The sequence below is a fragment of the Peribacillus sp. ACCC06369 genome, assembly GCF_030348945.1.
Classification (GTDB): domain Bacteria; phylum Bacillota; class Bacilli; order Bacillales; family DSM-1321; genus Peribacillus.
This window is the reverse complement of record NZ_JAUCEN010000002.1, coordinates 1,441,788-1,557,130: the sequence shown is the minus strand read 5'-3', so window position 1 is coordinate 1,557,130 and position 115,343 is coordinate 1,441,788. Positions and strand designations below refer to the sequence as shown.

The 115,343-nt window shown below is 40.3% G+C and carries 125 protein-coding genes, 2 pseudogenes and 2 other annotated features (1 of these 129 only partly in view); of the genes and pseudogenes, 35 read left to right on the top strand and 92 right to left on the bottom strand.

Annotation, left to right across the window (positions count from 1 at the left end; translation table 11 throughout):
- Position 1 precedes the first annotated feature (1 nt).
- From QUF78_RS08495 to QUF78_RS08485, 3 genes are all read right to left on the bottom strand, one after another.
- Positions 2–799 (bottom strand): enoyl-CoA hydratase/isomerase family protein, encoded by a 798-nt coding sequence (locus QUF78_RS08495; RefSeq protein ID WP_289324317.1) that lies wholly within the window; start codon positions 797–799, stop codon positions 2–4.
- A 116-nt stretch (positions 800–915) separates the two neighbouring features.
- Positions 916–1,089 carry a 50S ribosomal protein L32 gene (rpmF, locus tag QUF78_RS08490; protein ID WP_034313929.1) on the bottom strand — a complete coding sequence of 58 codons (174 nt, stop codon included), beginning with the start codon at positions 1,087–1,089 and terminating at the stop codon, positions 916–918.
- Between the two features lie 65 nt (positions 1,090–1,154).
- A complete protein-coding gene (locus QUF78_RS08485; RefSeq protein WP_289324316.1) occupies positions 1,155–1,676 on the bottom strand; it encodes a YceD family protein in 522 nt (173 codons plus the stop codon).
- Between the two features lie 218 nt (positions 1,677–1,894).
- Here QUF78_RS08485 and QUF78_RS08480 point away from each other — a divergent pair, with 218 nt between their 5' ends.
- Positions 1,895–3,100 carry a nucleotidyltransferase gene (locus tag QUF78_RS08480; RefSeq protein ID WP_289324315.1) on the top strand — a complete coding sequence of 402 codons (1,206 nt, stop codon included), beginning with the start codon at positions 1,895–1,897 and terminating at the stop codon, positions 3,098–3,100.
- Positions 3,101–3,191: 91 nt separating this feature from the next.
- On the opposite strand, the gene QUF78_RS08475 is transcribed toward QUF78_RS08480, so the two are convergent.
- Both QUF78_RS08475 and QUF78_RS08470 read right to left on the bottom strand, forming a co-directional pair.
- Entirely contained in the window at positions 3,192–4,217 is a 1,026-nt protein-coding gene (locus QUF78_RS08475; RefSeq protein ID WP_289324314.1) for a SepM family pheromone-processing serine protease, read from the bottom strand.
- Entirely contained in the window at positions 4,207–5,004 is a 798-nt protein-coding gene (locus QUF78_RS08470; RefSeq protein ID WP_137018809.1) for a patatin-like phospholipase family protein, read from the bottom strand. The genes QUF78_RS08475 and QUF78_RS08470 overlap by 11 nt, the downstream gene beginning before the upstream one ends.
- 311 nt (positions 5,005–5,315) lie before the next feature.
- On the opposite strand from QUF78_RS08470, the gene ylbJ reads away from it, so the two are divergent.
- Entirely contained in the window at positions 5,316–6,533 is a 1,218-nt protein-coding gene (ylbJ, locus tag QUF78_RS08465) for a sporulation integral membrane protein YlbJ (protein WP_289324313.1), read from the top strand.
- Positions 6,534–6,575: 42 nt separating this feature from the next.
- On the opposite strand, the gene coaD is transcribed toward ylbJ, so the two are convergent.
- Positions 6,576–7,067, bottom strand: coding sequence for a pantetheine-phosphate adenylyltransferase (gene coaD, locus QUF78_RS08460; protein WP_289324312.1), 492 nt, complete (start codon positions 7,065–7,067; stop codon positions 6,576–6,578).
- A complete protein-coding gene (gene rsmD / locus QUF78_RS08455; protein WP_289327270.1) occupies positions 7,068–7,643 on the bottom strand; it encodes a 16S rRNA (guanine(966)-N(2))-methyltransferase RsmD in 576 nt (191 codons plus the stop codon). It abuts the gene before it with no gap.
- Positions 7,644–8,100: 457 nt separating this feature from the next.
- On the opposite strand from rsmD, the gene QUF78_RS08450 reads away from it, so the two are divergent.
- Entirely contained in the window at positions 8,101–8,490 is a 390-nt protein-coding gene (locus QUF78_RS08450) for a DUF7147 family protein (protein ID WP_289324311.1), read from the top strand.
- Between the two features lie 52 nt (positions 8,491–8,542).
- On the opposite strand, the gene QUF78_RS08445 is transcribed toward QUF78_RS08450, so the two are convergent.
- Complete coding sequence (locus QUF78_RS08445) at positions 8,543–8,818, bottom strand: YlbG family protein (protein ID WP_048684554.1); 276 nt, start codon at positions 8,816–8,818, stop codon at positions 8,543–8,545.
- A 101-nt stretch (positions 8,819–8,919) separates the two neighbouring features.
- On the opposite strand from QUF78_RS08445, the gene QUF78_RS08440 reads away from it, so the two are divergent.
- Entirely contained in the window at positions 8,920–9,279 is a 360-nt protein-coding gene (locus QUF78_RS08440; RefSeq protein WP_289324310.1) for a hypothetical protein, read from the top strand.
- 206 nt (positions 9,280–9,485) lie between these two features.
- On the opposite strand, the gene QUF78_RS08435 is transcribed toward QUF78_RS08440, so the two are convergent.
- From QUF78_RS08435 to QUF78_RS08415, 5 genes are all read right to left on the bottom strand, one after another.
- The gene (locus QUF78_RS08435; RefSeq protein WP_289318441.1) at positions 9,486–9,935 is read right to left on the bottom strand and encodes a YlbF/YmcA family competence regulator; all 450 of its coding nucleotides are present in this window, start codon (positions 9,933–9,935) and stop codon (positions 9,486–9,488) included.
- 60 nt (positions 9,936–9,995) lie between these two features.
- A complete protein-coding gene (locus QUF78_RS08430; protein ID WP_289324309.1) occupies positions 9,996–10,421 on the bottom strand; it encodes a hypothetical protein in 426 nt (141 codons plus the stop codon).
- Between the two features lie 60 nt (positions 10,422–10,481).
- Positions 10,482–10,682, bottom strand: coding sequence for a YlbE-like family protein (locus QUF78_RS08425; RefSeq protein ID WP_289324308.1), 201 nt, complete (start codon positions 10,680–10,682; stop codon positions 10,482–10,484).
- 54 nt (positions 10,683–10,736) lie between these two features.
- Positions 10,737–11,168: a YlbD family protein gene (locus tag QUF78_RS08420; RefSeq protein ID WP_289324307.1), complete on the bottom strand. Its 432-nt coding sequence runs from the start codon at positions 11,166–11,168 to the stop codon at positions 10,737–10,739.
- Between the two features lie 261 nt (positions 11,169–11,429).
- Positions 11,430–12,464, bottom strand: coding sequence for a CAP domain-containing protein (locus tag QUF78_RS08415; RefSeq protein ID WP_289317253.1), 1,035 nt, complete (start codon positions 12,462–12,464; stop codon positions 11,430–11,432).
- 345 nt (positions 12,465–12,809) lie between these two features.
- On the opposite strand from QUF78_RS08415, the gene QUF78_RS08410 reads away from it, so the two are divergent.
- A complete protein-coding gene (locus QUF78_RS08410; RefSeq protein WP_289317254.1) occupies positions 12,810–13,172 on the top strand; it encodes a YugN family protein in 363 nt (120 codons plus the stop codon).
- A gap of 110 nt (positions 13,173–13,282) precedes the next feature.
- On the opposite strand, the gene QUF78_RS08405 is transcribed toward QUF78_RS08410, so the two are convergent.
- The 7 genes from QUF78_RS08405 to cyoE all read right to left on the bottom strand — a co-directional run bounded on the left by QUF78_RS08405 (position 13,283) and on the right by cyoE (position 20,156).
- Positions 13,283–13,744, bottom strand: coding sequence for a DUF420 domain-containing protein (locus QUF78_RS08405; RefSeq protein ID WP_289317255.1), 462 nt, complete (start codon positions 13,742–13,744; stop codon positions 13,283–13,285).
- 225 nt (positions 13,745–13,969) lie between these two features.
- Complete coding sequence (ctaG, locus tag QUF78_RS08400; RefSeq protein ID WP_289324306.1) at positions 13,970–14,872, bottom strand: cytochrome c oxidase assembly factor CtaG; 903 nt, start codon at positions 14,870–14,872, stop codon at positions 13,970–13,972.
- A 138-nt stretch (positions 14,873–15,010) separates the two neighbouring features.
- A complete protein-coding gene (gene ctaF / locus QUF78_RS08395; RefSeq protein ID WP_289317257.1) occupies positions 15,011–15,346 on the bottom strand; it encodes a cytochrome c oxidase subunit IVB in 336 nt (111 codons plus the stop codon).
- Between the two features lie 3 nt (positions 15,347–15,349).
- Complete coding sequence (locus tag QUF78_RS08390; RefSeq protein ID WP_289317258.1) at positions 15,350–15,979, bottom strand: cytochrome (ubi)quinol oxidase subunit III; 630 nt, start codon at positions 15,977–15,979, stop codon at positions 15,350–15,352.
- Positions 15,979–17,850, bottom strand: a complete 1,872-nt coding sequence (gene ctaD, locus QUF78_RS08385) for a cytochrome c oxidase subunit I (protein ID WP_289324305.1) — start codon at positions 17,848–17,850, stop codon at positions 15,979–15,981. Before ctaD ends, QUF78_RS08390 begins: the two co-directional genes overlap by 1 nt.
- Before the next feature lie 24 nt (positions 17,851–17,874).
- A complete protein-coding gene (coxB, locus tag QUF78_RS08380; protein ID WP_289324304.1) occupies positions 17,875–18,957 on the bottom strand; it encodes a cytochrome c oxidase subunit II in 1,083 nt (360 codons plus the stop codon).
- Between the two features lie 260 nt (positions 18,958–19,217).
- Positions 19,218–20,156, bottom strand: a complete 939-nt coding sequence (cyoE, locus tag QUF78_RS08375) for a heme o synthase (RefSeq protein ID WP_289324303.1) — start codon at positions 20,154–20,156, stop codon at positions 19,218–19,220.
- 607 nt (positions 20,157–20,763) lie between these two features.
- Here cyoE and QUF78_RS08370 point away from each other — a divergent pair.
- Positions 20,764–21,750, top strand: a complete 987-nt coding sequence (locus QUF78_RS08370; RefSeq protein WP_289324302.1) for a COX15/CtaA family protein — start codon at positions 20,764–20,766, stop codon at positions 21,748–21,750.
- Positions 21,751–21,941: 191 nt separating this feature from the next.
- Here QUF78_RS08370 and pyc read toward each other — a convergent pair whose 3' ends face one another.
- Together pyc and QUF78_RS08360 are read right to left on the bottom strand one after the other, a co-directional pair.
- The gene (pyc, locus tag QUF78_RS08365; protein WP_289324301.1) at positions 21,942–25,379 is read right to left on the bottom strand and encodes a pyruvate carboxylase; all 3,438 of its coding nucleotides are present in this window, start codon (positions 25,377–25,379) and stop codon (positions 21,942–21,944) included.
- 604 nt (positions 25,380–25,983) lie between these two features.
- Positions 25,984–26,265, bottom strand: a complete 282-nt coding sequence (locus QUF78_RS08360) for an Fpa/YlaN family protein (protein ID WP_034313996.1) — start codon at positions 26,263–26,265, stop codon at positions 25,984–25,986.
- A gap of 220 nt (positions 26,266–26,485) precedes the next feature.
- Between QUF78_RS08360 and QUF78_RS08355 the strand changes: the two genes are divergently transcribed.
- Complete coding sequence (locus tag QUF78_RS08355) at positions 26,486–26,989, top strand: peptidyl-prolyl cis-trans isomerase (protein ID WP_289324300.1); 504 nt, start codon at positions 26,486–26,488, stop codon at positions 26,987–26,989.
- Between the two features lie 56 nt (positions 26,990–27,045).
- Here the strand turns inward: QUF78_RS08355 and QUF78_RS08350 are convergent, their stop codons facing one another.
- Positions 27,046–28,377, bottom strand: coding sequence for a PhoH family protein (locus QUF78_RS08350; protein ID WP_289324299.1), 1,332 nt, complete (start codon positions 28,375–28,377; stop codon positions 27,046–27,048).
- A gap of 266 nt (positions 28,378–28,643) precedes the next feature.
- Between QUF78_RS08350 and QUF78_RS08345 the strand changes: the two genes are divergently transcribed.
- The 3 genes from QUF78_RS08345 to QUF78_RS08335 all read left to right on the top strand — a co-directional run bounded on the left by QUF78_RS08345 (position 28,644) and on the right by QUF78_RS08335 (position 30,019).
- Positions 28,644–29,243: a YhcN/YlaJ family sporulation lipoprotein gene (locus tag QUF78_RS08345; protein ID WP_289324298.1), complete on the top strand. Its 600-nt coding sequence runs from the start codon at positions 28,644–28,646 to the stop codon at positions 29,241–29,243.
- A 160-nt stretch (positions 29,244–29,403) separates the two neighbouring features.
- Positions 29,404–29,604, top strand: a complete 201-nt coding sequence (locus QUF78_RS08340) for a YlaI family protein (RefSeq protein ID WP_072272690.1) — start codon at positions 29,404–29,406, stop codon at positions 29,602–29,604.
- Positions 29,594–30,019, top strand: a complete 426-nt coding sequence (locus tag QUF78_RS08335) for a hypothetical protein (protein ID WP_289324297.1) — start codon at positions 29,594–29,596, stop codon at positions 30,017–30,019. Before QUF78_RS08340 ends, QUF78_RS08335 begins: the two co-directional genes overlap by 11 nt.
- Positions 30,020–30,056: 37 nt before the next feature.
- Here QUF78_RS08335 and QUF78_RS08330 read toward each other — a convergent pair whose 3' ends face one another.
- From QUF78_RS08330 to typA, 3 genes are read right to left on the bottom strand one after another with little or no spacing between them, the layout of a single operon-like run.
- Positions 30,057–30,341 (bottom strand): hypothetical protein, encoded by a 285-nt coding sequence (locus QUF78_RS08330; protein WP_289317268.1) that lies wholly within the window; start codon positions 30,339–30,341, stop codon positions 30,057–30,059.
- A gap of 4 nt (positions 30,342–30,345) precedes the next feature.
- On the bottom strand, positions 30,346–30,654 hold the full coding sequence (locus QUF78_RS08325) for a YlaH-like family protein (RefSeq protein ID WP_289317269.1): 309 nt from the start codon (positions 30,652–30,654) through the stop codon (positions 30,346–30,348).
- Positions 30,655–30,676: 22 nt separating this feature from the next.
- Positions 30,677–32,524, bottom strand: a complete 1,848-nt coding sequence (typA, locus tag QUF78_RS08320; protein WP_289324296.1) for a translational GTPase TypA — start codon at positions 32,522–32,524, stop codon at positions 30,677–30,679.
- Positions 32,525–32,648: 124 nt separating this feature from the next.
- On the opposite strand from typA, the gene QUF78_RS08315 reads away from it, so the two are divergent.
- On the top strand, positions 32,649–32,831 hold the full coding sequence (locus tag QUF78_RS08315; protein WP_289324295.1) for a YlaF family protein: 183 nt from the start codon (positions 32,649–32,651) through the stop codon (positions 32,829–32,831).
- 142 nt (positions 32,832–32,973) lie between these two features.
- Here the strand turns inward: QUF78_RS08315 and QUF78_RS08310 are convergent, their stop codons facing one another.
- Positions 32,974–33,777, bottom strand: a complete 804-nt coding sequence (locus tag QUF78_RS08310; RefSeq protein ID WP_289324294.1) for an inositol monophosphatase family protein — start codon at positions 33,775–33,777, stop codon at positions 32,974–32,976.
- Between the two features lie 412 nt (positions 33,778–34,189).
- Positions 34,190–34,387, bottom strand: a complete 198-nt coding sequence (locus QUF78_RS08305) for a hypothetical protein (protein ID WP_034314018.1) — start codon at positions 34,385–34,387, stop codon at positions 34,190–34,192.
- A gap of 200 nt (positions 34,388–34,587) precedes the next feature.
- On the opposite strand from QUF78_RS08305, the pseudogene QUF78_RS08300 reads away from it, so the two are divergent.
- Both QUF78_RS08300 and QUF78_RS08295 read left to right on the top strand, forming a co-directional pair.
- Positions 34,588–34,804: pseudogene (locus QUF78_RS08300) on the top strand (DUF1054 family protein); the annotation flags it as partial.
- A 94-nt stretch (positions 34,805–34,898) separates the two neighbouring features.
- A complete protein-coding gene (locus tag QUF78_RS08295) occupies positions 34,899–35,516 on the top strand; it encodes a YktB family protein (protein WP_289317273.1) in 618 nt (205 codons plus the stop codon).
- 65 nt (positions 35,517–35,581) lie between these two features.
- Here the strand turns inward: QUF78_RS08295 and QUF78_RS08290 are convergent, their stop codons facing one another.
- The 10 genes from QUF78_RS08290 to QUF78_RS08245 form a co-directional block, all read right to left on the bottom strand.
- On the bottom strand, positions 35,582–35,878 hold the full coding sequence (locus tag QUF78_RS08290) for a hypothetical protein (protein ID WP_289324293.1): 297 nt from the start codon (positions 35,876–35,878) through the stop codon (positions 35,582–35,584).
- A 46-nt stretch (positions 35,879–35,924) separates the two neighbouring features.
- Complete coding sequence (trpA, locus tag QUF78_RS08285) at positions 35,925–36,704, bottom strand: tryptophan synthase subunit alpha (protein ID WP_289324292.1); 780 nt, start codon at positions 36,702–36,704, stop codon at positions 35,925–35,927.
- Entirely contained in the window at positions 36,697–37,902 is a 1,206-nt protein-coding gene (trpB, locus tag QUF78_RS08280; protein ID WP_289317275.1) for a tryptophan synthase subunit beta, read from the bottom strand. The genes trpA and trpB overlap by 8 nt, the downstream gene beginning before the upstream one ends.
- A gap of 4 nt (positions 37,903–37,906) precedes the next feature.
- Positions 37,907–38,521 (bottom strand): phosphoribosylanthranilate isomerase, encoded by a 615-nt coding sequence (locus tag QUF78_RS08275; protein ID WP_289324291.1) that lies wholly within the window; start codon positions 38,519–38,521, stop codon positions 37,907–37,909.
- 10 nt (positions 38,522–38,531) lie between these two features.
- On the bottom strand, positions 38,532–39,308 hold the full coding sequence (trpC, locus tag QUF78_RS08270; RefSeq protein ID WP_289324290.1) for an indole-3-glycerol phosphate synthase TrpC: 777 nt from the start codon (positions 39,306–39,308) through the stop codon (positions 38,532–38,534).
- A complete protein-coding gene (gene trpD, locus QUF78_RS08265; protein WP_289317278.1) occupies positions 39,309–40,331 on the bottom strand; it encodes an anthranilate phosphoribosyltransferase in 1,023 nt (340 codons plus the stop codon).
- 29 nt (positions 40,332–40,360) lie between these two features.
- The gene (locus QUF78_RS08260) at positions 40,361–40,966 is read right to left on the bottom strand and encodes an anthranilate synthase component II (protein ID WP_289324289.1); all 606 of its coding nucleotides are present in this window, start codon (positions 40,964–40,966) and stop codon (positions 40,361–40,363) included.
- Positions 40,963–42,357 carry an anthranilate synthase component I gene (trpE, locus tag QUF78_RS08255; RefSeq protein ID WP_289324288.1) on the bottom strand — a complete coding sequence of 465 codons (1,395 nt, stop codon included), beginning with the start codon at positions 42,355–42,357 and terminating at the stop codon, positions 40,963–40,965. Before trpE ends, QUF78_RS08260 begins: the two co-directional genes overlap by 4 nt.
- A 170-nt stretch (positions 42,358–42,527) precedes the next feature.
- Positions 42,528–42,765 (bottom strand) — a binding site (T-box leader).
- A gap of 35 nt (positions 42,766–42,800) precedes the next feature.
- Positions 42,801–43,031: a binding site (T-box leader), on the bottom strand.
- 76 nt (positions 43,032–43,107) lie between these two features.
- Positions 43,108–43,383, bottom strand: coding sequence for a UPF0223 family protein (locus QUF78_RS08250; protein WP_289324287.1), 276 nt, complete (start codon positions 43,381–43,383; stop codon positions 43,108–43,110).
- 56 nt (positions 43,384–43,439) lie between these two features.
- On the bottom strand, positions 43,440–44,399 hold the full coding sequence (locus QUF78_RS08245) for an NAD(P)H-dependent flavin oxidoreductase (protein WP_289324286.1): 960 nt from the start codon (positions 44,397–44,399) through the stop codon (positions 43,440–43,442).
- Positions 44,400–44,811: 412 nt separating this feature from the next.
- Between QUF78_RS08245 and QUF78_RS08240 the strand changes: the two genes are divergently transcribed.
- Complete coding sequence (locus QUF78_RS08240) at positions 44,812–46,269, top strand: aminotransferase class I/II-fold pyridoxal phosphate-dependent enzyme (protein WP_289324285.1); 1,458 nt, start codon at positions 44,812–44,814, stop codon at positions 46,267–46,269.
- A 190-nt stretch (positions 46,270–46,459) separates the two neighbouring features.
- Here QUF78_RS08240 and QUF78_RS08235 read toward each other — a convergent pair whose 3' ends face one another.
- On the bottom strand, positions 46,460–46,585 hold the full coding sequence (locus tag QUF78_RS08235) for a GapA-binding peptide SR1P (RefSeq protein WP_072272684.1): 126 nt from the start codon (positions 46,583–46,585) through the stop codon (positions 46,460–46,462).
- Positions 46,586–46,990: 405 nt separating this feature from the next.
- Between QUF78_RS08235 and QUF78_RS08230 the strand changes: the two genes are divergently transcribed.
- A complete protein-coding gene (locus QUF78_RS08230) occupies positions 46,991–47,425 on the top strand; it encodes a DUF1885 family protein (protein WP_289324284.1) in 435 nt (144 codons plus the stop codon).
- A gap of 26 nt (positions 47,426–47,451) precedes the next feature.
- On the opposite strand, the gene QUF78_RS27795 is transcribed toward QUF78_RS08230, so the two are convergent.
- From QUF78_RS27795 to QUF78_RS08195, 8 genes are all read right to left on the bottom strand, one after another.
- A complete protein-coding gene (locus QUF78_RS27795; protein WP_353957937.1) occupies positions 47,452–47,973 on the bottom strand; it encodes a polysaccharide deacetylase family protein in 522 nt (173 codons plus the stop codon).
- A gap of 12 nt (positions 47,974–47,985) precedes the next feature.
- The gene (locus tag QUF78_RS27790; protein ID WP_353957900.1) at positions 47,986–48,279 is read right to left on the bottom strand and encodes a hypothetical protein; all 294 of its coding nucleotides are present in this window, start codon (positions 48,277–48,279) and stop codon (positions 47,986–47,988) included.
- Between the two features lie 47 nt (positions 48,280–48,326).
- A complete protein-coding gene (locus QUF78_RS08220) occupies positions 48,327–48,584 on the bottom strand; it encodes a hypothetical protein (protein ID WP_353957684.1) in 258 nt (85 codons plus the stop codon).
- A gap of 276 nt (positions 48,585–48,860) precedes the next feature.
- On the bottom strand, positions 48,861–50,273 hold the full coding sequence (gene lpdA, locus QUF78_RS08215) for a dihydrolipoyl dehydrogenase (RefSeq protein WP_289317286.1): 1,413 nt from the start codon (positions 50,271–50,273) through the stop codon (positions 48,861–48,863).
- 3 nt (positions 50,274–50,276) lie between these two features.
- A complete protein-coding gene (locus QUF78_RS08210; protein WP_289317287.1) occupies positions 50,277–51,635 on the bottom strand; it encodes a dihydrolipoamide acetyltransferase family protein in 1,359 nt (452 codons plus the stop codon).
- A gap of 121 nt (positions 51,636–51,756) precedes the next feature.
- On the bottom strand, positions 51,757–52,734 hold the full coding sequence (locus QUF78_RS08205) for an alpha-ketoacid dehydrogenase subunit beta (protein WP_289324283.1): 978 nt from the start codon (positions 52,732–52,734) through the stop codon (positions 51,757–51,759).
- A 3-nt stretch (positions 52,735–52,737) separates the two neighbouring features.
- Positions 52,738–53,853 carry a pyruvate dehydrogenase (acetyl-transferring) E1 component subunit alpha gene (pdhA, locus tag QUF78_RS08200; RefSeq protein WP_289317288.1) on the bottom strand — a complete coding sequence of 372 codons (1,116 nt, stop codon included), beginning with the start codon at positions 53,851–53,853 and terminating at the stop codon, positions 52,738–52,740.
- A gap of 643 nt (positions 53,854–54,496) precedes the next feature.
- Entirely contained in the window at positions 54,497–55,156 is a 660-nt protein-coding gene (locus QUF78_RS08195) for a YkyA family protein (protein ID WP_289324282.1), read from the bottom strand.
- A gap of 212 nt (positions 55,157–55,368) precedes the next feature.
- On the opposite strand from QUF78_RS08195, the gene QUF78_RS08190 reads away from it, so the two are divergent.
- Together QUF78_RS08190 and def are read left to right on the top strand one after the other, a co-directional pair.
- A complete protein-coding gene (locus tag QUF78_RS08190; RefSeq protein WP_289324281.1) occupies positions 55,369–55,527 on the top strand; it encodes a YjcZ family sporulation protein in 159 nt (52 codons plus the stop codon).
- 238 nt (positions 55,528–55,765) lie between these two features.
- Complete coding sequence (gene def, locus QUF78_RS08185) at positions 55,766–56,320, top strand: peptide deformylase (protein ID WP_289324280.1); 555 nt, start codon at positions 55,766–55,768, stop codon at positions 56,318–56,320.
- A 52-nt stretch (positions 56,321–56,372) separates the two neighbouring features.
- Here the strand turns inward: def and QUF78_RS08180 are convergent, their stop codons facing one another.
- Positions 56,373–57,140 (bottom strand): Cof-type HAD-IIB family hydrolase, encoded by a 768-nt coding sequence (locus QUF78_RS08180; protein ID WP_289324279.1) that lies wholly within the window; start codon positions 57,138–57,140, stop codon positions 56,373–56,375.
- 942 nt (positions 57,141–58,082) lie between these two features.
- Here QUF78_RS08180 and QUF78_RS08175 point away from each other — a divergent pair.
- Together QUF78_RS08175 and rnjA are read left to right on the top strand one after the other, a co-directional pair.
- Positions 58,083–58,292 (top strand): DNA-dependent RNA polymerase subunit epsilon, encoded by a 210-nt coding sequence (locus QUF78_RS08175; RefSeq protein ID WP_289324278.1) that lies wholly within the window; start codon positions 58,083–58,085, stop codon positions 58,290–58,292.
- 3 nt (positions 58,293–58,295) lie between these two features.
- Entirely contained in the window at positions 58,296–59,966 is a 1,671-nt protein-coding gene (rnjA, locus tag QUF78_RS08170) for a ribonuclease J1 (protein WP_289324277.1), read from the top strand.
- Between the two features lie 52 nt (positions 59,967–60,018).
- Here the strand turns inward: rnjA and QUF78_RS08165 are convergent, their stop codons facing one another.
- The 8 genes from QUF78_RS08165 to QUF78_RS08130 form a co-directional block, all read right to left on the bottom strand.
- Positions 60,019–60,678: a potassium channel family protein gene (locus tag QUF78_RS08165; protein WP_063231996.1), complete on the bottom strand. Its 660-nt coding sequence runs from the start codon at positions 60,676–60,678 to the stop codon at positions 60,019–60,021.
- 62 nt (positions 60,679–60,740) lie between these two features.
- Positions 60,741–61,865, bottom strand: coding sequence for an N-acetyldiaminopimelate deacetylase (locus tag QUF78_RS08160; protein ID WP_289327269.1), 1,125 nt, complete (start codon positions 61,863–61,865; stop codon positions 60,741–60,743).
- Between the two features lie 74 nt (positions 61,866–61,939).
- Positions 61,940–62,650 (bottom strand): 2,3,4,5-tetrahydropyridine-2,6-dicarboxylate N-acetyltransferase, encoded by a 711-nt coding sequence (dapD, locus tag QUF78_RS08155; protein WP_289317295.1) that lies wholly within the window; start codon positions 62,648–62,650, stop codon positions 61,940–61,942.
- A gap of 125 nt (positions 62,651–62,775) precedes the next feature.
- Positions 62,776–63,660 carry a transcriptional regulator CcpC gene (locus QUF78_RS08150; protein ID WP_289324276.1) on the bottom strand — a complete coding sequence of 295 codons (885 nt, stop codon included), beginning with the start codon at positions 63,658–63,660 and terminating at the stop codon, positions 62,776–62,778.
- A gap of 183 nt (positions 63,661–63,843) precedes the next feature.
- Positions 63,844–65,379: an MDR family MFS transporter gene (locus QUF78_RS08145; protein ID WP_289324275.1), complete on the bottom strand. Its 1,536-nt coding sequence runs from the start codon at positions 65,377–65,379 to the stop codon at positions 63,844–63,846.
- A 120-nt stretch (positions 65,380–65,499) separates the two neighbouring features.
- A complete protein-coding gene (cbpB, locus tag QUF78_RS08140) occupies positions 65,500–65,937 on the bottom strand; it encodes a cyclic-di-AMP-binding protein CbpB (RefSeq protein WP_289317297.1) in 438 nt (145 codons plus the stop codon).
- Positions 65,938–66,059: 122 nt separating this feature from the next.
- Entirely contained in the window at positions 66,060–66,206 is a 147-nt protein-coding gene (locus QUF78_RS08135; RefSeq protein ID WP_089362373.1) for a hypothetical protein, read from the bottom strand.
- 121 nt (positions 66,207–66,327) lie between these two features.
- Positions 66,328–66,567 carry a YkuJ family protein gene (locus QUF78_RS08130; protein ID WP_034314086.1) on the bottom strand — a complete coding sequence of 80 codons (240 nt, stop codon included), beginning with the start codon at positions 66,565–66,567 and terminating at the stop codon, positions 66,328–66,330.
- A 183-nt stretch (positions 66,568–66,750) separates the two neighbouring features.
- On the opposite strand from QUF78_RS08130, the gene QUF78_RS08125 reads away from it, so the two are divergent.
- A complete protein-coding gene (locus tag QUF78_RS08125; RefSeq protein ID WP_289324274.1) occupies positions 66,751–67,710 on the top strand; it encodes an MBL fold metallo-hydrolase in 960 nt (319 codons plus the stop codon).
- 93 nt (positions 67,711–67,803) lie between these two features.
- Complete coding sequence (locus tag QUF78_RS08120; protein WP_061462251.1) at positions 67,804–68,037, top strand: glutaredoxin family protein; 234 nt, start codon at positions 67,804–67,806, stop codon at positions 68,035–68,037.
- Between the two features lie 95 nt (positions 68,038–68,132).
- Here QUF78_RS08120 and QUF78_RS08115 read toward each other — a convergent pair whose 3' ends face one another.
- The 4 genes from QUF78_RS08115 to QUF78_RS08100 all read right to left on the bottom strand — a co-directional run bounded on the left by QUF78_RS08115 (position 68,133) and on the right by QUF78_RS08100 (position 72,370).
- Positions 68,133–68,612, bottom strand: a complete 480-nt coding sequence (locus QUF78_RS08115) for a DUF3993 domain-containing protein (protein ID WP_289324273.1) — start codon at positions 68,610–68,612, stop codon at positions 68,133–68,135.
- Positions 68,613–68,793: 181 nt separating this feature from the next.
- Positions 68,794–69,021 (bottom strand): hypothetical protein, encoded by a 228-nt coding sequence (locus QUF78_RS08110; protein ID WP_289324272.1) that lies wholly within the window; start codon positions 69,019–69,021, stop codon positions 68,794–68,796.
- Positions 69,022–69,096: 75 nt separating this feature from the next.
- The gene (locus tag QUF78_RS08105; RefSeq protein WP_289324271.1) at positions 69,097–70,302 is read right to left on the bottom strand and encodes an EAL domain-containing protein; all 1,206 of its coding nucleotides are present in this window, start codon (positions 70,300–70,302) and stop codon (positions 69,097–69,099) included.
- Between the two features lie 211 nt (positions 70,303–70,513).
- A complete protein-coding gene (locus QUF78_RS08100; protein ID WP_289324270.1) occupies positions 70,514–72,370 on the bottom strand; it encodes an SLC13 family permease in 1,857 nt (618 codons plus the stop codon).
- Between the two features lie 163 nt (positions 72,371–72,533).
- Between QUF78_RS08100 and QUF78_RS08095 the strand changes: the two genes are divergently transcribed.
- Positions 72,534–73,397, top strand: a complete 864-nt coding sequence (locus tag QUF78_RS08095) for a metallophosphoesterase (protein ID WP_289324269.1) — start codon at positions 72,534–72,536, stop codon at positions 73,395–73,397.
- Between the two features lie 153 nt (positions 73,398–73,550).
- Here the strand turns inward: QUF78_RS08095 and crcB are convergent, their stop codons facing one another.
- Entirely contained in the window at positions 73,551–73,922 is a 372-nt protein-coding gene (gene crcB / locus QUF78_RS08090) for a fluoride efflux transporter CrcB (protein WP_289324268.1), read from the bottom strand.
- On the bottom strand, positions 73,919–74,299 hold the full coding sequence (locus tag QUF78_RS08085) for a fluoride efflux transporter FluC (protein WP_289324267.1): 381 nt from the start codon (positions 74,297–74,299) through the stop codon (positions 73,919–73,921). The genes crcB and QUF78_RS08085 overlap by 4 nt, the downstream gene beginning before the upstream one ends.
- A 117-nt stretch (positions 74,300–74,416) precedes the next feature.
- Between QUF78_RS08085 and QUF78_RS08080 the strand changes: the two genes are divergently transcribed.
- Both QUF78_RS08080 and QUF78_RS08075 read left to right on the top strand, forming a co-directional pair.
- Entirely contained in the window at positions 74,417–74,776 is a 360-nt protein-coding gene (locus QUF78_RS08080) for a hypothetical protein (protein ID WP_289324266.1), read from the top strand.
- A 287-nt stretch (positions 74,777–75,063) separates the two neighbouring features.
- Entirely contained in the window at positions 75,064–75,570 is a 507-nt protein-coding gene (locus QUF78_RS08075; RefSeq protein WP_289324265.1) for a YkyB family protein, read from the top strand.
- A gap of 62 nt (positions 75,571–75,632) precedes the next feature.
- On the opposite strand, the gene QUF78_RS08070 is transcribed toward QUF78_RS08075, so the two are convergent.
- Positions 75,633–76,538, bottom strand: a complete 906-nt coding sequence (locus tag QUF78_RS08070; RefSeq protein WP_289324264.1) for a chemotaxis protein — start codon at positions 76,536–76,538, stop codon at positions 75,633–75,635.
- A gap of 629 nt (positions 76,539–77,167) precedes the next feature.
- A complete protein-coding gene (gene corA, locus QUF78_RS08065; RefSeq protein ID WP_289324263.1) occupies positions 77,168–78,142 on the bottom strand; it encodes a magnesium/cobalt transporter CorA in 975 nt (324 codons plus the stop codon).
- A 158-nt stretch (positions 78,143–78,300) separates the two neighbouring features.
- Between corA and QUF78_RS08060 the strand changes: the two genes are divergently transcribed.
- Complete coding sequence (locus QUF78_RS08060) at positions 78,301–79,443, top strand: aminotransferase A (protein ID WP_289324262.1); 1,143 nt, start codon at positions 78,301–78,303, stop codon at positions 79,441–79,443.
- 100 nt (positions 79,444–79,543) lie between these two features.
- On the opposite strand, the gene QUF78_RS08055 is transcribed toward QUF78_RS08060, so the two are convergent.
- The 7 genes and pseudogenes from QUF78_RS08055 to QUF78_RS08025 form a co-directional block, all read right to left on the bottom strand.
- Positions 79,544–79,909 carry a hypothetical protein gene (locus QUF78_RS08055; protein WP_061462238.1) on the bottom strand — a complete coding sequence of 122 codons (366 nt, stop codon included), beginning with the start codon at positions 79,907–79,909 and terminating at the stop codon, positions 79,544–79,546.
- Between the two features lie 65 nt (positions 79,910–79,974).
- A pseudogene (locus QUF78_RS08050) lies at positions 79,975–80,862 on the bottom strand (NAD(P)-dependent oxidoreductase); the annotation flags it as partial.
- Between the two features lie 18 nt (positions 80,863–80,880).
- Positions 80,881–81,666, bottom strand: coding sequence for an SDR family oxidoreductase (locus QUF78_RS08045; protein ID WP_289324261.1), 786 nt, complete (start codon positions 81,664–81,666; stop codon positions 80,881–80,883).
- Between the two features lie 321 nt (positions 81,667–81,987).
- Entirely contained in the window at positions 81,988–83,706 is a 1,719-nt protein-coding gene (gene ptsP, locus QUF78_RS08040; protein ID WP_289317312.1) for a phosphoenolpyruvate--protein phosphotransferase, read from the bottom strand.
- A complete protein-coding gene (locus QUF78_RS08035; protein ID WP_034314127.1) occupies positions 83,706–83,972 on the bottom strand; it encodes a phosphocarrier protein HPr in 267 nt (88 codons plus the stop codon). The genes ptsP and QUF78_RS08035 overlap by 1 nt, the downstream gene beginning before the upstream one ends.
- A 200-nt stretch (positions 83,973–84,172) precedes the next feature.
- Positions 84,173–84,958 carry an ABC transporter permease gene (locus tag QUF78_RS08030; RefSeq protein WP_289324260.1) on the bottom strand — a complete coding sequence of 262 codons (786 nt, stop codon included), beginning with the start codon at positions 84,956–84,958 and terminating at the stop codon, positions 84,173–84,175.
- Positions 84,958–85,587 carry an ABC transporter ATP-binding protein gene (locus tag QUF78_RS08025; protein ID WP_289327268.1) on the bottom strand — a complete coding sequence of 210 codons (630 nt, stop codon included), beginning with the start codon at positions 85,585–85,587 and terminating at the stop codon, positions 84,958–84,960. Before QUF78_RS08025 ends, QUF78_RS08030 begins: the two co-directional genes overlap by 1 nt.
- A 193-nt stretch (positions 85,588–85,780) precedes the next feature.
- On the opposite strand from QUF78_RS08025, the gene QUF78_RS08020 reads away from it, so the two are divergent.
- Positions 85,781–86,605 carry a thermonuclease family protein gene (locus QUF78_RS08020; RefSeq protein ID WP_289324259.1) on the top strand — a complete coding sequence of 275 codons (825 nt, stop codon included), beginning with the start codon at positions 85,781–85,783 and terminating at the stop codon, positions 86,603–86,605.
- 466 nt (positions 86,606–87,071) lie between these two features.
- Complete coding sequence (locus QUF78_RS08015) at positions 87,072–87,410, top strand: sigma-70 family RNA polymerase sigma factor (protein WP_289324258.1); 339 nt, start codon at positions 87,072–87,074, stop codon at positions 87,408–87,410.
- A 22-nt stretch (positions 87,411–87,432) separates the two neighbouring features.
- On the opposite strand, the gene QUF78_RS08010 is transcribed toward QUF78_RS08015, so the two are convergent.
- Entirely contained in the window at positions 87,433–87,627 is a 195-nt protein-coding gene (locus QUF78_RS08010; protein ID WP_289324257.1) for a hypothetical protein, read from the bottom strand.
- Positions 87,628–88,082: 455 nt separating this feature from the next.
- Here QUF78_RS08010 and QUF78_RS08005 point away from each other — a divergent pair, with 455 nt between their 5' ends.
- Complete coding sequence (locus QUF78_RS08005) at positions 88,083–88,259, top strand: YkvS family protein (protein WP_064505160.1); 177 nt, start codon at positions 88,083–88,085, stop codon at positions 88,257–88,259.
- Between the two features lie 205 nt (positions 88,260–88,464).
- Positions 88,465–89,091: a hypothetical protein gene (locus tag QUF78_RS08000; protein WP_289324256.1), complete on the top strand. Its 627-nt coding sequence runs from the start codon at positions 88,465–88,467 to the stop codon at positions 89,089–89,091.
- Positions 89,092–89,135: 44 nt separating this feature from the next.
- On the opposite strand, the gene QUF78_RS07995 is transcribed toward QUF78_RS08000, so the two are convergent.
- The 3 genes from QUF78_RS07995 to QUF78_RS07985 all read right to left on the bottom strand — a co-directional run bounded on the left by QUF78_RS07995 (position 89,136) and on the right by QUF78_RS07985 (position 92,845).
- Positions 89,136–90,179, bottom strand: coding sequence for a YkvI family membrane protein (locus QUF78_RS07995; RefSeq protein WP_289324255.1), 1,044 nt, complete (start codon positions 90,177–90,179; stop codon positions 89,136–89,138).
- Positions 90,180–90,480: 301 nt separating this feature from the next.
- Positions 90,481–92,175 (bottom strand): M3 family oligoendopeptidase, encoded by a 1,695-nt coding sequence (locus tag QUF78_RS07990; protein WP_289324254.1) that lies wholly within the window; start codon positions 92,173–92,175, stop codon positions 90,481–90,483.
- 232 nt (positions 92,176–92,407) lie between these two features.
- Positions 92,408–92,845 carry a MarR family winged helix-turn-helix transcriptional regulator gene (locus QUF78_RS07985; RefSeq protein ID WP_289317320.1) on the bottom strand — a complete coding sequence of 146 codons (438 nt, stop codon included), beginning with the start codon at positions 92,843–92,845 and terminating at the stop codon, positions 92,408–92,410.
- Between the two features lie 156 nt (positions 92,846–93,001).
- On the opposite strand from QUF78_RS07985, the gene QUF78_RS07980 reads away from it, so the two are divergent.
- The 3 genes from QUF78_RS07980 to QUF78_RS07970 all read left to right on the top strand — a co-directional run bounded on the left by QUF78_RS07980 (position 93,002) and on the right by QUF78_RS07970 (position 96,729).
- Positions 93,002–94,492 (top strand): ATP-binding protein, encoded by a 1,491-nt coding sequence (locus tag QUF78_RS07980; protein ID WP_289324253.1) that lies wholly within the window; start codon positions 93,002–93,004, stop codon positions 94,490–94,492.
- A gap of 146 nt (positions 94,493–94,638) precedes the next feature.
- Positions 94,639–95,862 carry an MFS transporter gene (locus tag QUF78_RS07975; protein ID WP_289324252.1) on the top strand — a complete coding sequence of 408 codons (1,224 nt, stop codon included), beginning with the start codon at positions 94,639–94,641 and terminating at the stop codon, positions 95,860–95,862.
- Positions 95,863–95,997: 135 nt separating this feature from the next.
- Positions 95,998–96,729, top strand: a complete 732-nt coding sequence (locus QUF78_RS07970) for a ZIP family metal transporter (protein ID WP_289324251.1) — start codon at positions 95,998–96,000, stop codon at positions 96,727–96,729.
- A 335-nt stretch (positions 96,730–97,064) separates the two neighbouring features.
- Here the strand turns inward: QUF78_RS07970 and QUF78_RS07965 are convergent, their stop codons facing one another.
- Together QUF78_RS07965 and QUF78_RS07960 are read right to left on the bottom strand one after the other, a co-directional pair.
- Entirely contained in the window at positions 97,065–97,307 is a 243-nt protein-coding gene (locus QUF78_RS07965) for an aspartyl-phosphate phosphatase Spo0E family protein (RefSeq protein WP_289324250.1), read from the bottom strand.
- Between the two features lie 507 nt (positions 97,308–97,814).
- Entirely contained in the window at positions 97,815–99,974 is a 2,160-nt protein-coding gene (locus QUF78_RS07960) for a PAS domain-containing sensor histidine kinase (RefSeq protein WP_289324249.1), read from the bottom strand.
- Positions 99,975–100,252: 278 nt separating this feature from the next.
- Here QUF78_RS07960 and QUF78_RS07955 point away from each other — a divergent pair, with 278 nt between their 5' ends.
- Positions 100,253–101,278: an acyltransferase family protein gene (locus QUF78_RS07955; protein ID WP_289324248.1), complete on the top strand. Its 1,026-nt coding sequence runs from the start codon at positions 100,253–100,255 to the stop codon at positions 101,276–101,278.
- Positions 101,279–101,481: 203 nt separating this feature from the next.
- The gene (locus QUF78_RS07950; protein ID WP_289324247.1) at positions 101,482–103,242 is read left to right on the top strand and encodes a B12-binding domain-containing radical SAM protein; all 1,761 of its coding nucleotides are present in this window, start codon (positions 101,482–101,484) and stop codon (positions 103,240–103,242) included.
- Positions 103,243–103,286: 44 nt separating this feature from the next.
- Here the strand turns inward: QUF78_RS07950 and QUF78_RS07945 are convergent, their stop codons facing one another.
- Both QUF78_RS07945 and QUF78_RS07940 read right to left on the bottom strand, forming a co-directional pair.
- Complete coding sequence (locus QUF78_RS07945; RefSeq protein ID WP_289324246.1) at positions 103,287–103,430, bottom strand: hypothetical protein; 144 nt, start codon at positions 103,428–103,430, stop codon at positions 103,287–103,289.
- Positions 103,430–103,588 carry a hypothetical protein gene (locus tag QUF78_RS07940; protein WP_283901701.1) on the bottom strand — a complete coding sequence of 53 codons (159 nt, stop codon included), beginning with the start codon at positions 103,586–103,588 and terminating at the stop codon, positions 103,430–103,432. Before QUF78_RS07940 ends, QUF78_RS07945 begins: the two co-directional genes overlap by 1 nt.
- 123 nt (positions 103,589–103,711) lie before the next feature.
- Between QUF78_RS07940 and QUF78_RS07935 the strand changes: the two genes are divergently transcribed.
- A complete protein-coding gene (locus QUF78_RS07935) occupies positions 103,712–104,047 on the top strand; it encodes a DUF3905 domain-containing protein (RefSeq protein WP_289317329.1) in 336 nt (111 codons plus the stop codon).
- Positions 104,048–104,117: 70 nt separating this feature from the next.
- On the opposite strand, the gene QUF78_RS07930 is transcribed toward QUF78_RS07935, so the two are convergent.
- The 13 genes from QUF78_RS07930 to QUF78_RS07870 all read right to left on the bottom strand — a co-directional run.
- Positions 104,118–105,095 (bottom strand): quinone oxidoreductase family protein, encoded by a 978-nt coding sequence (locus QUF78_RS07930; RefSeq protein ID WP_289324245.1) that lies wholly within the window; start codon positions 105,093–105,095, stop codon positions 104,118–104,120.
- Between the two features lie 16 nt (positions 105,096–105,111).
- A complete protein-coding gene (locus QUF78_RS07925) occupies positions 105,112–105,891 on the bottom strand; it encodes an enoyl-CoA hydratase/isomerase family protein (protein WP_289324244.1) in 780 nt (259 codons plus the stop codon).
- Positions 105,892–105,908: 17 nt separating this feature from the next.
- Positions 105,909–106,688 carry an SDR family NAD(P)-dependent oxidoreductase gene (locus QUF78_RS07920; protein WP_289317332.1) on the bottom strand — a complete coding sequence of 260 codons (780 nt, stop codon included), beginning with the start codon at positions 106,686–106,688 and terminating at the stop codon, positions 105,909–105,911.
- A gap of 29 nt (positions 106,689–106,717) precedes the next feature.
- Positions 106,718–107,476 carry a 2-phosphosulfolactate phosphatase gene (locus QUF78_RS07915; RefSeq protein ID WP_289324243.1) on the bottom strand — a complete coding sequence of 253 codons (759 nt, stop codon included), beginning with the start codon at positions 107,474–107,476 and terminating at the stop codon, positions 106,718–106,720.
- A gap of 4 nt (positions 107,477–107,480) precedes the next feature.
- Complete coding sequence (locus tag QUF78_RS07910; protein ID WP_289324242.1) at positions 107,481–108,542, bottom strand: phosphotransferase family protein; 1,062 nt, start codon at positions 108,540–108,542, stop codon at positions 107,481–107,483.
- Between the two features lie 30 nt (positions 108,543–108,572).
- Positions 108,573–108,974 (bottom strand): acyl-CoA thioesterase, encoded by a 402-nt coding sequence (locus QUF78_RS07905; protein WP_289324241.1) that lies wholly within the window; start codon positions 108,972–108,974, stop codon positions 108,573–108,575.
- Positions 108,975–108,989: 15 nt separating this feature from the next.
- Positions 108,990–109,769 (bottom strand): enoyl-CoA hydratase/isomerase family protein, encoded by a 780-nt coding sequence (locus QUF78_RS07900; RefSeq protein WP_289324240.1) that lies wholly within the window; start codon positions 109,767–109,769, stop codon positions 108,990–108,992.
- Positions 109,766–110,653 (bottom strand): 3-hydroxyacyl-CoA dehydrogenase family protein, encoded by an 888-nt coding sequence (locus tag QUF78_RS07895; protein ID WP_289324239.1) that lies wholly within the window; start codon positions 110,651–110,653, stop codon positions 109,766–109,768. The genes QUF78_RS07900 and QUF78_RS07895 overlap by 4 nt, the downstream gene beginning before the upstream one ends.
- Positions 110,654–110,696: 43 nt before the next feature.
- Positions 110,697–111,260: a TetR/AcrR family transcriptional regulator gene (locus tag QUF78_RS07890; RefSeq protein WP_289324238.1), complete on the bottom strand. Its 564-nt coding sequence runs from the start codon at positions 111,258–111,260 to the stop codon at positions 110,697–110,699.
- A 66-nt stretch (positions 111,261–111,326) separates the two neighbouring features.
- Positions 111,327–112,937, bottom strand: coding sequence for a long-chain-fatty-acid--CoA ligase (locus QUF78_RS07885; protein ID WP_289327267.1), 1,611 nt, complete (start codon positions 112,935–112,937; stop codon positions 111,327–111,329).
- Between the two features lie 37 nt (positions 112,938–112,974).
- Positions 112,975–113,748: an SDR family oxidoreductase gene (locus QUF78_RS07880; protein WP_289324237.1), complete on the bottom strand. Its 774-nt coding sequence runs from the start codon at positions 113,746–113,748 to the stop codon at positions 112,975–112,977.
- Positions 113,745–114,974: an acyl-CoA dehydrogenase family protein gene (locus tag QUF78_RS07875; RefSeq protein ID WP_289317340.1), complete on the bottom strand. Its 1,230-nt coding sequence runs from the start codon at positions 114,972–114,974 to the stop codon at positions 113,745–113,747. The genes QUF78_RS07880 and QUF78_RS07875 overlap by 4 nt, the downstream gene beginning before the upstream one ends.
- Before the next feature lie 86 nt (positions 114,975–115,060).
- On the bottom strand, positions 115,061–115,343 hold the final stretch of the coding sequence (locus tag QUF78_RS07870) for an ATP-binding protein (protein WP_289327266.1). It continues 1,049 nt past the right edge of the window; only the last 283 of its 1,332 coding nucleotides appear in the window; the start codon falls outside the window, past its right edge — the gene reads right to left on this strand; the stop codon is at positions 115,061–115,063.

The following is a 115,343-nucleotide window of genomic DNA, read 5'->3' as shown; positions in this document are numbered from 1 at the left end:
TTTATTTTTTCTTTTTTAAAAAACGATCGACTGCAGCATGGTGCTCATCACTCGCCCACAGTTTAGAACATTCTCGGATTTCCGCATCCATTCTTCCTTTAAGTCCACTACCTTGCCATTTATGGACCAACAATCTTTTATAAGCCATCAATACCCCAGTTTCATGGCGAAGAAAATCTTCTGCGAAACTTTCCCATCCATCCATACTTTCTCCGACTATCTCATCTACGAAACCAAATTCCTTCGCTTCCTCAGCTTTATGTATTTTTGCATCCAATAATAGCTTTAGCGCTTTTTGCTCTGGTATTTTTTCAAGTAAAAGTGAAGCTCCGCCCCATCCTGTCGTGATTCCTAGAGTTCCCTGTACAAACCCGAGCTTGACTCCGCTCTTTGCCAATCTAAAATCACATGCTGTCGCTATTTCGCATCCCCCGCCGACAGCACTTCCATTGATGAGCGCTAATGTTGGTTTTGGGAATACTGCTAGTTTATAAAGAATTTCACCCATTTTCGATAACATAGTAAAGGCTTCTGCTTCTGTATGCAAATCTTGGAATTCACTTAGATCCCCACCTGAACAGAAAGCCTCAGAGCCCACCCCTGTAAGGACAAGCAACTTAATTTCGTCATCGTGTGCCGCTTCTGACAATATCGACTCAAGTTCGTTCATAAATTGATAATTCACGGCATTCCTTTTCTCCGGTCTATTAAATAGGACCTTCATGAAACCGCGTTTATCCTTTTCAACCTTAATCACCTGATTCACGTAAACACCTTCTCCAAAATTATCATCAAACATCGATGAATTCCAAATATTCTGCCAAATACATTTGTAAAAAAAGCACAGAGAAAAATCTCTGCGCTTTGATTAGCGTGTTGCATCAAGAAAGCAAAGCTCTCAAGTAGGTCAAGAAATTATTTTGCGACAACTTCTTTTCCTTTATATGTTCCACATTCTTTACAAACGTGATGTGAAAGAGTCATTCCACCACAGCTCGGGCATTCTACCATACCAGGTACTTGAAGCTTGAAGTGCGTACGACGTTTTCTTTTTACAGTTTTCGACGTTCTTCTAAAAGGTACAGCCATTATTCCCACCTCCTTAAAAAATATAAAAAAGCTGGAAAAATCGGATTAACGATTTTTCGTTCCAATCAAGATTCTTTATTGTTGTCAAAAAAGTCGGCAAGCTTTGCAAATCTCGGATCAACCTTATGCTCATTTTCTTCTTGAGAAATAACAGCCCAGTCTTTCCCAGATTGAGGAGCAGCTTCGTTCGAATCGACATCCTCACAAAAAACCTGCATCGGAATTTCTAGCAATAAATTTTCTTTAATTACCGGTATTAGGTCTACAACGTCACCTTCCACAACAGTGACATCATCTCCGTAGAAATCAGTGCCATCTGCCTTTAAAAGAAAGGTTTCTTTTGTATCAATATCAATCGGATATTTAACGTCTACCAGTGTACGGGAGCAAGGTAATGTTAATTCACCTGAAAGATGCAAGTGAAAAGTAATCTCGGTCGAGCTGATATCAGCTCTTCCTGCTACTCTAATCGGAGAGACATCGCGAATTTGCGGGTCTCTTTCTCTAATGTCTAAGACATCCACCAGTTCATCAAACCGTAAATCTTTGTCCCGAATTTTTTGAAGTTGACTAATCGTCCATTTCAAATGAAATCACCTCAAGGCAACAAAAATAATTATAGCTTTCAATTATAAGTTTGTCAATATTTTTTCTTTACACTATAATGTAGTCATCCTAACTGATTGTCCAAGTTTAAGAATCATTTCAAACAAAAAATCAAGACGATTACTTATAGTAATTTTACTTGAAATACTATTTTAGCACTAAGTTTAAAAAATACAAAGTTTTTCTCTGAGGTGAACGAATGAAAGCTTGCGGTTTAGTTGTCGAATATAACCCTTTTCACAATGGACATGTTTTACATGCAAGAGAAAGTAGAGAAAAAACAGGGGCAGATGTTGTGGTGGCAGTTATGAGCGGGCCCTTTTTACAGCGTGGCGAGCCTGCTATCGTCAGCAAGTGGACACGTGCCGAAATGGCTTTGAATGGCGGCATAGATCTTGTCATCGAACTTCCCTATGCTTTCGCGACACAGAAGGCGGAGATATTTGCAAAAGGATCTATCTCTCTTTTGGAATCCCTTGGCTGTGACTCCTTTTGCTTCGGAAGCGAGGATGGCAGAATTGAACCATTCATCACCGCCCACAGAATCCTTTCGGATAATTCCGCTGCATTCGATGCTGCCATTAAATCTGCTATGGATGCCGGTAATAGTTATCCGGCCAGTGCTGCCCAGGCTTATCGATCGATCATCAATGGTGATGCTGCATTGGATTTGACGAAGCCAAATAATATTCTTGGAAAGGAATATGTAAGTGCTGCCCTTTCAAACGGCTACTCCATTCGCCCTTATACGATTCAAAGGGTTGCTGCCGGATACCATGAAACAAAGTTGTCCCAAGACCCTATTGCCAGCGCAACGGGGATACGCAAAGCCATCCATGAACACCAGAAATTGGATCCTGTATCCAGTTATATTCCTCAACCGACAATGAGTGGTCTTGAGCAATATTTATTGCACTACCATGCCTTACATGACTGGGAAATGTATTGGCCCATGTTAAAATACAGAATCCTGTCTTCCACTTTAACCGAATTGGCAGGGATTTACGAAATTGAGGAAGGAATAGAACACCGAATAAAAGAAATGGCCAAACAATCTTCGAGGTTTTCTGAATTCATGCCCGCTCTGAAGACAAAACGCTACACATGGACACGACTACAGCGGATGTGTGTCCATATATTGACCCATACATTAAAGGAACAGGTGATTCACAATGACCAACCAGCCTATATCAGACTTCTTGGCATGAATGGCCGGGGACAAGAATATCTGCGCACTGTAAAAAAAGGCTTACCGCTCCCGCTCATCTCTAAACTTTCGTCCTATCAGAAGCAGGACATCGATACGGATTTGCGAGCGGCACAGGTGTATGCACTGGGCTTGTCCGAACCGCATCAGGCTGCCTTGATGAAAAGGGAATATGAATCCCCCATCATTTTCAAATAAAGAATGGTTTAAGCCTGGCCCGTCCATCCTTAAGAGTAAAAATCTAATCATCAAAAAAGCGCAAACAGTAGATGACTGCTTGCGCTTTTTTTCATTTTTCTTTTCCTTTTAGCTTCGTTAAATAGGCTATTGCATCCTCAAAGTTGTCAACCGGCACGATCTTCATCTCCGTGTCTATGTCCTTTGCTGCAATGAGTGCATCTTCATAATTCGAACCTGCTGCCCCGTTTTCATTTGGGGCAAAGAATATTTCGGCTCCAGATTTATCGGCTGCCACTATTTTCTGTTGAATCCCGCCGATTGGACCGACTGTCCCATCATCCGACATCGTTCCTGTCCCCGCTATATCATATCCATTTGTAAGATCGCCCTTTGTTAATTGATTATAAATTTCCAAAGAAAACATTAAACCAGCAGACGGACCGCCTATTTGTTCTGAATCTATGGCTATAGCTGGTTTTGTGATCACTTTTCGGTTATCATCAAGCGAAATGCCTATTCCAACCCTATTTGGGTCATCTTTAAAAGGCTGCAATGAAAGAAAGGCAGTTTTCTCCGTTTCCTCCCGCTTATACACTATTTTAACCTCATCTCCAGCTTTTTTTCCGTTAATGTAGTCCATGAATTCCTGTGCAGAATTGAATTTAACATCATCGACCTGAATGATTTGATCGCCCGCTTTCAGTTCTTTAGCTGCCGGCATTCCTTTAAGCACGTCCAAAACATATACACCCAGGTACTCGTAATCGACTTCTTTCCCTGCTTTTTCATATGCTATCTGAATGGCGTTATTTTTAGAACCATCCATTAAGTGCAGCTGCCTGACATTATATTCTTCATCTGTTTCATCTTCACTCCGAATGGAGGTCTCTGGATAAAGCTCCTGATATTTGCTCCACTTCGCCAGCATATAGGAATATATATTCGCCCGGCCCATCCTTACAGTGGTTAACATAAAGCTGCCTTTCGCTTCATCTCCTCCGGAAACCTCTATGATCGGCTCTAATTCTTTAGCCATTCCTGGTTTTGATACATAAAAAGGTAGGGAATAAAGGGCTGATGCTATGAGAAGTATAGCCACCACCAGGAAAGTGCGTACATACATTTTACGGCTCATCTTCAAAAGACTCCTTCCAAGTAACAATGCTTTGCTTAATTTGATCTATCTTTCCTCTTGCAGCTTCTTCTCCAATACTAATTATTTCCTGTACGTTTGTAAATGATTTCGAGCTGTATTTCTCAACCCTGGGGCGTATCATCACGTCTGAAGCAAACTCCCTGCTTTTAACCAGCTCCATTTGCAGGATATCGAGGCTTTGCATGATTACATCATAGATGGAGTTTATCTCCATATCCTGTTTCACGTGGGCTACATCCACTCCAATTATGATGTCCGCTCCCATATCCTTCACGACTGAAACAGGAACCCTGTCAACAACACCTCCATCAACAAGCAGTCGATTTCCAATTTTTTCGGGAATGAAAATGCCAGGGATGGAAATGCTTGCCCTAACAGCTGGAGCGATGGGACCTTCCTGAAAAATGACCTTTTCCCCCGTTTTTATATCAGTGGCGACCACTGCCACAGGAATATCGAGTTCTTCAAATTTCTTACCATATGTAAATACCCTGATTAAATCCTTTGTCCGTTTACCTGAAATGAAGCCCATTTTAGGTATGGTGAAGTCCAAATAATACTTTCGCTTAAATGCACGGGACAACTTATACAGCCTCTCGATATCTGAACCCGCTCCATAAAAGGCAGCAACCATGGCTCCCATGCTGCTTCCAGCAATCATATCTATTGGAATGCCTTCTTGCTGTAATACCTTTATCACGCCAATATGTGCAAAACCCCTAGCTCCTCCCGACCCAAGTGCAAGCCCGACCTTTGGTTTCGACAAAGATACCCCCCCCGCCTATTACTAGTTCAAAATATTGAAATAACACTCATTCAAAGTTATGGTCTTAAACGGATTTATAGAAGCATATTATTTATATTGACAGTGAAACAAGCATGGCAGAAAAAAACTATGCAGCCATGTAAATGAAAGGCTACATTGAATTTTCCATTGTGCGGATTATCCTCATTTATACATGTCGGTACAATCCACATTATTCATGCACCTTACTTTTTCGCGAAAAGGATGTTCATATTTTATTATATACGAAACGAACTGCCCTTATTTAGTAACCTTCAAGAGGAGGCTGAATTTTGCTAAAATCAAAATCTAAAACAGTACTACTAGCTACCTCCGTCACGATGATGACAGTTGGCTTGATCATCTTCCCCCAAGAATCATTTGAAGCTTCCAAAGGCGGGCTGAATATGTGGTGGAAAATTGTTTTCCCTTCGCTACTACCTTTCTTGATTTTCTCGGAGTTATTAATCAGTTTTGGGGTTGTCAGGTTCATCGGCGTCATGCTCGAACCATTTATGCGTCCCTTATTCCGTGTACCGGGAGTGGGCGGGTTTGTTTGGGCGATGGGACTTGCATCAGGGTTTCCGGCTGGGGCGAAATACACTGTAAGGCTTCGTCAGGAAGGACAATTAACACGCATTGAAGCTGAAAGACTCGTTTGTTTCACCAATTCTTCCAATCCATTGTTCCTGTTCGTTGCAGTTGCCGTTGGGTTTTTCCACAATCCTCATTTAGGGATCATCCTTGCACTTTCCCACTACCTAGGAAATTTTTGTGTAGGCATCATCATGCGTTTTTACCGTTGGAAAGAAGAACAATCCCATACAAAAGTAATGACCAAGCTCCCCTCCATTAGACAAGCCTTTGGCCAGATGCATCGAACCAGAATAAAAGAAACAAGACCCTTTGGCAGTTTGCTTGGAGATGCGGTACTCTCATCTATTCAAACTTTATTGATGATCGGAGGGTTCATCATTCTCTTTTCGGTGGTCAATAAGCTTTTATTTCATATGAACATTACCGGATTGCTCGCATCGTGGGTAAGTGGGATTTTACATATTTTAAATTTCCCGGATTCCTTAAGCCTACCGCTCATATCAGGCATGTTTGAAATGACTCTTGGTTCAAAATTAACCAGTACGGTCGAAAATGCGAGTCTCTTTCAGCAAACTGTTATGACAAGTTTCATCTTAGCTTTCAACGGGTTCAGCATTCAGGCGCAAGTTGCCAGTATCATAGCCACAACAGACATTCGTTTTGCTCCCTTTTTTCTGGCTAGGATAGCACATGGCCTTCTGGCATCCACAATTACAGTCCTGCTTTGGGAACCATTCTATAAAGGCAATAGGTTCAGTGGCAGCCCGATACCCTCCTTCCCGGTCAGTGGATCAGGAGAACATGCAAGTTCCCTTTATCAAAATATGCTTGATTTCGGACCAATTCTGACCCTCGCCTTTTTGATCCTATACATCATCATATATACCAAAAGGCTATTCAAAGGCCTTTCTTAAACCGAAAAAAAAGAGCATTGCGCATTGGCAATGCTCTTTTTTCTATTCTTTCTGTTCCTCGTACTTTTTGGCCAGAGCTTTCTGGACAACGGGTGGCACTAGTTCAGAGATATCCCCGCCATACTTCGCAACCTCTTTTACGATACTTGAACTCAAAAAAGAATATTGATTTTTCGTCATGATAAAGAATGACTCTATGTTACTGTTAAGGAATCTGTTCATTGAAGTTCCCTGCATTTCATATTCAAAGTCTGAGGTCGCCCTCAATCCCCTGATAATGGCATTTGCGGAAACGCTTTCAGCATAGTCGACCGTCAATCCTTGATAGAAATCCACTTTAACATTTGGCATATGGGCAGTCGCTTCAGTAATCAATTCCAGTCGCTCCTCCACTGTAAACAGTGAATTTTTGGCTGAATTGTTCACGATGACCACATATACCTCATCAAAAACATTAGCTCCCCTTTGAATGATATCAAGATGACCAAATGTTATTGGATCAAAACTCCCTGGACAAATCGCTATTTTGGACATTCATAGTTCCCCCTGTTCGTGTACGTTTCCCCATTGATAAATCGTAACGGCAATGACACCATAAACCTCTTTTCTCTTAACGGTAAAGTCACCAACTCTTTCTGGCAATGTAACATCATGACCATGCTCACAAACAATGTATCCCATATCGCTCAGCAATCGGTATTTAAGTATTTCTTCAAGAATCTCAACTAGCTTTTGTTTCTTATAAGGTGGATCAAGAAAAATTAATTCAAAAATCATTTCCCTTTTCACCAAAGCTTTCAATGCACGCTCTGAATCATTTTTATAAACTTCTGCACGCTCTGAAAACTTACATAGTTCCAAATTGGCCTTAACCGTTTGATTTGCTTTAAAATCCCGGTCTACAAATATGGCTTTATCCATGCCTCTGCTTAACGCTTCAATTCCCAGTCCACCGCTCCCGGCGAACAAGTCAAGGACCAGCCCTCCTTCGAAATAGGGACCAATCATATTGAAAATGGATTCCTTGACTTTATCAGTAGTCGGCCGGGTTCCTGTACCCGGTACAGCCTTAAGTGGTCTTCCTTTACAAGTTCCGGAAACGACCCTCATCATTCTCACCACATTTTATGACAAATTTCTGTTACTTTCCTATCCTAACATATTAGAAAAAGCTAGCCAATAATAAAAGCCATTTCCTGCATTTCCTAAAAGGAAATCAACTTATCACTTCGTATCGGGATGGATATATCCATTCTTTTTATAAATCTTTTACATTTTGAATAATAAAGTGGTTTTTGGCAATAATGTGAATAACAACATTCCTTTTTAGGTGTTGTTGCCAACCGCGGAGAAGGCTTACGTTTCCCCATAAGTTCTTCCTCCGGTTTCTCCTCTCCCTTTGCCTTCTGGTCCTTAGTTAGACATAGAAGGACCCTGCAAATTTTTGCAGGGCTTTTTTTTATGATATCAAAGTTTCTTTATCATGATTCGTCATTGAAGTTGTCCTTCTCTTTTATGAGTGATAATGATAAAGTAATGAATAATAAGTTAGTTAGGAGAGGTTTAAGTGATTCAACGTTTTATTGAACTTGGACAAGGGTATTCCGATATATATGAGTTACTGGAAGTAGGACGCAATCAGAAGCATCGGGTTGCAAGGCTTTTGTCCCTGCATACTACAATAAATGATAAAAAGGTAACGTCATTGGTCATTGTCATGCAGCCTACAGATCCAGGGAAATTCCAGCCGCTTTATATTTGCCGTGAAGGCATACCTAACCCTCATGCCACCAAAAACAAACGCTATGAGCTTTTTGAGAGCTTGGCGGAGGAACTGAATAAACCCATTATTGAAATCGATGTGAAATCTTCGGCGCTTTTTGCAGAAATCGAGTTGTACTACCAACACTTAATCGGCATTTTGCGAATGAATAGATATCTGCCCCCATTAGGCTAAAAGATTTGATGCCTGAATTGAAAAAGGCTGACTCCGCATGAGTCAGCTTTTTTCAAATTCCCATTTTATAATCATATTCTTTCGCTTTATCCGGCTTGGAGTTTTCGAATTCCACCTTCAAAAAAGGCTTGTAAGAAAGGTCCACTTTTTTTACGAACGAATAATTATTCAGTTTTTCCACCAGTGGTTCCACTTCATCCATATTCGTATAAAGGACTACATATTTCAACTTTTTTGAAACATAATGGATATTTCCAAACTTCCTAAGCATTTTGGCTTGTTTTAATGTATGTAAATAGACGATGATTCCCTGTCTCGCTCCAAGCATATCAATAACTCCCTTTTATAAAGGTTTTAACTAAGTGTAGCATAGCAGAATCTTTACTTTCAACCAAGAAAAAAGATTATAAACGAAATTCTCTTACTATTATGAATATACATACTGTGAAGGGAGCAGAAACAACGATGGATTTAAACCAAATTTGGGATCAATTTATAGATCATCTATTGGATAATGATGAAATTACCCAAGCATCGATAAAAAAATTCACAGGTATACCATTTATATATATCCATTTTCATCCGGCACAAAATGATAATAGTAAGCTTTCCTTCATAATAAAAAAAGCCGCTAGCCTTTCAATGCGTGGCAAGCAGCTTCATTGTGAAACCATTTTTGTACGGCAGGAAGATCATTTATATGTATTCCGTCATCGTTTTTATGTGCCGCAACAAAAGATGTTTTGCTGCGGCAACCTTTGTCCGGATTGTATCCTATATCGCAGTTAATCGCATTTGGAACTTATCCAGAAGTACGCAAAAATGAAATGAGGTTCAGGAAGGATATTTAATACTTGCATTGATTCATTATCCCCCACTATCCAGGACGACGGTTCCATACATGACACAGCCACCGAACTCCGAAGTTATATCGAATTTCGATGGCTTATTGAAATGCCGGCCAAACAATAAATTGTTATGATCCGGCTATATCATTAAGCAGAGCATCCACAACTTCCGCCGGTTCCGCAACTTCCCGTTGAACATCCCCCAGATGATACAAAAAATGGATTTCCCGCTGGGGTTTTGACCTGTTCAGAAACAGCACGGCCTATTCTTCCGCTTATTTCATCAAGAACCGATTGTAATTCAGTCTCCGCCCGCTTAAACTCCGCAACCGTTGGATGCATATCCATGTCTCGTTTAGCTTCCCTGGTTTCCAAATTGATGCGTTTATAATCCGGATGATATTTACCGAACCTTTGAACATCTTCAAATAGATCCTTTAATGAAGTAAACTTGGAAATTTTCCTCTGAGCTTCTTTGTCGCTTTGTAATTTATATAAACTAAGGAGATAGTCTTCCCCTATTTCAGAATGAAGGATCATTTCTGCCAATCCATCAGCCTGTTGTAAAATGTCGATGATTTCCATAGTAGCAAGCATTAACAAGCTCACCTCCACAACCATTTTACCATTTCTCCCTTTCAGAAGCTAATGGTTTGATTAAATCGAGGAAGTGATATGTACCTCAAACTCTTTTTGCAGCCCTGTTTTTTCACCTGAACCATTCAAAATCTCCAGCTTAATTTTATGCATGCCATTCGGGACATCCTTTAAGATAAATGCCGCCGTCCTCTTATCAACTTTCTTCTGATTATCAATAAATACGGACACAGTTGCCAATTGTTCAGAATTCGCTTCAGAAAAACCATAGTTTTTCAAGTAGCACTCTACATAAACAGAGTTGCCTTTCACAAAAGTTTTTACCCGAAAGTCCTCATCTGAATTTCGGATGCTCGATACAGTGGTGGCAGCTTTATGGGCAGTTACATCTTGTATGGCTACTTCTGAATTTTCAGGTTCCGGTATTTTCTTTCCACACCCCGACGCTGCCATCAACACTGTTAAAACCAAAATCAACTTTCTCATGCCATCGTCCCCCTTTTGCCTTTATTGTTCGCCAAAAGGAGTAATTTACTCTTATTTTCTTCATTCACTTGGAGCATTCATTGCTTGAAACATATGAAGCATCATGGAAGCCACTTGAACGCTTTCCGAAAATTTAGAAACCCGATGTGGAATCGACTTCTCAAAATAAAATTTCGCTTCGGTTTCAAATACATCCACTTCACGGGGATTACGCATTAACCTTTTGTACCATGCAGGGTTAACCCTCAAGTAATTTCGCATATCTTCGTTTGTTTGAATGAATTCATATATATTCTGACGGATGAAAAACCCTCCTTAATCTTTGGTGAATAAAAAAGGGTTAGCTCTCTGCTCTTTTTCTTTTGGGGGAGGACTGGTATCACCTGATTTATTCCCTTGGAAAACAGATAGCACTCCTTGGATTGCACCGATGGCCTGATTGGCATTTGTAATATATTGTTGTATCTGCCCCATATCCATATTTTTAACTGCACTCATTAACGAACCGATTAACTCTGTACTTTGGTCGCCCTTTTCTACCGGCCGTGATGTGGATTCTGCATTTACTTTGGACTCATCAACCCCGCCGTCAGCCTGCCAGCGTGGATGATCTTCACCGAGTAAATACCATTCTTCAAAAAGTTCCTGCCATGTTGCTTGCTTGTTTCTCACTTCATTCACTAAATAAGGATGTTTCTTGACAAACTCCCGAAATCCATCCACGGAGGGCCGCTTTCTTTTTGCCATTACTCTCACCTCACACTTAGACATCGCCTATTGCACCATATGCTAAAGGTAAATAAAAAGTGCATACCATTCCTTTTCAAATGCAATTGGATTTCCCATGGCGATCGATTAACGTGCGAATTAATACATTGGCAAACGATCATCATCGAGGGGAAGGTCCACCGTGATGATGGGGAACTTTGCCCTATATCGACAGGGAACTTTTTTATTATAAAAAAATAATCCAGAACAAAAAAACGGACCCAAATCGGATCCGTCTTTTTATTTTTTTATGAAATTCTGAGTGTAATACTTTTTATAAACCCCAACACCCAGACCTGTAAATTCCTCGTTCAGCATCGCATCCCGATGCCCTTTACTATTCAACCAGCCTTCCATGACTGCAGCTGCGTCCACATAATGAGCCGCAATATTTTCACCTGCTGCCCTGTATTTAACATGACCAGCATCGAGACGTTTTTCCAAGTCCCCTTTTGTTTCAGAAACATGGGTTCCTTCAGGAGTGTCCCTCATTTCCCGGCTATGAAGGTAAGCAACCTCCGCAGTCGGACCATCCCATTCTAAAGGCTTCAAATCAAACCTGCTGCGCATTATATTCGTAATATCAAAAATTTGCTGCTCATTGCCATCTTCCACTTTCTCCAATTCTTCTTTAGAAAGGTCCTTAACGGTCACAAGTTTACCATTATAGGTCAACTCATATGGCTTTTGCTTTAAAAGCGCGGAATCATTCAAAAATCGGATGCTTGAAACAGTCCCTGTGAATTTATCCAAATAAAGCTGAACATGTATGTTCCCTAGTTCAATCAATGGCCTCATGTTCATATCTTCCTCCGACAATTCAAAACGATAGGAACTGTCGCCAACCTCAATATCAACAGTAGGTTCTACATATAAGCTTGAATAGATGGCATCAATCGATTGTCCTATTTTAAAAGGGGCGACATTGACATCATCACCGATTCCATAAGCAGATACCACTTTTTCATTTTCAACGGCTAATTGGAAATAATCGTTATAGTCCTTTTTATAAACCCACCAATCATATCCATATGCGGACATATCAATTCGATCTGGCTTACCGTATTCCTTTTCTATCTCTTTTGCATTTTTCCCAATTGTTACTGCCAAACCTTCAGTCACTTTAGTAACCCCTTCTTTTTCGGAAGAAGTACTTTTTTCATTTATATGTCCATTGGGGTTAACACCTTTGTTACCATCAATAAGAGGGTTTCCTTCATCTTCATCGCCGATATTAAGATAAATACCGATTACGAAAAAAATAATGATTAACACCAACACCTTACCAAAACTTCGCAGAGGAACACTCCCTCTCTCTTTCTAATTTATGTATCCAATGCAAAAAACCTTACTTTCCTGATTATATCACTGTTCAATCATAATTTTCTAATTTACGATAGACTGCCCCTTCATTAAATTTATTTAAAAGCGGAACTTTTATGAATGATCAAAATACCCTAGTTGAGTTCATTGCAACTTCCACCATTTCGTACTATTATAAAATATAGGATAAAATGGTATATTATAAACATACTTGGAGATTTTTAATATATTCATGTACATAATATTTTCCCGGTATGTCATTTTAATTCTCAATAGTAAACATAGGAGGTAGTACTCGTGAAATTTGAAAGCTTTGGAATTGAAAACATCACAGCCGACTTAAACCGATTAGATGACCTAATGCCGCAATATGGTTTAATACGTGCAGAACAATGGGATTACGAAAGAGTCAGTTATGATCGTAAGTTCGAAGTAAAAGAAGGCACGTTTTACCTGCGAATACTAGGCTATGCTACAGAAGGCGATGTAGGCGCTCACAGGGCCGTCATCAAACTAATGGTTCCCCTATTAGGAAAACACTATTATCCACACGGAGTTGAATATGGCGAAGGGGAGGACTTCCCTGCATCACTTGTTAAACAATGTGAAAAAATCCTCGCTCAGATCAAAGAAGAGCTTTCAGAATTCAACGGTCTATAAAAGCCGTTAGTAAAAAGTTCGGTAAAAGAGAGAGGATCATAACTGATGCTCTCTTTTTTTATCCATTACAAAAGCCTGATGCTTTTTTTGCATCAGGCTTTTTCATTATTTTAAAATCCTAGGATCGCCTTTATTAAAGATGTTGTCTCGCCGCCATGATAAATGACATAAAGCAGGATGTAAACGGCTACTCCAGTTATCCCAGTAAAAAACCAAATGATGCTTGTCGCAGGGCCGATTTTTTTATGAATGGCGAATTTGCCTTTAAACCCAGTGGTAAGCATGATGATCCCCAAAACCGCACCAGTTGTGGCAAGTGTTATATGGAAGATCAAAAAAATCGTATAATAAATTTTAATGTCATCGGGTCCGCCAAATGACGTACTCCCAATGAAGACCGTCCGAGAAAGATATATAGTGAAAAAGATTACCGCAAAAACCGCAGCTACCATCATGGTTTTTTTATGGGTCTCGATTTTGCGTTGTTTAATTTGATACCAGCCTATTGCAACAGTGATGGCACTTAATACAATGAAGGCAGTACTTATTGTTGGAAGGATTGGTAAAGACATATGTATTGTAGTCCTCTCTATATTTATTAATCAACTACCATTTTATAAGAGGCACTCATAAAATTCAATAAAATCAAGTTTTATTAACAGAATGCTCACTTTTATGGAATAGCCAAGTCAAATCACTAGCTATTTGGTCGGAAATCCGTTAACCATGAACCTGGCAGCTATCAGGCTATGACATATAAAAGACTTGTCCGCCCCTAGACAAGTCTTTTCGTACAACTATTCTACAGTCTGAAAATCCGAAGGTATCGGGTCGATATCATTTTGCCCGCCATTCTCCTTTTTGAACCAAGCAAAGAAAATGACACCTAATACATAGCCTAATACGATTTCTTGAATCACCTTCATCAAAACCCCACCAAGCTGTTGATCTTCCAGCAATGGCAGCCCATTGAACATTTCTGGACCACTGAGAGTTAAACTCGACAGTGCTGAAGCCGGAACGCAAAGTTCCATGGCACTTGCCCAAGATTCCGCATTGGTAAACGTATCATACATCGGATCATTAGCAAAAATGATTAAAGCACAAGCTGGAGTCATTAAAATGCCACTGCCGAAAATATAAGCTACTTTTTTTACACCTGATAGACTTTCACGTTCAGGCAGTCGATTTACAAGTGGGAACCACATCAATACTGCAGTCGAAAACAAAAGGACCGTGTATCCGGCATGAATCCACATCCCCGTTTTGATAAAGTCGAACACTAACGGAATATGGTACAACGAGAAAAGAACATTAAATAGTAAAAGGGCGACAAGAGGTCTCGTGAAAAATTGAAATAACGCCTTCACTCCCTTTGAATTAATGAACGTTCTCAAAAGCCAATCTGGAATCGCAATGATGAATAAAGGCGGAATCACAAGATAGAGCAATGCCATTTGAAACATGTGGGCACTGAACATGATATGGCTCAGTAAATCCAGCGGCGATCCTTTTACCACATAAAGAAGGATCATGGCTATTAAAAAATAAGTTATCTGTTTAACGGAAAGCGATGAACTGCCCGAAAACTTCTCCCTTTTTTTTGTCACCAGCCAAAAATAGCCAAGGGTTATAAGTACGAGGGCGGCAAAATAATAAGGACTCCATAAGGCGCGAAATCCGAAAATATCAATAGACAAAAAATCACCTCGTTCATGAACTTTTTACTTTCATTATACCTAAAATGAAACATGGTAACAAATATAGATAAACCTGGATTCTTTTTCTAGCACATAAAGAAAACCGGCTATCATTCAATAGCCGATTTTCTTTATGGTTTATAACCAAACGATCGTTGTGAAAACAAGGACAGTTATTAAGCCGACTGCAAGGCCAGAAAATAAAAACAATGCAATGGTACCATGCCCTTTGTGCTTCATATGCATAAAATAATACAATTGGAAAATTACTTGTATAACAGCCAGTAGCAAAATGACTGGTTTAATGAACCAATGTGAAAACCCTTCAATTCCTACTGCAGCAAAAGCAAGCAATGTAAAGAAAATCATAAGCGTAAATGTTATCACTTGATGTTTCATCTCTTCAGCATTCTTCTTGCGGCGATATTTTAAATCGACATTCGGGTTCGCTGAATTTGATTGTTCATTCGCCATCAGTTATCCCACCATTCCCATTAAGTATACGACTGTAAAGATAAACACCCAGACTACGTCAATGAAATGCCAATAAAGACTCGCGACATAAAATTTAGGAGCGTTATATAAATTCAAGCCCCTTCTTGCATTACGAACCATAAGCGATATGATCCAAACCAAACCGAAAGCAACGTGCCCTCCGTGAAAACCAACTAAGGTATAAAATGCGGAGCCGAAGGCACTACTCGTAAATGTATGGTGGAATTCATGAACATAGTGATTAAATTCATAAATCTCGAGACCTAGAAAAGCAAAACCAAGTGCCACCGTAATCACAAGCCAAGCCTGCATTTGTTTAAAGTGGTTATTTTTCATATGATACATTGCATACACACTAGTCAATGAACTGGTCAATAACAGCATGGTTGCTACAAAAGTAAGTGGTAATTCGAATAAATCTTTTGCCAGGGCTGCATCACCATTTGGAACCTTATCCTTCAATGCAAGGTATGTTGCAAATAGTGAGGCGAATAATACCGTCTCTCCACCAAGAAACAACCAGAATCCCAAATACTTATTTTTACCTTCTAAAGTCGCTTTCTCGGGAGAAGCAGGCCAAGTGGCATCCGTGAATCTTTCATCTGATTGCATTATGCCTTACCTCCCTTGTCTTTATCGTCCATAAGGTCTTCTTTATGAATATGGAATCCATGATCGTCTTTGACGGAACGGATAAACATTGAACCAAACGTTATCAAAAGTCCAACAATTATTATAGGCAGGGTCCATGTCTTATCATCCATATTATATAAAGCACCGAATGCGGCTACAAATAAACCGAGAGCAATCGTTAAAGGAAGTATAGATGAATTTGGCATATGGATATCCCCTAGTGGTTCTGCAGGAGTCATTTCCGTTTTCCCTTCCATTTTTTCAACCCAGTAAGGATCTAATCCACGGACAAGCGGAAGTTGTTTGAAATTATAAAACGGCGGTGGTGATGGAATGGCCCATTCCAGCGTACGTCCATCTCCCCATGGATCATTGCCGACTTTTTCATTTTTCACGGATGTAATGATTATATTGATGACCATAACCAAGACCCCAAATGCCATTAAGAAGGCTCCAACTGTACTAATCATATTACCTGTATTGAGTCCTTGATCGTCCAAGAATGTAAATACGCGACGAGGCATCCCCATTAACCCTAAGAAATGTTGAATGAAAAATGTTAAATGGAAACCAATAAGGAACGTCCAAAATGTGATTTGTCCCAATTTTTCACTTAACATAGTTCCAAACATCTTCGGCCAATAGAAATTGATTCCAGCCAGTAAACCTAATACAACCCCACCGACAATTACATAGTGGAAATGGGCAACAACGAAATAACTATCATGGTATTGATAATCAGCAGGTGCTGATGCGAGCATGATACCTGTTACGCCCCCCATGGTAAATGTAGGTATAAAGGCAACTGCATAAAGCATCGGAACCGTGAACTTGACGCTTCCTCCCCACATCGTAAAAATCCAGTTGAATATCTTAATACCTGTTGGTACTGCGATTGCCATGGTAGCCACAGCAAAGATTGCATTTGCGATTGGACCCAGGCCAGTGGTAAACATATGATGGGCCCAAACCATGAAACCCAAGAACCCGATTAAAACGGTTGCAAATACCATCGATGAATAACCAAATAATCTTTTTCTGGAAAATGTAGCGAAAATTTCCGAAAAAATACCGAATGCAGGAAGAATCAGGATATAAACTTCCGGGTGACCGAATATCCAGAATAAATGCTCCCAAATAATCGTATTCCCCCCAGCTGCTACATCAAAGAAATTCGAGCCAAACATCCGATCGAACATCATTAACACCAATCCCACGGTAAGCGGAGGAAAAGCGAATAATATCAATGCGGAAACAACGAAAGTTGACCATGTAAACAGCGGCATACGCATATAAGTCATTCCAGGCGTACGCATATTAATAATCGTTACAAGGAAATTGATCCCTGCAATTAATGTTCCCAAACCTGATATCTGTAGTCCGAGGACGTAAAAATCAATGCCATGGCCTTCGGAGTGAAGGGAAAGTGATGCATATGATGTCCAGCCTGCATCGGGAGCCCCCCCTAAAAACCATGAAAGATTCAAAAAGATTCCTCCAAAGAAAAATAACCAAAAACCTAACGAGTTCAAAAATGGGAACGCAACATCACGAGCCCCTATCTGTAAGGGTACAACAGCATTCATTACAGCAAATACTAATGGCATGGCGGCCAGAAATATCATTGTCGTACCGTGCATGGTCAAAATTTCATTATAAAATCCGGCACTTACGAAGTCATTATTTGGGATTGCAAGCTGGATACGGATAAACATCGCTTCCAAACCGCCGATTACAAAGAATAACCCGCCAGAGATAAGATATAAAATGGCGATTTTCTTATGGTCTACCGTCGTCAGATAATCCCAAATCGTAGCGCCAAATCCTTTTTTATTAGCGTACGTACTCACGATTTAACCTCCTTAATCAATGTTCTATTTTTCTTCCACCTTAAGCTCTAAAAGATAAGCTGCCAGTGCATTAATATCTGAATCTGAAAGTTCTCCGTAAGTACCGGTCATCGTGTTACCCGGTTTATACTTCTCAGGATCCTTGATCCAATTTTTCACATTTTCTTCCGTATGTTCCAAAACGCCAGCTATTTTTTGACGTTCACCGAATGTAGCCAGATTCGGTGCCTGACGAGCAGCCTCAGGCCTGCTGTCATTTGGTGTCACCGCATGACAACCTATACAACTTTGATTAAAGACATCTTCACCCTGTTTGGCTAGATCACCTTCCACGACAGGTTCTTTCGCCGCTTTCATATCTTTAGTCCAAGCTTCAAAGTCGCTTTTAGACTTCGTTACGACCTTAAAATCCATCAAGGCATGGGAAGGACCGCAAAGTTCAGCACATTTCCCGTAGAATAAGTTGTTCGAATCTTCCGCCTTTTCACTGTCGAATTCTAAGAAAAACTGATTGACCCCTTCTGTATTTGTATCCATCTTTCCACCGGCAGACGGTATCCAGAATGAATGCTTAACATCTGAAGCAGTTAGATTGAAATACACTTTTTGATCGGTCGGCACAACCAAATCCTGACTTGTGACAACGCCAAGGTCCGGATATTCAAACTCCCACCAATAAAGGTTCGCCCTAACATTCACGACAAGTGCATCCTTCGTTTTTCCATCCTTATCTTTCTTATCCATTGCCTTTGTGTCAGCTAAGTCGAAAGTCGTGACGACGGTTGGAACAGCCAGAACAATTAAAAGAAGGATAGGAATAACAGTCCAGATAATTTCGAGTTTATGACTTCCTTCAATTTGTTTCGGTATTGTTTCGTCGCCTTTCTTCCGACGGAAGCGTAGTAAAACTACAACGAACAAAATAATCACAACAATAATAACCAGTACCATGATCAGTGTACTCAATATCAGTAAGTCATACTGAGATTGCGCAACATCGCCAGCTGGCTTCAGCGCGGATAGAAATGGTTCGCCGCAGCCCGAAAGGACAAGTCCTACAATACCCAGCAGAGCAATTAGGCGCCATTTGTGCAGCCTTTTTTTCATAGCTTCAGAAACCCCTCTTTCGTCAAAATTTTCTCACAAAAATAAAAATGGGCGCAATTGCGAATATTCTCTCTATGTCAATTTCTAAAAAGAAAGAATCCCTAATCTAAGGAATTATTAAGATGATTCATGTAACCGCTCTTATGAATGACCCTGTTGAGGAGTTTTCCGTTAATATGTATGAATGGCGGTCAGTGCATTATTTATTTGTAAGCTGGAGCCTGTAAAACGAACAGGCCGCCAGCTTATATTAACCAAAACTAGATGAGTGTGACAATAACCATCGCTACAAATAAAATGGTCATATAATTTAAAGAATATACAAACATGGATGTTGCCCATTTAACATCATCTTTCTTTTTATACCCATTTATTCCTAAAATAAGCCAACCTGTGCTCAATAATGCAGCAAGAATAACCAGCGGAGTTCCTAATGGAGTTAAAAAGAAAGGAACGAACATTAAACAGACGATCCATAACATAATCGATCTTTTTGCAGCCTTGAACCCTTTTACAACCGGAAGCATGGGTACACCCGCTGCACGATATTCTTCGACACGCCTCATTGCAAGTGCATAAAAATGAGGAGGCTGCCATAAGAACATGATCGCGAACAGGACCCAAGCAATCTTATCTAGGCCCGGGTCGACGGCAGCCCACCCGATAAGTGGAGGTACCGCTCCGGATATACTGCCTATAATCGTATTCGAGACAAATCTCCGTTTAAAAACCATGGTATATAAAACAACATAGGCGAAGACGCCAAATGCACCAAGTATGGCCGTTGTCATATTAGTCAACGCAAGTAAAATCAGCCCTGCAGCAATTAAGCCAAAACTTAACGCCAATACCTTTGAAGGCTGTACTTTCCCAGTTACCGTTGGACGATTTTTCGTTCTTTCCATTAAATGATCGATGTCACGATCATAATAATTATTGAAACTGCAAGATCCCGCCATGATGAGCGCCGAACCTGCAAGTGTATAAAACACTACATCAAGATTACTTAAGAAGCTAAGCCCCGAAAAATGAAGGGCTAACCATACGCCGGTAAAAGCTGTAATTATATTTGAATTGACAATCCCCACTTTTATAAGTGCGAGAAAATCCTTCCAAGCTGTTGTTTCCGGTATATCTGATTGAAGGGCGGCTTTACTGTCCTTCATGACAGCTTCTGACAAACCCCTTGTTTCTGACATTTGTTTTCCTCCTTTAAATCATTCAGCACAGACGCAAATGCAGAAAAAATACTTACAAATGCTATAGAACATTATTTCATACTTTTTGATATTTGTAACCAAGGAAGCGTAAACAAAAAGTAAATTATTTACCAATGACCGTGGCCAATGGAATCCATAAAGAGCTATCATTCTTAATATCATGCTTAATAACAGTAAAATTTAGTAAAATCATTTCTTCAATATATTAAAACACATTTTTGGAAGCTTTTGTGAAAATTTTTCGGATATTTTTGACCAATTTGTGTCTCAAAAATTTCACTGCAGTTGTAAGATGGATGTCCATCAAGAACATGAATAGTAAGCTTTTATCATCATCCCCCAGGCTCTATCTCTATTTTGCTCCTACTTGAAGGTTTACACTCCCTTTATTTCTATCAAAGTCTCTTGTAACTTTCAACTATTTCAGGCATTTTAATTAATAGCTATAATATTAACTGAACTTGTAAAATCATTCTATTTTGTGTAATATCGAGGAAGTTCGACAAATATTTATGAAAAATCCTATGCTATTATTAATTTTATGGAACAACCCTAATTTGCTACAGAGAAAAAGGTGGGACTACTAGTGAAATCGTCTCTTAAATGGTTTGCTGTTTTAACTACGATTGTAATGCTTTTCATCTTACTGGGTGGAGCTTTAGTCACGAAGACGGATTCCGGCATGGGATGCGGAAGGTCCTGGCCATTATGCAACGGCCAATTGATTCCGGACAAAATCACGTTTGAATTGGTCATTGAGCTTTCCCATCGACTCGTTTCAGGTGCTGGAGGATTCTTGGTTTTAATTTTATCGTATTTGTCTTGGCGAAAAATCGGCCATATCCGTGAAGCACGTTTCTTATCCGTCCTTTCTTTTGGTTTTCTGTTACTACAGGGGTTGATTGGAGCCGCTGCCGTTCTTTGGTCACAATCTGATTTCGTCCTGGCCCTTCATTTTGGGATATCACTCATTTCCTTTGCTTCCGTCTTTTTACTGACACTATTGATTTTTGAAGTCGACAAGAAGTTCGAAGCCGAGAAACTCATAGTTGACAAACGAATGAAATTCCATATTATTGGCGTATTGATTTTTTGTCTGGTAGTCGTATATACGGGTGCTCTTGTAAGGCATACAGAATCCAGTCTAATCTGTAAGGATTGGCCTTTATGTGTAAATGATAGCCTTGCGCTTCCCTCCAACCTTTATGAATGGGTGCAGATGGGGCACCGTGCAATGGCTGGCGCTATTTTCATTTGGGTATCATACGTTGCTTATATTGCAAAAAAATATTACAAGAATCAAAAAGTGTTATATGGCGGTTGGATTGCTGCATTCATTCTCGTTTTTTTACAGGTTATCGCTGGAGCCTTTATAATTTTCTCTAGGCAGAACTTGTATATCGCATTGGCACACGCTTTATTCATTGCCTGCTTTTTTGGTGTACTGAGTTATTTGATGCTACTGACATCAAGAAGTAAAAAAAATGCCCTAGCCAAGCAAAAAGGGAACTCTGCCCACACAGTCAAAGGACAGGATGAACATGATATAACACCAACGATACCCGCCCGTTAATGTCTGATTGTTCAAGCAAATAAGATAATAAGGTAAAACAAAAACCACCATTCTGGAGAATGGTGGTTTTTGTTTTACCTTAAGGAGAAATTCAATGAACGTACATCGCCTAAAAGAGGCTACAGGGCAGCTTGAAACCTCAAGCATACCCAACATACCCCAAATCGTTCACAAGGCCACAGTCAGCGATATTACTTAGTTATTTCAATCAATAAATCACCAGTACTGATCGCTTCTCCATCATTTACATAGATGTCTTTAATGGTCCCGGAGAATGGCGCTTGTACGGTAGTTTCCATTTTCATCGCTTCCGTTATGATCAGGTGATCACCCTGTTTGACCTGATCGCCTTTCTCGACGACTACACGAATAACGGTACCTGGCATTGTCGCACCGATTTGTTCTTTATTTTTAGGATCAGCTTTCATTTTTGATATAACGGAAGATTTAATGTTTTCATCCTTGATGATCACTTCACGTGATTGACCATTCAACTCAAAATACACAACCCGTGTTCCATCAGCCAAAGGTTGGCCGATTGAAACTAGTTTAACGATGAGCGTTTTTCCCTTTTCAATTTCAACTTCGATTTCTTCACCTAGCCTCATGCCATATAAGAAAGTCGCGGTATCAAGGTTGGAAACATCTCCAAACAGCTCAATTGTTTTATTGTAATCCAAGAATACTTTTGGATATAGGGCATATGCAAGCACATCGAAATCAGTGACAGGCCGTCCCAATTCCTTGAATAATTCTTCTTTAAGAGCAGCAAAGTCCACTTCTTCCAATAATTCACCCGGTCTTACCGTTATAGGTTTTTTCCCTTTCAGAATAACTTCCTGAAGCTCTTTCGGGAATCCACCAACTGGCTGACCCAGATAGCCTTCGAATAACTCTATGACTGAATCAGGAAAATCGATGGTTTTTCCTTTTGTCAGGACATCTTCTTCAGACAGGTTATTTTGCACCATGAATAAAGCCATGTCCCCAACGACTTTGGATGAAGGCGTCACTTTTACGATATCACCGAACATCGCATTGACGCGCTGGTACATTTCTTTCACTTCATGCCAGCGGTCTCCCAGCCCCACAGCTTTAGCTTGCTGCTGTAGATTACTATATTGACCGCCAGGCATCTCGTGTTTGTAAACTTCGGTATGAGGAGCGTTCATGCCACTTTCGAAGTCATGATAGAATTTCCTGACCTCTCCCCAGTATTCTCCTAAACGCTCTAGTGAATCGACTTCCAATTTAGGTTGTCTGCTTGACCCCTCCAGTGCATAATGAAGTGTTTGTACACTTGGCTGTGAAGTCAGGCCAGCTAAAGACCCAATCGCCGTATCAACGATATCCACACCAGCTTCAATCGCTTTTGAATACATGTAAATCCCATTTCCACTTGTATCATGAGTATGGAGATGGATCGGAAGGGACGTCGTTGCTTTCAGTTCTGACACAAGACGGTAAGCAGCATCCGGTTTCAAGAGGCCAGCCATATCCTTGATCGCTAAAATATGGGCACCGGCATGTTCTAATTCCACCGCCATTTTTTTATAGTATTCGATATTATATTTGCTGCGTGACGGATCATTCAAATCCCCGGTATAACAAATGGCCGCTTCCGCAATTTTCCCGGATTGACGGACTGAATCTATAGCCACTTCCATCCCTTTAACCCAGTTTAAACTATCGAAGATCCGGAAAACATCAATGCCGGCATCCGCTGATTTTTCTACGAATTCACGAATGACATTATCAGGGTAATTTTTATAACCAACTGCATTTGAAGCCCTTAATAGCATTTGTAAAAGGACATTCGGTGCTTTTTTCCTGAAACTTAACAGCCTGTCCCATGGATCTTCTTTCAAGAAACGATAAGCCACATCGAAAGTTGCCCCGCCCCACATTTCCATTGAAAATAAATCAGGAAGGAGTTTTGCTGTAGGTTCAGCGATATCAAGGATATCTTTCGATCTAATTCTCGTCGCAAGTAAAGATTGATGTGCATCACGGAAAGTCGTATCTGTGATCAATACTTCTTTCTGTTCTTTAATCCAATTGACCAGTCCTTCTGCACCTTGCTGTTCAAGTATATTTTTTGTACCCGAAATAAGCGGCAGGCCACCAACATTAGGAATTGGAGCTGGATCGAAAACAGGTTTTTTCTTTTTCTCGACTCCCGGGAAACCATTCACGGTTACATTTCCGATATATGAAAGCATTTTTGTCCCACGGTCTTTTCTGATTGGGAAGCTAAATAATTCCGGTGTTGAATCAATGAATGATGTATCGTATTCCCCATTTATGAAATTCTCATGTTTAACAACATTTTCAAGGAAGGGGATATTTGTTTTAATTCCTCGAATCCTGAATTCCTTAAGGTTACGAACCATTTTAGAAGCTGCCTGCTCAAATGAAAGAGCATGAGTAGAAAGTTTAACGAGAAGGGAATCATAATACGGTGTGATAACCGCACCTTGGAACCCATTCCCAGCGTCCAGACGGACACCAAATCCTCCACCGGAACGGTATACCATCATTTTCCCGGTATCAGGCATGAAATTATTCAATGGGTCCTCAGTCGTCACCCGTGATTGAATCGCATATCCATGCGTCTTAATTCCTGCTTGTTCGGGAATCCCGATTTTTTTGCCATGTAGCTCATGCCCTTCGGCTATCATGATTTGAGATTGAACGATATCAATGCCTGTAATCATTTCAGTAATGGTATGCTCAACCTGCACCCGTGGATTGACTTCAATAAAGTAAAATTCTCCATTTGCCACCAGGAACTCGACCGTTCCAGCATTTACATAATCAATATTTTTCGCCAACTTGACTGCTGCCTCACAAATTCTTTCCCTTAAATCTTCTGAAAGGGAAACGGAAGGTGCCACTTCCACAACTTTTTGATGCCGTCTCTGAACGGAACAGTCACGTTCGTATAGATGGACGATATTCCCATGAGTATCAGCCAATATCTGAACTTCGATATGCTTTGGATTTTGTATGAATCTCTCCACATAGACTTCATCATTGCCAAAAGCCGCTTTAGCTTCTGATTTTGCGCGATCATAAGCCTCTTCAACTTCTTCGGTTTTTCCGACAATTCGCATTCCACGGCCGCCGCCGCCTAAAGATGCTTTTATAATAATTGGAAAACCGTATTTTTCACCAAATTCCCTGACTTCTTCAACACTGGTCACCGGTCCCTCGCTACCAGGGATGACCGGGATATTAGCTAGTTCAGCTTGGGTTCTAGCTTTCACTTTGTCACCAAACATATCTAGGTGTCTGGATTCTGGTCCGATGAAGATGATTCCTTCTTCCTCACAACGTTTCGCAAAATCAATATTTTCAGAAAGGAAACCATAACCGGGATGAATCGCATCGACTCCGCTCATTTTGGCAATCGCTATTATGCCTTCAATATCCAGGTATGCATCAATCGGTTTTTTGCCTTCCCCGACCAAATATGCCTCATCCGCTTTATATCGGTGATAAGAACCATAATCTTCCTTTGAATAGATTGCAACTGTATGAATATCTAATTCCGTGCATGCCCGAAAAATCCGTATCGCTATTTCTCCACGATTTGCCGCAAGTACTTTTTCTATACGTTTCCCCATTGCTACCACCCTAATCAATATGTATTTTTATTGAATATATAGAAAAAAAGCGTGATAGATTCACCACTTTTTATTCATAAGTTTATTTCCCCAGAATAAGGAGACCGACCTGATAAGGCTCTTTTTATTGCTGATGTAATTATTTCGATATATTTTCATGTTTTCGTTTTTTACCTACCATAAATACAAAAAAAGAATCCTTACCATTAGCAAAAGAAAATTTAGTTATTATAATATATTATCAAAAAGTAAACAGTTGGATTTAACATACATTTAATATAACCATAATACTAAAATAAACTGAATACAATAAAAAAATAAAAAATTAAGTATATTCCCATGTAAAAACAAGGAATTCGCACTTTTTTCCGCCTAACGAATCCAATGTTAATTCAGCAAGGCATATTTCCCACCAGTCCTTAAAATGCTAGATTTGAAGGGATTTTCCATTGAAAATTCGAAAATAAAAAAACTCCATTGAGCTTCTGCATGTTCAATTAGTATGTCACATTCGAATATAGTATAACACTATCGAAAAATGATTTATATAAATAAAAAACTCAAACAATCATCGAGATTTGTTTGAGTTAGTATGTTTTATTTATTATTTTTTTAATGATGCTTCATGCAAAACTGACAATTCCTGTTCAAGGGTTTCCAAAAGGGATTTGCCCTCGGTTTCCTCTACCAAGCCCAAGCGTACGGCAAAATCAATTTCTCGTGATAGGCCGAACATTTGTGTATCAAGTACCTCTTCATATAAAGGACATTGAGGCATAGTGAGATTTTCCATTTGAACTTTTATCAGTTTTAGAATCTTGTCAGCATCTGCTTTTAATAAAGCATAAGCTTTTTCTCGATGATTGACAAGCATATCAGATGCCATGTTAAATCCCCCCGCTCAGAGCGATTAAATCTTATCTTTAAATTCTACCTTTTGTTTTGTGAAAAAGCAAGGACATTGACAAACAATTTGCCCTTGAGATAACACAATCACCTCTCTACTGATTATACCAGCCATTAAAATTGTTCACCTTCTTGAAGATGTGACATTTCAATTATAATTGATTATAATTATTAAAGAGCAACAGAAAGGAATGAGATATTTGGAACCCATCGTATTTATTAACGGAAAAGTGAAATATCCAATTACACTAGATCCTGGAGTATGGATTTTTGATGACCGTAAAGTTGAAATCGATACATATTTCCACGCTGAAAGAGTCCAAGTCAATGAATTAGAAGAATATACGATTGCCGCCTCCAAACATTGGCAAAAAGAAATACAGGAAGGCGCAACCATGCCACCCACATTAAAAACGGAACGAAAGTTCGAGAAGCAAAGATTGCTCGAAGGGACTTTCGGCATTCCTTTTGAACCTTTTTTAAGAAATGCCGAACCTGAAAGCGGGGTAACGGAAGTGATCGTCACAACCGATGATAAGGAACTTACATTCCCGTTGGAAGCGGCACTTGAATTTTTCCTGGGCTTTTCCAAGGATGGAAAGCCGCTTAAAGTATCCGAGGGCGGCCCCATGGAAATTTACTTCGGTGATGCTTCCAACATCAATGATCCGATAAAAAATGTAAGGTCTTTCACTGTTAAATAAGACTTAGTCCATAGAACTTTATAACAATCGGCAAGGGTCATCCCTTGCCGATTGTATTATAAAAGCGTAGCAGCGAGTTGGGCCAATCCAGATCTTTCCCCTTTTATCAACTTAACATGGCCGGCAATACGCTCGGTCTTGAATTTTTCCACCACATAGGTCAAGCCATTATTATATTCATCTAAATAAGGATGATCTATTTGCTCCGGATCTCCCATTAATACAATTTTGCTCCGCTCCCCGACTCTCGTCAATATGGTCTTAACCTCATGTTTTGTTAAATTTTGCGCTTCATCGATGATTATGAACTGATCTGGGATGCTCCTTCCCCTGATATAGGTCAGGGCTTCCACTTCGATCGAACTCATGCCTGCTAAGATGGCATCCAATTCCCCAGGTTTTTTCGTATTGAACAAAAATTGGAGATTATCAAATATAGGCTGCATCCATGGTCTTAATTTTTCTTCTTTTTCCCCTGGCAGATAACCAATATCTTTACCAACCGGCACAATGGGCCTGGCAACCAGAAGTTTCTTATATTGTGACAAATCTTCAGTTTGCATTAATCCTGTTGCCAAAGCCAATAAAGTCTTACCTGTCCCTGCCTTACCAATAAGTGTCACAAGCTGAATATCCGAACGAAGCAACAAATCAAGTGCCATCGTCTGCTGGACGTTTCTCGGTTTAATTCCCCAAATATGTTCCCCTTCGTACATCAATTTCTTAACGAACCTGCAGTTCTCATCCACAATCCCAATCGCAGAAGCTGAACTGCCCAGCGTGTCCTTCATCAACAGGAATTGATTTGGATAATATGAGTCTTTTGTCAGTTCTTCAAGTCCCAAAAAACTTTTTTCGTAAAACTTATTAAGATTATCAATCGATACAAACACTTCTTTATGCCCAGCGTATATATGATCCATTTCTACGACACGATCATTTAAAAAGTCCTCTGCCTCAAGACCGATTGCATCAGCTTTAACCCTGACGAGTGTATCTTTACTAACCAAAATGACCGTTTTTCCATCTTCCTTCGTCTCTTCTTCCAAAGATAAATTTTTTGCGACTGCCAATATCCTGTTATCGTTCGTTTTCTCCACAAAAATTTCCTGAAGCTTATGAAATGAACGGTGATTAAGTTCAATCCGTAAGCTGCCTCCATTATGAAGCGGAATGCTTTGATGAAGCTTCCCTTTTTCCCGAAAGTTGTCGATCAATTTCGATACTTGCCTGGCATTCCTTCCAATTTCATCCATATACCTTTTTTTCGAATCCAATTCTTCTAATACGACTGCCGGAATGACAACTTCATTATCTTCGAATGAATAAATCGAATACGGATCCTGCAACAGGACATTCGTATCTAAAACATAGATTTTTTTCCCCAATATGACGCCTCCTGCCTGCTCTTTAGGATATGCCTTACCATTTACTACACTCAGCAGTTATGTAGCGGACGAGACTGTTGATAAAATATATGTTCCTTTGCATAAAGATAGAAGAACATTTACAGACTATAAAGAAAACTTCCAGCTAAGAATGCTATACCCAACATGGAGTACACCATGATGCGCTGCATTTTATACTTATATGCATCAGACTTAGTCGGTGTGGACAGGCTGTAACTAATGAAAAACATTAAGGAGGTTGTACATTGCAAAAAATCGTTTTGTCAATCGCTGCTGTTCTATTGATGACAGGTTGCACAATGGATAATAATAATGAAGCGTCTGAAAATAATGGTAAGAACAATATAACGAAAGTCAATAACTCGACCATTAAGGAAGCAGACAGAACTACAGGTCAGCAAACAGCTTCAAGACTCACAGGTTTGGCTAATTCCATTCCGGAGGTTAACGATGCCACCGCAGTCGTACTTGGCAAATACGCCATAGTCGGAATAGATATTGACCAAGATATTGAGCGTTCACAGGTAGGAACAATTAAGTACTCAGTTGGAGAAACTTTAAAACACGATCCTAACGGTGCAAATGCCATCGTCGTCGCTGACCCGGATTTAAATGAACGGATCAGGGAGGTAGCCAAGGATATTAAAGACGGTAAACCTGTAACAGGGATACTGAATGAACTGGCTGACATCACAAGTCGAGTCATTCCTGAGGTACCTGGTGATATTTTAACCCCAACGCCATCAAAGACCATTGAAAGGGAAAAAAATAAACTTGATGATAAAACGGAAAGAAAAGAACTTGATGAAGAGCAAAATGATCAATCCAATCACTATAAAGAATGAATTTTTAGCAACCCGAAGTGAATCTTCGGGTTTTTCTCTATACCCGCCATGAACCCGATAGTGTTAACGTTCAATTGTTAGTTTCACTTTATCCTCGTTTTACCATAAAAATATTGGTATACTTAAAAGCATATTCAAATTGAAGTGAGGTTCAAATAATATGAAGGTTAAATGTGTAATATGCGATCAAATTGAATCGATCCCCGACGATAGCCCAGAAGCTAAGAAACTTCGCAACCGTCCTATACATACCTATATGTGCAATACATGTAATCAACGCATAGAAGAGCGTACGAACGAACGGATTGCAACCGGAAACTTCCGTCTTTACCGGACAATCAAAAATGAAGATGAATGGTAGAATATTTTATAAAGTTTCTCTGATTGGCCTCACCAATGGAATCATGCTTGGATTGACAATGAAGTGGGTCGAAATGTTTTCTGGTAAACAAGTGTACAAGCTTTTATTGAATGTGGATTTCCTTCCTGTAATCGGAGCTGTTTCTTGGAATGAGGCATCGTTGTTCTTTTTCCATCTTCTTTTCTCACTGGCAATTACGTTTAGTTACGTTTATATCCTTTATCCTTTGAAAATTTTCAGGGAATGGAACAAATATACACTTGCCTTTTTCACGATAATTCCTGCCATCATGCTTTACTTTCCATTATCGGCGCTGTCTAAAACAGAAGTTGTCCTTCCTTCTGATTTGACAGCTTTCTTTTTGTGGTCACTATTACACCTTTTTTACGGACTGTTCCTCCCTAAAGCAATATAAAAAGAACCGTGCGGATATCGCACGGTTCTTTTTATCATCACTCGATATTTTTATACTTATCAGGCTCAAGCTGAATTTGGTCTAACATGATATCAATCAATTCAATCGGAAAACGTTGTTTTTTCATTTCATCTCCCATTAGATACTCGACGAAATAAAAAGGTTCTGTTTTTGAAACCGAATCGATGATTACCTGATGATCATCTTTCAACATCTGCATGAAAAACATTTCTGTATCGCGTGCAGCTGTATCATCAGGCCTTGCATCACAGACAACTTTGATTGTCAACCAATTGTATAAAGCATCCTGTAATGATTTCATCATCTTAAGCCTGTTCTTCTTTTCTCGAATTGTGAAGACGGAATCTATAAATCCCAAGAACAAGTGAAGCGATGATTAATGCTTCCCCCATGGGAAGAAACACCGCAAAGAAAGAAAGAAGGGTACATCCAAGTGCCATTACCGCATAAATGACCACATTTTTTAGCAAAGGTAACTTTTTGGCAAAACCTAACTGATAGACAAGGATGCATAATCCAAAGATCGTCAAATATAAATACCACATTCCTGCTTCAGGATTTTCATCCACTCTGTACAATGCTGCAAAAAATGATAATCGCTCTTGGATATCCAATCTTTTCTCCTCCTCTTGCTATTTATTTTTCTTCAACAGCAACTTTTTTTCTTTTAGCTGCTCTTTCACGCTCGTTTTTATCAAGAATTTTTTTACGAAGACGGATTGATTCCGGAGTTACTTCACAGTACTCGTCATCGTTCAAATATTCCAGAGCTTCTTCAAGGGACATAATTCTTGGTTTTTTCATTGAAGAAGTTTGGTCTTTATTAGCTGAACGCATATTTGTCATTTGTTTCGCTTTTACGATATTAACAGTCAAATCGCTATCACGGTTATGTTCTCCGACAATCATACCTTCATAAATATCCGTACCTGGCTCAATGAAAATGACACCGCGGTCTTCTACTTGCATCGTACCATATTGTGTAGTTTTTCCAGATTCCATTGATACAAGTACACCTTGACGTCTTCCACCGACTTGACCTTGGGCCATTGGTTGGTAGCTGTCAAATGAGTGGTTCATGATACCATAACCACGTGTAATTGTTAAGAACTCAGTAGAATAACCAATAAGTCCACGAGCTGGGATCGTGAATAGTAAACGAACTTGACCACTTCCGCTATTAATCATATCTAACAATTCGCCTTTACGAGCTCCCATGGATTCCATGATAGAACCAGTGTGCTCTTCAGGTACATCAATTTGAACACGTTCAACTGGCTCACAACGCACTCCATCAATCAAACGTACGATAACTTCAGGTTTAGAAACTTGCAGTTCATAACCTTCACGTCTCATGTTTTCAATTAAGATAGAAAGGTGAAGCTCTCCACGACCTGAAACAACCCAGACATCTGGAGAATCTGTATTTTCAACTCTTAAGCTAACATCAGTTTGCAATTGGCTTTTCAAACGCTCTTCAATTTTACGAGCTGTTACGAATTTACCTTCACGGCCTGCGAATGGGCTGTTATTTACAAGGAAAGTCATTTGTAATGTTGGCTCATCGATACGTAGAATTGGAAGGGCATCAGGATGTTCAATAGGACAAACTGTTTCCCCAACGTTAATATCTTCCATACCAGAAACAGCAATTAAATCACCGGCAACAGCTTCTTGGATTTCAACTTTTTTCAAGCCAATATAACCAAAGATTTTCGTTACACGGAATTGCTTAACCGATCCATCAAGTTTCATTAATGAAACTTGTTGACCTACATGCATTTTCCCACGGAATACACGGCCAACACCAATACGACCTACATAATCATTGTAATCAAGTAAAGCCACTTGGAATTGAAGTGGTTCATCAGTGTTATCAATTGGTGCAGGGATCGTTTCAACGATTGTTTCGAATAATGGGGTCATGTCTTTTTCTTGTTTCGTAGGATCTGAATCCAAGCTTGCTGTACCAGCAATACCTGAAGTAAAGACAACAGGGAATTCTAATTGTTCTTCTTCAGCTCCAAGTTCGATGAATAAGTCAATTACTTCGTCCACAACTTCGTTTGGACGGGCAGAGTCTTTATCAATTTTATTCACGACAACGATTGGCGTGATTTTTTGTTCCAATGCTTTTTTCAACACGAAACGAGTTTGCGGCATACATCCTTCATATGCATCAACAACAAGTAAAACACCATCAACCATTTTCATGATCCGTTCTACTTCACCACCAAAGTCGGCATGACCAGGTGTATCCAAAATATTGATTCTTGTATCTTGGTATTGAACTGCTGTATTTTTCGCAAGAATCGTAATTCCGCGTTCTTTTTCAATAGCATTAGAATCCATCGCACGTTCTTCTACATGTTCATTTTCACGAAATGTACCAGATTGCTTAAGCAACTGATCCACTAAAGTTGTTTTACCATGGTCAACGTGGGCAATGATGGCTATATTACGAATATTTTCTCTTAATTTCAAAAAATTCACTCCTAAAAAAGTTTGTGTATAACGTATCACTAGTATTAACTTACATATTATATCACAAACATACTAGAAACAAATACAGAAATTATGTACAATAGATATATTAGGGGTGATATTAATGAATATTAAATGGAATTTCTTAATATTAGCGTTATTGGCAACATCCAGCATTGGCTCCATTGGCATCTTCATTGCTGAAAAAAGCTGGATTGGAATATTGGCTGCAATCGTTGTTCTTTGCGGAGTTATGGGGTTCGGTTTCACTCAAAAGAAGAAATTGCGTGAAGCAGGGAAGTTATAATATAAAAAACTCGCTGACAGACAGCGAGTTTTTTTGTTAATTATTTCAAAGTGAGTATTTTATTCCATTTTCACCAAGACTTCGGTCATGCCATGGACATTTCGAAATTCCCTTTCGGCTTGCCACCGTCTTTAACCAGGTTCTAATGGCTGGAAGTACCTGATAAGTATTTATCGAATATTTCTTTGTGCAGCCCAGGTTTAGAAACGAAGAGTGAGTCACCCTCTAAAAAATCCAATTTGTCACCTTTGATATTACTAACTTCCCCGCCCACTTCCTCAACCAGTAAAACTCCTCCGGCAAAGTCCCAGGGCATGAGTCTCATGGTTATGTATGCATCAATCCTTCCAGCTGCCACGAATGCAAGCTCCAATGCTGCCGAGCCATAAGAACGGGTCCCTCTTGCATCCCGGACTAGCGGTGCCAGAAGACTCGGATCAATCCTACGGTTTTCCGTTACCCAGCTTGCATTAATGGAAACGATCGCTTTGCTTACCGATGCCTCTTCAAGAGATGGGAGCCTTTGATCATTCATGAAAGCTCCCTGCCCCTTAATCGCATGATATAATTCATCACTAACGACATCATAAATCATGCCAATTTTTCCGATGCCATCCACATAAACCCCAAGGGAAATTGCGAAATTCCGCTGTTGATGAATGAAATTCAAAGTTCCATCAATCGGATCAATGATCCATACCGTTCCTTTTAGGTCTTTAATATCATTGCCCATTCCCTCTTCCCCAAAAATCCGGTGTTCTGGAAAGACTTCGCCGATTTTTTCACAAAAAAACTTTTCTATCCCCTTATCCATATTAGTAACCAAATCATTGGGATTCGTTTTCATTTCAATATTCAACTTGGTTGTAAAGGACGCCCTTAGCCTCGTACCCGCCTCTTTCATCCATAACTTCGCATATGTATCCATTTCCTTAACCGATGCCATTATAATATCCCCGTCCTTTATGATCAGAAACTACATTAAAATGATCCTCTTCTAAAGATTAAAGCAAATATAGCTTACCTTCAAGTTTTTCACATCTTAATTTTTCCATTTTTTTAAACGTATCAGTAATTAAGGTTTAATTCATAATACGATTTCCCGATCATGGGTAAGCCGGCACGAATCCCTTCAAATTACCTTGACTTGAACGGTTCCTTTCCTTATTAAAGGAATCCGACTCAACGATGCTTGATAATAAAATTCCGCCTCATATATATTGGGGAATTTAATGAAAAACGGACACATATTTTTTATTAAAATAAGTGTCCGTTCATCTATAATAAAATTCCTTGTATTGAAATTGATTCATTTCTTTTATTCAATCTCCTTCAAGATCTCTGCAGCCAATCATTTTTTACAAGGCTTTCAGTTTTAACAATTCCAACCGGATGCGTTCAAGCCTTTGCTTGCATTGTGACCTCTTTTGGTCATTCTCTTCACCAATTGCTTCAAAAAGGGTTGCTAATTCATAGTCCATTTCCATTCTTAACACTGCAGCTCTATGTCTTTCAACTTCTTTAGCTTTTAATGCTTGGTTCATGACTTGTTTCATAATTAACATTCTCCCTTCATCAATTAACGTAATTTTCTGAATTTATTTTATTTTATCATATGACTTCCTACCACAAATAGCAACTAATTTGTGCTTTAACCCATAAGGAATTTTTTCAGGACCAATCCAAATCGTATTTTTTAAATTTTACTTTTACTTATGCTACAATATGTGCAGATATTACGGTAGGAGAGATGAAAATGAATATTGCAGGTTTTACAGCTGATGATTTTGGTGTCTTTAAAATTGATGGATTGGAACCCCGTGGATGCTTTAAAAGAACGTATCCAGCCCAAACTTCAAGCTCTTGGAGAACATTTTTCCCCACAACTGTCAGTGATGACGGGCGATGAAATGCACCCTCACGTCGAAAAGCATGCTAGACGGACAGTTAACCCTCCTAATGATACATGGGTTGTCCGCAAAATCTATCTTCAATAGTTCGTCCTTGCTTGATTTTTATTTACCCCTACCTAAAATAATATAAACTTGAAGAAGGAGTTTTTATGTAATGCAATTTGAAGGATTCACAAAGAACGATTTTGACACATTTAATATAGAAGGTCTTGACGGAAGAATGAAGGCAATTCAAGAACGGATTCAACCGAAGTTCCAATCGATCGGGCAAACGTTGACGGACGACCTTTCCTTGAATCTTGGGAACGAAATGTTTTTGCATATTGCAAGACACGCCCGAAGAAGTGTGAACGCCCCGAAAGATACATGGCTTGCGATAGCGGCGAATAAACGTGGATACAAACAACACCCGCATTTTCAGATTGGATTATTTGACGATCATGTATTCATATGGCTTGCGTTCATTTACGAATTGCCGAACAAAGAGCAAATCGCAAAGAATTTCTTGAAGAATATGAAGGAAATCAAAACGACCGTTCCGAATGATTTCGTTGTTTCGCTTGATCATATGAAGAAGGACGCAATATCAATGAAGGAAATTGACTTGAAAGAATCGCTTGAACGTTTTCGGGACGTCAAGAAAGCTGAATTCCTTCTTGGACGACACATTCCCGCAAACGACCCTATCTTGACGGACGGAAACGCATTCTTGAACGTTGCCAAAGAAACGTTTGAAACTCTTATTCCATTATATAAATTATCGTATAAATAAAAAATGCGTTCCGCCCGCTATTGTTGAACGGGTTCGGACGCTTTTTCATATGCCTTTTTATTTATTCACGAATTGAAATCTTCAACCGCTTCTTCACTTGGTTCATTGCTTCTTACCGTGACCGTCAATTTGCCAACCTTAAACATCTTGTTTCGTATGAGTTCATTTTTCATTTCGAATTCCGCCTTTTCGATTGATACCGAAGTTGTGGTTTCAAAACGGTTTATTGTGACAGTCGGAAAGAAACTTTTTGAATTCGCACTGGAATGCGTCAAGTTCGTTGGATAATCGTGCTTGAAGGTTATGACGTTTTTTCTCTTTCGGCCATTTGATCCGTATTCGGATTGAATTATCGGATGCACAATAAACTGGTTAGAAAAAGGAGAGCCTTGAAGGCTCTCCTTTCCTTTATTTTCGCACCAATCCTTTGCTAGCTTGTATCAAGTCACTAATTTGTTCTTCTTTACCAGTTTCAAAGCATTCGATGATTTTACTGCCGACAATGACTCCATCGCAGTATTGCATCGCATCACGAACATGTTCTGGCGTCGATATGCCGAACCCAGCAAGAACGGGAACGGGACTTAGCTCTTTCACCTTCTTTAAATAGCCCCCGAGCTCTTCCCCAAAAGCATCACGGGCACCTGTAATGCCTTTGACTGTAACTGCGTAGATAAAGCCCTCTGCCCCTGCGGTGATCTCAGTGATACGGTCTTTCGAAGACGTGAGTGTCACAAGTCGGATAAGCATGATCCCTGCAGTTTTGATAGATGAAAAGATGGCTTCTTCCTCAATCGGTAAATCGGGGATGATGCACCCGGAAATGCCTGCTTGAAGACAATCATCCGTAAACTCTTTAAGTCCATATGCAAGGATTGAATTCGAATATCCCATTAAAATAATTGGTATGTTAACATCATCTTGGATTTCCTTAACTTTTTTCAGGACATCTTTTAAAGTTGTTCCATTCTCCAAAGAACGGATGCCCGCCTGTTGGATAACCGGTCCATCAGCGACAGGGTCAGAGAATGGTATACCTAATTCAACAGCAGTTGCCCCACTTTCTTCAAGGAAAAGAAGCTGAGTCTTTAACCGTTCAAGACCGCCATCACCTGCCATAATATAAGGAATGAATGCTTTTTCCCGCTTTGTTAGACACTCTTCAAGCGCTTTTGTTAATTTATTCATGTTCATTACCCCCTATTAATGATTGGACCGTTTCTACATCCTTATCACCACGGCCAGACAGGCAAATCACCAGTCCTGTTCCTTTCTCCATTTCTTTAGCAAGTTTTAAACCGAAGGAAATGGCATGTGAACTTTCCAAAGCAGGGATGATCCCTTCCTCCCTTGAAAGCAACACAAGGGCTTTCAATGCTTCATCATCGGTAACGGAAGTATATTCCACCCTGTTGATATCTTTTAGGTAACTATGTTCAGGTCCTACCCCTGGATAATCCAACCCTGCTGAAATTGAATGTGCCTCCTGGATCTGACCGTCTTCGTTCTGCAATACATACATGAATGCACCGTGGAGCACCCCAGGTTTTCCCTTCGTCAAACTTGAAGCATGTAATGGTGTTTCCAGTCCATGACCTGCCGCTTCCACTCCATATAATTTTACGGATTCATCCTCAATGAAGGGATAGAACATCCCCATTGCATTACTGCCACCACCTATGCATGCGACTACTGCATCCGGAAGGGAATGAACCGTCTCCGAATACTGACGCTTCGTTTCATTCCCTATCACGCTTTGAAAATCACGTACAATAACGGGGAATGGATGAGGTCCAAGAACAGATCCCATTATATAATGGGTGTCATCCACATTTGCTACCCAATATCGTAATGCCTCATTCACTGCATCCTTCAGTGTCCCGCTTCCCTGTGATACAGATATGACCTTGGCTCCCAAAAGTTCCATCCGGAACACATTCAATTTCTGTCTCCTGATATCTTCTTCTCCCATAAAGATGATGCATTCCAACTTCAGCAAAGCACATACAGTTGCCGTTGCAACCCCATGCTGTCCTGCACCCGTTTCGGCAATCACTTTTTTCTTGCCCATTTTCCGAGTCAGCAAAGCCTGACCGATCGTATTATTTATTTTGTGGGCTCCAGTATGATTCAAGTCCTCACGCTTCAGGTAAATATCTGCACCACCTGCTAGTCTCGTTAAGTTCTCAGCAAAATAAAGAGGTGTTTCCCGCCCGATATATTGTTTCAGGTAATAGCTTAACTGCTTTTGAAATTCAGGATCTTTTTTAGATTGTTCATATACTTCTTCAAGCTCTGTAATAGCCGCCATTAAAGTTTCTGGAACGAAACGGCCTCCATATGCTCCAAAATGTCCAGTTTTATCAGGCTGTGTATAAGTATTCATCTATTCATTCCTCTTTTCCGGCTGTATATTTTGCCTCATTGATAAATGCTTTTATTTTTACAACATCTTTTAATCCGTTTGTTTCAACGCCACTGGCTACGTCAACTGCGAATGGTGAAACGGCACTAATCGCTTTTCCGACATTTTCCGGAGTCAACCCACCCGCTAGAATCACCTTTCCCCATGGCAAGTCCGCTTTTCGGATCATTTCCCAATCCAAAGTTAGTCCCTTACCGGAAGAACCCTTAGGAAGATCCACTAATAGATAATCTGCCGGGTATTCATGAAGGTTTTCAAGGTCTTTCTCTGACTGGATGGCAAAGGCCTTGATCACCGGCAGGGGCATTCTGCGGGCGAAGCTGGCAGACTCGTTACCATGAAGCTGAATATAATCCAATCCTGCAATTTCAGCACTTTTTATCACTTCTTGTTCAGTTTGATTGGCAAACACTCCGACTTTTTTAACATGTCCGGGTAGATTCGCCCCAAACTCACCTACTATATCCGGCTCGACTTTTCTGCTACTCTCGGCAAAAATGAAACCAATAAAGTCTGCCCCGGATCCAACAGCAGTCCGAGCAGCTGCCAAAGTCTTTATCCCGCAGATTTTCACTAACATATTAATCTCCTTATATACTCATTTGCAATTCGGCCATCGTATAAGGAAGATTTGATGAAGTCATCAGTGTCTCCCCGACTAAAACCGCTTTTGCACCAGCTTCCTTCACACGCATAACGTCTTCTTTTGTCTTTATTCCACTTTCACTGATAATGATATGGCGTTTTGGATCAAGTAACTTCGCTAGTCGTTCCGTTACAGCCAAATCCACTTTGAAGGTCTTTAAATTCCGATTGTTAATCCCTATGAGCTCTGCATTTAGTTCGAGTGCTCGTTCCAGTTCGGCTTCATCATGGACTTCCGTTAATACTTCAAGCCCATTATTTTTTGCATATTGATATAATTCATGAAGACGTTTTTTAGAAAGTGCAGCCACAATTAATAGAATGATTGTTGCACCAGCTCGATAGGCACGATCGATTTGAATTTCATCGATGATGAAATCCTTGCACAACCTGGGAATCCGTATCGCCTCGCTTACGGTTCTCAAATCTGCAAAAGATCCTTTAAAGAAAATCTCATCCGTCAATACGGATATTGCTGCCGCACCGCCGCTTTCATATGAAAGTGCCTGCTCGATTGGATTCACATTAATTTTAATGTCCCCTTTTGAAGGGGAAGCCCGTTTTATTTCCGCAATAACAGCCATTGATTTTGCCGTTTTCAAATTTTCTACAAGAGATGGTCTGACTATATTGATCAATACCGAATCATCTAAGTCCCTTTCTTTTAATTTTGCGACTTCCACCTTTTTCTGTTCGATGATTTTCGTTAAGATATTTTCCATTTACATGACCACCTTATTTCTATTGCCATAAGCAATTAGATTTTCTAACTTTGTAAGAGCCGATCCGCTATCCAGGCTTTCTTTGGCCATGGAGATTCCTTTTTTGATCGTAGCTGCCGTACCATGTGCGTATAATCCCAATCCAGCATTCAATAAAACGGTATCGCGATAGGCACCTTTTTCCCCTTTGAGAAGGCGAAGCATAATATCGGCGTTTTGTTTGGCGTCACCGCCACGGATGGCATCATTTCCGTAAACCGGCAGATCCACTTCTTCAGGATGCAGCGTAAATTGGGTTATATCCCCTTGCTCCAAAAGCACGAGTGAATTTTCACCCTGCAGGCTTGCTTCATCCATAAAACCGGCACCATTTATCACGACCGCGCGTGTCCTGCCCAATTTATGCAGGACTTCCGCAAATAGCTCGAGCATATCCCGTCGATTAATTCCCAATAATTGAGTGTCGAGTTGAACTGGATTTGTCAAAGGTCCGATAAGGTTAAATATTGTCGGGATTTTCAATTCTTTTCTTACTTTCATTATTCGTGCAATATTAGGGTGGACGGATGGGGCAAATAAGAATGTGATCCCATTTTCCTCCAGCAGTTCTTTTAACATGTCAGGCTCCAAGTACAAATTAACACCTAGCTCTTCCAATACATCCGCGCTTCCCGTTTTACTTGAAATGCTACGGTTTCCATGTTTGGCAACCTTGACACCTGCCCCAGCCAGTACGAAGGCCGATGCGGTACTTATATTGAAGCTTTGTGATCCATCTCCTCCCGTTCCGCAATTATCCATTACATTAAGGGAGCTTGTTTTTACACTTCTTGCTTCTTTTCTCATGACTCGGACAAGGCTTGCTATCTCACCTGCCGTTTCCCCTTTGGATTTAAGGGCTATGATGAACGCTGCCATCTCGCTTTCGGTGATATCTTTAGAAAATAACGCTTGGGCTGCTCTGCTCATCTCTTCTTCCGTCAATGTTTGACGCTCTGCTAACTTCGCTAAATACTCCTTCACCACTAAACTCCCCCAGTCGTTTTTTGTATTTATAAAATGGATTGTTCCTTCTCTGATTGAAAGGTTCCGGCAATCTTATAAAATTGATGTAATAATTCCTTGCCGATTTTCGTCCCTATTGATTCAGGGTGGAACTGTAACCCGTATAGCGGGAAATCTTGATGTTTTAGGGCCATGATTTCCCCATCATCAAGTGCACTCGCCGTCACAGTCAGCTCATTTGGCAAACTCGCCCTTTCAACTACAAGAGAATGGTAACGCATTACCGGGAATCGTAGGTCCTGTTTCGCAAATACACCTGTTCCATCATGCTCGATGACCGATGTTTTCCCGTGCATGATTTGTTTTGCCCCAACCACGTTCGCACCAAAAACTGCACCAATGGCCTGATGCCCCAGACAAATGCCTAAAAGCGGAACCTTCTCATAAAAGCTACGAATGATCTCCATACTGATACCAGCATCTTCCGGCCGGCCAGGTCCCGGGGAAATGACGATTGCCATGGGATTCAATTCCTCAATTTCAGCAAGGGTGATTTCGTCATTCCTTTTTACAACGATTTCTTTTTCCACTTCCCCTAAATATTGATAAAGGTTGTAAGTGAACGAGTCATAGTTATCAATTAATAAAATCATTTTGTGTGAACCTCCATTAGAGCTCGTGCTTTATTTTGTGTTTCTTCATATTCCGTTTTTGGATCTGAATCATATACAATTCCTGCCCCTGCCTGTACATGTGCCTTGCCATCTTTAATGATCATCGTCCGAATGGCTAATGCCATATCAAGATCCCCTCCATAACCAATGAATCCTATTGAGCCTGAATACATCCCGCGTTTACAATTTTCCAGTTCATTGATCAGCTCCATCGCCCTGATTTTAGGAGCACCTGAAACTGTTCCAGCAGGGAGGCAGACCGTCAGCGCATCCAAACTCGTGAATCCTTCCCTAAGCTTTCCGCTAATCTTAGAAGCAATATGCATGACATGCTGATATCTTTGAATTTCCATTTCCTCGGTCAGGTGGATTGAACCAATTTCGCAAACCCTCCCAAGGTCATTTCTTCCTAAATCAACAAGCATCCTATGTTCAGCAAGTTCCTTTTCATCCATCAGCAGGCTTTTTTCCAATCCCTTATCTTCTTCGTCCGTTTTCCCTCTCGGCCTTGTACCGGCAATGGGATTAACGTGAACCATTCCTGATGAAACACTGATCAAGCTTTCTGGAGACGACCCTAGAATGGTATAGTCACCAAATTCTATATAAAACATATAAGGTGATGGGTTGGCTAAACGCAGACGACGATAGGCATCGAAAGGTTCACCATCGAAGTCCGCTTTAAATCTTTGTGATAAAACAACTTGGAACACTTCACCAGCCACAATCGCCGCTTTAACATCAAGAACCATTTTCTCAAATTCATCCTGACTGAAATTCGACTTGAATTCCAAATATTCCGACGATATTTCCTTTGACGGTTTGCTTGCCTGATTGATTTTTTCCTTCATCCCCAATAAACTTTTTTCACTATCTTCTTCCGCAGTCAAAAGATGGATTTTTTGCAAAACATGATCGAATATATACAGTTCTTTATAAAAGAGAAAATGAGCATCAGGCATTTGCAGAGAATCAGGCGGCACCGAGCCTATATTTTCATATAGCCGAATGATATCATAGCCCATATAGCCGATTGCACCTCCATTAAATGGCGGAAGATGTACGGGGGCCTCTCCTATCTCAACTAACAATTCATTTTTTAGAAACTCGATGATATTGATGTTCTTTACGATTTGGTCACCTGTTTCAGGGTCTTTCACATATACTTGGTTAGCGAGCGATGTCACCTCCAAGTATGGGTTTGAACCTAGATAAGAATAGCGCCCGTTGTCATGATGCGAATTGGAACTTTCCAATAAAAATTTCTGTTCCCCATCCATTTTCTGAAATATGGCAATGGGTGTGTGGATATCCCCTTCAATTGTGTCCATTTTGAAGCGGAGTATTTTTTTTTCATCCAAATTGTTCATCTCAATTCCCTCCCGATTCTTATACGATCATATAAACTGTTAAAAGGGCAGACCCTTTTGACGAGTGCCGGAGTTTCCAGTTACTCTGAATATTTTTTGACTTTTCCTCTAAAAGGTATTTATATTGAAAATCCCATAAAAAAATCCCCTGCAAACACAAATATGTGTCTGCAGAGGACGGTATACCGCGGTGCCACCTCAAGTTGGAAAAACGCATCATTTTTCCCTCTCAAGCAAGAAATGAAAGTTTCTTGCGAATACCCTTTAACGGTGGCAGCCGAGTTTCCCTACTTATTTCAAGAAACCACTCATAAGTCCATTCATCTTCTTATATCGTACCGGTTTCCACCTTTTCCGGCTCTCTGTGACGCATCTAAAAAGATTACTACTCTTATTCATAGATTTAATTATCATTTTCATAAAAACGCAAAAAGGGCCCTCATCCAAAGGACGAGGAACCCGTGGTACCACCTTAATTAGCTAAATTAGCTCACTTTACGGCATTAACATGCCTATCTCCATTAACGATGAGATAATCGCCAAAGCCTACTCCGTCAATCCGTTTCGGTTTGGGGCTCGGAAGTCCATTCGCTTAAATTCGTTCACCAGTTTTCAGCAACCACTGGCTCTCTGCAGAACAGCATTAAGGTACTCTTCTTCGTCACTGCCTTTATCTTTTTCTTGATTATTATGTTAAAACAATCTTTTCAGTAAGTCAATGGAGTTTTCTAAAAATTATATTTTTAATTTTTAATTTTTCATTTTTATCCATTCTCCGTCTTCGATTCCTTTTGCCTTCTTAATAACGAGATATGCTGAATAGGTGCTGGCTGACTCAAACTCATCCGTATACTTTTTTTCATCCGCCTTACCGGGGACTATTTCCTTGAATCTTCGATATGCTTTCATAAATTCTTCTTTTTGTATTTTATTTTCATAAGCCTTTTCTACCGCTTCAAAAAATTTAATCACATCTACTATTTCATCAGTAGTCCAATCAAGATCCATTGGATATTGATAATCCATACCCTAACACGCTCCTTCTAGATAGTTTTTCATGTTGTCCGGGAGTCCATTTATCTTCAGTCTGCCCATTTTGAACGAATTGCTTCCGCTTGGCCGATAATCCGACTGAATAGTTCAGCAGTCGATGGTACATCATGAATCAGCCCCATCACTTGTCCAGCCCAGGCATATCCTTCACTTTCAACACCGTCGTGAATATAACGCTGGTTCGCTTTTCCACTTATGTAATCCTTCAATTGCTCATATCCGCCATTTTCTTTTTCTATTTCAAGGATTTTATCGGTCCAGTTGTTTGCAATTACCCTGGCTGGTGCACCAATGGACCTCTTAATGACAACGGTATCATTTTCTGTACCGGAAACCAAGGCATTTTTATATAATTCATGCGCATGAACGCACTCCTTGACTGCTATGAATCGTGTTCCCATCTCGATTCCATCGGCGCCAAGAGCCAATGCTGCCATCAAACCGCGCCCATCGCCAAACCCCCCCGAGGCGATGACTGGAATTTTAACGGAATCCACAACTTGAGGAATTAACACAGAGGTTCCAATATCATCACGGCCTAAATGTCCGCCGCCCTCCTGCCCAACCACCATCACTGCATCTGCACCAAGCTGTTCAGCCTTCACAGCCTGCTTTCTTGCAGCAACTAGCACCAGTTTTTTCACCTGAGTACCTTTGACGTATTCAAGAAATGGCGAAGGGTTTCCGCCGGTTACGGAAACAACTGCGATATCCTCTTTCAATGCTGCTTCAAGCATGTGTTCATAAGGCCTTCCATGCTGCCCGATTGCAAAGTTCACACCGAAGGGTTTATCCGTCAATGATTTAGTTTTTCTAATTTCATCTATCAGTTGCTCTTGGTTTTCCAAGGACATGGCCGTTACCTGTCCAAGCCCTCCTGCATTCGAAACTGCCGCAGCCAGTTCTGCATAAGCTAAATGAGCCAATCCCCCTTGTACGATTGGGTATTGAATCCCTAACAAATTGGTCACACGCGTATTCCACTTCAAACTCCTCATCTCCCTTTTCCTTTTAGTGATTTGTTTTATTTAGCTGCAATCTATATAACATAGCTTAATTATGGCAAATATTGCTTACCCGTTCAATTTTTAAACTCACGCATTCAATATTTATAAATGAAGAATTCTTGAGTCAATCCAGTTAATACTGGCATATACTCAATTATAATCGGCTGATATTTTTATTGAGCCCCTTAACATCGAAGGCATTTAAAATTTGTTTATGTCAGGACATTAAAGTCACGCTAGGCATTTATTATAAGACGTGCTATAATTCATTTGTTTTATGTCTATCCACAAGACCATTTGAATGGAATCGGAGAAACATACGATCGTTAATAGAAAGGGAGTATACCCTCCCCGATATTTTTTACCTATTATATTGAAAAGGGGCCACAAAGAATTGTCACAGAATGAAACACCCTTATACACTGCCTTATTGCAGCATGCAAAAAAAAATCCCGTTCAATTTCATATTCCAGGTCATAAAAAAGGAAAAGGAATGGACGCTGATTTCCGTAATTTCATTGGAGAAAATGCATTATCCATAGATTTAATCAATATTGCACCACTCGATGATCTCCATCAACCTAAAGGTATCATTAAACAAGCTCAGGATCTTGCCGCTGAAGCTTTTGGTGCAGATCATACATTCTTTTCCGTTCAAGGAACAAGTGGAGCGATCATGACGATGGTCATGACAGTCTGCGGACCTGGGGACAAAATCATCGTTCCGAGGAATGTACATAAATCCGTAATGTCTGCCATTGTATTTTCCGGAGCTGTTCCCATTTTCATCAATCCTGAAATAGACAAAGACTTGGGCATCTCCCACGGAATCACCATCGATGCCGTTGAAAAAACTTTAAGGGAACATGGTGATGCTAAAGGTTTGCTTGTAATCAATCCCACCTATTTCGGTATTTCGGCTGATTTGCAAAAAATAGTCGAACTTGCTCATTCCCACGAAATCCCAGTTCTTGTAGATGAAGCACATGGTGTCCATATTCACTTCCATGAAGACTTGCCGATGTCAGCCATGCAAGCTGGAGCAGATATGGCTGCAACAAGTGTTCATAAACTGGGCGGTTCACTAACGGGAAGTTCCATATTAAATGTTAAAACTGGATTGGTTTCAGCAAATCGTGTACAAGCCATTTTGAGCATGCTCACAACGACCTCAACCTCCTATATACTTCTGGCTTCCCTGGATACGGCTAGAAGACAGCTGGCGACGGTAGGCAGGGAAATGATCGATGAGGCCATCAATCTCGCAGGATATATCCGTGAGGCCGTGAATGAGATTCCTTATCTATACTGTGTCGGCAGCGAAATTCTTGAGAGTAAGGCAGCATTTAGTTATGATCCGACTAAGTTGATCATTTCCATTAAGGAATTGAATATTACCGGATACGACGTTGAGAAATGGCTGCGTGAAAAGCATAATATCGAAGTCGAACTTTCTGACTTGTACAATATCCTTTGCCTGATAACACCGGGAGACTCAAAAATAGAAGCGGACCTGCTGATCGCTGCCCTAAGAGACTTATCGGATGAGTTTAAGGAAATGGCTGCTGAACATGAAAAAATTGAAGTCCTCCTTCCTGATACACCGCCACTTGCTTTATCACCAAGGGAGGCATTTTATGCAGAGACCGAAGTGGTTCCCATCGAGGAATCGGTCGGCAAAATCAGTGCTGAATTCATCATGGTTTACCCGCCGGGAATCCCGATCTTCATACCAGGCGAACTGATTACTGAAGATAATATCAATTACATCCGGAAAAACATCGAGGCAGGCCTACCTGTCCAAGGTCCAGAGGATCCAGAGATAAAATATTTGCGCATCATTAAAAACTGAATGAATTTCATCAAACCAGAGCAGATACCTGCTCTGGTTTTTTGCCCATTTTATTGATTCAACGTAATTGAGCAAAGTGCTTTGGTTGGAAACGGAAGAATTCTCCCTCGTTAACTTCGATAAAAAGGGTGCTCCAGGTTACAACCCTGAAACACCCTTCAATTCTATTAATCTAAAAGTCTTTTTCCATTTATTTTTCAGAGGCAGCTGTATCACAGCTTTGGCAGTTGTGATTGTGTGTATAAAGTACACTTACTTTTTCATCTTCAAAATGTTCAATCGTGCTATTGCAAGTTTGACATACGATAGTTCCCATTTTTACAACCCCTTCCTCTATATTGTATGCATCAATTACATAATGTAACCGCTTTATATGAATTATAATATAACACATTTATTATTTCAAGCTAAAAAGTATAACATATATACTTTTTTCCATTAAATTCAATATAGGTTCATTCCATTGATTTATTTCTTTCATTTTGAAACCGCCGATTGGAAGTAAACGGTTCCAATCATTGGAATTCTTATTATGAAAACGTTCATTTTCAAAAAACGAACGGCTCTTTGAGCTCTTTTTTTAAAATTCCACCACATTCCTTACTCAGCAAAACAAGGTGAAAAAGGAATTTTGCCTTTCAAATTACATATAGATTAGTATATAAAACAACCATAAAATGTTAATATATACTTACATTCGAAAGATCTAAGGGGGATCCAAATGACTGAAAATGCCTATATTAAACTTGTTCCCGAGTCCGTAAAAGCGACTGTAACCATTGAAGATGTGAAAGAATTGCTGAATTATTATCAAATGATCACAGCAAAAACAGGAAAGCAACTGGATTGGGAGTATGATAAGAAAGCATTTCCTTATGAAATGAAAGTACCTGAAAGTATGAAAGATAAGGCTATTTATCTCCAAGCCAAAGAGGATCGATACCACATGATATTGATAGGCGTTGACCAAGAAGTCGTTAAGGATGAAAATGGATTAGAGCGGATTCAATCCTATATCCAATTCACCCTCCCTGAAACAGCAACTTTCGGTGATAAGGGAAAAGCTAATGAATTGTGCAAGTTCCTAGCAAAGAAATTACGGGCACAGCTCCATCTATTCAATAATCGGGTGATGTATTACTATCCAAGGAAATAAAAAACCTGCTGTGGCCGAGAATTAGCTCATGCAGGCGTTTCAATTAATTTTGTATCAAGGAACTTATAACCTTTCTTTTGAAAACCTTTCACGATATCCTCTATCGCTTCACTCGTCCATTTCCGGTCATGCATCAGTAAGTTCGCACCATTTCCTAAATATGAGCTGTTCAACATGATATCAGTTAAAGCTTTTTTATCCTGATACTCTTTTTCCCAGTCATATCCATATGTCCAATTCATGACCAACATGTTTTCTTCCTCAGCAACTTTTTTTGAATGATCGGTTTTCAATCCAAAAGGCGCCCTGAAGTACTTAGGGCGTTCACCTATAATGCCTTCAACCAAATTGTTCAATTTAACGATTTCCCTCTCTTGTTCCTTTTCAGTCAATTCTTTTACATTTACATGGGAATACGTATGATTACCGATAGAAAAACCCATATCATGAATTACTTTTAGCATCGCATTATTTTCATCTTTTTCAAGAAAGTGACCGTTCACGAAAAAAATCGCAGGTACTTCAAGTCGCTTAAGGGTTTTGGCAATTTCCAGCGAATATTAATCAGGTGCACCATCAAAGGTTAACAACACAACTTTCGGATTTGCATCCCCAATGGGTTTAAATGACCATTTATCTTTGTTCACCCGATATTCTGCCTTTACATTCTCTACGAGATTTATTTTTGATGTTTCTTTTTTCAGATCTTTTTCTGGCTGGCTTTCATCTTGAACTGTTGCTGCCGTTTCCACACTTTCTTGATTCTCATTTTCGGTTTGATTGGGATTGTGATCGTTACAAGCCATCAAGAAACATGATATAGATGTAAGTAATACTAATACTCTGTTAATCATGGTTCCTCCGTTGCTTCTTGTGTCGTTGCTGGCCATACGAAAAAAATTCAATAAATGGGTACTAACGTTTCCAAAAGGATTTGTAAAATCCCATAACATAATAGGCTTATCACAGTAACAAGCATGGTTCGCTTATTGGACTTTAAAATCATTTTGCCAATGTAAATGGCTAAATAAGAAAAGACCAGAAACATGAATACTTTGAAAACAAATCGATCATTAACAGACAGCCATTCAACTAATGTATACCCACTCCAAACGATTAGTTGAAAGAGGATTACCAGATAATTTTTCAAGTGATCCACCCCATTTTAATATGAATACATCAGCCATAGTCTTTTTATTGGCAAAAAATATCCTTTAGCAAACATCGCTCATCCTATTTTTTATCCTCTATTACCTTTTTAAAACCCTTTCAAGGAAAAAAGTTAGAAGTCCTTTTTATAGCTTATGCCCTTTTTGTCCTTTTCATTTAACTAGTGTAAAGAAAATAATGAATTAGGAGTAATCCTCCATTTTCATCTTCTTGCCAATACAAAAAAGCGTACTGCCTAATGCAGTACGCTTTTTTTTAAAATCAATTACTTAATGATGTGAATAGGAGTTCCAAGGGCAACTTCAGCTGCTTCCATAGTGATTTCCCCTAAAGTTGGATGTGCATGGATTGTCATCGCGATATCTTCAGCAGTCATTCCCGCTTCGATAGCTAAACCAAGTTCTGCAATCATATCAGATGCGTTTGGTCCTGCAATTTGTGCTCCTATAACCAATCCGTCTTCTTTGCGAGTGATAAGCTTCACAAATCCGTCCGTATTATTTAATGAAAGAGCACGTCCATTTGCAGCGAATGGGAATTTAGAAGCAAGCGCTTCGATTCCAGCTTCCTTCGCTTCTTTTTCATTATAACCGACAGAAGCTAGTTCCGGTTCAGAGAATACAACAGCCGGAATGGCAAGATAGTCGATTTCAGATGAATGTCCTGCAATGGCTTCAGCTGCAATTTTACCTTCATAAGAAGCTTTATGAGCTAACTGAGGTCCAGAAACGATATCACCGATTGCGTAAATGTTTTTCACGCTTGTACGGCATTGTTTATCCGTTTCAATCAAACCACGGTCAGTCATTTTGATTCCAACTTGTTCTAAGCCGATTTCTGCAGTATTAGGACGACGTCCAACTGTTACTAAAACGTAATCGGCTTCAACTTTTTTCTCTTCGCCTTTTACTTCATAAGTAACGGTTACGCCTGTTTCAGTTTCTTCCACGCCTTTAGCATTTGCTTTGGTAACAATTTCAGCACCCTTGTTTTTAAGGTTACGTTTAACAAGAGCTGCCATTTGTTTTTCAAAGCCTGCAGAAAGAATTTCTTCCGTACCTTCAAGGATGGTCACTTTAGTGCCAAAACTTGCGAATGCTCCGCCAAGCTCGGTACCAATGTAACCTCCGCCGATTACCACGATAGAACTTGGAACTTCTTCCAAAGCAAGGGCACCAGTGGAATTAAGTACTCGTTTCGTATATTTAAATGACGGAATCTCGATTGGCGATGAACCAGTAGCGATGATTGCGTTTTTAAATGTATATGTTTGGGCTGAGTCATCATTCATAACACGGATGCTGTTTTCATCAACGAAATAAGCTTCCCCAGTTACAACCTCAACATTATTACCTTTTAACAGGCTGCTTACACCGCCTGTTAATTTTTTTACAACAGTACCTTTCCAAGCTTGTACTTTAGAAAAATCAACAGTAACTTTTTCTGCAAAGATACCCATGTCTTCTGAATGCTGAGCTTCATGGAAACGGTGTCCCGCCGAGATTAAAGCTTTCGATGGGATACAGCCTACATTCAAACAAACTCCGCCGATTGTTCCTTTTTCAACGACCGTTACTTTCTGTCCAAGCTGTGCTGCGCGAATTGCGGCAACATATCCCCCTGGGCCTGAACCGATCACTAAAGTATCTGTTTCGATTGGAAAATCTCCTACTACCATTGTTTACGCCTCCATTAACAATAATTCTGGGTCGTTCAATAACTTTTTGATATGATTCAATGCATGCTGAGCAGTTGCTCCATCAATCATGCGGTGATCAAAGCTCAGTGATAATGCCAGAACTGGAGCGGCGATGATTTCCCCGTCGCGTACAATTGCTTTTTCGGCAATGCGTCCAATCCCTAGAATGGCAACTTCTGGATGATTGATTACAGGTGTGAACCATTGACCGCCTGCGGAACCGATATTCGTAATGGAGCAAGAAGCACCTTTCATTTCGTTAGGAGCCAATTTACCGTCACGAGCTTTCGTCGCTAATTCATTAATTTCTTGTGAAATGGCAAAAGTTGATTTACGATCTGCATCTTTTACAACTGGAACAAGCAGTCCTTTGTCTGTGTCTGCCGCAATTCCGATATTGTAATAGTGTTTATGGATAATCTCACTAGCCTCATCATCAAATGATGTGTTAAGCATAGGGAATTCACGCAATGCACTTGTTAACGCTTTAACAACATAAGGTAGGAATGTAAGCTTGATTCCTTTTTCTGCAGCAATTTCCTTGAATTTCTTACGGTGAGCAACCAGTAGCGTCACATCGACTTCATCCATCAATGTTACATGTGGAGCAGTCTGTTTGGATTTAACCATTGCTTTGGCGATAGCTTTTCTCATACCGCTCATTTTCTCGCGAGTTTCAGGATATTGTCCTTCTGGAATCGAAACTTTTTGTTTTTCGGTTGTTTCCTTATCATTTTGTTGTGAAGCTTCACTTTGAGCTGCTGGTTGCTGTGGAGCCGTTTTGCCGTTTTTGAAAGCATCGATGTCTTCTTTCATGATGCGGCCGTTATCTCCAGAACCAGAAATCTCACGAATATTTACCCCTTGTTCGCGTGCATATTTCCTAACAGAAGGCATGGCGATAATACGTCGTGAAGGATCCGCCTCAACCTGTGGTTGTGATCCCGCGCCCGTTTCTGCACTATTTTCTTGAACCGGAGCAGCCTCTTTCTTGACTTCCTGTCCAGCTTCAGCAGTTGCTTGAACCTGGGCCTCCGTATCCTTTCCACCTTCTGCCTTCGCTTCTTCTCCATGATCCCCTTTAAACTGAAGATCTTCATATCCTGGAGCATCGAATGTTACAAGTACATCGCCAACAACGGCAACCGTTCCTTCTTGAACAAGGATTTCTTCAACGGTACCTTCCACTGGTGATGGGATTTCAACAACGGCCTTATCGTTTTGAACCTCACAAAGCACGTCATCTTCTTGTATCTTATCTCCTGGTTTTACAAACCATTTCACTATTTCACCTTCGTGTATACCTTCTCCGATATCAGGGAGTCTAAATTGGAATGCCACTGAGTTCAACCTCCTATATTAAATCATACTTAGTGCATTGAATAAAGTCCTTTATCTTGCATTACCGTTAATGCAAAATCACTTTCACTAGCAGGACGTTCATTCCCATTACTTAAGATTGTTAAAACTTCAAGACTTTAGTTGCCGTTTCAATAATGTCTTTATAATTAGGGAGCCATACTGTTTCAGCTTGTGAAAACGCGAATACCGTATCAGCAGCAGCCACTCGCAGTACTGGAGCATCCAAGCTCAAAATGGCACGTTCGTTAATTTCAGCGACAACATTCGCTGCTATACCAGCTTGCTTTTGGGCTTCTTGAACAACGATAGCGCGTCCAGTTTTTTCTACAGAAGCAATGATTGTATCAATATCCAATGGAGACACAGTCCGTAAGTCGACCACTTCGACGGAATGACCATCCTTAGCCAATTCTTCAGCTGCCTTGATGGATTCCTGTACCATCGCACCATACGTAATAATGGATAAATCCGTTCCTTCTCTCTTCACATCCGCTTTTCCTAATGGAATTGTATATTCCTCTTCAGGAACTTCCTGACGGAATGAGCGGTACAATTTCATGTGCTCAAGGAAAATGACTGGGTCATTATCACGAATCGCTGAAATCAATAAGCCTTTTGCATCGTAAGGAGTGGAAGGGATTACTACTTTTAACCCTGGTTGCTGAGCCATTAAACCTTCTAAGCTATCAGCGTGCATTTCCGGAGTGTGCACTCCGCCTCCAAAAGGTGAGCGAATTGTAACTGGCGCACTGTAACGTCCCCCTGAACGGTAGCGCATACGAGCAAGCTGACCGCTTACGGAATCCATTACTTCATATATAAACCCGAAGAATTGAATTTCAGGAACAGGACGGAAACCTTGTAAAGAAAGACCAACCGCTAATCCACCGATTCCAGATTCAGCAAGTGGTGTATCGAATACACGATCTTCACCGAATTCTTTTTGAAGATTTTCCGTTGCACGGAAAACTCCCCCATTAAGACCAACATCTTCTCCAAAAACGAGTACATTCTCATCATTTTTAAGTTCTGTACGTAATGCTTCTGTAATTGCTTGAATCATCGTCAATTGAGCCATGGCTTACTTCGACTCCTTCTCTTTATAAATTTCATATTGTTCTTTTAAGTTATAAGGCATTTCTTCATACATGTTCTCAATAAGGTCTGTAACCTTTTGCTTAGGTTCTGCATCAGCCTTTTTGATTGCTTCTTTAATATCGTCTTTTGCTTTTTCTATTGTTTCGTTCTCTAATTCTTCATTCCAAAGTTTTTTGTTTTCCAAGAACTTGCGGAAACGAACCAATGGATCTTTTAGTTCCCACTCATTATCCATATCGGAAGTACGGTAACGTGTCGGGTCATCCCCAGCCATCGTATGTGGTCCATATCGGTAAGTTAATGTTTCGATCAATGTAGGACCTTCACCATTAATTGCACGTTCACGTGCTTCTTTAACAACTGTATAAACGGCCAATGCATCCATACCATCAACCTGGATGCCAGGAATACCTGCAGCCACACCCTTTTGGGCTAAAGTTTTTGATGCTGATTGCAATTCAACAGGAGTCGAGATTGCAAAACGGTTATTTTGCACGATGAAGATAGCTGGCGCTTTAAATGCACCTGCAAAGTTAATACCCTCATAGAAGTCACCTTGAGATGTTCCACCGTCACCCGTATATGTGATGGCAACAGCTTTTTTTCCGCGTTTCTTCAATCCAAGAGCCACTCCGGCAGCTTGGATATATTGAGCGCCGATAATGATTTGAGGCGAAATAACATTGACGTCTTCAGGAATTTGATTTCCCTTAAAATGTCCACGGGAGAATAGGAATGCTTGCCATAGCGGCAGGCCGTGCCAAACGATTTGCGGCACATCACGGTATCCAGGAAGAATGAAATCCTCTTTTTCCAAAGCATACTGTGAAGCGATTTGAGAAGCTTCTTGACCGGCAGTCGGTGCATAGAACCCTAATCTTCCTTGGCGGTTCAGTGATATAGAACGTTGATCCAAGATGCGGGTATAAACCATACGACGCATTAATTCTTGCAGTTGTTCATCACTTAAATCAGGCATTGCCGCTGCGTTAACGACTTCTCCCTCTTCATTTAAAATTTGAAAAGTTTCAAATTGATCTTCCACTTTCTTAAGCTGATCTTGAACATTAATTTTAGCTTGTTTAGTTTTTTGAGCCATTTTGGCACCTCATCCTTTCATTAAAAAGGTTTGCTATTATTATTCTATAAAGCAAAAATAGTTTGCTTTTTAGTTTCTTCAACAATACATTCTTTTATTTTTCCCTTAAGACCAATCCCTCAAACGTGGATATGCTTAATATGTCTCAATCTTATTCTGTACCATAAAAAAAATCAAGGAAAATGATACAAGAACTTTTATAGATTAAGTTTACAAGATGAATTAACATCAAGTCAATCACTTGGAGTTCCTTATTTTTTTGATTTAATAGAATTTCCAACACTAAAACTTCTTCTCTGTATTAGTTTTCGTTTTACGACTGTACTATTAAATTTCCCGTATTTATCATTTTAGGGATGACGACGAATAATATTTCAAATCCTCCGTCGATCCCATCGATTCCAAAACCGCATTAACTACAGGCATTTGAGCCTTTAAGATAATATTACGAAAAAATACTCAAACGCTTTCATATCAGTCAGCTGTTAGATTCTCTATTAACGTTTTTTTTTAGTACAGGTACTGAAAATTTTACATTCACTTGTTTCGACAAAAAAACTATTCTAAAATTTTTTAGTCTATAAATGAACTGGATGCACAAAAAATGAGCTGTGATTGAGGATCACAGCCCATCATTATTATATTATTTTGTAGAATCAGCCATTTCTATGCCGGAACTATCATAAAAACTTTCTTTTTTTTGATTGGATTTTTCCGTTAATGCATTAAATTGTTCATTCGCCTTCAAAACTTTTGCATAAGAGGTATTGATTTTCTCGATTTGCCCTTGTAATTCATCCATTTTCAAATCCTCTTTTTTAAACAGTTCATATAATTCACGATCATAAGCCAGACTTTGTTGATAGGCATCATACAAATTGTCGTAGGTGCTATAACGCTCACTCATGATCTTTTTCAAGTCAGCCGCTTCTTTTTTAACTTTTTCATCCTCTATTTTCCCGATTTGTTCACCTATCTTATTGAATTGTTCTTTTGAGGATTGCATACTGCTTTGTTCCTTTTCTATTATTTCCTCCCGTTGGTCGATATTCTTGGTTGCTTCATCTGAAATCTCGACGATTTGTTCATACTCATCCAATCCAAGTTCAATGATTTTCTCATACTTTTCTTTTTCCTTTTTCTCCAAATCATTAAGCGGCTCTTGATGCTCGGTGAAATTATTTTCCTTTTCAGCAGTTTTCTCCAGGATCTTATGGATCTTTTCTTCCGGTGAACCGTTAAAACAACCGGTCAAGATCACTAATGAAAGAAGTAAAATAACATATGGACCAAAACTCTTCAACATAGACAGCTCCTTCTGATAGTTCTTGAAGTTTCATATTTCTTTAAATTTCTGTTTATGCACGGACATTTGCACTAATCATATTCCGAACATGAATTTATCATTACTGGGCTCTAGCCTACACCCTTTAAACCATACTGCATAGGCTGTAGGGACCGTTTCAAATCAGAGTGGTCAACATTTTAATAAAACAAAAACGGAGGTATGAAATTATGTATGGAGGTTACAACCAGGAGTGTTGTTATCCGGTTTCCGTTGCACCCAGCTTTGGTTATGGTGACCAAGGTGGCGGCTGCGGATTTGGAAGCGGCTTCGCCCTGATCATTGTCCTGTTCATTCTGCTCATCATTGTCGGCGCTTGTTTATGCTAAACAGATAATTACTATACCTTTACCCGAATATGTTATCTATTTACCCTGATTCACAAAAATTGATTAAAAATTTTTTAAAAATCTCAACACGCAAATAAAAATAATGGCTGGGATAGGAATTTATCGACTGATTCCATCCCTCCCATTACACTTTCACTAGACCAATCCATTAACTTTCAGCACTTTTTTTGTTAAAATGACCCTATACATATTATAAGAATATATGGGGTGATAGATCATGCTTACTATGGATGACTTTGTTCATGAAGACGATCCAATATTAAGGAAAGTCGCGTTAGAGGTTCCACTTCCGGCATCAGATGAAGATAAGCGACTTTTAGCCAGTTTGATGGAATATGTCCAAAACAGCCAGAAGCCCGATATTGCTGCCCTATACGGGTTAAGGGCAGGAATTGGCTTGGCTGCACCACAGGTCAATGTTTCAAAAAGGATGATCGCGGTTCATTTGAAAGAAAAAGATGATCAACTGTATAGCTATGCACTTTTCAACCCTAAACTCATTAGCCATTCAGTGGAAAAAGCATACTTGACAAGCGGAGAAGGCTGTCTTTCCGTTAATCGCCCCGTTTCCGGCTATGTACCACGTTATGCTCGAATAACCGTCGTGGGTACTGACCTGGAAGGGAAATCGGTTCAACTCCGTCTAAAAGGCACCGCAGCCATTTGCTTTCAACATGAAATCGACCATCTAAATGGAATCATGTTTTATGATCATATCAATCAGGAAGACCCCTATGCCGTTCCGGAAAATTCCATTGAGGTGGAAAGGTAACCTAATAAGCGACAAAAACTCCCGTCTTGTTGGTTGACGGGAGTTTTTATTTTTAAATCAATTCAAGTTCCTTCAAACCAAAAAGTATGCCATCATCATCGACATCCTTCGTTACAAAGTCGGCCTCTTGTTTCACAAGTTGACCGGCATTCCCCATTGCCACGCCATATCCTGCTACTTTTAACATTTCTATATCATTTAAGCCATCTCCAAAGGCGTAAACATCCTCTAGAGCAAACCCGACTTTTTCCATTAATATTTTAATGCCTTCTGCTTTTGACCCCCCGAATGGAAGTACATCCGTCGAGTATTCATGCCATCTAATAAAGTGAAAGTCATCATATTTCCCAACATAGTTCCCTTCTTCATCTTCCGAGCAGAATAATAAGGCTTGGTATATTTCATGGTCCTCATAAAAGTCTGCCACATGTTCAGGGTGTGGAAACTTCAAGGTGCTTAATGCTTCTTCAATTCTGCCATGATGTGGAACACTCGATTTCATTGTCTCCTCATTCATGAAAACGATCGGTATTTGATTATTTTCAGCATGTTCGTGAAGCCGCTTTATCTCAGGTATGCTCAAAGGGTTTTTATAAACCACTTTCCCTTCAAAAACAACGTATTGTCCATTGAAACTTACGAATGTATCAATGCCAAGCTCTTCCCTTAAAGACTCGAACATGAATGGGGCCCTTCCTGTGGCAATCGCTACAAAAACCCCGCTATCCTGTAGTTGCTTTATGGCTTTTTTCGTTGAAGCAGGTAACTTTTTTTCATGATCGAGCAATGTTCCGTCAATATCAAAAAATACGATTTTCACTAACGATTCACTTCCAATTCATTCATTTTTAATATGTACCCATTTAATAATTGTCATCAAGATAAGTCAAGTAACTCTAGCGGATTTCCCTCAAAGTTACGTTTTTTATTCACTAATGAGCATATACTATTCCTAATAGAACTCAACTCAGGTTTTCCAAAATACACTTCTCCGTCCTTCTTGCCCCTAAAATCACAGTCACCTGAAAGAATGAGCCTTTTTTTTCAAAAATGGGCCAAGTACTTGTAAAGACATATTTACATTATTGAATAATCCTATACAATAATAACTAAGGGAGCGTGATCGCCATGTTAAAAAAGCTTCGTAAAAAGCTTGTTAAACAGTGGAATGATCTTTTAAGAAAAAAATCTATCGCATGATCTGCCACTCATATCCTGCCTTGGCCGTCATCCAAATGCGAATTTTTTTCGGACAGCCCTTCAAAAACTTGCGGAGGGCTTCTTCCTTGTTGTAAAGTTCTTGTTAAGCATTCTTTCTATCTTGGCTTGAATGGCCAGGTGAATACATATTCAATCAAAATATGAGTCGTTGTCTGTTCATGAAACGCTGTACCCGGTGGTACTATATTAATTAAGAAAGAAATCGTTTGCGAAAAAAGACCCCATTTAAATTAGATAAAGTGAGTAACCGTTTTTTGCATAAAAACAAGCCGGCAGAAACTTTTCTTTATCGATTTAAGTTTCACACATAGTAAAATCGGATAGGATATAAGATAGAGGAAGCTACAATTGGATTGATACCCGAATCGGCCATCTATTTTTTTATATACTTTTTAGACATTGGTATATTTAATTCATCAAAACCCCTTCCGTTTTTATGGCGGAGCTGGGTTTATTTTTACATGATGTTGAAAAACATGAAAAAATTGTTGTTTTTATATATAATGAAAAAAGCAATGCAAACAAGTGAGGAGAGATTAAAATGGTTTTTAAGGTATACTATCAAGTAACCATAGCAGAGGTTCCCATCAGGGAGAATACTAAAACAGTGTTTATCGAAGGTGAATCCGTTCGTGACGTCCGTTTAAAATTAAAAAAAGAACCTTATAACGTAGAAATCGTACTACCCGTAACTGGAGCATATTTAGAATATGAAAAACAAAATGAAGATTACAAAGTATTGGAGCTATAATTTATGAAATTTGTAAAAAACGATCAAACAGCTGTATTCGCCCTGGGCGGTTTAGGCGAAATCGGTAAGAACACATATGCTGTTCAGTTTCAAGATGAGATCATCGTCATTGATGCTGGAATTAAATTTCCTGAAGATGAACTTCTCGGTATTGACTATGTGATTCCAGATTACAGCTATTTAGAGAAAAATGTAGATAAAATTAAAGGTGTTTTCATTACGCACGGCCATGAAGACCATATTGGCGGGATTCCATATTTACTTAGAAAAGTGAATGTACCAGTATACGGCGGTAAGCTAGCTCTTGGGTTACTTCGTAATAAATTGGAAGAACACGGCCTTTTACGTCAGACAACCATGATTGAAATCAGTGAAGATGAAGTGATCAAGTTCCGGAAGACTTCCGTCTCTTTCTTCCGCACAACTCACAGTATCCCTGATTCTTATGGAATCGTCGTAAAAACCCCACCTGGACAAATTGTCCATACTGGTGATTTCAAATTCGACTTCACACCTGTGGGTGAGCCTGCAAACTTGACAAAGATGGCTGAAATCGGTAAAGAAGGCGTATTGTGCTTACTCTCAGATAGCACAAATAGTGAAGTACAAAACTTTACTATGTCCGAAAGCCGTGTCGGCGATACCATTCAAGACATTTTCCGTAAGGTTGACGGCCGGATCATTTTTGCAACGTTTGCATCGAACATCCATCGCCTTCAGCAAGTTGTGGAAGCAGCAGTGGCTAATGGCCGTAAAATAGCTGTTTTTGGACGTAGCATGGATTCAGCCATAGCAATTGGTCAAGATCTTGGATATATCGTAGCGCCTAAAGATACATTTATTGATGTACAGCAATTGAATCGTATGCCTGCAAATAAAGTAACCATCCTTTGTACAGGCAGCCAAGGTGAACCAATGGCAGCCCTGTCGCGGATAGCGAATGGCACTCACCGTCAAATTCAAATCATTCCTGGTGATACTGTGGTATTTTCTTCTTCACCTATTCCCGGTAACACAATCAGTGTTTCCAGAACGATTAATCAATTATATCGTGCTGGAGCAGAAGTCATTTCAGGTCCTTTGAATGACATTCATACATCAGGACATGGTGGACAGCAGGAACAAAAACTAATGCTTCGTTTGATAAAGCCAAAATTCTTCATGCCAATCCATGGTGAATACCGGATGCAAAAACTCCATGCCCGCCATGCAGTCGATTGCGGTGTTCCGGAAGAAAATTGCTTTATCATGGACAATGGTGAAGTACTTTCCTTAAGTGAAAACACGGCACAAATCGCTGGTAAAATCCCTTCAGGTTCGGTTTATATCGATGGAAGCGGCATCGGGGATATCGGTAATATCGTGCTGCGTGATCGTCGGATTCTTTCCGAGGAAGGCCTTGTGGTTGTCGTTGTCAGCATAAATATGAAGGAATTCAAAATTTCATCCGGACCTGACATCATCTCACGCGGATTTGTTTATATGAGAGAATCAGGAGACCTGATCAGCGATGCTCAATCCTTGATCACCAAGCATTTAAATAAGGTGATGGATCGCAAAACTACACAATGGTCTGAAATTAAAAATGAAATTACAGACACTTTATCTCCATTCCTATATGAAAAAACTAAACGCCGTCCTATGATCCTACCGATCATCATGGAGGTCCAATAATCACAAAAAAGCCCAGCCATTGATGGCTGGGCTTTTTTGTGATACGCCTTGCTTATTCCACAATTTTTTTTTCAAAGCGATTGATGTCTGAATCGGCCCCGATGACAATCAATATATCACCTTTATGAATTAAATCGCTTGCCTGTGGGGAGACATTTATTTCGTTCCCTCTTTTAATCGCAACGATGTTCAACCCATAGTGAGCGCGAATATCAAGGTCAAATATTGAGTTTCCATTCATCTTTTGGCTTGCAACAATTTCGACGATGGAATGTTCATCAGAAAGCTCCAAATAATCGAGTATATTATTGGAGACGATATTATGGGCAATCCTTCTCCCCATATCCCGTTCGGGGTGCACCACAAAGTCTGCCCCGATTTTCCGAAGAACCTTCTCATGATAATCATTTTGCGCTTTTACCGTAACATTTCCGACACCCAGTTCCTTAAGCATGAGAGTCGTCAATATACTGGCTTGAATATTCTCTCCAATCGCTACAATGACGTGATCAAAATTACGAATGCCTATGTTTCTCAGCACATTTTCATCCGTCGTATCCCCTACCACGGCATGTGAAGCTATTCTGGCAAATTCATTCACTCGATCTTCGTCTGCATCGATAGCCAGAACCCCTAATCCTTCTTCAGCTAATGTCTTGACTATACTGCCTCCAAAACGGCCAAGTCCAATTACCGCAAATTCTTTTTTCACAATAAGCCCTCCAACATCATTCGTTCTCTCTTTAGAGCATGTTCAGTTCTAAAAAGCATTTTTTAAGATTCATTTCCTTTAAATGTTATATATTCAGTTAAATGGTTAATCGCGAGTTCAATCGCGCTTTCATCAGGACTTAACTTAGCATGGTGCAATCCGTATTCCGATGAAACCCCTAGCCAAAACATGAAGCCAGGTATCTCTTTTAGCATATATCCAAAATCTTCACCCGTCATCGCTTCAGTACAGCGATGTAAATGAACAGCGTTGGACATCTCTGTAAATTCCATGAATTCCCGGGTCAACCGTTCTTCATTATACACCTGGTGATACATCGCACCATAGTCTATTTCTGCTAAGCACTCATAACCAACTTGTATCCCATCCACAAGCGCTTTTATTCTTGACTTGACCTTTACCATCGATTCGGGGTTAAGGGTGCGTATTGTGCCTTCTAAACGCGCTGTCTCCGCAATAATATTTTGAACGGTGCCTCCAGTAATCTTCCCAACTGTAATGACAGCTGAATCAAGCGGATTGACATTCCTGGAAACGATGGTTTGTAGCTGCCCTACAAGCGAGCAGGCTGCGATGACCATGTCTTTTGTTTCATGCGGATAGGCTGCATGCCCCCCTTTCCCTCTCAAATCGATGAATAATTCAGATGTATTGGCAAATAGAAGCCCTTCTTTAACAGCAATCGTTCCAACTGGATACTCTGGAGCAATATGTAAAGCAAGGATCATATCCGGCTTCCATTTTTTCATGGTTTCCGATTTAAGCATCGGTTCAGCTCCGCCAGGACCCTCTTCTGCAGGCTGGAAAATGAATAGTATGTCATCATCGATCGGATTTTCGGTGAAATATGTCAATAAACCCAAACCGATGCTCATATGAAAATCATGGCCGCAGGCATGCATATATTCCTCGTGATTGGATGCGAAAGGCAGTCCAGTTTCCTCTTTTATCGGCAGACCATCTATATCAGCCCGGTAGCCAATCATTTTCCGCGGGTTCCTTCCCTTCACTTTCACGAATATCCCTGTTCGCCAGGTTTCTATTTCCATTCGCTCCTGGGCCAGATTCGTTATGTAATTCAATAGGTATTGCTGCGTCTTGAATTCTTTAAATCCTATCTCCGGTATTTGATGCAAATCACGCCGGATCTCGGCAAAAAGATTTATTTTCACATTATTCCCTCCCTATACAGAAAGCGTGGATATAATTATCCACGCTTCAGGCAATATTCACTAAGAAATTATAGTTGACGAAGTTCTTGCATGATCTCTGTTTTTGATTTGGTTTTTTCATCAATTTGTTTAATGACCTTCGCCGGTATACCAGCAGCCACGGAGTAAGGCGGAACGTCTTTCGTTACAACCGCACCAGCTGCCACGACTGATCCTTGACCGATTTTCACACCTTCAAGAACGACCGCATTAGCTCCGATTAAAACATCGTCTTCCAAAATGACCGGTTGGGCCGAAGGTGGCTCGATGACACCTGCCAAAACTGCACCTGCACCTACGTGACAGTTTTTACCCACTGTAGCACGTCCGCCAAGTATTGCGTTCATGTCAATCATAGTACCTTCACCAATGACCGAGCCAATATTGATTGATGCCCCCATCATGATCACTGCGTTGTCACCGATCGATACTTGGTCACGGATTATTGCACCAGGCTCGATACGGGCTTTGATGCCTTTTAGGTCCAATAAAGGAATGGCAGAGTTACGACGATCATTTTCAACAACATAATCCTCGATTTTTGTTCCCGCTGCCTTGATTGCTTCTTCGACTTCAGACCACTCACCGAATACAACCCCTGTATTACCTGTAATGAAAGTTTTCGAAGCTGGACCAAAATCCATGCCTTCTAAATCGCCTTTGACATAGACCTTTACTGGTGTAGATTTTTTACTATTTGAAATAAAAGAAATAATTTCGTTCGCATCCATTTTATTCATTCCGGGAAAAACCTCCTAAATATGTATCATTACTCGTTTTAAATTTACCAGACAACTGCCTGCAAGACAAGTTGAATGTCACTCTAATATATTATTCTGCCCCATTGACATTTTCATCAGCGGATCTATAACATTCCTTGGTCGCGAATATGTTCTTTCACCACTTCCGTGAATGCTTGGACTTGCTTTAACTGGAAGGCAGATTCATAGCCGCAAAGCCATGTATCTCGTTCGATTGAGTGGTTATGTCCATCTAGAAGAGGGATTTTAAAAACATTCGTATCTTTATCATGTAATGTGATGGCTGGAAGGATCGCATATCCGATACCATTGAACACCATTTGTTTGCATGTTTCGATTTGATCCACGACTATGGTGTTTCTTGGTGTCGTTTTAAATTGCCTATGCCACCAGTCCTGAATTTCCTGATAATAATTCGAATCGCTTTTAAACTGAATGAATGGGCGGTCCGTTTCGAACACTTGATTCAGTTCCTTCATTTCAGTATCCACCAAATAAAGCATATCAGTAAATAAATGCTGCTTTACCCCTTTCCAATCCGGGGCCCCCCTTATGATGCCAATATGTACTTGTCCTTCATACAAAGACTTTAAAATCTCACTGCTCCAGCCAGTGATTAATGAAATTTTGGCATACGGATATTTTTGGACGAACTTTTTCAATACTTGCGGCAGCCAATTTTGACCGACAATCGAGGCACAGGCTATTTTCAAAGTTCCATACACTTCATGATCCATGGCTTGGATACTTTCCCTGACCTTTTCCTCTTTTTCTATAACCTCATTGGCCAAACGAATTACCGCTTCTCCTGCAGGCGTCAGCGACAGCCCTTTTTGTGAACGCAGAAACAGTTTCGAACCCCAATCCTTTTCTATTGATTGTAAACGCTGTGATAAAGCCGGTTGGGAAACGAACAACCGTTCAGCAGCTTTTCTCATATTCATTTCCTGAGCAAGTACGGATAATAAATGAAATTCCGAAAATGACATACACACCAACCTCTTGATAATTAATTCCTAGCATGATGATTTAATTTATTTTAAATTTAATTATCAACAAAGTCCGCTTATAATACAAGGGAAAAGAAACGGAGTGAATATCCTTTGACGATCATATTTCCGGCAATTGATACTCCGAGTCGCATTTCCTTTACATACAATGGCAAGCTCCTTTTATGAGTCTGCCTTACCCTCTCCTGCCTCCTTATTCTTTCTTAGTCTCGTAAGTAATATGAAACTGATAACGGAGAAGAATAGAACAATTAGATAAATCGTCTGTAAAGATAATGTAAGTCCTTCCTGCAAAACCTTTACCACACTTTTAGGAAGCGACATACGTTCCTCATTGTTCAACAGCTTATTTGCCGTATCTATCGTCACCCCCGAGCCTGCTGGTGCATGCTCGTTTAAATAGGCTTGAAGTCTCGTATTCATGATTCCTCCAAGTAATGCAGCACCTACCGTATTTCCTAAATTCCGCATGAACATATTGGAAGCTGTTGCAATACCCCTGCGTTCCCAGCTGACGGTCTTTTGAATGACGACAATGAATGAAGTAGAAGTCAATCCCATCCCTACGCCGACAAAGAAGGATCCCATGGCAGCAATAAGGGGTCCTGCTTCAGGCTTCATCCATACGAGGATCAAACTCCCAAGGATCAATGAGCACCCTCCAAGGAGGGAGGTAGATTTGAATCCTATTTTCATCAATAACCTGCCTGAAACCATTGATGCGATCGGCCAGCCGATTGACATGGCCGTCAATGTAAAACCAGCTACCGTAGGCGAGCGTTCCATCACACCCTGTACGAATGTTGGGAGGAAACTTGATAATCCAATCATCATAACCCCTGTAGTCAAAGATACAAGATTCGCAATCAGGATGGAGCGCTCCTGCCAGAGTTCAAATGGCATCATTGGTTCGGCAGCTTTCTTTTCCTGACGAATGAATAAGCTGAAGGCGATGATGGCCACTAATGCCAAGGAAATGACCGGAGCTGAAGCCCATGACCATTTTACTCCTCCTTCTACGAGTATCACCATAAGAGTGGATATGGATAACGTCAATAGGGTTGCACCGATGTAATCGATATCACGTTTTTTCTTTTCGATATTTTCATGAAGGAAAAACCAAATTCCAATAAAGGCTAGTAAGCCCAGAGGGATATTAACCCAGAATACAAGCTTCCAAGTCAGGGATTCAACAAGCAAGCCGCCTAAAGCTGGTCCCATGACCGCCGAAATGCCCCAAACGCTCGATAGGTACCCTTGAACGCGTGCCCTTTCCTCATTTTTATAGATATCACCAACAATCGTTGAAGCTACAGGAGCTACAGCCCCCGCCCCAAAACCTTGTACAAAGCGATAAATGATGAGTTCCGTCATGGAATTGGCAAAGCCGCAAAGAAGGGAGCCAATTAAGAAAACAACGATGCCAAATAATAGGACAGGTTTTCTACCGAGAATATCCGATAGCTTTCCATATATCAGAACTGTCACGGCGTTCATTAACAAATAACCTGAAAACACCCAGCTGTAAAGTGAAAAACCACCTAAATCACTTACAATGGCCGGCATGGCCGTTGAAACGATCGTTCCTTCAATAGCATTCATAAACATAGCCAACATGATGGCAGCTAAAATGAAGGGGCGTTTCAATTTTTTATTCTGCACTTTTGTACTATCCAACGCTTGGCCCAATTTCCGCATCCTTTCCAAATAAACAATAACTTTTATAGATTTTACCACCAGCTGGATCAAATATGTAAAAAAAAGAAAACCCGCCAATTGGCGAGTCTTAAAGTTACGATCAATTTCAGCCTTACATATTTATTCAGGTGCATTTTGTTTAAATACTTTTTTCAAGATTGCTCTTCTCGTTAAAATACCTTCAAATACATGATCATCATTCTCTACACAGACAAACGGATGATCAATCAACAATTCCACACCCTTAGTCAATGTATCTTCAATATGCAGGCGAGGTATTTCTATATTCATTATTTCAGAAACTTTTTTATTTTCAAGATTATCAAATTCAATTCGTTCCAGTCCCAAGATTGAATCAAGAATGACTGGTGTGCTAATTAAGCCATGCAATTTATACATCGGATCTAACACAGGAATGGCCGTATAACCGCTCTTTGTTAATACCAATAGTGCATGTTCTAAATTATTGGTTACCTGCACGTGGGCCACGCGTTCAGAAGAAATCATTAAGTCTTTAACGCTGGATTCCAATAAATCCCCATCATGAGTACCGATCATGTTAAAACCCCTTACCATATGTTTTTATATACAGCTCTTTCTATAGTTTAACATATGTAAGCAGAAAAGGCTCATTCCCAGACCAATAAAATCCCAAACTGTGGGATTTTCGCAAGAGATCCTTAGCCCTTACTAGTTTTAATGTTAACCTGTTTAAAACCGCATTCCGGGCATTGATAAATCACATTTTGGTTGGATTGTGCCGTCAATACATTTTCCATTTCCCTTTCCTCACCGCATACTGGGCATATTACCATTGGATTTTTCATTTACATCCCTCCAATTAATAAGATGTCGTAAAAATCACTACTTCATTCAAAAAGTGAAAATTGAACGGCCTCATTTATAATAAAAAGCCGCTTCCAAAGGAAGGCGGCTTTTTGTGATTTTTTAAGATTGAAGAAGATCAAAGATTTCAATGGTAATCATATCAATATTATCGAATTGATATTTTGATGATTTCCCTTTATCACTGTATACTTCAAGCTCGAACATTTCTGTTTTGCTGAAATATGTAACTTGGCACTTTTTCACACCATCTATTTCAAAAAAACGTTGAGCAGATTCAGATTCCTTCGCTTGCTCTTGAAGACTTTTCAATCTGGTAAGGATGCCCTGTAATTGAGACATACTCCCTCTCCTTTCTGAATAAAACCTTTTCGATAGGTTTCACTATACCATACTTTTCTATCCAGTAGCCACGCTGAAATAAATTCAGAATAATTTAAAACTTCATTCTTTACATGGAACTATTAACAGAATAAAATAAGGAATGAATTTTGTACATAAAAAAATTTCTGGGGGTAGATTCTGTTGGGAAATATTAGTGAACTTGGTTATCGCATTTCATTGATTGATGGTTTTGATTTGGATAGAAGAAATCGTACAGGAACATATGTAATTGCCGATAAAGAAATCACTTTAGTCGAAACTTCCGCCAGCCCTTCCATCCCCCACTTAATGAAAGGGCTCGAAGATTTGGGAATCGCCCTCGTGGATATTACATATATCATTCTTACCCATATTCATTTGGACCATGCAGGTGGAGCCGGACTTTTTTTAGAGCATTGTCCGAATGCCAAAGTGATCGTCCATCCAAAAGGTGCACGGCATCTAGAAGACCCAACACGTTTGATCGCTGGGGCTAAAGCGGTCTATGGTGAAGATTTCGACGAGCTTTTCGATCCGATTTTACCTATACCATTTGATAGAATGCTTACTAAACATGATGGGGATTCCCTAAAAACAAGTGATAATTCCTCATTGACCTTTTATGACACCCCAGGACACGCAAACCATCATTTAAGCATTTTCGATTCCGTTTCAAAAGGCATGTTTTCAGGTGACACCGTAGGCATCTATTATCGTGAACTCGATGAAGAAGGTTTCGAATTTTACTTACCGTCCACATCACCAAACCAATTTAACCCAGATGCGATGCTTGCTGCAGCGGAATTGTACGAGAGCATCGGCGTCGAGCGTATATATTTTGGCCATTACGGGGTATCGGAAAATCCTAAGGAAGTATATAAACAACTTCATTACTGGCTGCCCAAATTTGTGGAGACTGCCAAATCGGCATATAGGGAATTTGCTAGCTTTGAGGAACAAGTGGCAGCAACCAGTAAAAATATTTTCACGGAAGTCGCGATTCATTTAGGCGAAAAAGGAATCACCACCGATCATCCTGTTTTTGAAATAATTGCCATGGACCTAAATGTTTGCTCCATGGGTTTGATAGACTATCTAGTAAAGCAGGAAAAGGATAGGTAGGAGGGTCCTTTAAGGTCTTTTCCTATTCAAATGTCTTGGCATTCTCTATAATGAAAAAGTAAACCCTACCTAAAGCATACATGGAGGAATGAAATGAAAGACGTTACGCTTTATACCCAACCTGATTGCCCTCCCTGCAAAATCATGAAAATGTTCTTTGATGATAATAATGTCGTATACAAAGAAAAAGATATTAAAGCAGATGGACATGCACGTAAAGAACTAACGAATAAATACGGCGCCTATTCCACACCAACGGTCGTAATCGATGGGAAAGCCATCATTGGTTTTGAACTGGACGAAATAAAGAAAGAACTGAATATATAACAAAAAGTCTAGAGAAGCTTTTCCTCCTCTAGACTTTTTCATTTTAGTCTCCATACTTTTCAATTTTGAAATACTTTCTTTTAAAGTACCTTATTTCATTTTTTCACTTCATACTTTACGTCCATTACCTTCCAAACGTCATCTTCCTTTTTCAATGTAACTGATTCAAGATGCTTACCCATAGATACAGGTCCGTCCCCTGTGTCTTTGAATTCCTCTTGAACATAAATGAACTCGCCGTTTTTCCCATATACTATTTCCGTATTCTTATCGTAACTGAAAAATGGGATATAATAGGGAGCGAAGTCTGAACCAAATGCGGTATAACCGCCATCGACTTTCACTACATTCGATTTAACAAACTTCTCGATGAACTCACCTGTGAAATGTGTATCCAACTTCCCTTCAATCTCTTCCTTCGTACGAACTTCCTCACTGATCGAACCTTGATTCTCCGCTGCAGCTCGTACTAAAGATAGTACTTCCTCTCTATGTAAGCCCTCCGCTGAAGCTGTGAACCCTCCTCCTAAAAATAAAAGGACACTGGCAAGACATGCAACTAAATATTTACTCATTCCAATCATCTCCTAGTAAAAGAATTTCTCCTAATGGTTCGGATTTCTGCCTATGTCTTTCATTACCCGTCAAGAACAAAGCCAAACTACAAAATCATATTATCCTCGAGATCTTGATGCTATTGCCTATTCTTCACAATAAAAAAGAAGATTTCATGATATTGAAATCTCCTTCTTACGATCATTGAAAAGCATAGTACAAAATAAAACCGGCAACCAAAATCGTTCCAACAAAAAGTGAAACGAATATCGGGTTCTTTAAATAAGGATGTTCTTTAACTGAATCATCGATAGTCGAATCATATCTGGCTTTCACTTTCTGTGCCCTTGCTACAGAATAAGTATAAAAGAGCAGATATAACGCCATTACAGTAACGATCATGATTAGAATCCAGATGTACGTGCTCAAAATATGTCTCCTCCAAGCGCATCATTTCTGCTTATCGTTACACATTTTAAGCGATTGTATACATGAATCGTCTTACTATAATAGGGCTTCATTTTCATATAAATAACTATACGAAAGATCAAAGAAAATGTATTCTTTATTATTCAGGGGATATGAAAAGGTCCGGATGGTTTCTCCCGTTTCGATATCACTGTATAAATCGGATAAAATCCCTTTTTTCTCATTACGCATCTTTACGATATTTTCGAGAAAATAAGGTCTCCAGCTCCAATTTTTATTCAAATAACTCGGTTGGGCTACCCATTGCTTGTCCTTATGGAGGATATTGGGTGATTTTTGATACCCCTCTTCATCACAAATATAAAGCCGAAAACATATGGAATCCCATTTTTTCGCCAAAATACCGAGAAACTCTTCATGGGTGCCAACTCGCTTTTCCTGTTTTAAGAAATTTTGCATATTTTCGTTGAATTGAAAAGTCTTTTGATAAACGGCTTCAAGCTTCTTGGTCTCGAGTGAAATGAAGGACTGACATTCTTGATGGAACTTTTCACGAAGTAAATCTTTATTAATGAACTCGCCGTGCGGTTTCGCCAAAAAGTATCCTTGATAATATCGTCCCCCGTTCTTCCATGCGAAACGAAGTTGGTATTCGGACTCAATGTTCTCAAAAAGTAAATTGGCGCCGATTTTTCGTGCTAGCATGGTTAGAGAAAACAGGATGACCTGATAGGCATCTCCACCTGAAATGCGAAGCTGGTCCAGGTTCACTTTTAAAATATTCGGAGAAATCTGTGCGATTCGGTCTAATTGGGTATCTTGCCCTAAATGATCTAAAGCTATCTTAATCCCATATGTTTTAAAGTAAGCAAGCACATGCTGCAAAGGATCGAAGTTTTCCGGACTGATCGTGTCTGATAATTCCAGCACGATCCGGTGCATTTCCTCTGGTTGGAAATGACGATGTAAAATCTCCATGAATTCTTCGCCATGATCCAGCATAAGCAAATTAGGATCTCTGTTGATAAAGATAAGAAAATCTTCACCATAGTCTTTTATTCTCTCTAAGGCAATTTCAAGTACGTAATTATCCACTTCCACCCTGTACTCTTCCGGAACTGCAGAATCGTGAAAAAAAGGGCCAAGGCTTTTATATTCCGCTTGTTCCTCATAGCGCCCTAGAATTTCATACCCGATTACCTGATGTTGATCTGCACTGAAAATCGGTTGAAAGAATGGTGTCACCTTGTCTAAATTCTTTAATATCTTTTCTGTATCCATGATGCATCTTCCCCCTAATTACGAAAACACCAATATGCCAAAATTATACCATTAGTTTCTAGCATTGATAATAAATAATTTTAATTCCTACTATATAACTCTTTTTTCAGCCAATTAAAATTCGCTGATCTTTCGGATCCTTTTGAATGAAACTGAATGATTCTCCATTGAAAAGGCATTGTCCATATATGGAACAATGCCTAATGCCTTATCAAAAAGGGAAGAACCATGGAATCGTGATCACCATGATAACGCCAATGAAAATCTGTATGGATATCCCGATCATGATAAAATCCTTATACTTGTAATCACCTGCTGTCATGACAAGCGCGTTGGTAGTGGCCACCCTTGGAGTGGATAGCGCTAAACTGCCAGCAACGGCAAGGCATAAAAACACAGGAAGAGGATCTATCCCTTGATTCACTGCAGATGTAAGGGCAATGGGCGTCATGATTACCGTCGCAGCTCCATAGGGGATGAATTGGCTTAGGATAAGTGTCAGTAGGTAAAAGACAGCTAATATGCCGTGTGCCCCGATATTACTGAATAAAACGGCAAGCCAATCACTTATCATCCTCACTCCACCGGTATTATCCAATGCAGCCGTTATTCCGAACATAGCGGCAATCAATAGTACAGGTTCCCAGTTAATCTTTTGGTAAGCATCCTCCATAGAACGGACACATCCGGTGATCACCATCAACAATGCTGCGGTCACTACCGATAGTACAGCTGGGATGGACTCCATTGATAAAAGAATGACCATAAATGCAGTGATTCCCAAGGCAATCCATGCCTTGCCCTTGGAGTTGACCGGAGAGCCATCTTCCGAGGTACTTCCAATAACGATGACATCCTGTAAATCAGTGGAAATCCGCTCAATGTTCTCCCATTCTCCATGAATCAGGATTGCATCTCCCGGTTTCAGTCGTTCCGTCCCGACATCCGCTTGAATATATTCACCGTTCCGATTGATTGCCAGCACATTACATTGGTATTTCTCACGAAAATGCACATCTATCAAGGTTTGGTTTTCATAATCCGAATTGGGCACGATCAATATTTCCGTCAATCCAAACCTACTGCTAAGAAAATGTTTTTTTATTTGTTCGGTATTGAAATGTTTAAACTCCAGTTCATAGTTAAGAGCCAATCTCTCAACTGCTTCTTCTTCTCCAAACACCAAAATGATATCTTCAGGATGAAGAACCTCATCCGCTCTGGCTGAAATCGTCAACTGCCTTTGCAACAGCGGCAATTGCTTATCCTTTGGCTTCCGTTGGATTTCAATCAAAGTCAATTCATACTGGATAGGAAGCTGAAGGTCCGACAGCCTTTCTCCAACAATATCGGAAGTAGCGGGTATATGAAGATAATGCAACCGGTCATATACTTTGTACATGCCGGCAAGCTCCCCTGCGGACAGTCCCTTTACACTATTGTTCGCGGCAATCGTTTTCTCAGGTAGCAAGAGGCGTCCAAGTGTCAACATGAAGAATAACCCTGCCGCAAAAGCGATCAAGCCCACAGGTGTAAAGTCAAAAAATGATAATGTTCCTATTCCGTTTTGCCTTAATACATCAGCAACAATCATATTGGAAGGGGTACCGGTAAGCGTTAATAGCCCGCCAATACTGCTTGCATAGGCAAGGGGCAATAAATACCTTGTCGGACTTGTTTTTTGTTGTAAAGCCATGCTCATAACGAGAGGTAGCAGTATGGAAACAATTCCTGTTCCACTTAAAAATGCACTTAATATTCCAGCTGTCAGCATCACGATAAGCAGCGATTTCCATTCACTGCCCCCACATAAACCTAACAACTTATTTCCTGCCTTTTCCACTATTCCTGAATTTAACAGGCCGGCACCGACGATAAATAGCCCAGCTAGCATGATTACCACTTGATTCGCAAACCCGGCCACCAGTTCATCCAATGTAAGTATCCCCAGTAAACCCAGGATGGCTAGTGCACTAAGTGCAATTAAATCGGCGCGAAATTTCCCTTGTATAAAAAGCGCAATAGCGCATAGAAGTATAATCAGTGTAATAAACATTGGTTCGGTCATCATGTTACCTCCGTATAGATGTTCAATTTCAAACCGGATACGGTTTCATTAAACCCCAGTTTACATGTTTTTCATATGCGTACAGAAGATATTTTCTTCATTTTATGTATATTGTTTGTTAGTATTAGGAAGTAACATTTTTATATTAGATAGGTTGATTAATTTGAATAAACCCATATCCAGAAGAACATTTTTAAAGAAAAGCCTTGGTACATTGGCTACCGTAACCGGTTTAGGTATTGGCGGAAGCTATTATGCTCATAATCTGGAGCCGAAATGGTTAGAAACCAAGCATATTGTAATCAGCCATCCCCTTATTCCAAAAGGTTTTCATGGCATGAAAATGATCCAATTCAGTGATACGCATTTAGGCTTTCAATTTCAGCTTAAAGATTTACAAGCAATTGTCAATAAGATAAACCAACTGGACCCGGATGTCATTTTATTTACCGGAGATTTAATGGACCATCCTAATAAGTACAAGGCTCAGCAGAAAATCCCTTCTGTATTGAATCAGCTTAAAGCACCACTTGGAAAATTCAGCATCTACGGTAACCATGATCATGGGGGATATGGCTCAGAAATTTACAGCGATATCATGAAGAAATCACAATTTACCATGTTGCAAAATACCTCAACTAAGATTACCTTATTAACGGCTGAAGAAATATGCATTGCCGGTGTTGATGATGCCATGCTTGGAAAACCTGATTTTGAAAAAGCCCTTGCAGGCATCCCAGAAGAAGTGTTCACCATTATGCTTTCGCATGCCCCTGACCTTGCCGATACATCAAGGAATTACGACATCCAGTATCAAATAAGCGGTCACAGTCATGGAGGTCAAGTACAAATTCCCTTTGCAGGAGCCCTTGTAACTCCCCCCTACGCTGAAAAGTACCGAGAAGGCACGTATGAAATTGACTCGTTAACATTACATGTTAATAGAGGGCTTGGCACTACCCGGCTCCCATATCGTTTTCTTTCTCGTCCTGAGTTGACGGTTTACGAATTCCAGGCAAAAAAATGATAGTGTATAACACAGGGGAATTCCGCCAGACTCATTAACAAAACCTGTTCGACCAAAACAGCTTCTTGCCTAAATCATCCGTAATGGATTCCTATGAATTATAGCATTAGAATTATATTTGAGAAAACCAGGTTTTTTTACCAGTAACGATCGTCATAAAGGCTTTGCCATACTTAAGTAGCCGCAAAGGAAAGTGCCGATACAACCTAAAACCGACACCGTCATATAGATCAGGCTATCTATATAACGGTGTTTTCTTATAAGTTCGAGTGTTTCCATACTGAATGTAGAAAAGGTCGTAAAGGCTCCCAGGAAACCTATTATCAGGAAAACCTGCAAAGATAAAGCCCAGCTTTCTTTCTGTGGAAATACCATTCCTAAACCGAAAGAACCTATAAGGTTAATCAATAAAATACTAAAGGGTATCGAGACTGCTGGCAATAGCCTATTAAAAATAATCTGCAAGACATATCTAGAGGCCGCTCCCAAAAAACCTCCTATAAAAACTGAAAGGGCTTCAATCAAAGGGGCTCACCTCTCCGTCTATTAAAAAGGCCCAGTCCGAGGAAACCGGCAACCAAACCAAAGAAAAGCGTGGCCCCAAGATACAGTCCTGCAAAAGGCAGAGAAGTCTGCAGTAGATCCACCACTTCCTGGGAAAATGTGGACATCGTGGTGAAACCGCCGCAAAACCCGCTGCCCAGCGCTAAAAACAAAAATGATTTCTTTTTCGAGGCGAAATAGCCATTAATCATTCCAAGTAAAAAGCTGCCTACTATATTTATTAAGAGGGTTCCAAACGGAAAGAAGGAATGGCCAGTAGTCAAGATCACGCAATAACGTAATATCGCTCCCGTCGCTCCTCCAAAACCGACGGCAAAAATGCTTTTAAACCGTTCCATTACAGTCACCTCAAATTTTTCTCACAAGTAGATTCATTATAACAGATTAGGATGAAACAGGCTCTTTTCTAATAAAAATCCATACTATGTAAAGAATTAGAGAAAAGGAGGCTAATTATGCAAACACAGCATTATCCTTACTACCACTATCCTCAAACCATAATGCTACAGAACGAATACAGAAATGCATATGGGAATGAATATGGACCTGAATATTGGAATGACGAGCGCTTCTTTCCTTTCTTTCCTCTATTGGCGCCTGTAGCTTTTGTTGCAGGATTGGCAATTGGACCGTTGCTATTCAATAACCGTCCACCTGTCTATCCTCCATATCCTCTTCCATACCCGCCAGCTTACCCTCCTTATCCCGCTTATCCTGCTTACCCTGCGTATCAAGGTTTTCAGGGCTACCCACAACAATTCGGAGCACAGGCACAGGCTGGGGTATCTGAAAATATCAATATATACACTCAATAAGGATTGGACAGAAGGCGTCATTAAACGCCTTCTTTTTCTTATCCCAAAAGGCGCTCGATTGAATTTTACTTCCTTATATATTTTGAAGTGGTATAATATGAAAATGAATAGTTGGTAAAGTGTTGGGAAATGATTGTCATACCCTAGAGATGTACATGCATTATTATTTTACTATTTTCAGCCTAATTGGCACACACGTCTCTATTTCAACCAATATAAAAACAGGTTTTTATTGAAGGAGTTCTGTAACATCCCTTCTAACCTTATTTAGAAAAGGAGTTTCCATAATGAACCAAACGAAAGGACATTCTGAAAGGGATGAGTTTTCGATTAACTCCCTTGCCCAAGCCGTGTTTATTGTTAATAAGCATGCAAAGACTGCGTTGGAGCCAAAGAATTTATATAATTTAAAGCGGCTCGCATTAAACAAGCTTATGCAAGAAGGAAAAGCGAAGAAGATTGGACTTCATTTCTCCGATAACCCTCGCTTTGCAGCACAACAATCCGACGTGATCGTTGAATGCGGATCATATGTTTTTCATTTACCTCCCACTAAGGAAGATTTGAAAAAACTACCCCACCTCGGCAGCCGGGCAGCATCCATACGGAACCCTAAAGCGTCGTTGTCATTATCCAAGGCCAAACAAATCCTGCAATCTTACGTTGGACAAGCAGGTGAAAAACAACCGAACCCTACCAATACCGAGAAAAGGTCTTACGGGCGTGGGTCGGTCAAGCAACCTTTTCACAATCCATTCCCATCTTCCTTTTTAGGAAAAGGTTCCAAGTATTAAGTATTTATTTCGGATAAATCAAACGGGCCGTGAGGTAATGCCTCATCGGCCCGTTTTCACATTTATAATGCAAATCTGTCTATCAAATTTATAAGCTCCGTAATTTCAGGTTTGCTGATTTGTGCGTCAGCACCTACGACTTGACCTTTATGACGCAAGCTGTCCGTAATCAAAGAAGAGAAAATAATCACCGGCAATACTGCGAGTTCACCGCTTTCCTTTATTCTTCTAGTCAAATGATGACCATCCATTTGGGGCATCTCAATATCGGTAATCACCAATTGCACTTCTTCTTCGACCACTTTTCCTGATGCAATCAAATTCTCCAGATAATTGATTGCATCAAGTCCATTCTCATAAAACTCCAAGTACTTGAATCCAGCCTCTGACAGTGTATCGTACAGCAGCTTTCTCAGTAATGGAGAATCTTCTGCAATCAGGATTTTCTTATCTGAGTTTTGCCTGTTACCGAGCTTTTTAACCTGCTGGATGTTTATCCCTGATTCCGGATTGATTTCGACCACTATTTTTTCAAAATCGAGTAACAGTAACATTTCGCTATTTAATTTTATTACTCCGATAATCTGACTTTCAAGGCCTTGGTACATATCCGACGGCTTTTCGATTTGAGACCAGGAAATACGATGGATCTGTGTTACCGTATGGACATGGAAGACCACTTTTTGCTGATTGAATTCAGCCACAATGAATTTATCCTGCTCAGGAGTTTCTGATGGCGGAAACCCTAAAGCATCCGCTACATTCACAACTGGCAGGACTTCACCGCGAAGCTCAATGATCCCCTCCACATTTGGATGGGAATGAGGTACAAGCGTGATGGGGACAGGATTAATGATTTCCTTCACCTTAATTACGTTAATGCCGAATTTATTCCTTCCGATGCCGAATTCCACTATTTCAAGCTCATTTGTTCCACTTTCAAGTAATATCCCTTTATTTGCTTCCAATTTTCATCTCGCCCTTCTCTTACATTTACATTTTATAATTCCATCATTCATTTAACCGGGCAGGCAAGTCCTGCTCTTGGATACATAGACCTAACATGGTTTTATAAATGAACTCATACCTAATAATTCGGTTAATTATGTCTTTTGTTTAGAGCAAAGATAAAAAAGAATCAAGAAGTGATTATCATCTATTCAAGCAAAACAAAAAAGGGACCCATACTGGTCCCTTTGATCATTTTTCACTATTGCCGTTCCGGCAATCATATCATGAAGGCCTGTTCTCCGGTCCAACCCCCGCGATTATATAACTGACATAAAAGCTGATAGGATCGTCGCAAAATAATGCCCTGTAGCCCTTCAAAACCCTATTCGTTCTCCATTTAAATCGGTCACTTTACTAGTCAGGAGTATTTTACCGAACCTTCCTTGCCATTACGAGGAATTCATCTCCCATTAATGATATTCACGCTAAAGCGTAACCAAGACCCAGCATACTCTTCTCTTTCCTATGGATTACCAATAGCCAGTACTCCCATATCAACAAATCTCATATTCATAAATTTGGTATTTTGCAAAAAATACTCAAATGAATACCGGTATCATTAAAGCAGCAAGTCAGTTAGTTGTTTTCAGCTCTTTCGTGACCTTTTCCTTGGAGTGAGCCAACCTTTTTTAACAAAGAATAAAAACATCATCAAAGCAATTCCGCCCATCATTCCAAGGACGAGGAAATAGCCATAGTGCCAATTCAATTCCGGCATGTATTGAAAATTCATCCCATATACGCCTACTATGAAGGTCAGCGGCATGAAAATTGTAGTGATTACAGTCAATGTCATCATCGTTGAATTCATATTATTAGAGTTCACCGACAAATAACTATCCCGGATATCGGAGGAGAAATCTCGGTAAGATTCCAGCATTTCAGTTAATTTAAGAAGATGATCGTACACATCAGTAAAATACAGGTGCTGATCTTTTAAGTAATTCAGACGCTCTGATGAAATCATCCTGTATAATAAATCACGCATCGGTAAAATGGTCCGACGGAGCCTGGACATATCCGTTCGTAAATCGAATAGCTGATCCATCAATTCGTTTATCGTTTCATTTTCAGTATTGTCCTCAATGCTCCCCAATTCGCTTTCCATTTTATACACAGGAGGGAAAAATTCATCGACGATCCTGTCAATTATCCTGTGCATCAAGAAAAAGGGACCTTGCTTCAACATTTTATTTCCAGGAATTTCTTCCCACACCTTTTCAAGTTCAAGCATTTCTTCCTTATGAAAAGTGACAATCCATTTTTCACCAACAAACATATCCAATTCAACTGCTCTAAATACCTTCTGCCTGAGAGCATGAATCACAAGAAATTGGTAGTCCTCATAAAAATCCATTTTGGGACGTTGGTTAAAATCATCCAGGCAGTCTTCAATTGCCAGCGGATGAAAGTGAAAATGATTGGATAAAAGTTCGATCTCCTTGTTTGTGGGGTTGGAAAAATCCACCCAATACCACTCGATATCCGTATTATCCATTTCTGATAGCGGCAAACCAAAACTGACTTCTTGGTTAGAAGTAATTGCGCAAGTCCTTATCATATGTATCAACCCTCAAATTTTTCTTATCATTCATTATACCTTTATTTCATTAATCTCAAAAAGTATTTCTCCCCCATCCAAACTAAATGATAAAATAGAATGAATCCGTCAAACATAGTACATAATCTCATGAAGTATGAAAAGGGAGGATATTCATAGTGGAACATTTAATAAACCCTCTAGTAAAAGAAGTTCAAATATCAGGGATCCGTAAATTCTACAATATGGTCGCTGAAATCGAAGGCACCATTTCCTTAACGATAGGACAGCCTGACTTTCCAACTCCAATGCATATTAAAGAAGCGGCAAAACAAGCAATCGATAATAATTATACCGTTTATACTCACAATGCCGGCTATCAGGAATTAAGGGAAGCTGCTTCTGAATATGTAAAGGATAAATACAAGCTTAGTTATGATCCATCGAATGAAGTTATAGTGACCTCGGGTGCAAGTGAAGGCATTGACATTACCTTTCGAACGATCCTCATCCCAGGGAACGAAGTAATATTACCAGGGCCGGTCTATCCAGGATACGAACCCATCATCAAAATGTGCGGTGCAAACCCGATTTATGCCGATACAACAAAAAATGGATTTCGTTTGACTGCAGATATAATTGAAAAGTACATAACTGATCAAACTCGTTGCATCGTCCTGCCATATCCATCGAATCCGACTGGGGTTACGTTGTCTTCCAAAGAATTATTGGACATTGCCGAACTGGTAAGGGGCAAGGACATCTTTATATTGGCGGATGAAATATACAGTGAACTTGTATTCGATCAGGAACATGTATCGATTGCCACGTTCTTAAAAGAACAAACCATCGTCCTGAACGGTTTGTCCAAGTCCCATTCCATGACCGGGTGGAGAATCGGCCTTCTGTTTGCGCCTGCAGCCGTGTCTCAGCATATCCTGAAGGTCCATCAATACAATGTGACTTGTGCCTCCTCCATATCGCAGAGAGCTGCGTTGGCTGCCTTGACCGCAGGTAAGGATGATGCCATTCCCATGAAGACAGAGTATGCACGGAGACGTGAATACGTATACAGTCGTTTACAAGCGATGAAACTGGAAATAATCAAACCAAATGGTGCCTTTTATTTCTTTATAAAGCTTCCGAAAGGCTACACCACCTCCCTCGACTTTTGCCTCAAGCTTGTTAAACAGGAAAAAGTGGCGGTAGTCCCTGGAGATGCTTTCTCTCCACTTGGCGAAGGGTACTTTAGGATATCCTATGCCTATTCAATGGAAACCCTTGAAAAGGCTTTGGACCGTATAGAAGCATTTTTAGCTTGATTGAACCGGACAAAAAAGTGGCCTTCAATAAAACCATTGAAGGCCACTTTCCTATTCTCGAAGATTTCAGCTACTGATTGCATTACACCATGTCGGACAACTAATACAATCTCCGTAAAAAACGAATTTCCCGATATCCCTCTTCCTTATTCGTCGTGGTAAGGCTCACTTCAACGATGGACCCAAGTAAATCAGCCATCACTTCTTCAAATTCCTTTGCGGAGCGCGGCTTTGAAAGACCTAAACTTTTCAATTCGCGCATCAGGATCTGGAAGCCGGCATTCGTTTCGATATGACTGAATTTCACCGGCAAGATTAGCGGACTTTCATTCATTAATTTCAGATCCCAACGAATGGGCTTTGTTTGATGAATGGTTTTCTCGCGTTTATACCCTTCAATCCTGACAATATATCGACCATCTTCTAATTCCTGGAATTTCATATTGATATCATCGAATTCGCCCATAACGATCACTCCTTTTTGTAAAGGCTGTCGCTATCAGCTTATTCATGAAAAAGATATGCTAGCACTTAATTATAGTGTTTATATAATGCCTGGGTACCGCTATTTTCCTCACCAGCTTCTGCCAGCCCCTCATATAGGGATTTGCTCAGGCTTAACCCCGGAGCCTCCATTCCCATCCTTTCAGCTTCATCAAGTGCAATTTTCATATCCTTAATAAAATGCTTGATATAAAAACCTGGTTCAAAATCCCCTTTGACCATTCGCGGCACAAGATTGGACAGTGACCAGCTTCCGGCAGAACCCGATGATATGCTTCTCAGAACCTGGTCCGGATCCAACCCCGCCTTTTTGGCATAAGAAATCGCTTCAGTTACTCCGATCATATTAGATGCAATGGCAATTTGATTGCACATTTTCGTATGCTGTCCTGACCCAGCAGGGCCTTGGTGGACAACATTACTGCCCAGGGTATCAAAAATGTGCCGGACCGCTTCAAACGCCTCACTATCGCCGCCAACCATTATCGTAAGCTTCGCATCACGAGCACCGATATCCCCTCCAGAAACCGGTGCATCCAATGATTCCATTCCTCTTTTCTTGGCTTCCTCTGCTATTCTCACGGCCAAGGATGGTGTGGAGGTAGTCATATCGATTAAATGGGCTCCTTTTTTCCCATTCTTGATAAGACCATTTTCCCCAAGATAAATTTCTTCCACATCGCTAGGATATCCTACCATTGAAATGATCACATTTGCTTTCTGTGCGATTTCCTTAGGTTCAGATGCCCACTTTGCACCCAGTGAGAGAAGTTCACTTGCCTTTGCTTCCGTCCTTGTATAAACGAATACCTCAAATCCTGCTTTAAGTAAATTGGCCGCCATACTTTTTCCCATAACTCCCAAACCTATGAATCCGATCACATCGTTCGATTGCGTCACTGCAAATTCCTCCCAATCATTTTGTTTAAAACGTTAAATGGACTTTATCATTCCTCCGTCAACTAAATAGGACTGGCCAGTTAAATATGTATTAGCACCTGAAACAAGGAAAGTAACGAACTTGGCAAATTCCTCGGGTTCCCCATAACGGCCAAGTGGGATTTTATTGATGGATTGTTCAGTGACCTTCTCAGGTGAGACGCCTTGTTTTTCTGCATTCATTTTATCAAGGTGCTGAACGCGGTCCGTTGCAATCCTTCCAGGACCAACTGTATTGACCAAAATCCGGTCTGGAGCTAACTCGGAAGCTAACGTCTTTGACAACCCCACGATTGCAGTCCGGAATGTATTCGATAATATCAATCCAGGAATCGGTTCCTTAATGGATGAAGATGCAATATTTACGATTTTTCCGCCCTGTTTTTTTAGATGCGGCAAGCTCTCACGAATCGTCCTTATGAAGCTTAGTAAATTAAGTTCGAAAGATTGTTGCCATTCTTCATCATTGAAATCTGTAAATGATCCCCCTGGGGGCCCACCGGCGTTATTAATAAGAATGTCGATACCGCCCAACTCTTCAACAGTTTTCCCAACCAAGCTTTTAATATCTTCAGCCTTTGTTATATCCGTTACCATATAAGCCACTTTACCAGCCCCAAGCTGTGATAATTCCCTTTGCACGGCGGCAAGCTTTTCACCATCACGGCTGGCTAGCATGACATTTGCTCCTTCTTTTACCAATTCTGCTGCCATCGCCTTTCCCAAACCTTGGCTTGAAGCTAAAATCAAAGCATTTTTCTTTTCCAAATGTAATTCCATAAAATATCATATCCTCCATTTCGTAAAATAAAATAATAATTCCATTATATCGTCATAATCGAAATGTGAAAAATCTGAATAATCATTCTCTGGTTTTTTTTATTCCCTGTGGTTAAACTCAAAAAATTGCCGGTTGGATAAACCAACCGGCGACAAAGGGGGAAATGAGAATGTCAGCTGCCCTAATAGAACCAAACAACTGTGCTTGCTTTTTATTTACCCCCATTTTGTTGCAATAAACATTCTTTAGCAAAATGTTAAGAATAAATTACAGGAAAGCACCCGATCCGAAGGGGATGGGGTGCCGTTTATATCATTTATTTATTGCTTCAAAGCGTTAACTACCGCTTCTTTCACATTATCATTCGTATCCAGCACTAAAACTTCCTGAGATAGTTTTTTCATCTCTTCAAGCGAAAGTTGGCTGATTAAGGAACGTGCTTTTAAAATGGAAGTGGCACTCATTGAGAATTCATCAAGGCCCATTCCGATCAAGATCGGGATAGCCACTTCATCTCCAGCCATTTCACCGCACATCCCGGCCCATTTCCCTTCTTTATGAGCTGCATCTATAACCATTTTAACAAGGCGTAAAATCGCTGGATTATATGGTTGGTATAAATAAGATACTCTCTCATTCATTCGGTCAGCGGCCATCGTATACTGAATCAAGTCATTAGTGCCTATGCTGAAGAAATCGACTTCCTTAGCAAATATATCAGCCATCACAGCAGTTGAAGGGATTTCAACCATAATTCCGACTTCAATTTTTTCGGCAACTTGAACACCATTATCAAGCAATTCCTGTCTAACTTCAGCCAAGACGGCTTTTGCTTCGCGGAATTCAGCTAATGTTGCAATCATCGGGAACATGATTTTCAAATCACCGTAAATGCTTGCACGAAGCAGGGCACGGAGCTGGGTCCGGAAAATCTCCTGCTCATTTAAGCAGAGGCGAATCGCACGGTAACCAAGGAAAGGATTCATTTCCTTAGGAAGCTCTAGATAAGGTAACTCCTTGTCTCCGCCTATGTCAAGCGTTCTGACGACTACAGGCTTTCCTGACATTCCTTCCAGCACCGCTTTGTATGCCTCGAACTGTTCTTCTTCACTCGGAAAGTCATTTCTGCCCATATAAAGAAATTCCGTACGGTATAACCCGATGCCTTCACCGCCATTTTGATGAACGCCCTCTAGATCTTTCGGCGTACCGATATTGGCAGCCAATTCCACATGATGACCATCTTTTGTAACAGTTTGTTCATGAACCAGTTTCGCCCACTCAGCCTTTTGCAAAGCATATGCTTCCTGTTCCTCTTCGTAGCGTTTCACGAGTTCAGGAGTAGGATTGATGTGCACTTCACCCTTTAAGCCATCAATAATGACCAAGTCACCATTTTCAATGGACGAGGTTACTGACTTTGCTCCAACGACTGCTGGAATTTCCAATGAACGCGCCATTATGGCTGAATGGGATGTACGTCCACCGATATCGGTCGTAAATCCTTTGACGTAAGCCGGATTCAATTGTGCTGTATCGGAAGGAGTCAAATCCTCCGCAATGATGATCACTTCTTCAGCAATCATGCTTGGATTTGGAATATGAACACCTAAAAGATGTGACAACACCCGTTTCGTAACGTCACGGATATCCGCTGCACGTTCCTTCATGTATTCATTATCCATTTGTTCAAACATCGTAATGAACATGCTTGCGGTTTCATTTAAGGAAAACTCAGCGTTGACGTTTTCCGATTGTATTTTATCTTGAATTGGAGTGATAAGTTCCGGATCAGCCAAAACAAGCAGGTGCGCGTCAAAAATAGCGGCTTTATCGGCCCCTAAGTCCTTTTCGGCTTTTTCCCTGATTATCTCCAATTCAACTGTTGACTTTTGAATAGCTTCCTTAAAACGGGATATTTCCGCCCCGACATCTTCTATGCTTCTTTTTTCAATCGATAAATCTGGCTCAGTCAGTCGATAGGCTTTAGCGATGGCTATTCCGTTTGAAGCTGCTATTCCACTAATCAAAGTGGACATTATTCTGCTAATCCTTCTCTATTCAACGTTTCAGCAAGTGTGTTCAGTGCATCATTTTCATCGCTTCCTTCAGCAGAAATCGTAATCTCTGCCCCTTTGCCAATACCTAGTGACATTACACCCATAATGGATTTAAGGTTCACTTTTTTCTCTTTATAAGCAAGGTTTATTTCTGAATCGAATTTTCCAGCAGCTTGTACCAGCAATGTAGCCGGCCGAGCATGTATTCCTGTTTCTGCAGTTACTGTAAATGTTTTTTCCACCATATAAATCAATCTCCTTTAGATAAATTAACAAAATAGGTTATGTAAGGGGTGTTCTCTAACCAATCAGTAAAGAAATGCCCTTTTCCTTATCAGAATAGCATTATCATCCCCAACAAACAAACCAAAACTATCTGGTACCTAAAAAATAGTACAAAAATATAGATAGAACTGCAACCATTACTTTTCAGATTCTTCAATAATTAAATGGAAAGCTGTGCATTTTTGGTAAAAAAGGCTCTGAAACTAAGCATAATGAAAAGGACGACCGTTAATGAAACACTCCCGAGAATTCCGATAAGTATGGCAATCTGGTATTCAATTGCGATGAGTGGGCTTATTCCCGACAGGATTTGCCCTGTCATCATTCCTGGAAGGAAAATAATTCCCATCCCGAGCATATTGTTCAAAGTCGGGAGGACTGCCGAGTCGAATGCAGCATCCACATATTTCTTCACAGCCCTTGCTGGAGTCGCTCCAAGCATCAACATCGCTTCTACTTTTTCACGATTACTGCTAATCCCATCATGGAGGTTTTTAAGTGCTAATGTCACACCAGTCATTGCATTCCCCACGATCATCCCTGCTATTGGAATGAAATACCTGGGCTCATACCATGGCGTGAAATGGATCACGACCACATTAAAATAAAACAAGGCAGCCATGGGACCTGACAACATACTTAGGATGACCATCCTTTTAATTTTCTTATTGAGCGTATGGGGCACTTGCTTAAAAATATTATGGATGGAGAACAAAGCCATTGCACATAGAAATCCTAAAGAAAGTAAAGGGTGAGGATTTTCAAAGATATATGTCAAAACATATCCGGCAAGAATGAGTTGGACCGTCATCCGTACCGTAGCGAGCATGATTTGCTTTTCCCGTGAAATCCCTCGCCATTTAACGATAATGAGCAGGACTACAACAAAGACATAGGCTGCACAAAGTCGCCAGAACTCAATATCTATTATCCCATTACCCTCCATTAATAGTCAGCCTCCTTGGCCTTTTTCAGAACGATCATCTTTTCAGCACATATGTCCGCAAGCTGTTTTGAATGGGTAATCATGATGACCGTTCCTTTTTCCCGCTTTACTTCGTCTAAAAAACGGCTCATGACCCTTAGCTCGGTTTCCTCATCGAGAGCCGAAGTCGGCTCATCCAGTAAATACACTTCTGGTCTCAATAAAAGTAATCTCGCTAGTGCCAGCCTTTGTTTCTCCCCTCCAGAAAGATTTTCCGCCCCCTCATCTAAAGACTTCTGCAATTGTACGGTTTCAAGTGCTTTCACCAATTCGGCTTTATCCTTTTTTTCCCGTTCTGTCAATTCCAGGCCCAGCTGGAGATTTTCTTCAATCGTTCCCGGAAAAGTGAACGGTGTCTGAGAAAGCATTGTGACTTTACGTCGGAGCTCTATCGGGTTGAAATTATCCAGCAACTGATCTTGATAATAGATTGAACCGCTATCCGGGTCATCCATCCTGTTCAATAATCGTAGAAGTGATGTTTTTCCTGCTCCGCTTTCCCCTGTCAAGCAAGTAACCATGCCACCGGATATTTTCAAACCATCAATATGCAGGATGCCTTTATACCTAATTTTTTCAAGCCTAAACATCATTTATCACGCCTGCCTCCCTTACTCCACCTTATCATTATAAGAAACTATCATGATATCGGATAGCGATGCATATGAAAATTTTAATGTTATTTCATTTTCTTTCGCTTTTTTATAGGTTAGAATTATTCCTGCCGAATATACCCTTGATGGACATGGAAAACGAAAACACCTTTGAAATGGAGGACTTATCATGAACAGAAATTCCTTTTTACATTCTTATCTGCCTGTTTTTCTCCTGACTGCCATAAGCCTGATCACTTTGACTGGCTGTCAGGCCGCATCAGATAACTTGATCAATGAATCGAAACAGGAAGATTCAATGTCCAATGAAGATATTCAATCCAGTACGAATTCTTCCAAAGAAGAGAAAGGCAGGACATTCACAGCCGAGATCGTCAGGGTTGTCGATGGAGATACAGTAAAAATCAAAATGCCAAATGGAAATGAAGAAACGGTCAGGCTCCTTTTGGTAGATACCCCAGAAACCGTGCACCCCTCCAAGCCCGTTCAGCCTTTTGGACCTGAAGCAAGCAAGTTCACCAAGGATTTAATGCCTGAGGGCTCTAAAGTGGAAGTAGAAACCGGCATTGGTGAAAGAGATAAATATGGCCGGCTGCTGGCCTATTTTTATGTTGATGGAAAAATGGTTAATAAACTACTGCTTGAAAAAGGACTGGCCAGGGTAGCCTATGTTTATGCACCGAACACTAAATATCTTGATGAATTGGAAGATATGCAGAAACAAGCCCAAAAAGAAGAAATCGGGATTTGGTCAATTGAAAACTATGCAACTTCAAAAGGGTTTGATGATTCGAAGTCCGGAGAAGAATCAGAGAAAAAAACCACTGTCCATTCATCTTGCAATAACCCAGAAATTAAAGGGAATATAAACTCTAGAGGCAATAAAATATATCACATTCCTTCGGGCCAATATTACGAAATAACTAAACCGGAAGAAATGTTTTGTACCGAACAAGACGCACAGGAAGCTGGATTCCGAAAATCGCAGAGTTAAAAAAAACAATTGTTTTATCAACATCTCCACTTTGGAACTCACAATCATAAATGTTTAGGGGGATACATATTGAAATACGAAAGGAATGAAGCATTTTGTTTCAGCTTTTCTCCCCCCCACTTCTTGAGCTACCTGTGAAAGTGGACTTTGAGCTATTGCTGATGTTTAAACTAAATGATGATTCATTGAATTGCGATAAATCTATCGAAACAAGAATGAGTGAATGGTATCGGCACATCCAATATTCGGATGTGTCTTTCATTTGTTCAAACCCATATTCAAAAGTACTCTCCATACTTCTGAATCTTCCTTTCCCTTTCAATAAGTTTCTGGTTCAGCGCCTGAAAACAAACGTTTTATCCCTTACATTTCTCCGTTATGCCCTTTCGCTATAGCCGAACGAATTATTTATGGTAGAAGCACCCGGGAATACATGAAAGTGCACTTTCTAAAGGTAGCTTGCTCAATGGAAGATTTCTCAGCTCTAAAGACTGAATTTACCCCGATGATCCATCATATTATCCGCTCACTATCCATCTATAAGAATAAAGAAGAATTTTTCCAAGTAGGTTTGATTGCTTTATGGGAATCAATCGGGAATTTCAATGAGGAATACGGACAATTCTCTAACTATGCCTATACTGTAATCAAAGGCAAAATCTTGAACGAATTAAAGCATCATCATAAATATGAAACCTGCACCGAACCATTTGATTCCTTCATACTAGAGATTAAAGATCCTTTTTCAATCCACGAAGAGGCCTTCCCCATTGTAAATAATGAAGATAGGGTGGCTCACTCATGAGCCACCCTAAAATATCAGTCCATTAACTTCTCGCTTCTTCTAAATAAGTATAAATTATTTCACCGTTATGGAGAGCATTCCCCCGAAAATATTTAAAGTCTTCCCTTTTTATAAGAAACTCACGAAAAGCTAAAAATTCTTCTTTTGTTATCCTGAATTCATCCATTTCCCGATTTGCCAGTTTATCGAGTACATCTTTCGCTTCTTCAGCATTCATAATATTATCCTCCTAATTTTTAAATATTCTATCCATAATCAGACAGGAGAAATTCCGTTTCCATTTTATCATAAGCATGCCACTTAATATAAATCAGAATTTTTTGAGGCTCACTTGCTACATATTTCTTTACGTATGCTTTAAAATAGTGCAAACTGTATAGTAAAATATCATAATGTGAAATGATTGGCATTTTTTGTACATAGGATTACATACTGGTACGCATAACTGCGTTTTCAAGATATACCAAATTATGCCATTTCATTACAACTGCTCCTTTACAAGAATTGCTACTCCCTTTAAAAGTTTAGCTTACTGTACCGACAAAAGAGATATCCAATTCTCTTACTTGCACTCCCCACGTCAAAATCTAAACGGCAAGATGTTCGAATAATCCAATTACTCCATAGTTACTTTTTGATCATTGTAAAACGAAATGGGAAAGGATGATTACCATGAAGAAAGCGGAAGTCGGAAATATCATTGAATTTAGAGAAGGCTTAAAAGGAATCGTCGAGAAAGTGAACGAGAACTCAGTAATCGTGGACGTCACGTATATGGAAAATTATCGTGATTTGGAACTTGAGCAGAAAACCGTCGTCAACCATAAAAATTATAAAATCATAGGATAATTCAATGTAATCAAACGGGATGGTTTCTCAATGACCATTCCGTTTTCACTTTTTAGTAATCATGCCAATTTCGGCTCCTGCTTTTTTGTAACAACTTTCAATTCATAACGTCATTTTATTAAAGGGAAAATCACCAGCATGTCTGATTGCTGGGATATCTTTTATAGGAATATTGGAATTCTATCAGAAAGACGAGGGAAATGACATGACTAGTTGGACACGTTATATTGGCTGTGCCGCATTCGCCGCTTTTCTGCTGACTGGCTGCGGTACGACCGCAGACGAAAATGCAGACCAACCACAGGAAGATTCTGTGAACGAGGAGAACGAAGGCAATACTTCACATGGAGATAATGGCAATAACGGAAACAACAACAAAGTAAGACTGATGGAGCAAAACCTGCAATATACAATTAACGGGAAAGCAATAGAAAAAACAGCGTTCTTAAAAAGAAGTGATAATCAACCGTTCAGCCTCTATGTTTTGCAACAATTTAAATTAAGTGCCGAAGAACCAGGAAAAGACATCGTGTTCCTGACTGAAGATGACTCCATTTATATGAGAATCGAATTATTGACGGCTGATGTTAATTGGGATGAAGTGGAGAAAAATGTTCAAGCCCAGCTGAAAAGCCTTTCAGACACGATTGTGGATCCAGCTCTTGATGTCGAGAACGGTATGGGATTTGAAGTGAAAAGTGGGGATGATGTGATTACTTCCATATTGCTCAAGGATGAAAAAGCACCCGTCCGCTTAACTATGTTCACAAAAAAAGATAAGGATTACCGGGATGCTTTTCTACAGATGGCTATGACGCTGATGAAAGGATGAACATCCATTCAGGTACGGGGGGCTAAGGTCATGCCCCCCGTTCTTCATTTCTCCTTCCCTGCCTTGCTTTTCCAGACAAGCATTAAAAAAAGCAGGCTTATGTATCCAAAAACCGGATAAATATATCCTAATAACCTTCCATATCCAAATTCACTTATGATTAAAGCAATTAAAAAAATCACCGCTATGATCAGCATGCTTGGCATTTTAATATAACTGCTTATTTGCCTCTGTAATCCATATATGTTTCCGATGACCGAAGTGAATATCTCCCCATAAATCACCAAAATGAACATCCAATATAACTGACTGGCTGCCGTTCTCATAATAACCGCCGAAGGAATTTCATAATTATTCACATCAGGGAGTGTCATAAGTGAAAAATGCCCCGTTAATAAAATGATGGTCAGGAATATTCCCCCAAGGATTGCACCATGTTTAATGACCTTCTCATCTCGGACTTCATAGGCAACAGGAACCAGCACAGCCTGTGCCAAGGCCAGGTTAAAGGCTGTATAGGCAAATGGTGACAAAATCATTTTCAGGGTAATCACTTCATCTGGCACTTTTGTAAGTGTCTTGAAGAACTCTCCATTTCCCAAAGTCGAGAAAAAAAGGATCAAACTGAAACTGATCATGATTGGTACAACAAAAGAGTTTACAGTGAATACACCGCGCATTCCCATCATCAAGACCAAGGAAGCCAGGATGATCGTGGACCAGCTCCCTATACTTTTCGGCACGCCAAGTTGTTCTTCGAAAACCGCGCCTGAACCCGAAATCATGACAGCCGTCACCCCTAACAGCATGATAAGGAAAAAGATGTTGATGATTCCTGCAATTTTCTTTCCAAAAAGAAATTGATTGAACTCCTCATAAGAAGAAGCCCTGATCCTTGCGGAAATGAGCATGATTTTAGTTCCAGTGAAAATGAAAATATAACCTGCTATTAAAATCCCAATAAAGCCATAGAAGCCATAACGGGTAAAAAACTCGACAATCTCTTTTCCAGTTGCAAAACCTGCACCGACGACTGTTCCTACATAAACCGCTGCAATCTGGAAAATCCCTGACCACCTTGACAGCATACTCTCCCCTCCTCCCTACATTTATATGTAAGGAAGAGACATTTAAGACAAGCCGAGCAATATTCCTTTCGTCGGCTGTTTTCCCCTGGACTTTATGGCATTAAAGAGTTAGTTAACTTTCCTATCATTGTTTGGTCTGAATTTCCCTGTTCACCTATTTCGAATTTCTCTGTGAGGCTTTAGCAAAACTTTTGTACCAAACCTTCTGAACGGAGGAAAGATTAAAAAACGCTTAAGGAGTAATCCCCAAGCGTTTTATTAAAGCATCCAAATGATTACCGAATCATTAAAACATTATCTTTTATAATGCTTTATCATCGACAGTGGAAAGCCATTCGTCTATCACCTTAACGACCGACTGTACTGTCCCGTCAACAAATGGAGATTTCAGATTCGCAGATTCAACGAGATCAAGGAAGGACTTGCTGCCTCCAAGTTGACACAGATTCAAATAATCCTTCCAAGCCGTTTCATCTTTTTCAGCTGACCTTTTCCAGAATTGGAAAGCGCAAATTTGGGCCAATGTATAGTCGATATAATAAAAAGGCGACTGATAAATGTGGCTTTGCCGCTGCCAATACCCGCCATTCTGCAGGTATTCATTCCCTTCATAATCACGATGTGGCAAATATTCCATCTCGATTTTACGCCAAGCCTGCTTTCTTTCAAGGGGGGAGGCTTCAGGATTTTCATAAACAAAATGCTGAAATTCATCAACAGCTACCCCATACGGGAGGAATGTGAGAGCACCACTTAAATGGGAAAACTTATACTTTTCCGTATCTTCCTTGAAAAATAGCTCCATCCATGGCCAAGTTAGGAATTCCATACTCATCGAATGGATTTCACAGGCTTCATATGTGGGCCAATAATACTCAGGAATGTCGAGATTACGGCTGCGATACACTTGGAACGCATGTCCTGCCTCATGTGTTAAAACATCTATATCCCCGGAAGTACCATTGAAATTGGAAAAGATGAATGGAGCTTTATAGTCTTCTATAAAAGTACAGTAGCCCCCGCTTTCTTTTCCTTTCTTCGCCACAAGATCCATCAGGTCATTAGCTATCATATAATTGAAAAACTCATTCGTTTCAGGCGAGAGCTCTTGGTACATCTTTTTCCCATTTTCGATGATCCACTCCGCATCGCCCTTTGGAACGGCATTACCAGTCTTGAAATGAAAATTCTCATCATAATAGTTTAAATTCTCCAAACCAAGACGTTCGCGCTGTCGTCCCTTCAGCCGGGTAACAAGCGGTACCACTTCCTTTTTAACCTGTTTGCGGAATGCAGCAGCCATATCAGCATCATAATCAGTCCTTGTCATTCGATAATACCCAAGCTCCACAAAGTTTCCATAGCCTAGCGCTATCGAGATCTCATGCCTCACCTTGACAAGTTCATCGAATATGCGATCCAAATCCACCTGCTTTTCTTCAAAGAAACCGTAATATGCCCGACTTGCATTTTTCCTTAACTCACGGTCCGCCGACTCCATAAAAGGCTGAAGCTGGGCAAGTGTCAGCTCTTTTCCATCAAAGTGAATTTTTGCAGAGGCAATTAATTGCGAATATTCACTCGATAATTTATTTTCTTTTTGCAGTTGCGGTATGATTTCGGGTGAAAAGGTTTTAAGTTGGGCTTCTGCCAAGTCAAATAGTTGATTTCCCCATTTCACCTCAAGCTCCTGACGATAATTCGAGCGAACGAGTTCATTGTAAAATTTTGATGTTAATTCTTCCATTTCAGGGGAGAAGTCATCTAAATAATCATTCTCCGCTTTATAAAATTCATCATTGGTATCAATGGAATGTCGAATATATACCAAATTAAACATCGTACCTACATAATTTCGAATTTCATTTATTTCTTCCATGGCTTTTATTTGTTCATCAGCATTTCCAGCATCCGTAAACTTTTCCAAAGCGTTCATGAACCGGTTTTTAATCTCATCCATTTCAGGACGTTTATATTCATACTCATTAAATTTCATATGTACACTCCTTCTCATGATATAACGACATTTTTTTCATGTATAATCCAAATTAATGTTATCCACCAATCGAAATCACTTTCAAGAGACATTCTCATTAATAGCGGTTATCGTAATATAATTTAATTCGCCACAACGGTATTAAAAACCTTCATGTCCTTGAAACAAATTAGGTTTTATTAACCATAAAAAAACCAGCACCTGCAGTAAACTCCGGGTGCTGGTTCTTAAGCTAATTTTGAGCGGAATACCCAATCTTTTTAAGCAATTCTATCACGGTTTCCTTTTCATCTTGCGTAAGTACACTCATGATATCATCGATTCTTTTTTCATGCTCGGGAAATACCCCTTCAATGAAGGCTTTTCCTTTTTCCGTAATTTTTGCAAAGGTTACACGGCGATCCTCTTTACATGCTATTCTCTGTAGATAATCCTTCTGTTCAAGTTTATCCACGACATAGGTAATGCTGCCGCTCGCTAGCAGGATTTTTCCTCCTATTTGCTGAAGAGGCTGATCGCCTTTATGATAAAGTAATTCCAGTACTGCAAACTCAGTTGGATTCAAACCCTCTTCGGCTATATGTTTATTTACCACATCATTGATAGATCTATGTGCTCTAGACATCACTATAAACAGTTTCAAAGACTGTTGGATGTTATTATTCTCCATAACTTCACAACCTTAAAGTTTTTAATTAAAATATCTTGAATTAAAAGTTATTATATGACATTATGACTTTTTTGTCAATCTGCCCTGTTTAGTATGCACTATTGTTTAATCACTCATTTTGATATACTTGAAATAAAAGCTAAAGTAGTGACAAACATGAAAACAAGGCATAAATTCACCGCATATCTACTTATTGTTATTTTACCATTAATTATTTTGTCAATCATTTATTGGACGAATTTAGAACGTTCCATTCAAAAAGAAAGACAGGAAAAAGCTGAATGGGCGGGAACCGTTTATCAAGAATACATAGATCAAGTTATAAGTGAAACGAAGGAAAAGCTGCTTAGCCTTAGCAGTTCGGTTCTTTATATGGATGATAAAAAAACCGAACTTCTTATGAAATGGATCAAAGATACAGATTCCAGGTATGCCGGAGTATATTGGCTAAACCAGGATGGCGTTTCCATCTCAGGGACGAATAAATATTTCCATCATTACTCTTTAATTGAACAGGATGATATTGAGCTTGCAGTAAAAACTCAAAAAGCCGTTGTTATAGGAACAAAGGATCCATATAAACCTGATTTCGATTATATTTCCATTTTTGCTCCCATCCTGGATCATGATAAAAAGGCGCAAGGGTTTTTATTGGTACATATTAGGCTCGATCATATGGAAAAAACATTAAAAATGCTCAGCCCTGGTCATGCCTTTATCTTGGAAACAAGCGATAAAACCCGAATTCTAGATATAAATACCGAAGAATTCACTGGACATTCAACATGGGTGGATGTTCCTTTAACAGAAGTGGATTGGACTCTTTCGGTCAAGATGCCCGACAGGATTAATACAAATAACATAAATGTCCTTTTAATACTTGTCTTTTTCACCTTCTTTTTTACTCACATGATCTATAGCGTCATGGAGGAACTGATCGTTCGCAGGAATACCAAAAACCAAAAGTTATTAAACGATAAGCAAAAAATAGATTTTGTCGGTACATTGGCTGCCAGTACGGCACATGAAATAAAAAATCCACTTACCGGCATAAAGGGGCTGGTACAATTACTGGTTGAAAAACACCCAGAAGAACAAGATCAGTTTTATTACTCTGTCATCATGAAGGAAATTGAACGGATCAATAGTATAGTGAGCGAATTTTTGATTTTAGGGAAACCCATGCCCCAGACTTTATCCTTATATGATATTCGCAGTATCATTGCTGAATTGAGACCAATAATAGAATCAGAAGCACGTCACTTCAATATAGAAGTGGAATGGAACATCGTAAAGGAACCGATCAGGGTTCATTGTACAAAGGACCAACTCAAACAAGTCATTCTCAACATTGCCAAAAACGGTTTCGAGGCAATGGAAGTTGGGGGAAAGTTAAGGATCCGGATTCATCATGAAAATGAATGGGCTAAAATCATAATTATCGACAACGGTCATGGACTGAATGAAAAAGATATCGGTAAAGTCTTCGATCCCTTTTATACATCGAAAAAGGAAGGAACCGGATTAGGGCTATTCGTATGTAAACGAATAATTGAATCTTTTAACGGAACCATCGAGTTTTCAAGTAAACCTCTAAACGGTACAACCGTTACAATCAGCTTACCTTTAATAAAAGACCATCCTTAGTTATAAATTGAAGGGTTTAATTTTAAAAAATGAAGACTAGAGAACGATTCAATTTATTTTATAAGGTGTCATGCATACGGGACATGCTTAATGAATCTATTTATTGAATAGGTAAAATTCTTAATCAGGAAGAAGGACATATACATATGGGAAGTATCGCTGCCATTAAAACAAACCCGCAAAAACAAGATATGACTCTGAAAATCATGATCATCATAGGCATCTGCCATTTAATGAATGATTCACTTCAGGCCGTAGTTCCGGCCATGTTCCCAATCCTGGAGAAATCAATGTCGCTAACGTATACACAGCTCGGGATGATTGCATTCTGCCTGAATATCGTCTCATCCCTTCTGCAGCCGGCAGTTGGGTTCTATACAGATAAAAAGCCCCTTCCCTATGCATTGCCCATTGGATTGACCAGTACTTTAATAGGGGTCATCATACTTGCAATTGCCCCAAACTATACCGTTATCCTTGGTGCAGTCATCTTGATGGGCTTTGGGTCAGCCATTTTCCATCCGGAAGGTTCTAGGGTTGCCTACATGGCAGGCGGCCCTAAAAGAGGCCTGGCACAATCAATTTATCAGGTTGGCGGAAATAGCGGGCAAGCCCTTGCCCCACTCATCACAGCCATCGTACTTGTTCCTTTCGGTCAAAAAGGCGCACTCTGGTTTGCCTTGGTTGCCTTAACGGCCGTTATCCTATTGCTGTATATTGCCAAGTGGTATTCTCAAAAATTAGTTCACTTCCAGCCTAAAAAGCTTGCTGCAAAAGTAATCAATAAAGAACGGTCCCATAAAGTGGCCAAAGCCTTGGTATTAATTTTATTCATTATTTTTGCCCGTTCCTGGTATGTATCGTGCATGACGAACTTTTATAGTTTTTATTTGATCGAGCAGCATTCATTCACGATAAAATCCGCTCAGATTTTCCTATTTGCCTTTTTAGCCGCTGGAGCTGTAGGTACGTTTTTCGGTGGCCCGCTTGCGGATAGATTCGGTCGTAAAAATGTAATTTTCTTTTCTTTCGCTGCAAGCATGCCAATAACCGCACTTTTACCATTCGTACCTCCTACAGCCGCTTTTATCTTATTATTGATGGCTGGGTTCATTATAATGAGCAGTTTTTCTGTCACTGTAATTTACGCACAGGAATTGGTCCCGGGAAAAGTCGGAACAATGGCCGGCTTGACTGTAGGGTTAGCCTTTGGAATGGGTGCCATTGGATCCGTTTCATTGGGTGCCATCGCAGATATAATCGGAATCGAATCCATGATTAAGATAGTGGGATTCCTGCCATTGCTTGGGATCATCAGCATATTGCTGCCGACTGATCTAACATTGAAAAAATGGTATGCAGAAGAATGATTCGCAGAAAACATGAATGACTTCAAAATGGTTTTTTCCTGGAACCTATTTTTTATCACCTCAATACAATAAATTATTGTTTCGCCCAAAGGTTTACAAATAAGTAATGATAAGTACCATACAAAGGAGAAATATATGAGTGGAGTTTTATTAGGCAGCATCCTATCTGCTATGTCTACAGGGTTCGGTGCGTTACCGATCTTGTTCATTCAAGGTTCAATCACACATCGTTTCAGAGACACGCTTCTGGCATTTACCGCTGGTATCATGATGGCTGCTTCGTTATTGAGCCTGATTCCGGAGTCTTTAGCCACCGGAGGGTATATTCAGCTTGTCATTGGGGTTTTTCTCGGGGTAATGACATTAACGATCATGGAAAAAAACATTCCGCATATCGATCTCAGCCATACGAAAAGTGGTATTCAGTTCGATGAAAAGGCTTTGCTTATCATCACTGCCATTACACTCCATAATATCCCAGAGGGTCTTTCTGTAGGTGTCAGTTACGCCTCGGATACAGCTGATACAGGTAACTTGATCGCATTTGCCATCGGCCTGCAAAATGCCCCGGAAGGGTTACTTGTCGCCTTGTTTTTAATTAATCAAAAAATCGGTAAATTCACAGCGTTCCTGATAGCAACCTTGACCGGTACCATCGAAATAATTACGGGCTTATTGGGTTATTATTTAACCTCTTACATTGGGTTCCTGGTTCCATACGGCTTAGCTTTCGCTGCGGGAGCCATGCTTTTCATCGTTTATAAGGAATTGATTCCTGAAAGCCATGGGGATGGTAATGAACGCACCTCAACCTATTCCTTCATTGTCGGTCTTTTGTTCATGGTAATATTATTGGAAATTTTGTAATCCAGACCTGACCATGGCTGGCTCCATTAAGTGAGTCAGCCCTTACTTTTTTATTAATCAGTGTAATACATTAAGTTAAATACCTGCTTCTAAACAAATCCCGCTTGACATTGACGTTCCCGATGCATGAAGGACACCTTCTGGTGACCTCCCCCTCGATGTATACCTCAAAGCAATAGTTATTCAAAAGATAATGATCGTCTTTTGTATATGATCTTTCTTGAATTGTTTTCATGAAATGTTTGTAAAGTTCATTTACTACCTGTTCAATAACCCAAAAGGTGCTTATCTCTCCTACCGCTAATTTAAGAAGTGATGCATGCATTCAGGTCCATTTAAAATGTAAAATCATCATTAAAGGGCTTCTGTACAATAACAACCATTTCTTCCCGCTTATTTCTCACTTCCACTGAAGAATGATGTTGAAGGATCAAATACTCATTTATAAGTTTATCAAGTTGCTCGCTTTGGCGAAGGGTATACTCATGACCTATTCCATACATTTTTGCCAACTCCATCATTTCCCAACGCTTCATTCGAATCTCAGAACAAATTTCCGTTGCACACCTAGAATTCATAACTACATTCACTACTCCTGCCCTTTTAAAGTTACATCATAAAAAGAAGTATTACAAAATATGCCTTATATGTAAATAGATTCGCAAAAAAAGACAAAACTTCTTAAATTGCGATAAAGCTTGACCCACCAGCAGACAGGATATGACGGAAATTCCGAACCATAATCCTCTTAATGATTTGATACGAAAAAGCCAGCTCCGGACATTCGATTCGAAAGGTCTTCATTTTATTTCCATTGTTAGTTTCCGTTCAAAATACTTTAGCAGTTTACCACATTAGCAAACAACGACAAATTTATCAATGAATAAAAAGATGGAATATCCCTTTAATTAGCGCAATATTTTTTCGATAGTACAACGTCAATTGTGATTCCAAGATGAAAATGATATAAAATGGAAACAGAAAAAAGGAATCCATTGAATAAGGATCCCCCATTTACTAAAAGAATTTTGAATGCTTTCTGATTGCTGAGCAAAGGTCTAGAATATTCCTTCCACTTATCTTCATTACTCGAATGGCAGATAAATATGAAAGCTCGTTCCTTTATCCACTTCGCTTTCCACTTCTATATAGCCATTGTGCTCTTCAATGATTTTATAGCTGACCATAAGCCCCAGTCCGGTTCCCTTGTCCTTCGTCGTATAAAAAGGTTCACCTAATTTTTTCAGCATTTCCGTTGAGATCCCCATGCCTTGATCGGTAATTGAAATACAAACATATTTCTCTGAAAATCGGATTGTTTTAATATGAACAGATCCGCCATCCGGCATGACTTCCAATGCATTTTTGATGATGTTGATGAACACTTGCTTTAATTGGTTCGCTTCACATAAAACCTTAAACTCATCTTCTTCGAAGTCTGTCTCGAATTGAATATTTTCCAGCAGGGCCTGGGCGGCCAGTAATTCCAGTGTCTCCCTCAAAATGGTATGAACATCCTGTTTGAAAACTTTAAGCGCCTGTGGCTTTGCCAGTACTAAAAATTCCGTGATAATCGTTTCGATTCGCTTAATTTCAGATGTAATCACATGAAAATATGTGGAAAATTCCCCCTTGACGCCATCCTCAAGCAACTGGATAAACCCTTTTAATGCAGTCATTGGATTCCTGATTTCGTGAGCAATCCCTGCCGCCAGTTCGCCAACGACATTTAAAGTATCCGATTTCCGGATCTGTTCCTGCATTTCGAGATTTTTACTTACATCACGGAAAATACTCAGATTCAGGTTCGAATATAAATTTTTCCTGGTTAAAAATTCAATATGCTTAACTCTTCCATCTTCGAATGTTATCGGAATGATGGATGAGTAGACCTCATGCTTGTAAACATTTTCAATATGCCCGTTTAAGGCAGGAGCATTTTCAGGGATTTTCTCAATGAATTCCTTAACAGATAAAGATAGCAGTTTATGCTTCGATATTTCCAATATCTTCTGACCCGCTTCATTAATATCGGTGAACCCTTCATTGTTCCATAATATCAAGCCGTCTAATGTTCCCTCAAAAATCTTCCTGAATTTCTTCTCACTATCCCTTAATTCCTTCTCAATCAGCCAGCGCTCACTGACATTTCGAAAGATTGTTACGTTATACCCATCACCTTCATGTTTTTTGGCAGTCAATTCAAGTAATTTTATTTGGTGATTCGGCATTTTATAAATAAGTTCCCCCCTCACTTGGGTGTCCCTTTCAAACGTTTCCATCATCTGCCCAAAATGATGGTTGTTGCTGTACACGTATTTCCAAATATAGCTGCCTATCAATTCCTCTCTGCTGGATTCAAATATTTTACATGCTGATTGATTGACACGAAAAATGATTCCGTCATCATTCCAGAATATGATCGCATCCATGGACTGGTCGAATAATTCCGCAAAAATCCGTTCGCTCGTCTCTAACTTCTTTTCTATTAAATTTGATTCTGTAATTCTTCGAAGTACCGACATGTATAATTCATTTCCTACCGTTGAACTTATGGAAAAAGTAAAATGATGGAGTTCATCCCCGATCATTATCTCTACCTCACCTTTGAAGTTCGACTCAACAAAGGCCCTTTGTATGCTCTCGTCCCAATATGCCTTATATTCTGGTGAAATGAGGTCCCTCATATTCATTCCAACAATCTCTTTTTTGGGGATGCCCATGATATGGATAAAGGCATGGTTCACTTCCATGATTATTCCTGAACTGTCGAATAGTATAATGCTTTCTATGGCCGTATCAAAAATGTCCAAAAACATCTGCCTTGACATTCTTGTTTCCCGGGACGAAGAAACATCCAAGGTCACATCCGCCAAACGATAAAATTGCTGTCCTTCGGAAGGAGCCCCCATACTCATAAACTCTATTTGTTTAAGGGCTCCGGTATGAAGCTGGATCATCTGCCTTTCACTTTCAATCGGTTTTTTGGGGGAACCGGACTCATCCTGATTATTTAAAGCGATGACCTCGAGAAAATCAGTTATCTTCATGGACTCCTGCTGATCTTTAGATGTTTCCAGCAGGGCACAGGCCGCATCATTGACATATGTGAGCCTTAGTTCCTCATCAACCCTAATAAAAGGCTCTGACATTGAATTGAAAATGTTCAAAAACCCTTCGATCTGCTTATTCAATTTTAAAATTTCCTGTTTATATTCCGTTTCATTCTCGTAACCGATATTCATATTGACACCCCTTATCAAAACCCATCCTTACCAATCTTTTTATTCGACACCCATCTAGATTTTCCTCGGTAATTTCGAAAATCGATGCAATCATCTAAATCCAAAATTATCCTATATGTCAAATTATAGTATGTTGAATCATTTAAAACTTCGCGTTAAGCTTTATTTAAGGCTATTATACTAAATTTAATAAATATTGATTTAATACTACGTATTTAGGGTATAAGGAATAACAATGCTTTCTTGCTACCTTAAAAATTCATTAAATGGAGGCAACTATGAAACAACGTGATTTTTTCTTCGATAACGCCAAGTTCATTCTCATGGCTTTTGTCGTCTTTGGACATTTGCTAAATACGTATATACATGACAGTGAAACGATTTACGCTATATATAAAACCATTTATTCCTTTCACATGCCTGCCTTTATCCTTGTTTCAGGGTTCTTTGCTAAAGGCTTTTATCAAAAAGGGTATTTAGCCAAAATTACAAAAAAACTGATTTTACCTTACCTCATTTTCCAATTGATATATACCGTTTACTATTATTTCTTATATGAACGCTCTGCAATCACTGTAGACTTGCTTGATCCCCAATGGTCGCTTTGGTTCTTGATCAGTTTATTCTGTTGGAACATAATGCTACTTGGTTTTTCAAAGCTAAAGCCATCAATAGGCATAGGTTTATCCATTTTACTCGCATTATTGATTGGGTATATTGACCATATTTCCAATTACCTTAGTCTCTCGAGGACATTCGTTTTTTTCCCGATGTTTTTAATCGGGTACCATTTAAGCAAAGACCATTTAAAAAAACTATTCACACCCAAGGTTCGTTTTGCTTCACTTAGTGTTATGTTAGTGATTTTTATCGGGTTTTATTTAAATACCGATATCAATTATAAATGGCTGCTCGGTTCGAAACCATATGCCGAGCTTGAAGATGCGACAATCATATCCATGTTTAAACGCCTCGGATTTTATGGATTGAGCATAATTTCAGTGTTCAGCTTCCTTTCATTCATCCCGCGCGGACAATATTTCTTTACGAATTGGGGTAAACAAACCCTATATGTGTATCTGTTGCACGGATTCTTCATCCGTTTCTTCAGGGAAAGCACCCTACAGGACTACTTCAGCAACACAGAGAGCTTTATCATGCTCGCCGGCCTCTCTTTCTTGATCACCGTGTTATTGTCAAGCGAAATGATCGCTACAATGGCCCAGCCGATCATCGAGTTGAAGGCGACAAAACCAAAGCGTTTCATGTCTAAAACAAAAGAGTATATAAAACAAGCATTTTGAAAGAAAACGGATAAAGCATTTTCTGCTTTATCCGTTTTTTAAAAGCAATTCCATTTCGTCTCTCAAGCTGAAAAGATTTCCGTTCTTACCAATAACTCATTTTTCAAATGCAGCACGCTATGGTAAAATTACTCGTTGGTGCTTGTTGGCTTAAAAAGACATGTACACGAAAGGAGCCAGGCGTTTCTTTTACGCCCTTTAACATGAATATTATTATCAGTACTCTTAATGCAAAATATATCCATACATCGCTATCCATTCGCTATTTAAAGGCTTATGCCCAGCCAGATTATGATGTACAGCTGGCAGAATATACGATCAAAGATCCAATCATGAACATCGTTGGTGACCTTTATTCCAAAAAACCTGATGTTATAGGATTCAGCTGTTATATTTGGAACATCGAGGAAACAATGAAAGTTGTAGCCATGCTGAAGAAGATCAATCCAGAATTGGTTATCATTCTCGGCGGACCTGAAGTCACATATGATGTTGGTGAATGGCTAGATAAGATTCCCGGGGCTGATTTTATCGTAATTGGAGAAGGTGAAGTCACCTTCAAGGCTCTATTATCTGAAATTGAAGGTGCGAACGACTATAAAAAGGTCGGCGGCATTGCGTATCGACAGAACGGAAAAAAAATCATCCAGCCTCAGAACGGCAAGGTTGATTTGAAATCGCTGCCTACACCATACCGTTTGGAAGAAGATCGTAGTGATCTATCTAAACGTGTCACCTATATCGAAACTAGCCGAGGGTGCCCATTCAGCTGCCAATTTTGTCTCTCATCGATTGAAGTGGGTGTCAGGTATTTTGATCGTGAAAAGATTAAAGAAGATATCAGATACCTTATGGCTAATGGTGCAAAGACCATTAAGTTCGTTGACCGAACCTTCAATATTAGCCGAAGCTATGCCATGGAAATGTTTCAATTCCTAATTGATGAACATCTGCCCGGTGTGGTATTCCAGTTTGAAATCACTGCGGACATCATGCGTCCGGAAGTTATCCAGTTCTTGAACGATAATGCCCCTGCAGGATTGTTCCGCTTTGAAATCGGGGTACAATCAACGAATGACCATACGAATGATCTGGTTATGAGAAGGCAAAATTTCGAAAAACTGACCCGGACAGTCACAATGGTTAAAGAAGGGCAAAAAATTGATCAGCATTTAGACCTGATTGCCGGTTTGCCTGAAGAAGATTACCATTCCTTTAGAAAGACCTTCAATGATGTCTTCGAGCTCAGACCCGAAGAGATGCAGCTTGGCTTCTTAAAGATGCTCCGTGGTACAGGCTTAAGGATACGTGCCGATGAACACCAATATATATATAGTGATCATGCTCCCTACGAAATCCTAGGAAATAATGTATTATCCTTCGATGATATTGTCCGCATTAAACAAGTTGAAGATGTCCTTGAAAAATACTGGAACGATCATAGAATGGATCATACCACGGAATATCTAATCAAAACGGTATTTCAATCACCATTCGACTTCTTTCAAGATTTCGGTACCTATTGGGATCAACAGGGCTGGTCACGAATCGGACATCAGCTTGAAGACTTATTTAGACGTTTACAGCAGTTTTTGGCTTCCCGCGAATCTGTTGAACTGAAAAACATAATCGGACTCATGAAATTGGATTATTTCTTGAATCAAAAATACAAACCACGTAAACCTTGGTGGGAAGCTTCACTTGATAAACATGGCCGGAAAGAGATTTATGAAGATATCCTGAATAAGCCTGATCAGCTTGGATCCTCTTTCACCGCTTTGGCACTTAATGAAAAAGAAATACACAAACACACATTGCTCGAGGCACTTCCCTTTGATCTGGAAACGTATTTAACGGAGGGGACAATCGTCGAGAAACCATCGATCATGCTTGCCTATTTTGATCCGAGTGGTAAGGGCTCAACCGTCTTCCCACTCTCAAAATCCGGAAGCATCATTTTTTAAAGATAAGGACGGACCCCAGTAATGGGCCCGTCCTTTTTACTTTTTTATTTATTATCACGTTTTTTATTTTCTTTTGCCAATATTTCATAAATTTTGGTCGCGTTCATATCGCCACTGAATTCGATTCCAAATTCAGTCCGTACATGTTCCCCTATATTTTCCTGTGAGTTCCGTTTTTCTTTATCCATTAACTTCTTCCTTTTCTGCCTTGCTTCGAATTGCGGTTAGCACCTTTCATTGCGTTTTCCCCTAATGCGAACTCATTGGAAAACTCATTTTCAGCTTGGTTCCTTTTTGGCGTTTTGCTTGCTTTGACAGCACCATCAACATTGGCTTTCCGTTTCATTTTCATCCACCCCTTTTAATATAGTTTACATTTTTAGAATGGGGTAAAACAGTCGAAAATTATTCAGGGATAATATAGGGACAGACGAGAAAAATAACCGTAAAACGGAAAGGGAGATACTATATGAAGAAGAAATTGGATTCACCAATTGTCGACGATACACAACCCCACCAAATTAACGCGCCAAGCTTTAAAGGAACCGGCATAAAACCACAAGCTCCATTCGTCAATGATTACGGAGTCGTCATTGGAGACAGTAAATATGCATCTGAAAACTCACCACTCGAAAATTGGAGCGAAGATACCGACCCGGAAATCATGGCTGGAGACGAATGGATACACCCCACCAATGATATAGGCTGGAATTCAACCGAAAACCGTGAACTGTTAGAGGCTAAAAGAGCGCCGCAACCTCTCTTTATGCATCCTGATAAAGATGTTAGCGTTGAAACGGATTGAGTGGTTCTTAAGGAAGTGAAATCCACTTATTAGCCAAGGGGTGTATCGCTTAGGTATACACCCCTTACTATCATTTAACCTGCAAAATCAACTTGCCTTTCGTTTGACGGGCGTTCATTTCTTCATGGACATCCGCGGCCTTTTCAATCGGATATATGCCGCCGATAGTTAGCTTAAGCTCCCCTGACGCCACGTAAGAAAAAAGGTCTTCAATGCTAGGCAACAGCAAATCTGGGTGTTTCATGATCTGTGGCAGGAAAAAACCTACGACGGATTGATTGCGCTTCATTAATTGCTGTGGGTTCATCGTATAAGGCTCTCGGCTGGCATTACCAAAAACGACAAGACGGCCAAATGGTGCCAAACATTTCAATGTTTTCTTGAAAATATCCCCTCCAGCCATTTCCAGCGCCACGTCGACTCCCTTTCCTCCCGTGGCTTCACGGACTTTCAGTTCCCATCCTTCTTTGGTATAATCGATAAGTTCATCTGCCCCCATCTCTTTAGCTAGCTCCAACTTTTCCATTGTGCTGGCAGTTGCAATCACTTTTCCAGCCCCGAAGATTTTGGCCAGCTGGACTGCAATCGTTCCCACTCCCCCTGCTGCAGCATGGACCAATACCGTATCCCCCTGTTGCATGCGCCCCATTGTCTTTAGAATATGATAGGCGCTCAGGCCTTGAAGGGGTAAGGCAACAGCTTCATGGAACTTAATGGCATCAGGAAGCGGAATGGCAGAGAATTCATCAGATAGGGCATATTCTGAATACCCACCCGATTCAATTAAACTCACGACCCTTGTGCCAGGTTTGATTTTAGTCACCTTTCCACCAACTTCCACCACTACGCCCGCCACTTCCGCACCTGGAATGAACGGAAGCGGCGTAGGTACTACATATTGTCCTTCCCTCCTGGCTGTATCCGCATAATTGACGCCGACACAATCGATTTCAATCAGAACTTCATGCCCAGTTGGCACGGGCCTTTCCATTTCAGTCATTTTCAGTACTTCCGGTCCGCCGTATTCTTCAAATTGAATAGCTCTCATCATTGTTCCCCCCTTATTAATTCCCCGTAAATCCCGGTTTTCTTTTCTCTTTGAATGCTGCCACCCCCTCTAGATGATCTTCTGTGGAAGCCATCAAGGTTTGCGTGATTCGCTCCTGTTCGAGTATTTCATCCAATGTAGCCGTAAATGAATGGCTAACGAGTTTTTTCATCATTCCATATGCTTTTGTTGGACCATTTGAAAGCTTTTCCGCTAGTTTCAATGTTTCTTCTTCAAGTTGATTGAGTGGATATAAATAATTAATTACACCTAACTGGTATAAGCGTTCCGCAGAAATCGGCTCTGCTGAAAAGAAGAGCTGCTTTGCAAGGTGGGGGCCTACTAACTTTGGTAAAAAATACGAACCCCCTCCATCTGAAATCAGGCCTACCTGTGAAAAACTCATGGCAAATTGACTATCATCGGAAGCCACTATCAAATCACAAGCGAGTGCCAAATTGAAACCGGCCCCTGCCGCAAATCCATGGACGGCAGCGATAACGGGAACCTCAGATGCATCGAGAGCCAAAATGCATTCGTTCATTCTGCCAACATGATCATACAATTGACCTGCAGATGCCTTCCCCATCGACTTAACGTCTCCTCCTGCAGTGAATGACCGACCCGCCCCTTTGATGATGACAGCCCTTATATGTGGCGTTTGTTTAACATCCTTAATCGTTCTCGTTAAATTTGCAATCATATCAGGACTAAATGCATTCAGGCTTTCAGGACGATTCAACGTCAGGATCAATACATTATCGATAACTTCTGTCAACAAGTGTTCTTTTAACATTTACCCATCCCCTTTTTCTATTTGATCAACCAGCCGCCATCCACCAATATATCTGTCCCAGTCATATAGGAAGCCTCCGGAGAAGCAGCAAAGGTAATGACATTACTGATTTCCTCCGCTTTCCCCACTCTTTCCAGTGCCGTGTTCCTCTGAATGGACTTTACGAATTTTTCATTCTGCAATCCATCCTCCGTTAATGGCGTTTCAATAAACCCCGGAGATACGGAATTGACCCGAATGCCGACTGCAGCGAGTTCTAGTGCCAATGATTTCGTTAAACTGATGACCCCTGCCTTAGCAGAGCTGTAATGCGGGATGAAGGCCCCTGCCTGATGTCCTGACAGTGAAGCCACATTCACGATTGCCCTGTTGATAGAACCTTCATTTCCACTGTTCGCTCCTTCTTCCATCACTTTCCCTAAGTATTTGGAAACTAAATAGACACTTTTCAAATTGACATGTTGAATCATATCCCAATCAGCTGCAGATGTATCCAAAAGCTTCGAGGACTTTGATCCACCTGCGTTATTGATTAGGATGTGAAGGTCACGATATTGTTCCTTCACATACATGGACAGCTCTTTTACATCTTCCTCGACGGTTACATCCGCAGGGAAAATATCGGCCATGGGAATCGTGTGCCTGGCATTGATTTCAGCTGCCGCTTCCTCCAGCTTTCCTTTCGTCCGCCCTACCAACAACACTTTTGCCCCTTCGTCCGATAAGCGCATCGCTGTAGCTTTCCCAATACCAGAACCTGCACCTGTCACCACCGCTATTGACTGTGAAAACCTCATTCCCTTCACCTCATATCTGGATTTTGTTACTACGTTTCCTGCCTTTTCAATTCCGCCTCGATTCTTCCATCCACCAACTCCGGAACAAGATCTATCGAACCTTTTTGGGCCGCCAATTCCAAATCGGCGATCAAGCTGTGTTTGTCAAACAGCTGTCCGACATATGATGATTGCAAGATATCAAGGGCATTTTCGCTATTCGTGCGATAAAGCGCAATTGCAGCCTTTGCTGCATCGTTGAGCATGAATGGATCTTGTGATCCAGCAATCAGGCAATCTATCAAATGGCCTGCACCATAAAAGTCTTCCAGACTGAATTCACCTGAGTTTCCCGAACAAACGATGACGATCGTTTCTGTTTTATGATGTTTTTTTATTTTTTCCGCAACAGACGGATTATTCAGCAAAGAAGCGATGTAAACCTTTTTGGCAGCGGCAGAATTTCTCAACGCTACCGTTCCGTTAGTCGTAGACAGTATTAGTGTTTTGCCGTGTACCAACTTACTCAATAGCGTCGGACTTGGGTACATCAAATCTTCAACCGGCTTTGCTTTAAGTTCACCTGCCACTAGAGTATCTCCATGGCCCAATTCCTGGCTTTTCACTAAGGCATCAATTGGATCCATGACAGGAATCACCTGGCGTGCTCCATCATGAAGTGCTGAAATAATCGTTGTGGTCGCTAATAACACATCCAGGACGACTGCAACTTTTTCCCCTTCTTGAAGCTTTTCCCCATCTATCTCTTCTTTTTTTAATAACAAATGAATGTTTTGTACATACTCCATATTATTAAACTTCCTTCGCAGCTACATTTGCTGCATGGCTGATTAAGCTTTTAACCGTTTTTCCGAGATTGGAAAAACGGGGGTCATTAGTCTGGCCTTTTTTATATCGGTAATAGATTTGCTGAAGGATGACAGCTAACTTAAAGTAACCAAAGGTTAAATAAAAATCGACGTTGGAAACATCCCTGCCGCTTCTTGCTGCATACGTCTCGATAAATTCCCTTCTTGTCAGGAAACCAGTTAAAGTCGTGACGGACGCTTGACCCACACCGATTTTGATAGGTTCCGGGTCACCGCTTTCCGTCCAGTAGCTTAAAGCAACTCCTAGATCGGCTAACGGATCACCAACGGTGGACATTTCCCAATCAAATAAACCTACCATCTCTGTAAGGTCATGGTTAAACATGGCATTATTGATCTTATAGTCATAATGGATAATTGAAGTCTGGCTATGTTTCGGGATATTCTGTTGCAAATATTCGATAAGCGGCCGCACTTCTTCTATTTCATCTGTCTTTGCTCTCTCATAACGGGAAATCCAACCGTTTACTTGTCTTTCAATGAATCCCTCCGGTTTGGAGATTTCCACTAAACCCGTTTTCTCATGTGGGATCGAGTGTAGGTCAGCAAGCCGATCGACCATGACATAAGAAAGCTGTCGGCACCTTTCAGGAGTAGGCTCGATTCCTTTGGGAAACTCATTGTCTATTACAATTCCATGTTTCCTTTCCATTAGGAAAAAAGGGGCCCCAGCAATAGACTCATCATCCGAGAATAGAATTGGCTCGGGAGCGGCTTGAAAATATGGGTTGATTGAGGCCAGAATATGATGTTCACGCTTCATATCATGTGCCTTTGGAGCGACAGGACCAAGCGGCGGCCTTCTGAGGACTGCCTCCCACTCCCCCATTTTCAGCTGATAGGTCAAATTTGAATAACCTGTGGAAAATTGTTGCAATTCTAACGGTTCATTTGGAAGGTCCAAAACATTTTTTCTTAGGAAGCCTTCTAATGAATGAACATTCAGTTCCTCTCCAGGCCGAACAGGAATCGTATCGTCAACCATGTTCCTCCACTCCTTTAGACTTTTATCATTCTAATTATGAACAAGATGTGAGATGAGCTTTTCTTTAATCTTTTCAGGAATAGGTTCACTATTTTGATTCAAAAAATTGAAACAGACTAAAACTGCACTCCCCTTGGCAATTACTTCACCAGTTTGTGAACAGAGAATATCATGGACCATTTCACAGCTTTTCGTCCCCACCTTCGTCAAAGATGAACGAATGGTCAAGAGTTGATTGAAATATCCCTGAGCAATAAAGTCGCATTTTGTGGAGGCTAACAAAAAATTCCACGATTCGACTTTCGTCGCTAGCCCCAAGGCTTCAAAAAATTTCATGCGGGCTTCTTCGAGGTAAATGAAATAGCTTGTGTTATTGATGTGGCCCAAAGCATCCGTTTCTGAAAAACGGACGTTGACTTCAAATTCATGCATATTACCCCTCCTTGTTTAACGATGTACAAAAGCAGGTTTACGCTTATCCAGAAAAGCGGAAACCCCTTCTTTAACATCTTCAGTTTGGAAGATTTCTTCAAAAAGATTCGTTTCTAGCTCTAGTCCTTGTTCAAGCGTTGCCTCACTTCCTTCATTAATCGCCTTCTTGATTCTTGAAAGTGCTTGTAAAGAGTGCCTCGTCATTCTTGAAGCCAAGATTTTCGCTTCCGATAAACCGCAGCCTTGCTCGACGACTTTATTGACAAGCCCGATCTTTTCCGCTTCTTTGGCATCAAGCGGATCACCGGTGAATATAATCTCCTTTGCTTTTGCGTTCCCTACAAGTCTGGACAAACGCTGTGTACCGCCAGCACCAGGAAATAAGCCTAATTTCACTTCCGGCAGCCCAATTTGCACCTGTGTTTCAGCGACACGCATATCACAGGACAGAGCCAATTCGCATCCGCCGCCTAAAGTCAGGCCATTTAATACAGCTATCGTAGGTTTAGGGAACATGTCTATTTTGGTTAAGACGGCATGACTTTCCCTTACCAATTCTTTCATATTCGGGTTTCCCATCATGTTAGGGAATTCTTTTATATCAGCACCAGCCGCAAATGCGATATTGCCTGCACCCGTTAAGAGTACTGCTACAGTTTCAGAATTCTTTGAAAGTTCAGTGAATATTTCTCCCAATTCTTTGAATACCTGTTTGCTGATTACGTTTAATGGAGGATTATCAATGGTTATGATCGCAAGCTTATTTTCTTTTTCCACTCTAATTAACTGTGTCATCGATTCTTCACTCCTTGATTTGGATAATCATACCAACCTTTTCCTGTTTTCCTTCCTAAATGTCCTTTGTTAACCTTTTCTTCTATACAAGCATTTGGCTTGTCTTCTGGATTTCCAGTTTCATTGTATCGTTGCTGCATGACAAAATATCCTACATCAATACCTGATAAATCCATCAGTTCAAATGGACCGACGGGATGGCCTAACGCTTTCCTGCAAATTAAATCGATATCCTTATAATCCACAATTCCTTCTTCATACAAATATAGGGCCTCACGCTGTAACGCTCCCAAAATTCGATTGGCTACAAATCCCGATATTTCTTTCCTCAACAAAACTCCTGTCCTATTCATTTTCTCTGTGACTTCCATCGCAAGCTTAGCGGTTTCTTCAGAAGTTTGATCACTCATTACAATTTCAACACAATCCATTATTAGAGGCGGGAAGAAGAAATGCATATTAATGAACTTATCCGGACGATTCGTCACACCTGACAGCAGGCTATTGACAATCGTTGAACTATTCGTTGCAAAAATGGTTTCTGTTGGTGCCAATTGCTCCAGTTTAGCGAAAACTTCCTGCTTCACATCAAGTTTTTCAACAACCGCTTCAATGATCAAATCAGCTCCACTGGCCGCTTTCTCCAAATCGGTAGTATATTGAAGACGGCTAAATGCCGCCAATTTTCGATCTTCAGACAATTTTCCTTTTTGGACCCATTTAGTCAAAATGACGTCCAATTTTTCTTTGGCTGCATTCAACGCTTTTTCCTGAACATCCTGAAGAATCGTTTCGTAACCTCCAAGTGCAGCAAGCATCGCAATTTGATGCCCCATCTGCCCAGCCCCGATTACGGTTATTGATTGAATTTGCTTGTCGGTCATGCCATCCATCTCCCCTCTACTAACTGGTTAGTATGTAACCTAGTCACGCTTCAATTCCATGCAGAATCATCTCCATAAAAATGGCTGCCACTTCCTGTTCGTTTTTTTCACCTTCTGGGTCAAACCAATGATAGCTCCAATTGGTCACACCCAAAATAGCAAAAGAGATGATGGATGCATCGAGATTGGAACGTAGTTCTCCGCTCTCGATGCCTTCTATCAGCACTTGCTCGATTTTATTACGGAAATCATCCCTCTTAGGAAGGACTTGTGCAAGTTTTTCGTCACTTAGATTTTTCATTTCACGGAAAAAGACCGTGGCGCTGGATTTTTTGGTTTTGATGCTTTTTAAGAGCATATATACCATATCGAAAAGCTTATCCTTACAGCTTTTCCCAGGATCCAAAATGATTATTTCCTGCTCACTAAGCAACTCGTCTATATATGCTAGATGAATATCCATAAGCAACTGCTCTTTGCTCGTAAAGTAGTAATAAAACGTTCCCTTCGTCACCCCGACCGATTCGACGATATCAGAAATCGACGTTTCACTAAAGCCCTTCTTTTCAAATAAGCGTATGCTATGTTCTGTCATTTTTTCTTTCATGTATGCATCCTCGCAATCTGTTAAAATTTCAGCTGAATTGATATCATACGCTTTCGTACTTCCTTCTTATTTCCTGGAAAGTTCTTCCCTTAAAGCTCGCCTTAAAATCTTTCCGACATTTGTTTTCGGTAACTCTTCACGAAATTCAACAAAATTCGGAACTTTATAGGCCGATAGGTTTGCACGGCAGTAATCAATGATTTCCCGTTCACTTGCCTTTTTATTATTTTTAAGTACAAGCACCGCTTTAACCGACTCCCCTCGGTAAGCATCCGGAACCCCGACGACAACCGCTTCCTGGACAGCAGGATGTTCATAGAGAACTTCCTCCACATCACGCGGATATATATTAAACCCACTTGCGATGATCAAATCTTTTTTCCTGTCGACAATATAGAGGTACCCTTCTTCATCAACTTTGGCGATATCCCCCGTATAAAGCCAACCATCCCTAAGAGTGACCGCAGTTTCCTCAGGCATATTCCAGTAACCTTTCATCACTTGAGGTCCTTTGACGACCAATTCCCCCATTTCGCCAGTGGGCACTTCTTTTGTCCCGTCCCCTAGGTCCATCACTTTATATTCAGTCGAAGGGATACCAATCCCGACGCTCCCAGGCTTCCTTTCAGCAAATACCGGGTTACAATGCGTTGTTGGCGAAGCTTCCGTAAGACCGTAGCCTTCCAATATCTTCGCACCTGATTTTCGTTCAAACTCACGTAGCAGTTCCACAGGCATCGGTGCACTTCCGCTGTTACAGACCTGAATTGATCCCATTCCATATTCTTCTGCCTTTGGATGATTCGTCAACGCTACATACATGGTCGGTACACCAGGAAAAGTGGTTGGCTGTTCTCGCTTTATCGTTTCAAGCACTTCTTCTATCTCAAACCTTGGCAGCATGATTGAGTCACCAGCAATATAAACGGATAGGTTCATTGCGGACGTCATTCCAAAAACATGGAAAAGCGGGATGACCGACAACGTTCTTTCAGCTCCCAATTTTAATTCATGCTTGAAGAATTCATATGATTGAACGACGTTAGCCAGAATATTTCTGTGAGTCAGCATAGCTCCTTTTGAACGGCCAGTCGTTCCTCCTGTATACTGAAGAACGGCGATATCATTTTCCGGATCGAATGATACTGGATTGATTTTTCCGTCCCCTGACTTCATGAATTGGTCAAATGAAACATCAGGCTGGAAATCTGCATCTGATGGCCGCAGGCTTACGGCGATAATATTTTTCACATTTGCATGCTGCTGGACACTTTTCACTTTCGGATATAATCCATCCAAAACCACGATCGTTTCGGCACCGGAGTCCTGTAAGATATGCTGCAACTCCCTTTCAACCAGCATTGGATTGATTTGGGTGATAATTGCTCCTGTCGTCAAAGATCCATAGTATGCAATGACGTATTGGGGACAGTTAGGTAGCATGATGGCGACACGATCACCTTTTTGGACGCCTTTTTTTTGCAGGGCTGAAGCAAAGGCTTGCGATGCATGAAAAAGTTCCTGATAAGATATCTTTCGTCCAAAAAAAGTAATAGCTGTATTGTTTGGATAGGCCTGACATGCATTTTGAAGGATTCTTTGCATCGGAAACTCAGGAACTTTTATTTCCTTTGAAATTGAATCGGGATAAACGGACAGCCATTTTTTTTCTTTCATCATTACATACCCTCCAGCCATATTTACTTACTTTTCTTTACATTGCATGTGAACCCCCATCAACAATCAAGATATTTCCAGTCACGTAATCAGATGCCTTTGATGCCAGGAAAACCGCTGCCCCTTTTAAATCATCATCACTCCCTAACCTTCTTAGCGGAGTGGAATCCAAGATAGGACTCTTTCCTTGCTCGAGAACCCCTTTCGTCATTTTTGTCGGAAAGAATCCTGGTGCGATTGCATTAACATTGATATTATGCTGACCCCACTTAACGGCTAAATCCTTTGTTAAAGTAATGACCGCCCCTTTACTCGTATTATATCCGACCGTATCGAGCACCCTCGGGTCAGTCCCTCCTAATCCGGCGACGGAAGCGATGTTTATGATTTTCCCCCGTCCCTGCTCAATCATGACCCTGCCTACAGTCTGGCTCATGATAAAGGTTCCGGTTACATTGACATTCATCACCTTCTGCCAGGCTTCAAGGGGCATGTCGACGGCCGGAGCCCCCCAGGATGCCCCGCTGTTGTTTACTAAAATGTCTATCGTACCGAATTCCCGGTAAGTTTCGTTAACAACTTCCTGTACATCCGACGGATTGGTGATATCGCACTTGAAGGAAAGCGCCCTGACCCCAAGCTTTTCGATTTGCGAAGCAACTTCGTCGCATGCTTCCTTCTTCCTTGAACAAAGAACGACATTAGCCCCTGCTTCAGCAAAGCCGGTAGCTATTTGTTCTCCCAATCCTCTCCCTCCACCGGTAATGATCGCCGTCTTTCCAGTCAGATCGAATAGGTCGGTAACTTTCATATTTTCACCTCATGCTTTTGTTGGTATTTTCGAAGTTCTATTTTAGCCACTTGTGAGCGGTGCACTTCATCCGGGCCATCAGCAAGCCTTAACGTCCGTGCATTTGCCCAATGTGCAGCAAAAGGGAAATCATCGGAAATACCTGCAGCTCCAAATCCTTGAATGACCCTGTCCAGCACTTTCAATGCCATATTTGGTGCCACTACTTTTATCATGGCTATCTCCGCCTTGGCTTCCTTGTTCCCGACTGTATCCATCATATAGGCAGCTTTTAAAGTCAGAAGTCTTGCTTGTTCGATTTCAATCCGTGAATCGGCCACCCATTCCATGATCACACCTTGTCTCGCCAAAGGTTTACCAAAAGCGACACGATTTTGAATACGCTTACATAATTCTTCAAGTGCTCTTTCAGCAGCGCCGATAAGCCTCATGCAGTGATGTATCCTTCCAGGTCCGAGTCTTCCCTGGGCAATCGCAAACCCTTTGCCTTCACCCCATAGTATATTCGATGCCGGAACCCTCACATTTTCAAAATTGATTTCGGCATGGCCATGCGGAGCATGATCATAACCAAACACTGGGAGCATTCTCTCGATTTTCACACCCGGTGTATCCAGCGGTACAAGAATCATTGACTGTTGTTCATGCTTGGACGCTTCAGGATCTGTCTTACCCATAACGATGGCAATCTTGCATCGGGGATCGCCTGCTCCTGACGACCACCATTTCCGGCCGTTTATGACATACTCATTACCTGCCTTTTCAATCCTGCACTCGATATTGGTCGCATCGGAAGACGCCACTTCCGGTTCTGTCATCGAGAAGCATGAGCGGATTTCCCCAGCAAGCAACGGTTTCAGCCAGCGTTCTTTATGTTCATCTGAACCGTATCTCACCAACACTTCCATATTGCCCGTGTCCGGTGCGTTACAGTTGAAGATTTCAGGTCCTATCATCGACCTCCCCATGATTTCACAAAGCGGTGCATATTCTAGATTTGTTAAACCCGCCCCATAACCGCTATCAGGTAAAAATAAATTCCATAATCCTTCTTCTTTTGCTTTTGCCGTTAATTCAGTTAAAATCGGTGGTATTTCACTCCAGCGGCTCTTCTGTGCTTCGAGCTGCTTTTGGTATACGGATTCATTTGGATATACGTACTTTTCCATGAATTCCGTTAACTTCTTTTCCAAATTTTTCACCTTTTGAGTATGTTCAAAGTTCAAATTGAATTCCTCCTTTTAAACTGACTAACCGGTTAGTATGTTCTTTCTTTTACAGTATATACACAATTTTCCGATTTTTTCAATAATTAAATCTTTTTTTCATGTCGCTTTAGTCCTTGTACATTTTCATTTCCCCTGTGTTCCTTTGGTTGGACTATAGGAAATACACATACGATTTTCGTACCTTTTTTTAGTTCACTTGTGATAAAAACTTTCCCTCCATGCTTTTCAATGATTTTAAAACAAACGGAAAGACCCAATCCTGTTCCTGATGATTTCGTCGTGAAAAATGGTTCTCCCACCTTTTGAAGGGAGTTTTCCGGAATACCTTCCCCTTCATCCAAAATGCTTACAAAAACTTCCCCATAT

Coding starts and splice junctions, on each gene's coding strand:
- QUF78_RS08495 (WP_289324317.1), bottom strand. CDS start 799: ATGTTTGATGATAATTTTGGAGAAGGTGTTTACGTGAATCAGGTGATT.
- rpmF (WP_034313929.1), bottom strand. CDS start 1,089: ATGGCTGTACCTTTTAGAAGAACGTCGAAAACTGTAAAAAGAAAACGT.
- QUF78_RS08480 (WP_289324315.1), top strand. CDS start 1,895: ATGAAAGCTTGCGGTTTAGTTGTCGAATATAACCCTTTTCACAATGGA.
- QUF78_RS08475 (WP_289324314.1), bottom strand. CDS start 4,217: ATGAGCCGTAAAATGTATGTACGCACTTTCCTGGTGGTGGCTATACTT.
- coaD (WP_289324312.1), bottom strand. CDS start 7,067: ATGTCCAAAATAGCGATTTGTCCAGGGAGTTTTGATCCAATAACATTT.
- rsmD (WP_289327270.1), bottom strand. CDS start 7,643: ATGAGGGTCGTTTCCGGAACTTGTAAAGGAAGACCACTTAAGGCTGTA.
- QUF78_RS08445 (WP_048684554.1), bottom strand. CDS start 8,818: ATGCTTGGAGCGAGACAGGGAATCATCGTCTATTTACATACATTAAAA.
- QUF78_RS08440 (WP_289324310.1), top strand. CDS start 8,920: ATGAATATACATACTGTGAAGGGAGCAGAAACAACGATGGATTTAAAC.
- QUF78_RS08435 (WP_289318441.1), bottom strand. CDS start 9,935: ATGCTTGCTACTATGGAAATCATCGACATTTTACAACAGGCTGATGGA.
- QUF78_RS08430 (WP_289324309.1), bottom strand. CDS start 10,421: ATGAGAAAGTTGATTTTGGTTTTAACAGTGTTGATGGCAGCGTCGGGG.
- QUF78_RS08425 (WP_289324308.1), bottom strand. CDS start 10,682: ATGCGAAATTACTTGAGGGTTAACCCTGCATGGTACAAAAGGTTAATG.
- QUF78_RS08420 (WP_289324307.1), bottom strand. CDS start 11,168: ATGGCAAAAAGAAAGCGGCCCTCCGTGGATGGATTTCGGGAGTTTGTC.
- QUF78_RS08405 (WP_289317255.1), bottom strand. CDS start 13,744: ATGTCTTTACCAATCCTTCCAACAATAAGTACTGCCTTCATTGTATTA.
- ctaF (WP_289317257.1), bottom strand. CDS start 15,346: ATGGCGAATGAACAATCAAATTCAGCGAACCCGAATGTCGATTTAAAA.
- QUF78_RS08390 (WP_289317258.1), bottom strand. CDS start 15,979: ATGCAATCAGATGAAAGATTCACGGATGCCACTTGGCCTGCTTCTCCC.
- coxB (WP_289324304.1), bottom strand. CDS start 18,957: ATGAAAAAAAGGCTGCACAAATGGCGCCTAATTGCTCTGCTGGGTATT.
- cyoE (WP_289324303.1), bottom strand. CDS start 20,156: ATGTCAGAAACAAGGGGTTTGTCAGAAGCTGTCATGAAGGACAGTAAA.
- pyc (WP_289324301.1), bottom strand. CDS start 25,379: ATGGGGAAACGTATAGAAAAAGTACTTGCGGCAAATCGTGGAGAAATA.
- QUF78_RS08360 (WP_034313996.1), bottom strand. CDS start 26,265: ATGGCATCTGATATGCTTGTCAATCATCGAGAAAAAGCTTATGCTTTA.
- QUF78_RS08340 (WP_072272690.1), top strand. CDS start 29,404: ATGAAGGTTAAATGTGTAATATGCGATCAAATTGAATCGATCCCCGAC.
- QUF78_RS08335 (WP_289324297.1), top strand. CDS start 29,594: ATGAATGGTAGAATATTTTATAAAGTTTCTCTGATTGGCCTCACCAAT.
- QUF78_RS08330 (WP_289317268.1), bottom strand. CDS start 30,341: ATGAAATCATTACAGGATGCTTTATACAATTGGTTGACAATCAAAGTT.
- QUF78_RS08315 (WP_289324295.1), top strand. CDS start 32,649: ATGAATATTAAATGGAATTTCTTAATATTAGCGTTATTGGCAACATCC.
- QUF78_RS08310 (WP_289324294.1), bottom strand. CDS start 33,777: ATGGCATCGGTTAAGGAAATGGATACATATGCGAAGTTATGGATGAAA.
- QUF78_RS08305 (WP_034314018.1), bottom strand. CDS start 34,387: ATGAAACAAGTCATGAACCAAGCATTAAAAGCTAAAGAAGTTGAAAGA.
- QUF78_RS08295 (WP_289317273.1), top strand. CDS start 34,899: ATGCAATTTGAAGGATTCACAAAGAACGATTTTGACACATTTAATATA.
- trpA (WP_289324292.1), bottom strand. CDS start 36,704: ATGAATAAATTAACAAAAGCGCTTGAAGAGTGTCTAACAAAGCGGGAA.
- trpB (WP_289317275.1), bottom strand. CDS start 37,902: ATGAATACTTATACACAGCCTGATAAAACTGGACATTTTGGAGCATAT.
- QUF78_RS08275 (WP_289324291.1), bottom strand. CDS start 38,521: ATGTTAGTGAAAATCTGCGGGATAAAGACTTTGGCAGCTGCTCGGACT.
- trpC (WP_289324290.1), bottom strand. CDS start 39,308: ATGGAAAATATCTTAACGAAAATCATCGAACAGAAAAAGGTGGAAGTC.
- QUF78_RS08260 (WP_289324289.1), bottom strand. CDS start 40,966: ATGATTTTATTAATTGATAACTATGACTCGTTCACTTACAACCTTTAT.
- trpE (WP_289324288.1), bottom strand. CDS start 42,357: ATGAACAATTTGGATGAAAAAAAAATACTCCGCTTCAAAATGGACACA.
- QUF78_RS08250 (WP_289324287.1), bottom strand. CDS start 43,383: ATGGATTATCAATATCCAATGGATCTTGATTGGACTACTGATGAAATA.
- QUF78_RS08235 (WP_072272684.1), bottom strand. CDS start 46,585: ATGGGAACTATCGTATGTCAAACTTGCAATAGCACGATTGAACATTTT.
- QUF78_RS08230 (WP_289324284.1), top strand. CDS start 46,991: ATGACTGAAAATGCCTATATTAAACTTGTTCCCGAGTCCGTAAAAGCG.
- QUF78_RS27790 (WP_353957900.1), bottom strand. CDS start 48,279: ATGATTAACAGAGTATTAGTATTACTTACATCTATATCATGTTTCTTG.
- lpdA (WP_289317286.1), bottom strand. CDS start 50,273: ATGGTAGTAGGAGATTTTCCAATCGAAACAGATACTTTAGTGATCGGT.
- QUF78_RS08205 (WP_289324283.1), bottom strand. CDS start 52,734: ATGGCTCAATTGACGATGATTCAAGCAATTACAGAAGCATTACGTACA.
- pdhA (WP_289317288.1), bottom strand. CDS start 53,853: ATGGCTCAAAAAACTAAACAAGCTAAAATTAATGTTCAAGATCAGCTT.
- QUF78_RS08190 (WP_289324281.1), top strand. CDS start 55,369: ATGTATGGAGGTTACAACCAGGAGTGTTGTTATCCGGTTTCCGTTGCA.
- def (WP_289324280.1), top strand. CDS start 55,766: ATGCTTACTATGGATGACTTTGTTCATGAAGACGATCCAATATTAAGG.
- QUF78_RS08175 (WP_289324278.1), top strand. CDS start 58,083: ATGGTTTTTAAGGTATACTATCAAGTAACCATAGCAGAGGTTCCCATC.
- rnjA (WP_289324277.1), top strand. CDS start 58,296: ATGAAATTTGTAAAAAACGATCAAACAGCTGTATTCGCCCTGGGCGGT.
- dapD (WP_289317295.1), bottom strand. CDS start 62,650: ATGAATAAAATGGATGCGAACGAAATTATTTCTTTTATTTCAAATAGT.
- QUF78_RS08150 (WP_289324276.1), bottom strand. CDS start 63,660: ATGTCATTTTCGGAATTTCATTTATTATCCGTACTTGCTCAGGAAATG.
- QUF78_RS08145 (WP_289324275.1), bottom strand. CDS start 65,379: ATGCGGAAATTGGGCCAAGCGTTGGATAGTACAAAAGTGCAGAATAAA.
- cbpB (WP_289317297.1), bottom strand. CDS start 65,937: ATGATCGGTACTCATGATGGGGATTTATTGGAATCCAGCGTTAAAGAC.
- QUF78_RS08135 (WP_089362373.1), bottom strand. CDS start 66,206: ATGAAAAATCCAATGGTAATATGCCCAGTATGCGGTGAGGAAAGGGAA.
- QUF78_RS08130 (WP_034314086.1), bottom strand. CDS start 66,567: ATGTCTCAATTACAGGGCATCCTTACCAGATTGAAAAGTCTTCAAGAG.
- QUF78_RS08120 (WP_061462251.1), top strand. CDS start 67,804: ATGAAAGACGTTACGCTTTATACCCAACCTGATTGCCCTCCCTGCAAA.
- QUF78_RS08115 (WP_289324273.1), bottom strand. CDS start 68,612: ATGAGTAAATATTTAGTTGCATGTCTTGCCAGTGTCCTTTTATTTTTA.
- QUF78_RS08105 (WP_289324271.1), bottom strand. CDS start 70,302: ATGGATACAGAAAAGATATTAAAGAATTTAGACAAGGTGACACCATTC.
- QUF78_RS08100 (WP_289324270.1), bottom strand. CDS start 72,370: ATGACCGAACCAATGTTTATTACACTGATTATACTTCTATGCGCTATT.
- QUF78_RS08085 (WP_289324267.1), bottom strand. CDS start 74,299: ATGGAACGGTTTAAAAGCATTTTTGCCGTCGGTTTTGGAGGAGCGACG.
- QUF78_RS08080 (WP_289324266.1), top strand. CDS start 74,417: ATGCAAACACAGCATTATCCTTACTACCACTATCCTCAAACCATAATG.
- QUF78_RS08075 (WP_289324265.1), top strand. CDS start 75,064: ATGAACCAAACGAAAGGACATTCTGAAAGGGATGAGTTTTCGATTAAC.
- corA (WP_289324263.1), bottom strand. CDS start 78,142: ATGATAAGGACTTGCGCAATTACTTCTAACCAAGAAGTCAGTTTTGGT.
- QUF78_RS08055 (WP_061462238.1), bottom strand. CDS start 79,909: ATGGGCGAATTCGATGATATCAATATGAAATTCCAGGAATTAGAAGAT.
- QUF78_RS08045 (WP_289324261.1), bottom strand. CDS start 81,666: ATGGAATTACATTTGGAAAAGAAAAATGCTTTGATTTTAGCTTCAAGC.
- ptsP (WP_289317312.1), bottom strand. CDS start 83,706: ATGTCCACTTTGATTAGTGGAATAGCAGCTTCAAACGGAATAGCCATC.
- QUF78_RS08035 (WP_034314127.1), bottom strand. CDS start 83,972: ATGGTGGAAAAAACATTTACAGTAACTGCAGAAACAGGAATACATGCT.
- QUF78_RS08030 (WP_289324260.1), bottom strand. CDS start 84,958: ATGGAGGGTAATGGGATAATAGATATTGAGTTCTGGCGACTTTGTGCA.
- QUF78_RS08025 (WP_289327268.1), bottom strand. CDS start 85,587: ATGTTTAGGCTTGAAAAAATTAGGTATAAAGGCATCCTGCATATTGAT.
- QUF78_RS08020 (WP_289324259.1), top strand. CDS start 85,781: ATGAACAGAAATTCCTTTTTACATTCTTATCTGCCTGTTTTTCTCCTG.
- QUF78_RS08015 (WP_289324258.1), top strand. CDS start 87,072: ATGGAAGATTTCTCAGCTCTAAAGACTGAATTTACCCCGATGATCCAT.
- QUF78_RS08010 (WP_289324257.1), bottom strand. CDS start 87,627: ATGAATGCTGAAGAAGCGAAAGATGTACTCGATAAACTGGCAAATCGG.
- QUF78_RS08005 (WP_064505160.1), top strand. CDS start 88,083: ATGAAGAAAGCGGAAGTCGGAAATATCATTGAATTTAGAGAAGGCTTA.
- QUF78_RS08000 (WP_289324256.1), top strand. CDS start 88,465: ATGACTAGTTGGACACGTTATATTGGCTGTGCCGCATTCGCCGCTTTT.
- QUF78_RS07995 (WP_289324255.1), bottom strand. CDS start 90,179: ATGCTGTCAAGGTGGTCAGGGATTTTCCAGATTGCAGCGGTTTATGTA.
- QUF78_RS07990 (WP_289324254.1), bottom strand. CDS start 92,175: ATGAAATTTAATGAGTATGAATATAAACGTCCTGAAATGGATGAGATT.
- QUF78_RS07985 (WP_289317320.1), bottom strand. CDS start 92,845: ATGGAGAATAATAACATCCAACAGTCTTTGAAACTGTTTATAGTGATG.
- QUF78_RS07980 (WP_289324253.1), top strand. CDS start 93,002: ATGAAAACAAGGCATAAATTCACCGCATATCTACTTATTGTTATTTTA.
- QUF78_RS07975 (WP_289324252.1), top strand. CDS start 94,639: ATGGGAAGTATCGCTGCCATTAAAACAAACCCGCAAAAACAAGATATG.
- QUF78_RS07970 (WP_289324251.1), top strand. CDS start 95,998: ATGAGTGGAGTTTTATTAGGCAGCATCCTATCTGCTATGTCTACAGGG.
- QUF78_RS07965 (WP_289324250.1), bottom strand. CDS start 97,307: ATGAATTCTAGGTGTGCAACGGAAATTTGTTCTGAGATTCGAATGAAG.
- QUF78_RS07960 (WP_289324249.1), bottom strand. CDS start 99,974: ATGAATATCGGTTACGAGAATGAAACGGAATATAAACAGGAAATTTTA.
- QUF78_RS07955 (WP_289324248.1), top strand. CDS start 100,253: ATGAAACAACGTGATTTTTTCTTCGATAACGCCAAGTTCATTCTCATG.
- QUF78_RS07950 (WP_289324247.1), top strand. CDS start 101,482: ATGAATATTATTATCAGTACTCTTAATGCAAAATATATCCATACATCG.
- QUF78_RS07945 (WP_289324246.1), bottom strand. CDS start 103,430: ATGGATAAAGAAAAACGGAACTCACAGGAAAATATAGGGGAACATGTA.
- QUF78_RS07940 (WP_283901701.1), bottom strand. CDS start 103,588: ATGAAACGGAAAGCCAATGTTGATGGTGCTGTCAAAGCAAGCAAAACG.
- QUF78_RS07935 (WP_289317329.1), top strand. CDS start 103,712: ATGAAGAAGAAATTGGATTCACCAATTGTCGACGATACACAACCCCAC.
- QUF78_RS07930 (WP_289324245.1), bottom strand. CDS start 105,095: ATGAGAGCTATTCAATTTGAAGAATACGGCGGACCGGAAGTACTGAAA.
- QUF78_RS07925 (WP_289324244.1), bottom strand. CDS start 105,891: ATGTTAAAAGAACACTTGTTGACAGAAGTTATCGATAATGTATTGATC.
- QUF78_RS07920 (WP_289317332.1), bottom strand. CDS start 106,688: ATGAGGTTTTCACAGTCAATAGCGGTGGTGACAGGTGCAGGTTCTGGT.
- QUF78_RS07915 (WP_289324243.1), bottom strand. CDS start 107,476: ATGGAGTATGTACAAAACATTCATTTGTTATTAAAAAAAGAAGAGATA.
- QUF78_RS07910 (WP_289324242.1), bottom strand. CDS start 108,542: ATGGTTGACGATACGATTCCTGTTCGGCCTGGAGAGGAACTGAATGTT.
- QUF78_RS07905 (WP_289324241.1), bottom strand. CDS start 108,974: ATGCATGAATTTGAAGTCAACGTCCGTTTTTCAGAAACGGATGCTTTG.
- QUF78_RS07900 (WP_289324240.1), bottom strand. CDS start 109,769: ATGACACAGTTAATTAGAGTGGAAAAAGAAAATAAGCTTGCGATCATA.
- QUF78_RS07895 (WP_289324239.1), bottom strand. CDS start 110,653: ATGACCGACAAGCAAATTCAATCAATAACCGTAATCGGGGCTGGGCAG.
- QUF78_RS07890 (WP_289324238.1), bottom strand. CDS start 111,260: ATGAAAGAAAAAATGACAGAACATAGCATACGCTTATTTGAAAAGAAG.
- QUF78_RS07885 (WP_289327267.1), bottom strand. CDS start 112,937: ATGAAAGAAAAAAAATGGCTGTCCGTTTATCCCGATTCAATTTCAAAG.
- QUF78_RS07880 (WP_289324237.1), bottom strand. CDS start 113,748: ATGAAAGTTACCGACCTATTCGATCTGACTGGAAAGACGGCGATCATT.